General features: G+C 52.9%; 99 protein-coding genes, 2 riboswitches and 1 other annotated feature (1 of these 102 running past the window's edge). Of the genes, 73 read left to right on the forward strand and 26 right to left on the reverse strand.

Features of this window, described 5'->3' with window-relative positions; translation table 11 throughout:
• The first annotated feature begins 42 nt into the window (after window positions 1–42).
• Entirely contained in the window at window positions 43–360 is a 318-nt protein-coding gene (locus AAIG26_RS09090; RefSeq protein ID WP_097407476.1) for a glucose PTS transporter subunit EIIB, read from the forward strand.
• Between the two features lie 223 nt (window positions 361–583).
• Here the strand turns inward: AAIG26_RS09090 and AAIG26_RS09095 are convergent, their stop codons facing one another.
• Window positions 584–1,849 carry a maltoporin gene (locus tag AAIG26_RS09095; protein WP_343180530.1) on the reverse strand — a complete coding sequence of 422 codons (1,266 nt, stop codon included), beginning with the start codon at window positions 1,847–1,849 and terminating at the stop codon, window positions 584–586.
• A gap of 268 nt (window positions 1,850–2,117) precedes the next feature.
• Here AAIG26_RS09095 and AAIG26_RS09100 point away from each other — a divergent pair, with 268 nt between their 5' ends.
• From AAIG26_RS09100 to AAIG26_RS09125, 6 genes are all read left to right on the forward strand, one after another.
• On the forward strand, window positions 2,118–3,191 hold the full coding sequence (locus AAIG26_RS09100) for a LacI family DNA-binding transcriptional regulator (protein ID WP_020454343.1): 1,074 nt from the start codon (window positions 2,118–2,120) through the stop codon (window positions 3,189–3,191).
• Window positions 3,192–3,951: 760 nt separating this feature from the next.
• A complete protein-coding gene (locus AAIG26_RS09105) occupies window positions 3,952–8,604 on the forward strand; it encodes an autotransporter outer membrane beta-barrel domain-containing protein (protein ID WP_343180532.1) in 4,653 nt (1,550 codons plus the stop codon).
• Between the two features lie 131 nt (window positions 8,605–8,735).
• Window positions 8,736–8,832, forward strand: a riboswitch (TPP riboswitch).
• A gap of 34 nt (window positions 8,833–8,866) precedes the next feature.
• Window positions 8,867–9,649, forward strand: coding sequence for a hydroxyethylthiazole kinase (thiM, locus tag AAIG26_RS09110; RefSeq protein ID WP_343180533.1), 783 nt, complete (start codon window positions 8,867–8,869; stop codon window positions 9,647–9,649).
• Window positions 9,646–10,446, forward strand: coding sequence for a bifunctional hydroxymethylpyrimidine kinase/phosphomethylpyrimidine kinase (gene thiD, locus AAIG26_RS09115; protein ID WP_343180535.1), 801 nt, complete (start codon window positions 9,646–9,648; stop codon window positions 10,444–10,446). The genes thiM and thiD overlap by 4 nt, the downstream gene beginning before the upstream one ends.
• 150 nt (window positions 10,447–10,596) lie before the next feature.
• Window positions 10,597–11,649 (forward strand): class I fructose-bisphosphate aldolase, encoded by a 1,053-nt coding sequence (gene fbaB, locus AAIG26_RS09120; RefSeq protein WP_343180537.1) that lies wholly within the window; start codon window positions 10,597–10,599, stop codon window positions 11,647–11,649.
• A gap of 237 nt (window positions 11,650–11,886) precedes the next feature.
• Window positions 11,887–13,041 (forward strand): mandelate racemase family protein, encoded by a 1,155-nt coding sequence (locus tag AAIG26_RS09125; RefSeq protein WP_343180539.1) that lies wholly within the window; start codon window positions 11,887–11,889, stop codon window positions 13,039–13,041.
• A 208-nt stretch (window positions 13,042–13,249) separates the two neighbouring features.
• On the opposite strand, the gene yegS is transcribed toward AAIG26_RS09125, so the two are convergent.
• The 3 genes from yegS to AAIG26_RS09140 all read right to left on the reverse strand — a co-directional run bounded on the left by yegS (window position 13,250) and on the right by AAIG26_RS09140 (window position 16,610).
• The gene (yegS, locus tag AAIG26_RS09130; protein ID WP_313626316.1) at window positions 13,250–14,149 is read right to left on the reverse strand and encodes a lipid kinase YegS; all 900 of its coding nucleotides are present in this window, start codon (window positions 14,147–14,149) and stop codon (window positions 13,250–13,252) included.
• 250 nt (window positions 14,150–14,399) lie between these two features.
• Window positions 14,400–15,761 carry a tRNA 5-hydroxyuridine modification protein YegQ gene (gene yegQ, locus AAIG26_RS09135; protein WP_020454331.1) on the reverse strand — a complete coding sequence of 454 codons (1,362 nt, stop codon included), beginning with the start codon at window positions 15,759–15,761 and terminating at the stop codon, window positions 14,400–14,402.
• 117 nt (window positions 15,762–15,878) lie between these two features.
• Window positions 15,879–16,610 carry a tetratricopeptide repeat protein gene (locus tag AAIG26_RS09140; RefSeq protein WP_343180540.1) on the reverse strand — a complete coding sequence of 244 codons (732 nt, stop codon included), beginning with the start codon at window positions 16,608–16,610 and terminating at the stop codon, window positions 15,879–15,881.
• Between the two features lie 233 nt (window positions 16,611–16,843).
• On the opposite strand from AAIG26_RS09140, the gene AAIG26_RS09145 reads away from it, so the two are divergent.
• Entirely contained in the window at window positions 16,844–17,308 is a 465-nt protein-coding gene (locus AAIG26_RS09145; protein ID WP_343180542.1) for a helix-turn-helix domain-containing protein, read from the forward strand.
• Between the two features lie 41 nt (window positions 17,309–17,349).
• Here AAIG26_RS09145 and baeR read toward each other — a convergent pair whose 3' ends face one another.
• The 7 genes from baeR to yegD all read right to left on the reverse strand — a co-directional run bounded on the left by baeR (window position 17,350) and on the right by yegD (window position 29,969).
• Entirely contained in the window at window positions 17,350–18,072 is a 723-nt protein-coding gene (gene baeR, locus AAIG26_RS09150) for a two-component system response regulator BaeR (protein ID WP_017458511.1), read from the reverse strand.
• Window positions 18,069–19,592, reverse strand: coding sequence for a two-component system sensor histidine kinase BaeS (gene baeS, locus AAIG26_RS09155; protein ID WP_313626314.1), 1,524 nt, complete (start codon window positions 19,590–19,592; stop codon window positions 18,069–18,071). Before baeS ends, baeR begins: the two co-directional genes overlap by 4 nt.
• On the reverse strand, window positions 19,589–21,004 hold the full coding sequence (locus tag AAIG26_RS09160) for an MFS transporter (protein WP_020454327.1): 1,416 nt from the start codon (window positions 21,002–21,004) through the stop codon (window positions 19,589–19,591). The genes baeS and AAIG26_RS09160 overlap by 4 nt, the downstream gene beginning before the upstream one ends.
• A complete protein-coding gene (gene mdtC / locus AAIG26_RS09165; protein ID WP_343180543.1) occupies window positions 21,001–24,078 on the reverse strand; it encodes a multidrug efflux RND transporter permease subunit MdtC in 3,078 nt (1,025 codons plus the stop codon). The genes AAIG26_RS09160 and mdtC overlap by 4 nt, the downstream gene beginning before the upstream one ends.
• Entirely contained in the window at window positions 24,079–27,201 is a 3,123-nt protein-coding gene (locus AAIG26_RS09170) for an MdtB/MuxB family multidrug efflux RND transporter permease subunit (protein ID WP_343180544.1), read from the reverse strand.
• Window positions 27,201–28,436, reverse strand: a complete 1,236-nt coding sequence (locus tag AAIG26_RS09175; RefSeq protein ID WP_160269521.1) for an MdtA/MuxA family multidrug efflux RND transporter periplasmic adaptor subunit — start codon at window positions 28,434–28,436, stop codon at window positions 27,201–27,203. The genes AAIG26_RS09170 and AAIG26_RS09175 overlap by 1 nt, the downstream gene beginning before the upstream one ends.
• Window positions 28,437–28,616: 180 nt before the next feature.
• The gene (yegD, locus tag AAIG26_RS09180; RefSeq protein ID WP_343180545.1) at window positions 28,617–29,969 is read right to left on the reverse strand and encodes a molecular chaperone; all 1,353 of its coding nucleotides are present in this window, start codon (window positions 29,967–29,969) and stop codon (window positions 28,617–28,619) included.
• A 133-nt stretch (window positions 29,970–30,102) separates the two neighbouring features.
• On the opposite strand from yegD, the gene alkA reads away from it, so the two are divergent.
• Window positions 30,103–30,951, forward strand: a complete 849-nt coding sequence (alkA, locus tag AAIG26_RS09185) for a DNA-3-methyladenine glycosylase 2 (protein ID WP_343180546.1) — start codon at window positions 30,103–30,105, stop codon at window positions 30,949–30,951.
• A gap of 157 nt (window positions 30,952–31,108) precedes the next feature.
• Here alkA and AAIG26_RS09190 read toward each other — a convergent pair whose 3' ends face one another.
• Window positions 31,109–34,438, reverse strand: coding sequence for a diguanylate cyclase (locus AAIG26_RS09190; RefSeq protein WP_343180547.1), 3,330 nt, complete (start codon window positions 34,436–34,438; stop codon window positions 31,109–31,111).
• 353 nt (window positions 34,439–34,791) lie between these two features.
• Here AAIG26_RS09190 and udk point away from each other — a divergent pair, with 353 nt between their 5' ends.
• The 3 genes from udk (at window position 34,792) to asmA (ending at window position 37,977) form a co-directional block, all read left to right on the forward strand.
• Window positions 34,792–35,433, forward strand: a complete 642-nt coding sequence (gene udk / locus AAIG26_RS09195; RefSeq protein ID WP_017458502.1) for a uridine kinase — start codon at window positions 34,792–34,794, stop codon at window positions 35,431–35,433.
• An 86-nt stretch (window positions 35,434–35,519) separates the two neighbouring features.
• A complete protein-coding gene (gene dcd / locus AAIG26_RS09200) occupies window positions 35,520–36,101 on the forward strand; it encodes a dCTP deaminase (protein ID WP_017458501.1) in 582 nt (193 codons plus the stop codon).
• Window positions 36,102–36,126: 25 nt separating this feature from the next.
• Complete coding sequence (gene asmA, locus AAIG26_RS09205) at window positions 36,127–37,977, forward strand: outer membrane assembly protein AsmA (RefSeq protein WP_343180548.1); 1,851 nt, start codon at window positions 36,127–36,129, stop codon at window positions 37,975–37,977.
• Window positions 37,978–38,023: 46 nt separating this feature from the next.
• Here the strand turns inward: asmA and AAIG26_RS09210 are convergent, their stop codons facing one another.
• Window positions 38,024–38,608 (reverse strand): GDP-mannose pyrophosphatase, encoded by a 585-nt coding sequence (locus AAIG26_RS09210; RefSeq protein WP_343180549.1) that lies wholly within the window; start codon window positions 38,606–38,608, stop codon window positions 38,024–38,026.
• Window positions 38,609–38,691: 83 nt separating this feature from the next.
• On the opposite strand from AAIG26_RS09210, the gene AAIG26_RS09215 reads away from it, so the two are divergent.
• Window positions 38,692–39,447 (forward strand): DeoR/GlpR family DNA-binding transcription regulator, encoded by a 756-nt coding sequence (locus AAIG26_RS09215; protein ID WP_313626306.1) that lies wholly within the window; start codon window positions 38,692–38,694, stop codon window positions 39,445–39,447.
• A gap of 40 nt (window positions 39,448–39,487) precedes the next feature.
• On the opposite strand, the gene AAIG26_RS09220 is transcribed toward AAIG26_RS09215, so the two are convergent.
• Entirely contained in the window at window positions 39,488–41,071 is a 1,584-nt protein-coding gene (locus tag AAIG26_RS09220) for a TerC family protein (protein ID WP_343180550.1), read from the reverse strand.
• A 693-nt stretch (window positions 41,072–41,764) separates the two neighbouring features.
• Here AAIG26_RS09220 and AAIG26_RS09225 point away from each other — a divergent pair.
• The 37 genes from AAIG26_RS09225 (at window position 41,765) to ugd (ending at window position 83,684) form a co-directional block, all read left to right on the forward strand.
• Window positions 41,765–42,910 carry a polysaccharide export protein gene (locus AAIG26_RS09225; protein ID WP_044489412.1) on the forward strand — a complete coding sequence of 382 codons (1,146 nt, stop codon included), beginning with the start codon at window positions 41,765–41,767 and terminating at the stop codon, window positions 42,908–42,910.
• Between the two features lie 2 nt (window positions 42,911–42,912).
• The gene (gene wzb / locus AAIG26_RS09230; RefSeq protein ID WP_020454314.1) at window positions 42,913–43,356 is read left to right on the forward strand and encodes a low molecular weight protein-tyrosine-phosphatase Wzb; all 444 of its coding nucleotides are present in this window, start codon (window positions 42,913–42,915) and stop codon (window positions 43,354–43,356) included.
• Between the two features lie 2 nt (window positions 43,357–43,358).
• Window positions 43,359–45,527: a tyrosine-protein kinase Wzc gene (gene wzc, locus AAIG26_RS09235; protein WP_045510702.1), complete on the forward strand. Its 2,169-nt coding sequence runs from the start codon at window positions 43,359–43,361 to the stop codon at window positions 45,525–45,527.
• A 103-nt stretch (window positions 45,528–45,630) separates the two neighbouring features.
• Window positions 45,631–46,476 carry a colanic acid biosynthesis glycosyltransferase WcaA gene (gene wcaA / locus AAIG26_RS09240; RefSeq protein WP_044489411.1) on the forward strand — a complete coding sequence of 282 codons (846 nt, stop codon included), beginning with the start codon at window positions 45,631–45,633 and terminating at the stop codon, window positions 46,474–46,476.
• Window positions 46,476–46,967 carry a colanic acid biosynthesis acetyltransferase WcaB gene (wcaB, locus tag AAIG26_RS09245; RefSeq protein WP_249881353.1) on the forward strand — a complete coding sequence of 164 codons (492 nt, stop codon included), beginning with the start codon at window positions 46,476–46,478 and terminating at the stop codon, window positions 46,965–46,967. The genes wcaA and wcaB overlap by 1 nt, the downstream gene beginning before the upstream one ends.
• Window positions 46,964–48,181, forward strand: coding sequence for a colanic acid biosynthesis glycosyltransferase WcaC (gene wcaC, locus AAIG26_RS09250; RefSeq protein WP_020454310.1), 1,218 nt, complete (start codon window positions 46,964–46,966; stop codon window positions 48,179–48,181). Before wcaB ends, wcaC begins: the two co-directional genes overlap by 4 nt.
• Entirely contained in the window at window positions 48,156–49,376 is a 1,221-nt protein-coding gene (wcaD, locus tag AAIG26_RS09255; RefSeq protein WP_020454309.1) for a colanic acid polymerase WcaD, read from the forward strand. Before wcaC ends, wcaD begins: the two co-directional genes overlap by 26 nt.
• 13 nt (window positions 49,377–49,389) lie before the next feature.
• The gene (gene wcaE, locus AAIG26_RS09260) at window positions 49,390–50,136 is read left to right on the forward strand and encodes a colanic acid biosynthesis glycosyltransferase WcaE (RefSeq protein WP_020454308.1); all 747 of its coding nucleotides are present in this window, start codon (window positions 49,390–49,392) and stop codon (window positions 50,134–50,136) included.
• A gap of 22 nt (window positions 50,137–50,158) precedes the next feature.
• On the forward strand, window positions 50,159–50,719 hold the full coding sequence (gene wcaF / locus AAIG26_RS09265; protein WP_343180643.1) for a colanic acid biosynthesis acetyltransferase WcaF: 561 nt from the start codon (window positions 50,159–50,161) through the stop codon (window positions 50,717–50,719).
• A gap of 26 nt (window positions 50,720–50,745) precedes the next feature.
• Window positions 50,746–51,867, forward strand: a complete 1,122-nt coding sequence (gene gmd / locus AAIG26_RS09270; RefSeq protein WP_017458486.1) for a GDP-mannose 4,6-dehydratase — start codon at window positions 50,746–50,748, stop codon at window positions 51,865–51,867.
• A 2-nt stretch (window positions 51,868–51,869) separates the two neighbouring features.
• Window positions 51,870–52,835, forward strand: a complete 966-nt coding sequence (locus AAIG26_RS09275) for a GDP-L-fucose synthase (protein ID WP_045510692.1) — start codon at window positions 51,870–51,872, stop codon at window positions 52,833–52,835.
• Between the two features lie 2 nt (window positions 52,836–52,837).
• Window positions 52,838–53,311, forward strand: coding sequence for a GDP-mannose mannosyl hydrolase (locus AAIG26_RS09280; protein ID WP_020454306.1), 474 nt, complete (start codon window positions 52,838–52,840; stop codon window positions 53,309–53,311).
• The gene (gene wcaI, locus AAIG26_RS09285) at window positions 53,308–54,612 is read left to right on the forward strand and encodes a colanic acid biosynthesis fucosyltransferase WcaI (protein WP_343180551.1); all 1,305 of its coding nucleotides are present in this window, start codon (window positions 53,308–53,310) and stop codon (window positions 54,610–54,612) included. Before AAIG26_RS09280 ends, wcaI begins: the two co-directional genes overlap by 4 nt.
• Window positions 54,609–56,045, forward strand: a complete 1,437-nt coding sequence (gene cpsB / locus AAIG26_RS09290) for a mannose-1-phosphate guanyltransferase (RefSeq protein ID WP_020454304.1) — start codon at window positions 54,609–54,611, stop codon at window positions 56,043–56,045. The genes wcaI and cpsB overlap by 4 nt, the downstream gene beginning before the upstream one ends.
• Window positions 56,046–56,154: 109 nt before the next feature.
• Complete coding sequence (cpsG, locus tag AAIG26_RS09295) at window positions 56,155–57,525, forward strand: colanic acid biosynthesis phosphomannomutase CpsG (protein WP_044489686.1); 1,371 nt, start codon at window positions 56,155–56,157, stop codon at window positions 57,523–57,525.
• A gap of 59 nt (window positions 57,526–57,584) precedes the next feature.
• Complete coding sequence (wcaJ, locus tag AAIG26_RS09300; RefSeq protein ID WP_020454302.1) at window positions 57,585–58,979, forward strand: undecaprenyl-phosphate glucose phosphotransferase; 1,395 nt, start codon at window positions 57,585–57,587, stop codon at window positions 58,977–58,979.
• Window positions 58,980–58,988: 9 nt separating this feature from the next.
• Entirely contained in the window at window positions 58,989–60,467 is a 1,479-nt protein-coding gene (gene wzxC / locus AAIG26_RS09305) for a colanic acid undecaprenyl disphosphate flippase WzxC (RefSeq protein WP_343180552.1), read from the forward strand.
• Between the two features lie 32 nt (window positions 60,468–60,499).
• The gene (gene wcaK / locus AAIG26_RS09310; protein WP_020454300.1) at window positions 60,500–61,780 is read left to right on the forward strand and encodes a colanic acid biosynthesis pyruvyl transferase WcaK; all 1,281 of its coding nucleotides are present in this window, start codon (window positions 60,500–60,502) and stop codon (window positions 61,778–61,780) included.
• On the forward strand, window positions 61,777–62,997 hold the full coding sequence (gene wcaL, locus AAIG26_RS09315; RefSeq protein WP_020454299.1) for a colanic acid biosynthesis glycosyltransferase WcaL: 1,221 nt from the start codon (window positions 61,777–61,779) through the stop codon (window positions 62,995–62,997). Before wcaK ends, wcaL begins: the two co-directional genes overlap by 4 nt.
• A gap of 10 nt (window positions 62,998–63,007) precedes the next feature.
• Window positions 63,008–64,423: a colanic acid biosynthesis protein WcaM gene (gene wcaM / locus AAIG26_RS09320; protein ID WP_045510684.1), complete on the forward strand. Its 1,416-nt coding sequence runs from the start codon at window positions 63,008–63,010 to the stop codon at window positions 64,421–64,423.
• A gap of 177 nt (window positions 64,424–64,600) precedes the next feature.
• Entirely contained in the window at window positions 64,601–65,494 is an 894-nt protein-coding gene (gene galF, locus AAIG26_RS09325) for a GalU regulator GalF (protein ID WP_020454297.1), read from the forward strand.
• Window positions 65,495–65,900: 406 nt separating this feature from the next.
• A complete protein-coding gene (gene rfbB / locus AAIG26_RS09330; protein WP_343180553.1) occupies window positions 65,901–66,989 on the forward strand; it encodes a dTDP-glucose 4,6-dehydratase in 1,089 nt (362 codons plus the stop codon).
• A gap of 14 nt (window positions 66,990–67,003) precedes the next feature.
• On the forward strand, window positions 67,004–67,873 hold the full coding sequence (gene rfbA / locus AAIG26_RS09335; RefSeq protein ID WP_343180554.1) for a glucose-1-phosphate thymidylyltransferase RfbA: 870 nt from the start codon (window positions 67,004–67,006) through the stop codon (window positions 67,871–67,873).
• Window positions 67,873–68,829, forward strand: a complete 957-nt coding sequence (locus tag AAIG26_RS09340) for an NAD-dependent epimerase/dehydratase family protein (RefSeq protein WP_343180555.1) — start codon at window positions 67,873–67,875, stop codon at window positions 68,827–68,829. The genes rfbA and AAIG26_RS09340 overlap by 1 nt, the downstream gene beginning before the upstream one ends.
• Complete coding sequence (glf, locus tag AAIG26_RS09345; protein ID WP_343180556.1) at window positions 68,826–69,953, forward strand: UDP-galactopyranose mutase; 1,128 nt, start codon at window positions 68,826–68,828, stop codon at window positions 69,951–69,953. The genes AAIG26_RS09340 and glf overlap by 4 nt, the downstream gene beginning before the upstream one ends.
• A complete protein-coding gene (locus AAIG26_RS09350; RefSeq protein WP_343180557.1) occupies window positions 69,953–70,807 on the forward strand; it encodes a glycosyltransferase in 855 nt (284 codons plus the stop codon). Before glf ends, AAIG26_RS09350 begins: the two co-directional genes overlap by 1 nt.
• Window position 70,808: 1 nt before the next feature.
• A complete protein-coding gene (locus tag AAIG26_RS09355) occupies window positions 70,809–71,582 on the forward strand; it encodes an ABC transporter permease (protein ID WP_343180559.1) in 774 nt (257 codons plus the stop codon).
• Entirely contained in the window at window positions 71,579–72,562 is a 984-nt protein-coding gene (locus tag AAIG26_RS09360) for an ABC transporter ATP-binding protein (RefSeq protein ID WP_343180560.1), read from the forward strand. Before AAIG26_RS09355 ends, AAIG26_RS09360 begins: the two co-directional genes overlap by 4 nt.
• Window positions 72,563–73,090: 528 nt before the next feature.
• Window positions 73,091–74,119 (forward strand): dehydrogenase, encoded by a 1,029-nt coding sequence (locus tag AAIG26_RS09365; RefSeq protein WP_343180562.1) that lies wholly within the window; start codon window positions 73,091–73,093, stop codon window positions 74,117–74,119.
• Complete coding sequence (locus AAIG26_RS09370; RefSeq protein WP_343180563.1) at window positions 74,107–74,697, forward strand: D-sedoheptulose 7-phosphate isomerase; 591 nt, start codon at window positions 74,107–74,109, stop codon at window positions 74,695–74,697. The genes AAIG26_RS09365 and AAIG26_RS09370 overlap by 13 nt, the downstream gene beginning before the upstream one ends.
• Before the next feature lie 2 nt (window positions 74,698–74,699).
• Complete coding sequence (locus AAIG26_RS09375; RefSeq protein ID WP_343180564.1) at window positions 74,700–75,377, forward strand: nucleotidyltransferase family protein; 678 nt, start codon at window positions 74,700–74,702, stop codon at window positions 75,375–75,377.
• Entirely contained in the window at window positions 75,374–75,904 is a 531-nt protein-coding gene (locus tag AAIG26_RS09380; RefSeq protein ID WP_343180565.1) for an HAD family hydrolase, read from the forward strand. The genes AAIG26_RS09375 and AAIG26_RS09380 overlap by 4 nt, the downstream gene beginning before the upstream one ends.
• On the forward strand, window positions 75,901–77,232 hold the full coding sequence (locus AAIG26_RS09385; protein WP_343180567.1) for a glycosyltransferase: 1,332 nt from the start codon (window positions 75,901–75,903) through the stop codon (window positions 77,230–77,232). Before AAIG26_RS09380 ends, AAIG26_RS09385 begins: the two co-directional genes overlap by 4 nt.
• The gene (locus tag AAIG26_RS09390; RefSeq protein WP_343180569.1) at window positions 77,222–79,408 is read left to right on the forward strand and encodes an FkbM family methyltransferase; all 2,187 of its coding nucleotides are present in this window, start codon (window positions 77,222–77,224) and stop codon (window positions 79,406–79,408) included. Before AAIG26_RS09385 ends, AAIG26_RS09390 begins: the two co-directional genes overlap by 11 nt.
• 142 nt (window positions 79,409–79,550) lie before the next feature.
• The gene (locus tag AAIG26_RS09395; protein WP_343180571.1) at window positions 79,551–80,675 is read left to right on the forward strand and encodes a glycosyltransferase family 4 protein; all 1,125 of its coding nucleotides are present in this window, start codon (window positions 79,551–79,553) and stop codon (window positions 80,673–80,675) included.
• 168 nt (window positions 80,676–80,843) lie between these two features.
• Window positions 80,844–82,250, forward strand: coding sequence for an NADP-dependent phosphogluconate dehydrogenase (gene gndA, locus AAIG26_RS09400; RefSeq protein WP_343180572.1), 1,407 nt, complete (start codon window positions 80,844–80,846; stop codon window positions 82,248–82,250).
• Between the two features lie 267 nt (window positions 82,251–82,517).
• Window positions 82,518–83,684, forward strand: a complete 1,167-nt coding sequence (ugd, locus tag AAIG26_RS09405) for a UDP-glucose 6-dehydrogenase (RefSeq protein WP_045510666.1) — start codon at window positions 82,518–82,520, stop codon at window positions 83,682–83,684.
• A 42-nt stretch (window positions 83,685–83,726) separates the two neighbouring features.
• Here the strand turns inward: ugd and AAIG26_RS09410 are convergent, their stop codons facing one another.
• From AAIG26_RS09410 to hisL, 10 genes are all read right to left on the reverse strand, one after another.
• The gene (locus AAIG26_RS09410; protein WP_343180574.1) at window positions 83,727–84,731 is read right to left on the reverse strand and encodes an NAD-dependent epimerase; all 1,005 of its coding nucleotides are present in this window, start codon (window positions 84,729–84,731) and stop codon (window positions 83,727–83,729) included.
• 135 nt (window positions 84,732–84,866) lie between these two features.
• Window positions 84,867–85,478: a bifunctional phosphoribosyl-AMP cyclohydrolase/phosphoribosyl-ATP diphosphatase HisIE gene (gene hisIE / locus AAIG26_RS09415; protein ID WP_343180576.1), complete on the reverse strand. Its 612-nt coding sequence runs from the start codon at window positions 85,476–85,478 to the stop codon at window positions 84,867–84,869.
• Complete coding sequence (hisF, locus tag AAIG26_RS09420; RefSeq protein ID WP_343180577.1) at window positions 85,472–86,248, reverse strand: imidazole glycerol phosphate synthase subunit HisF; 777 nt, start codon at window positions 86,246–86,248, stop codon at window positions 85,472–85,474. The genes hisIE and hisF overlap by 7 nt, the downstream gene beginning before the upstream one ends.
• The gene (hisA, locus tag AAIG26_RS09425) at window positions 86,230–86,967 is read right to left on the reverse strand and encodes a 1-(5-phosphoribosyl)-5-[(5-phosphoribosylamino)methylideneamino]imidazole-4-carboxamide isomerase (RefSeq protein WP_343180579.1); all 738 of its coding nucleotides are present in this window, start codon (window positions 86,965–86,967) and stop codon (window positions 86,230–86,232) included. The genes hisF and hisA overlap by 19 nt, the downstream gene beginning before the upstream one ends.
• Entirely contained in the window at window positions 86,967–87,557 is a 591-nt protein-coding gene (gene hisH / locus AAIG26_RS09430; protein WP_343180580.1) for an imidazole glycerol phosphate synthase subunit HisH, read from the reverse strand. Before hisH ends, hisA begins: the two co-directional genes overlap by 1 nt.
• Window positions 87,557–88,624 (reverse strand): bifunctional histidinol-phosphatase/imidazoleglycerol-phosphate dehydratase HisB, encoded by a 1,068-nt coding sequence (gene hisB, locus AAIG26_RS09435; protein ID WP_343180582.1) that lies wholly within the window; start codon window positions 88,622–88,624, stop codon window positions 87,557–87,559. Before hisB ends, hisH begins: the two co-directional genes overlap by 1 nt.
• Window positions 88,621–89,682, reverse strand: a complete 1,062-nt coding sequence (hisC, locus tag AAIG26_RS09440) for a histidinol-phosphate transaminase (protein WP_343180584.1) — start codon at window positions 89,680–89,682, stop codon at window positions 88,621–88,623. The genes hisB and hisC overlap by 4 nt, the downstream gene beginning before the upstream one ends.
• On the reverse strand, window positions 89,679–90,983 hold the full coding sequence (gene hisD / locus AAIG26_RS09445; protein ID WP_045510638.1) for a histidinol dehydrogenase: 1,305 nt from the start codon (window positions 90,981–90,983) through the stop codon (window positions 89,679–89,681). Before hisD ends, hisC begins: the two co-directional genes overlap by 4 nt.
• A 4-nt stretch (window positions 90,984–90,987) precedes the next feature.
• Window positions 90,988–91,887, reverse strand: a complete 900-nt coding sequence (gene hisG / locus AAIG26_RS09450) for an ATP phosphoribosyltransferase (RefSeq protein ID WP_020454271.1) — start codon at window positions 91,885–91,887, stop codon at window positions 90,988–90,990.
• Window positions 91,888–91,922: 35 nt separating this feature from the next.
• Window positions 91,923–92,045: a sequence feature (His leader region), on the reverse strand.
• Window positions 92,021–92,071: a his operon leader peptide gene (gene hisL, locus AAIG26_RS09455; RefSeq protein ID WP_001364200.1), complete on the reverse strand. Its 51-nt coding sequence runs from the start codon at window positions 92,069–92,071 to the stop codon at window positions 92,021–92,023. It overlaps the preceding feature by 25 nt.
• A gap of 175 nt (window positions 92,072–92,246) precedes the next feature.
• Here hisL and AAIG26_RS09460 point away from each other — a divergent pair, with 175 nt between their 5' ends.
• The 4 genes from AAIG26_RS09460 (at window position 92,247) to tsuB (ending at window position 96,241) form a co-directional block, all read left to right on the forward strand.
• Complete coding sequence (locus AAIG26_RS09460; RefSeq protein ID WP_045510635.1) at window positions 92,247–93,074, forward strand: SDR family oxidoreductase; 828 nt, start codon at window positions 92,247–92,249, stop codon at window positions 93,072–93,074.
• A gap of 339 nt (window positions 93,075–93,413) precedes the next feature.
• On the forward strand, window positions 93,414–94,775 hold the full coding sequence (locus AAIG26_RS09465) for an APC family permease (RefSeq protein WP_045510632.1): 1,362 nt from the start codon (window positions 93,414–93,416) through the stop codon (window positions 94,773–94,775).
• A gap of 167 nt (window positions 94,776–94,942) precedes the next feature.
• A complete protein-coding gene (gene tsuA / locus AAIG26_RS09470) occupies window positions 94,943–95,998 on the forward strand; it encodes a thiosulfate utilization transporter TsuA/YeeE (protein WP_045510820.1) in 1,056 nt (351 codons plus the stop codon).
• A gap of 15 nt (window positions 95,999–96,013) precedes the next feature.
• Window positions 96,014–96,241: a thiosulfate utilization sulfurtransferase TsuB/YeeD gene (gene tsuB / locus AAIG26_RS09475; RefSeq protein WP_020454267.1), complete on the forward strand. Its 228-nt coding sequence runs from the start codon at window positions 96,014–96,016 to the stop codon at window positions 96,239–96,241.
• 32 nt (window positions 96,242–96,273) lie between these two features.
• Here tsuB and sbcB read toward each other — a convergent pair whose 3' ends face one another.
• On the reverse strand, window positions 96,274–97,698 hold the full coding sequence (gene sbcB / locus AAIG26_RS09480; protein WP_097405691.1) for an exodeoxyribonuclease I: 1,425 nt from the start codon (window positions 97,696–97,698) through the stop codon (window positions 96,274–96,276).
• A 210-nt stretch (window positions 97,699–97,908) separates the two neighbouring features.
• Here sbcB and dacD point away from each other — a divergent pair, with 210 nt between their 5' ends.
• From dacD to AAIG26_RS09500, 4 genes are all read left to right on the forward strand, one after another.
• Window positions 97,909–99,069, forward strand: coding sequence for a serine-type D-Ala-D-Ala carboxypeptidase DacD (gene dacD, locus AAIG26_RS09485; protein ID WP_343180586.1), 1,161 nt, complete (start codon window positions 97,909–97,911; stop codon window positions 99,067–99,069).
• Between the two features lie 121 nt (window positions 99,070–99,190).
• On the forward strand, window positions 99,191–99,664 hold the full coding sequence (gene sbmC, locus AAIG26_RS09490; protein ID WP_020454264.1) for a DNA gyrase inhibitor SbmC: 474 nt from the start codon (window positions 99,191–99,193) through the stop codon (window positions 99,662–99,664).
• 126 nt (window positions 99,665–99,790) lie between these two features.
• Window positions 99,791–100,849: an FUSC family protein gene (locus tag AAIG26_RS09495; RefSeq protein WP_045510623.1), complete on the forward strand. Its 1,059-nt coding sequence runs from the start codon at window positions 99,791–99,793 to the stop codon at window positions 100,847–100,849.
• Between the two features lie 166 nt (window positions 100,850–101,015).
• A complete protein-coding gene (locus AAIG26_RS09500) occupies window positions 101,016–101,351 on the forward strand; it encodes a DUF496 family protein (RefSeq protein WP_020454262.1) in 336 nt (111 codons plus the stop codon).
• Between the two features lie 25 nt (window positions 101,352–101,376).
• Here the strand turns inward: AAIG26_RS09500 and AAIG26_RS09505 are convergent, their stop codons facing one another.
• Window positions 101,377–102,243 (reverse strand): L-threonine kinase, encoded by an 867-nt coding sequence (locus AAIG26_RS09505; protein WP_343180588.1) that lies wholly within the window; start codon window positions 102,241–102,243, stop codon window positions 101,377–101,379.
• A 440-nt stretch (window positions 102,244–102,683) separates the two neighbouring features.
• Window positions 102,684–102,866, forward strand: a riboswitch (cobalamin riboswitch).
• Between the two features lie 98 nt (window positions 102,867–102,964).
• On the opposite strand from AAIG26_RS09505, the gene AAIG26_RS09510 reads away from it, so the two are divergent.
• The 15 genes from AAIG26_RS09510 to cobS form a co-directional block, all read left to right on the forward strand.
• On the forward strand, window positions 102,965–104,338 hold the full coding sequence (locus AAIG26_RS09510) for a cobyrinate a,c-diamide synthase (RefSeq protein ID WP_343180590.1): 1,374 nt from the start codon (window positions 102,965–102,967) through the stop codon (window positions 104,336–104,338).
• Window positions 104,335–105,291: an adenosylcobinamide-phosphate synthase CbiB gene (cbiB, locus tag AAIG26_RS09515; protein WP_343180592.1), complete on the forward strand. Its 957-nt coding sequence runs from the start codon at window positions 104,335–104,337 to the stop codon at window positions 105,289–105,291. Before AAIG26_RS09510 ends, cbiB begins: the two co-directional genes overlap by 4 nt.
• 11 nt (window positions 105,292–105,302) lie before the next feature.
• The gene (locus AAIG26_RS09520; RefSeq protein WP_269231646.1) at window positions 105,303–105,935 is read left to right on the forward strand and encodes a cobalt-precorrin-8 methylmutase; all 633 of its coding nucleotides are present in this window, start codon (window positions 105,303–105,305) and stop codon (window positions 105,933–105,935) included.
• Window positions 105,932–107,071, forward strand: a complete 1,140-nt coding sequence (gene cbiD / locus AAIG26_RS09525) for a cobalt-precorrin-5B (C(1))-methyltransferase CbiD (protein WP_343180593.1) — start codon at window positions 105,932–105,934, stop codon at window positions 107,069–107,071. The genes AAIG26_RS09520 and cbiD overlap by 4 nt, the downstream gene beginning before the upstream one ends.
• Window positions 107,065–107,670: a cobalt-precorrin-7 (C(5))-methyltransferase gene (locus AAIG26_RS09530; protein WP_313626277.1), complete on the forward strand. Its 606-nt coding sequence runs from the start codon at window positions 107,065–107,067 to the stop codon at window positions 107,668–107,670. The genes cbiD and AAIG26_RS09530 overlap by 7 nt, the downstream gene beginning before the upstream one ends.
• Window positions 107,660–108,229 carry a decarboxylating cobalt-precorrin-6B (C(15))-methyltransferase gene (locus AAIG26_RS09535; protein ID WP_020454255.1) on the forward strand — a complete coding sequence of 190 codons (570 nt, stop codon included), beginning with the start codon at window positions 107,660–107,662 and terminating at the stop codon, window positions 108,227–108,229. Before AAIG26_RS09530 ends, AAIG26_RS09535 begins: the two co-directional genes overlap by 11 nt.
• Window positions 108,222–108,995, forward strand: a complete 774-nt coding sequence (locus tag AAIG26_RS09540) for a cobalt-precorrin-4 methyltransferase (RefSeq protein WP_160269573.1) — start codon at window positions 108,222–108,224, stop codon at window positions 108,993–108,995. The genes AAIG26_RS09535 and AAIG26_RS09540 overlap by 8 nt, the downstream gene beginning before the upstream one ends.
• Entirely contained in the window at window positions 108,976–110,031 is a 1,056-nt protein-coding gene (gene cbiG, locus AAIG26_RS09545; protein ID WP_343180594.1) for a cobalt-precorrin 5A hydrolase, read from the forward strand. The genes AAIG26_RS09540 and cbiG overlap by 20 nt, the downstream gene beginning before the upstream one ends.
• The gene (locus AAIG26_RS09550; RefSeq protein WP_020454252.1) at window positions 110,031–110,756 is read left to right on the forward strand and encodes a precorrin-3B C(17)-methyltransferase; all 726 of its coding nucleotides are present in this window, start codon (window positions 110,031–110,033) and stop codon (window positions 110,754–110,756) included. The genes cbiG and AAIG26_RS09550 overlap by 1 nt, the downstream gene beginning before the upstream one ends.
• Entirely contained in the window at window positions 110,753–111,538 is a 786-nt protein-coding gene (locus tag AAIG26_RS09555; RefSeq protein WP_343180595.1) for a cobalt-precorrin-6A reductase, read from the forward strand. Before AAIG26_RS09550 ends, AAIG26_RS09555 begins: the two co-directional genes overlap by 4 nt.
• 10 nt (window positions 111,539–111,548) lie before the next feature.
• Window positions 111,549–112,343, forward strand: a complete 795-nt coding sequence (locus tag AAIG26_RS09560; RefSeq protein WP_020454250.1) for a sirohydrochlorin cobaltochelatase — start codon at window positions 111,549–111,551, stop codon at window positions 112,341–112,343.
• Window positions 112,340–113,050, forward strand: coding sequence for a cobalt-factor II C(20)-methyltransferase (locus AAIG26_RS09565; protein WP_343180597.1), 711 nt, complete (start codon window positions 112,340–112,342; stop codon window positions 113,048–113,050). The genes AAIG26_RS09560 and AAIG26_RS09565 overlap by 4 nt, the downstream gene beginning before the upstream one ends.
• A 202-nt stretch (window positions 113,051–113,252) precedes the next feature.
• Window positions 113,253–114,776, forward strand: a complete 1,524-nt coding sequence (locus tag AAIG26_RS09570; RefSeq protein ID WP_343180598.1) for a cobyric acid synthase — start codon at window positions 113,253–113,255, stop codon at window positions 114,774–114,776.
• On the forward strand, window positions 114,770–115,315 hold the full coding sequence (gene cobU, locus AAIG26_RS09575) for a bifunctional adenosylcobinamide kinase/adenosylcobinamide-phosphate guanylyltransferase (RefSeq protein ID WP_343180599.1): 546 nt from the start codon (window positions 114,770–114,772) through the stop codon (window positions 115,313–115,315). The genes AAIG26_RS09570 and cobU overlap by 7 nt, the downstream gene beginning before the upstream one ends.
• Window positions 115,312–115,343 carry the 5' end (the start) of an adenosylcobinamide-GDP ribazoletransferase gene (gene cobS / locus AAIG26_RS09580; RefSeq protein WP_343180600.1) on the forward strand. It continues 709 nt past the right edge of the window, so 32 of the gene's 741 nt are visible here — the first part of the coding sequence; it begins with the start codon at window positions 115,312–115,314; its stop codon lies off the right edge, out of view. The genes cobU and cobS overlap by 4 nt, the downstream gene beginning before the upstream one ends.

Raw genomic sequence — 115,343 nt, forward strand, 5'->3', positions numbered from 1 at the left:
CGGGCAGGCGTTTTTTTATCTGCTGATTATCAGGAGACTATTATGGTGAGCCTTAAATCCTTCCTGCACTACTTCTCTGAAGCGAAAAATGCGGCAACAACGCCGATTAGTGAGGGCGAATTGCAGAAAATCCAGCGACTGGCGCAAGCCTTTGGTGGCGCGCCAAATATTGCGCATGTGGATGCCTGCTTAACCCGTTTGCGCGTCACGGTAAACGATCTGGCTATTGTCGATTCTCAGGCGCTACAAAATGAAGGGGCGCTGGGGGTGATTATTCTTGGGCAAGAAGTTCATGCTATTTTTGGCAAACAGTCTGACGCGCTACGTAAATTGCTTGATGAACATTTCTCCTCTCGCTAATAGATAAAAAAAGGGATACCTGCATGGGTATCCCAAAATAAAACAGTGGCAACTTTGCTCAGTTTGCGGAGATAAAATAAATAATGATGTTACTCGTTAATACAGACAACATAGTGCGTTATCCTATTGCGGCGTAATAGTTTCCCGGTGTTGGCTTATTAAAATAAATCGCCAGAGCAAACAAATTTAACCAACAAAGCGATAACGTGCAGGATGAAGCGTATTACCACCAGGCCTCAACCTGAACACCGAAGTTCCAGGTATTATTTTTCGTTCCATCTTCAAATGATTTCCCGTCTTCCGAATCATTTAAATAGGAGGCGAAAAGGCGTAATTCAGGACGAGACATAAATTCTGGGCCATCCGCCAGACCGACAGCAAAAGTATATTTTTCGCCGCTCTGTTTGTAGTGAGTACCGTTTTTATAATCATCTTTCTGGTAGAAGCCGCCGACTTCACCAATCAGGCGTACATAATTGGTGAGCTGATACTGGGCGCGGCCAACCAGCGAAACCAGACGTGTTTTGTCGGTGTATTCGGTGATGTCATTGGCCGAGCCGTATGTCAGCACGTGGTTCAGCGAGAACTTATCGGTAATCGGAATCAGGCCGGTGTTAATCACGCGATAGCCGCTGGCGTCATTAACGTAATGCCACATGTCGTACCAGCCGCCGCCCTGCGACACCATGTTCTGCGCCAGCCCTTTGTTAGCGTATTGCAGCACCAGCTTGTTGTAACCGCCAAACATATCCTGGCTGATTTCACCGGTTACCATCACGCCATCATCGGCTTCATACAGGCCGCCATATTGTTTCTGTTTTTTGGTCGGGTTTGGCATGGCGTAATCAACGCCGAACTCGGTCCACGCGCCTGACCACGGTTTCCAGCCCGCGTAACGCAGGTCGATGTAGTTGATGTTGACATCGTTATCGTTATCCACGCGGTAATCGACATCGTTGGCGTCGCCACGGATCCACGCCACGGATACTGCGCCCGGGCCTAAGGTGTAGTTTTCAACGCCTGCGCCGGAACCGGAAATGTTCCAGTATTTGGTATCGATAATGTGCAGATCGTGGCGCTGGTAGTAACGTTTACCGCCCCAGATCACCGCGTTGGGATCGTTAGGGATAAGTCCTTTGATTTGCAGATTTAACTGGCGCAAACCGAATTGGGCATTATCGCCAATGGTGGTTTCGTTATCGTTGGAGCCGTCGGAAACCATGCTCACCATGGTATCGAGGTAAAAGCTCACTTCGTCTTTCTTATACACTTCCGAGCCCAGTTCCACTTCCCCGTAGGTGTCGGATTCGTTACCGAGGCGGCCGAGTTTGTTTTTCTGCCACTCCACCTGTCCGCCATCGCCCGACACGCCTACGCCGCCGCGCAGGTAACCGTGAAAGTCGATAGGCACCGATGAGGCGGCCAGGATAGATGGTGAAGTCAGCGCAGCGGCTAACGCAAGTGTGAGAGTGCGTAGCGTAGTGTTCATATCATTCCTCTTATTGTTTTGTATTACGTTCACATAAACGCTGTCATAAAATGCCTAAATGTAAAAACAGGCAAACTAACGATTGCGAATGTGTGATTAAGTGCAAATAAATCAGCGTTTTTTGTTACAGGTAGCGAATTCCTTCACAATGTTCGCTATTGTGAGCGTGATACTTATTTGGCAAAAAAGAGACGAGGGAAAGTGTGGTGAGCGTTTTTTTAGATGGCCCCTGTTACAATCGGCGCATAACAACATAAGGAACCGGACCATGAAGTCTAAAAGTGCGACGTTAGAAGACGTTGCCCGCCATGCGGGTGTCTCCTATCAGACCGTGTCCAGGGTACTCAACAAATCTGCCAATGTATCCGAAGCCACGCGTCTCAAGGTTGAGAAATCCATAGAGTTATTGCGCTACGTCCCCAACAGGCTGGCTCAACAGTTGGTCGGCAAGCAGAGCCAGACCATTGGGCTGGTGACCACTTCGCTGGCGCTGCACGCGCCATCGCAGGTGGCCGCGGCGGTAAAACGCTACGCCAACCTCGATGGTTACCAGGTGCTGATCTCGATGATTGATGAGAACGTCAATCATGATATCCAGTCTGCTATCAACGAACTGAAATCACAGCTTGTCGATAAAGTGATCATCAACGTGCCGCTGGAGACCGAACAGGCGCAGCGCATCGCGTCTGACAACGATGATATCGTCTGTCTGTTTCTCGATGTTGATCCTTACAGTTCGGTGTTTAACGTTTCGTTTAACCCGGCAGACGGAACCCGTGCCAGCGTCAAACACCTGTACGATTTGGGGCACCGGGAGATTGCCTTACTGGCCGGACCGGAGAGTTCCGTCTCTGCGAAGCTGCGCCTGAAAAGCTGGATCGAAACCCTTAACGGCTATGGACTGAAACCGGTGATGGTTTTCCACGGTAACTGGGACGCGCAGAGTGGTTACGCCGGTGCGCTACAGATGCTGCGTGAAACGCCAAACTTTACCGCCGTGTTGGTAGGTAACGACCAGATGGCGCTGGGCGTATTAAGCGCGTTTCATCAGCACCAGGTGGCGATCCCCGGTGAGAAATCGGTCATCGGTTACGACGACACCTACGAAAGCTCGTTCTTTTATCCGGCGCTGACCACCGTCTCGCTGGATCTTGATTTACAGGGTAAGGAAGCGGTTCGGCGGCTACTCGACAGCGGTCACGGCGATGCCACTCGCAGCTCTTCGGTACTGCCGGCGCGGCTCATTGTGCGCCATTCCACCGGGGCACTGCAGGCGCAGGGCACCAACCTGCAAGAGATTGCCCAGCAACTGCAAGCCATTGCGCACAAGTTATGGAAATGATCGCGCTTTAATGTCGCCTGTCACCCGGCATGTGTGCCGGGTGATATCACCGCACCGGTTCACTTTACAATCCCTTATTCCGTCTTTCCGCCATGTCTATATTTTCGGGCTTGCGCTGAGGCTGCATTTATTTTCGGATTTTTAATTTTATTAATTAACAGAAAAATAACAGGCAACTTGTTAATATTTCTCAATTCATTGAATGCAATAAACGGCAAGTAAAAAATGCTCTTGCCTGGTAGCGGTTCATCAATTTGCTGTTAAGATAACACTTGCGTGAGGATTAATGTCGACGTTTTAGTGGAAGTGTTATTAAGCGTTTACTTAACTGATAAATGCATCGTGGTTTTAGCGGTAACAGTAAATTGGATATATTTAATATTTTAACTTTCGGGCGTTATTTTTCGATGTAATAGCGTTTTATTTTATCTGTTCCATTAATTTATCTTCCACGACTGTCACGAATTATGCAGTTGGTGTCGTGGTGCGTTCGCATTAGCTGTAGGGCATTCTGCCCGTATTTGACCGGAATAGATTACAGGAACGCTTATTTTTAAATATAAGGAAGTTCTATATGGAAAGGATGGGGAAACCTAATTCAGATAAGTTAGTACCGCAATTCTCTGTAACCTCGCAACCCGGCATGGCGCACTACCCACTCAATAGCGTGCCGAATATGAAAACCCCGCTTACGCGCCTTTCCTGCGCAGTGAGACTTACCTTTCCAATACTCCTGTTTTTTACGGGCATTCCTTATGCAATGGCCGTAAATATTACGCAAAACACCCTCTACGATAAGCCGGTTAACGATATTAATGATGGCCTTAACTTCACTTCGAATAGCGGTCTGGAAATTACCGCCGGGGCTGGCACCGTGAATGTCACAAACGGCGCAGGTCCGTATGCAGTAGAGATGGACAACGCTTATTTATGGTTACATGGCGGTTCGCTTAATGGCGCAGGCGATCTGCTTGTGAAGGGGCAGTCGCAGATTCAGTTCGGCGGAGCACAGATCGGTGGTGTCCCCGCCTTGACAAACGGATACGGCGGCACATTTACATTCGGAAATCTTGTGACAGGCGCCGGTGCTGGCACGTCAACGGCTATCAATATTTATGATGCGCAGTCGGTAATCGTGGCCAGCAGCATCAACCTGCAGTCTGAAACAAGCCAGTATGTCCAGACTGGCGGCACGACCACGGTGGCGCATGATATGTCAATTTCACCCAGTGGCGGCGCGGCGAGTGGTGGGTTATCGGTTAGCGGTTCCGCGATCCTGAATGTGGGCGATAATCTCACCGCCGATCTCGCTGGCGGTGGCATAGGGTTACATATTGCCGATGGCGCAACCGTCAACGTTGGCGGCGATTTAACGCTTTCTAATAATCAAATACTCAATGATATCAATGCGGTTGCGGAAAACGCATTAATTCGCAATGCGGACGTGCATGTTAACGGTGATATGAACCTTAACGGTACGCATGCCGGCGACACGGCGTGGCAAATACATGGCGGTTCTTCCGGGCAACACGTGGTAATCGACGAAAATATGAATCTCAATGCCTCGGCCACCGGTAATAACATGAAAACGGTACTCGGTAATAATGCCTGGGTGGAAGTGGGAGAAAATATTAACCTTAGCAGCGTATCTGGAGCAAATAACACCCTTTATATTGGCGATGCATTAACGGATGAGCAAAATCATATTCGGGCGAGTCGCATCATTATGAGTGGGGCTGGTGATAATAAAGTCATTTTTAATAATGATTTCTCAACGCAATCGAATGATGACGGCTATATTTTTAATATGCAAATATTGGGTGAGGGTGGTGTTGAATATCAGTCGGGACATACCACGCTCGGTTTAGAGTCAGATTATAGTGGTGATACAGTAATTAGCGGCGGTTTAGTCACCATTAAACATACGAAAGCACTGGGATCAAATACTATAACAATTAATACCGACGCCAACGACCGGTCGCAAGGTCTGGAAATTGCCGGGATGGAACACTACGCCTTCACCAATAGAATGATCGGCACGGGTATGACTACCGTATCAGGGGATGTCATCATTTTTATTAATAAAAACACCTATGCCGGAATGTGGAATATCACCGGGAAAGCAGCAGCCAGTAAGGATTTATTATTCAGTAATAACGCCTTTGGCACGGGTACTATGAATGTCGATGCAAGTGGGGAATTCACTGCGCAAACAGACGCTGCTTTCGAATTTAATAATCACCTGACCGGTACGGGCGACTTTATCGCCGATAATAACCATAATTCATTTAATTTTACCGCTAATGTCGGGCGTGATTTTTCCGGCGATGTCTATCTCAGGAATAATGATTTTCTGCTGGGTGGGGTCAATACCGCCGCGCTCACCCAGGCCACACTGCATGTTGAAAACGGCAACACCACCACCGTTGGCGCAGGCACCCAGTCGATTGGCGGTCTGGCTTTCAACGGCGGCACAATGGTGTTTGGTGATATCGACTCCCTGCCTTTGGTGGAGGCGGCCGGAAATGTGGATTTGTCCGGGCGGGGCACAATTCAGATCAGCAACAGCAGCAGCTTGCAAAATACGTCACAGACGCCGGATACCAGCAAACCGCTCCTGCAACAGGATGAGTCCGGTGTTGCGCTCAGGCTAGTAGAAAGCCAGCAAGCCGTGACCGGCGCCGGCGGAAATTTGCTGCTCGTCGATGAACATGGTCAGGCTGTTTTCGCGGAAACGGAGCACGATGTTATGCAAAATGGCCAGACAGTGGCGAAAGGGCACTATGACTATCGTCTTACCAGCGGTAGTGGCGCGGATGGTATGTATATCAATTACGGGCTGACTAAGCTTGAACTACTGGCGCAGGGCAATGACGCCCTGACCTTGAATGCCGACGGCAACAGCGGTAACGCCGCCGATCTGAGCGCGAAAGTCAGCGGAAGCGGTGATTTACAAATTAATACCGACACTGCGGTTTCATTATCCAATCGGGATAACGACTACACCGGCGTGACGCGGATGGTGGCAGGTGAGTTGCGCTTAGCAAACGATCAGACTCTGGGCAACACTTCATTGGTCGACATGGCCTCCGCAACGGTGCTGGACATTCATGGCTACCAGCAAACTCTGGGCGCGGTGGAGAGCCAGCAGGGATCGCGGATTGATCTGGCGGGCGGCAACCTGACAGTGACCAAAGGCGGCGATATCGCTGGTGCGCTTACCGGCAGCGGCGCGTTGAATTTCACGGGTGGGCAGATGGCTATCCACGGTGACAATACCGCGCTCAGCGCCGACATCACCATAAAATCGGGGGCGTCAGTCACCCTTGATACTCCCCGGGGGCTGGGGACCGCGGGCATCGACAACCTCGGTTTTCTCAAATTTAACAGCGCCTCCGGTCTGTTTGAAAATCAGCTCACCAATAACGGCATCGTTGTGCTGAACGGCAGCGACATTCAATTTTCCGCGGACAACACCCATTTCGGCGGGACGGTTGAGATTCGCGACGGCAGCCAGCTTACGGTGAATACAGGAAATCAGCTGAGCTCCGCTTCGATAATCAATGACGGAACGCTTCGGCTGGTGACTAACGATGATTGGACAGTGCAAAACAGCGTGACCGGTTCCGGCGGGCTGGAAAAAAGTGGCCTCGGTGTCATTACGCTTTCGCAGGCTGCCGCACTCTACAGAGGCGAGACGAATATCCGGACTGGCGGTGTGAAGTTTGGCTCCCCCGAGGAGCCATTTACGCTTGAATCATCGCACGTCAATATCTATCAGGGCGCGGAGCTTATCGGCAACGGCGCGGTCGCGGGCGATGTCACGAATGCCGGCACGTTGTCGATTGGAGCCGGGAAGCAGTCTGCACGCGCGGCCGGTGCTGCCGCAGTGAGCGATGTTTTAACCATTAACGGCAACCTGAGTAACAGCGGCACGGTTCAGATAGGTGCGGCCAACAGTGGCAAAGCGCCGGGTAACCAGCTGGTAGTGAAAGGAGATTACCAGGGCAGAATCGGTTTGATTAATTTCAATACCGTTCTGGCGGATGACAGCGCCGCAACGGAAACGCTGCGCGTGGAAGGGGGTACCAGCGGTACGACTATGGTCAGCGTTAACAATGTTGGCGGCACGGGCAGGCAAACGCTGAACGGGATCCGGCTCATCCAGGTTAAGGGTCGCTCCGCCGGGCGATTTACCCAGCTGGGGCGAATTGTCGCAGGCGCGTATGAATACAGGCTGGTACGCGGCAATGGACAGGATCGTGCGCACTGGTATTTAAGCAACCAGATGCAAGAAATCATACCGCCTGATCCGGAGGACCCGCCGGTCGACCCCGAAGATCCACCGTCTGAACCCGAAGTTCCACCGAACGAGCCGGAGCAGCCGCCGTCTGAGTTACCCGCACCTGACCCGACGCCACCGCAATCCACTAAGCCGGTAAATCGCCCGGAAGGGGGAAGCTACACAGAAAATCTGGCGGCAACCAACCGCATGTTTGCCTTCCGTTTGCAGGATAGCGAGACCGATAACGCGCAGCAGGGCGGTACAGCAGAGAGCAGCATGTGGATGCATCAGGCGGGAACACGTAACCGCTCGCGCGACGACAGCGGGCAATTGAAAACCGCGTCGACTCAGTACGTAATGATGCTCGGCGGCGACCTGGTACAGTGGCGCGACGGTCGCCAGGGGCGCGGGCGTGTGGGCGTCATGGCCGGGTACGGAAACAACCACAGCCACACGCACTCGACCATCAGCGGTTACGACGCTGACGGTCGGGTAAATGGCTACACGGCAGGCGCATACGGCGCATGGTATGCCGACGATCTGAATAAAACCGGTCTGTATGTGGGAAGTTGGGCGCAGTATAGCTGGTTCAGCAATTCCGTCAGCGGTGAGGAACTCGCTACCGAGGCGTATCACGCCAAAGGCGTCAGTGCGTCCGTTGAAACCGCCTGGAACTGGAAAGCCGCTGAGTTTTCCGGCAGCAATGGTTCGCGGACAAACTGGCACATCCAGCCGCAGGCGCAGGCTATCTGGATGGGAGTAAAAGCTGAAGATCACCGCGAAGCAAACGGCACGCGCGTCAGTGGCGAAGGGAGTAACGCGCTACAAACGCGGCTCGGGATCCGCAGTTGGTTGAACAGCTATGACGGGCGTGATAATGGCAACGGGCGCACGTTACAGCCGTTTATCGAAGCCAACTGGATCCACAATACCCGACAGTTCGCCACACGTATGGATGGTGAAAGAATCAGCCTGGCGGGCGTGGAGAATGTCGGCGAAGTGAAAATCGGTATTACCGGCAGGTTGAACCCGCAGCTGAGTCTGTGGGGCAATGTCGGCCATCAACTCGGCAGCAAAAGCTATAGCAGTACGCAAGCGACGTTGGGTGTTCGTTATGAATTCAAATAGTTGCCTGTACACTTCTCTTTGTAAGGTTTGCCCGCATGTGGTTCTTGTACAGGAAGGCCGGTTTACAACACCGGGCGGGCGCATTATCCTGAGTGGCGGTTACTAAACGGTTAACCACAACATATTGATTTTTAAATGACTCGGGGTGCCCTTCTTTGTAAAGGCTGAGAAATACCCGTACCACCTGATCTGGATAATGCCAGCGTAGGGAAGTCAGATGCCTGCCCGGCATCCCTTCTTCACGCCGGGCAGGAGCGAAACCATGCAACCTGACCTGCTTGATCGTGTGCAACTCGCACATGCGTTACAGCAATTCCGCCGCCGTTCTCCCCTTGTGCACTGTATGACCAATGACGTCGTACAAACCTTTACCGCTAACGTGCTACTGGCGCTTGGCGCATCACCCGCGATGGTGATTGATAGCGAAGAAGCGCCGCAGTTCAGCGCCATTGCCGATGCCCTGTTAATCAACGTGGGTACCTTAACGCGCGAACGCGCCGCAGCGATGCGCGCGGCGGTCGAGAGCGCGAAAGCCGCGCATAAACCCTGGACACTCGATCCCGTTGCCGTTGGCGCGCTCACGCTACGCACACAATTCTGCCAGCAACTGCTGGCGTTGCGCCCGGCGGCGATCCGGGGGAATGCTTCGGAAATCCTCGCGCTTGCCGGTATGAGCGCAGGCGGGCGTGGGGTGGATACCACCGACACCGCCAGCGCGGCACTGCCTGCGGCGCAGGCGCTGGCGCGACAAAGCGGGGCGATTGTCGCGGTAAGCGGCGAAGTGGATTACATCACCGATGGCCCGCGTGTGTTGATGGTGACCGGCGGTGATGTGCTGATGACGCGCGTGGTGGGTACTGGCTGCGCACTCTCTGCGGTGGTGGCCGCCTGCTGCGCACTGCCGGGCGATAAGCTGGAAAATGTCGCTGCGGCCTGCGCGTTTATGGCGCAAGCCGGTAGCCTGGCCTGTGCGAAGAGCGCAGGACCGGGCAGTTTTGTTCCCGCCTTTCTGGACGCGCTGTACACGCTGGGAGGCAATGCATGAAACGCATCAACGCATTAACCATTGCCGGCACCGATCCCAGCGGTGGGGCTGGCATTCAGGCGGATCTGAAAACTTTTTCCGCGCTGGGCGCATACGGCTGTTCGGTGATCACCGCACTGGTGGCGCAAAACACCCGTGGCGTGCAGTCGGTGTACCGCATTGAACCCGACTTTGTCGCCGCACAGCTTGATTCCGTGCTCAGCGACGTGCGTATTGACACCACCAAAATCGGCATGCTGGCGGAAACGGACATTGTTGAAGCGGTCGCGGAACGGCTGCGTCGCTATCAGGTACGCAATGTGGTGCTGGATACGGTGATGCTCGCCAAAAGTGGTGACCCGCTGTTATCGCCCTCAGCGGTCACTGCGCTGCGTCAGCATTTACTGCCACAGGTTTCACTTATTACGCCTAATTTGCCGGAAGCCGCCGCGCTGCTTGATGCGCCACATGCCCGCAGCGAACAGGAGATGCATGCGCAGGGCGAAGCGCTACTGGCGCTCGGCTGTGAAGCGGTGCTGATGAAAGGCGGTCATCTGGATGACGCCGAAAGCCCTGACTGGCTGTTCACGCGCGACGGGGCGCTGCGCTTTAGCGCCCCGCGTGTGAAAACGAAAAACACCCACGGTACGGGCTGTACGCTCTCCGCCGCGCTGGCGGCGCTGCGCCCGTGCCATGACGGCTGGGCATCCACCGTGGTGGAAGCAAAACAGTGGTTAACGGCGGCGCTCGCGCAGGCAGATACGCTGGAAGTGGGGCACGGCATTGGGCCGGTGCATCACTTTCACCAGTGGTGGTAAACCGCTATATGAAACGTGCCAGCAGATAATGCTGAAAAAAAGGCCAGCGGTGGAAAATCTGACAAGAGGGAACCAGGCTTATCTCTGCCTGCCGTCAGGCAGGTAAGGATAATCCAATTCGCTTTGCGCGAAGCTTACGGGAGCATAGCTATGACTGATATTGTGCAGTTACTAGGCAAAGACGCCGACAGCCTTCTGCAACACCGTTGTATGACCATCCCCGCTGACCAGCTCTATCTGCCAGGACACGATTATGTTGATCGCGTAATGGTCGATAACAACCGCCCGCCGGCGGTGCTGCGAAATATGCAGACGCTGTATAACCACGGGCGGCTGGCGGGCACGGGCTATCTGTCTATTTTGCCGGTCGACCAGGGCATTGAGCACTCGGCGGGCGCGTCGTTTGCCGCCAACCCGCTCTACTTCGATCCGAAGAACATTGTCGAGCTGGCGATTGAAGCCGGTTGTAACTGCGTGGCATCCACTTACGGCGTGCTGGCGTCGGTTTCGCGCCGTTATGCGCACCGCATTCCTTTCCTGGTAAAACTGAACCACAACGAAACGCTCAGCTACCCTACCGAATATGACCAGACGTTGTACGCCAGCGTCGAGCAGGCGTTCAATATGGGCGCGGTCGCCGTCGGGGCGACGATCTATTTCGGTTCAGCGGAATCACGCCGCCAGATTGAAGAAATTTCCGCCGCCTTTGAACGTGCGCATGAGCTCGGTATGGTCACCGTATTGTGGGCGTACCTGCGTAACTCATCGTTCAAGAAAGATGGCGTTGATTACCACGTTTCCGCCGATTTAACCGGCCAGGCGAACCACATTGCCGCCACCATTGGCGCCGACATTGTGAAGCAGAAAATGGCGGAAAATAATGGCGGCTACAAAGCGGTGAATTTTGGCTATACCGACGAGCGCGTCTACAGCAAGCTGACCAGCGACAACCCGATTGACCTGGTGCGTTACCAGCTGGCGAACTGCTATATGGGCCGGTCCGGGCTGATTAACTCCGGCGGCGCGGCGGGCGGCGATACCGATCTCGGCGACGCGGTTCGTACGGCGGTTATCAATAAACGCGCGGGCGGCATGGGGCTGATCCTTGGCCGTAAAGCGTTCAAGAAAACCATGGCCGAGGGCGTGAAGCTGATTAACGCTGTGCAGGATGTCTATCTTGACGAGAAAGTGACCATCGCCTGATTACCTTTTACCCTCTCCCTGGCGGGGGAGGGTAAATAATCCATCGCCTTTATTTCATCTTACCTGCGTCTCAATCCCCTGATTGCATTCCGTCTTTTTGTGAAAAACGTCACGCCGCGTCGTGCATATGTCTAAAAAATGCCCCTCGTTTAGCGAAACTTGCCCGAAGTTACGCGCTATTTTTGTGCATAATATTTATTTATAAAACAGCTTTTCAAAAAATATCAGGGAACCAGAATGAAAATTGAATCAGTAAACGTCACCGTGTTTCAGCATCCCACGCGCCGCGTTTCCGACAGCGCCGGGCACTCGCATCCAGGGCCGGAAAAACAGGCCAGCATGGCGATGCTGACGATCGCCGCAGACGATGGCAGCAAAGGCTATTCCTTTGCGCCGCCGGAAGTGGTGCGCCCGTTTGTGCTCAACGCTTTTTTTCGCAAAGTGATGCTCGGGCAGGATCCGTTTAACCGCGAGCGCATCTGGCAGGATCTGGTGCACTGGCAACGCGGCAGTGCGCATCAGTTAACCGAGCGCGCACTGTCATTTGTTGAACAAGCGCTGTGGGATTTGATTGGCCGCAAATTAAACATGCCGGTGTACAAGCTGCTGGGCGGTTATCGCGACAAAGTCCCGGCGTATGGCAGCACCATGTGCGGCGATGAGTTGGAAGGCGGCCTTTCGACGCCGGACGAGTACGCCGCCTTCGCCGAAAAACTGGTGGCGCGCGGCTACAAGGCCATCAAATTACACACCTGGATGCCACCGGTGAAATTCGCGCCGAACCCGAAAATGGACGTCAAAGCCTGCGCCGCGGTGCGTGAAGCGGTCGGCCCGGATATTGAACTGATGCTTGATGGCTACCACTGGTACAGCCGCACCGACGCGCTCTATATCGGCAAGGAGCTGGAAAAACTCAACTTCGCCTGGTTTGAAGAACCGATGGACGAAGCGAGCATGTCCTCTTACGCGTGGCTTGCGGAAAATCTGTCGATTCCGGTTATCGGGCCGGAAAGCCTGGGCGGGAAACACCATAGCCGCGCCGACTGGGTAAACGCGGGCGCCTGTGACATTCTGCGCGCCGGAGCCAACGGCGTGGGCGGCATTTCGCCAGCGCTGAAAGTGGCGAACCTGGCGGAATCATTCGGCATGGATTGTGAAGTGCACGGCAACGGCGCGGCGAGCCTGGCGGTGATTGGCGCCATCCGCAACTGCCGCTGGTACGAGCGCGGTTTGCTGCACCCGTTCCTCGATTATGATCAACCGGCGGCGTACTTAAACAGCCTGATTGATCCGATGGATGAAGAGGGCTTTGTTCATCTGCCGCAGCGACCGGGGCTCGGCGAGGACATCAATTTCGCCTATATCGAAGCCAATACCGTCAGCCACGACTGACAGATAATAAATACCCTTGTCATTCACCCTCCGGTTCGCTGATTTCAGCGGGGGGGGGTTAAGCCCTCGCTGCGAGATGTTCTCAAATTAATAAACTATGGGTTGCTGAGATAACCGTCAGTCGCAATGCAGCAAAAAAGGCCTGGCGGCGCTTGCGCTCACCGGGTCTGTCAATTTGCTTGCAACACGCTCGTAAGGCTGCGGCGCGTTAACGCAATAACGGGCAATCCGGTGGCAACCGGCATTGCAGCGCATTCGGCACCACTTCAATACGAAACTGCTCGCCACGCAGCGGTTCGCCGTCGAGATTAAACGTCATTTCATGCGGGGCATTAATTTCAAACCACGCCGATTTCCCGTCGACAATATGCGGGTTATCTTCCGGCTGTGTCAGGGTGGTAAACAGCGCGGGAAGCAGTTCATCACCGGTGAAAATCCGTAGCTGTAATAAGCCGTCATTGATCAGCGCCTGCGGGCAGAGCTGCTGTCCGCCGCCCGCCTGGCGGCCATTGCCGATGCCGATCACCAGTGCATCGCCCTGCCAGTGAAAATCCTCACCACTTATTTCGCAGCGATCCGCTTTCAGCATATCCATGCGCATCAGGCCGTGGATCAGATAGGAGACGCCGCCGAGCGCGGCTTTAAGTTTTTCCGGCGTTTCGCTGGTAATGCGGGTGCCAAAACCGCCGGTCGCCATATTGATAAAGCAGGTTTTATCGTTCACGCGGGCGATATCAATTGGCACCGCTTTGCCGACAATTGCCAGCTGTAAGGCCTTATCCAGGCCTTCCGGGATGCCGGCGCTGGTAGCGAAATCATTGGCGGTGCCGAGCGGCAAAATGCCCAGCGCCGGGATTGTCTCGCTTTTGCAGTTCACCAGCGCGGTCGCCACTTCGTTAATGGTGCCATCGCCGCCACCGGCAATCACCGTGGCAACGCCAAGCTGCTGCGCCTCTTCGACATAGCGCACCGCGTCGCCTTTTTCCCATGTGACGCGCACCTGAATATCCATGCCTTCGTCGCGCAATAGCGTTACCGCTTCGCGCAGGGCTTCGTCCCCGGCGCTTTTACCGTTGAGGATTAACAAACTTGTGGGAAATGCGCTCATTCTTTTCATCCTGATTGAATTCGATGAGAAAAGTGTATCTCAGGAGAGAAAAGTGGGGAGAAAAAGCAGAGAAAGGATTAAAAAAAATCAGCCTGCGTAAGGGAGATTACGCAGGCTAAGGAGGTGGTTCCTGGTACAGCTAGCATTTATGGGTTATGTTTTTCAGCGAGAAGGATAATACCCGTATTAAACGGGGCGGTATGTGATCCGATTCTAAGATTTTTCGCGCCGAAAAAATAACCCTGTTCAATCACTTCGCGTGAGGATTGCGGGTTGACTGCCCGGTGAAATTGCGCATTAACAGCGCATATTCCAGCGCCATATCCTGCGGAACCGGCAGCCAGACCGTATAACCGTCTCCCGGCGCGACCGGCATGGCTTCGCCTTTGGCGTTTTCCATGTGCTCCAGCGTAAAATTGACGTTGCCCTGCGGCGTCATCAACTCCAGGCTGTCGCCAACGGAAAACTTATTTTTCACCGCTACAGCCGCAAGGTCGCCTTTGCGCTCACCAGTGAATTCACCGACAAACTGCTGGCGTTCGGACACGGAATAACCGTATTCATAGTTCTGGTAGTCGTCATGGGTGTGACGGCGCAGGAAACCTTCGGTGTAACCCCGGTGCGCCAGGCCTTCCAGCGTCTCCAGCAGCGAAGTGTCGAACGGCTTGCCCGCTGCGGCGTCGTCAATCGCTTTACGATAAACCTGCGCGGTACGCGCGCAGTAGTAGAAGGATTTAGTGCGGCCTTCAATCTTCAGAGAGTGCACCCCCATCTGCGTTAACCGCTCAACATGCGCAATCGCCCGCAGATCTTTCGAGTTCATGATGTAAGTGCCGTGCTCGTCTTCAAAGGCGGTCATGTACTCGCCCGGACGCTGGGCTTCTTCAATCATGAACACTTTATCGGTCGGCGCGCCGACGCCGAGTGTCGGTTCAATGTTCTGTACCGGGATCGGTTCATGCACGTGTACGATATTGCCGATGGCATCTTCTTTGCCTTCCTGCACCTTGTATTCCCAGCGACAGGCATTGGTACAGGTGCCCTGGTTCGGATCGCGTTTATTGATATAACCCGAGAGCAGGCAGCGGCCGGAATAAGCCATGCACAGCGCGCCGTGCACGAAGATTTCGATCTCCATCTCCGGCACTTGGGCGCGGATTTCGGCAATCTCTTCCAGCGACAGTTCGCGGGAGAGGATCACGCGGCTCAGCCCCATTTGCTGCCAGAACTTCACGGTCGCCCAGTTAACGGCGTTGGCCTGTACCGACAGATGAATCGGCATCTGCGGGAAGTTTTCCCGCACCAGCATGATTAAACCGGGATCGGACATAATCAGCGCGTCCGGCCCCATATCCACCACCGGTTTCAGATCGCGAATAAACGTTTTCAGCTTGGCGTTGTGCGGGGCAATATTCACCACCACGTAAAACTGCTTACCCAGCGCGTGGGCTTCGTTAATGCCGATTTGCAGGTTTTCGTGGTTGAATTCGTTATTGCGCACGCGCAGCGAGTAACGCGGTTGGCCCGCGTAAACCGCGTCTGCGCCGTAGGCGAAAGCGTAACGCATATTTTTCAGCGTTCCCGCCGGGGAGAGGAGTTCCGGTTTAAACATGATGTTCTCGTTCTGATGACAGGTCAGATAGCCTCACCGAAGTGAGGCCGCAGGGGAGTTCCCCTAAATTTAGGGCGGGAATTGTAGCGCCGCGGGGCAGGGGAGTAAACCCGCGCGTTAGTTCACGCGCAGGTAGGTGCCATCGGCTCTGACGTTATGGCCGAAACCGCAATTCGTCGCATCATCCGTTTTCATCTCCAGCGTGTTGAGATCCGCCGCCAGACTCAGCGAAATGGTGCATTGGGAAATGCCTTCATCACGCAAAATGATGTCGCCTTTGCCGTTTTTCAGCGTCACTTTTTCGCTGAAATCACCCATATTCGGCCCGGAGTACAGCCCCATGATGCCGAAATAAAGACCGGACCAGTCTGCCTGCCAGCTCTCTTTACCCTTAGGTTTAAGCGTGATGACTTCCCACTCGCTGCGCCCGGCGTACTGCCAGTATTCACCCGCGGCGGAAGCCGGTTTTGGCAGCGCCTGCAGCTTGTCCTGAATACGCGCGAGGTTATATTTCGACTTTTCGTCGTCCGGCATAATGGACAGCCACGCCTGCGCTTTACGGTACTCGCCCTGGCGGATCCAGGTAAGCGCGACGTTGTTGTAGGCGGTGGCTATCAACACATCATTCGGTTTATCTTTGCCTGATTCGCACTGCTCCAGCCATGCCACCTGTTCTTCGAAAGCCTCGCGCGCTTTGGGGTAATCTTTCGCTTTGTAATATTGATCGCCTTTTTTGGCGTAATCGGCGATTTTCGCGCAGTCTGCATCCATCTGTGCTTCGGTTAGCTCTGCCTGGCAGTTGAATGCAGCAAATAAGAGTGTCAGCGCACCGTAGTAGTATTTCCTCACTATCCCTTTCCTTTTATTGTTGTTAGGCCTGGCGGCTGACGAAACGATACTATGCCCCAGGCGGCAGCCATCATACAGAGGATTGCGCTGTTGTTCACTGAAGACATATTCGCCGGAGTTATACTTGACGACAGGCCGTGTCAGGCTGCTGTCGGGTCGCTGTCAGGTGCGGATCGTGTTGCTGTCTGCGGGGTTGGGTGACACTACAGGCCGGATTCATCAGGAGAAAGAGTATGAGCGATAACAAAGTAAAAGCATTACGTCTGGCTCGGGCCTGGTCACAGGAACAACTGGCAGAGATGGCGGCGCTGAGCGTCAGAACCGTGCAGAGAATTGAAAATGGCGATCAGCCTTCGCTGGAAACACTCAGCGCACTGGCGGCGGTGTTTGGCGTCAGCGTCACCGAGATTTCCGCGCAGAGCGAGGCCGGCGAAGAGGCGCTGGATAAACGCATCACCGCCGCGCGGGAACAGCTCGACGCCGAAAGCAGTTTCTGGCGCATGTTGATCACCGCCGTTATCGTCTGCGTGCTGCTGTTTTTCCTCAACCGCAGCACCTCGCCGGAGAGCCATTGGTCATTGTGGGTGGCGGCGATTTGGGGCGGGCTGGTGGCGGTGAAAGGGTTGCGGATTTTTGTCTTCGCGAATCTGATTAGCCAGTGGCATAAGCAGCGTTTGCAGCGGTTGCTGCGTAAATAACTCGACCGGAGCGTGTCGGGCGCATGCGCCCGACATCCGGCTTACGCCAGTTTACAGGCGTCGGCTTCCCAGCGGTAACCGACACCGTAAACGGCGCGGATAAAGGATTGTTCTTCATCCAGCGCTTCGAGTTTGCGACGCAGGTTTTTGATATGGCTGTCGATGGTACGGTCAGTTACTACGCGGTAGTCGTCATACAGATGGTTAAGCAACTGCTCGCGGGAGAACACTTTGCCCGGCTCGCTGGAGAGGGTTTTCAGCAGGCGAAACTCAGCGGGCGTGAGATCCAGCAGCTTGTTGTGCCAGCTCGCCTGAAAACGCCCTTCATCGACAATCAGCGGGCTTTCAGCATCCAGCCGCTCCAGCTCGCGCTGCGGTTTGCAACGGCGCAGGATGGTTTTCACGCGCGCCACCACTTCACGCGGGCTGTAAGGTTTGCAGATGTAATCATCCGCGCCAATCTCCAGCCCCAGCAGGCGGTCGATCTCTTCGATTTTCGCCGTCACCATAATAATGGGCACGTTAGAAAAACGACGGATTTCCCGACATAACGTTAACCCGTCGGTACCGGGCAGCATCAAATCCAGCAGGATCAGATCCGGCGGCGTCTGGCGCACGTAAGAGAGCACCTGATCGCCGTGGTTAATCAGCGTTGGCGCGTAGCTTGCCGCGCGCAGATAGTCGAGCAGCAACTGCCCAAGCTTAGGCTCATCTTCAACAACCAGGATGCGTGGCGTGTTTTCATCGATCGGTAACTCAGTCATACATCTCTCGTTTTTTCGCGTTCAAGCGGTAGTTCAACTGTAATGCTAACCCCGCCGAATGGCGAGTGCGCCGCGTGGATAGCGCCACCGTGCGCTTCCACAATATTCAAACAAATAGCCAGCCCCAGGCCGGAGCCGCCGCTGGCACGGTTACGCGAGCCTTCCGTGCGATAAAAACGCTCGAACAGCCGTTTGAGTTGCTCATCGCTGACGCCCGGTGCGCTGTCGGCAAAACGCATCACCAGCGTATTGTCGCGGGTCATGACCTGGATAAGCATTTGCCCGCCCGCATCGGTGTAGCGCAGGCTGTTTTCCAGCAGGTTGTTAAATAACTGCATCAGGCGATCGGGATCGCCAAACACCGTGGCGCTGGCGGGCACTTCAAGAGAAAGGGTCAGATTGCGGCTGGCGTAACGCTCGCGGAAAGCGCCTGCGGCGACTTCGACCAGCGACACCACATCCACCGGCGCTTTCTGGTAGGCCAGCGCCCCTTCATCAGACATTGATAACTGGTGCAGGTCATTGACCAGCTTGGTGAGCGTGGCGACTTCTGCCTGCAGCGAGGCTACCGATTCCGGCGTGAACTGCCGCACACCATCCTGGATCGCCTCCAGTTCGCCGCGCAGCACCGCCAGCGGCGTGCGCAGTTCGTGCGAAATATCCGCCATAAAATCGCGGCGCATTTGCTGATTGCGCTCCAGCGTGCTGGCGAGCTGGTTAAAGTCGCGCGCCAGCCAGCCAAGCTCATCCTGGCTACCGGGATTGACCCGGGTGGAGAAATCGCCCGAGGCGAGCCGGTGGGTGCCATCGACCAGCCGTTTTACCGGCGCCAGTAAACCGCGCGCCAGCGGGAAAGTCGCCAGCGCGGCGAGCAATGTGGCAAGGCCGACAATCAGCCAACTGGTGCGTCGCTGCTGGCGTTCAAAGTTGATATCGGTGTTGCGCGTCAGGCGCTCAATCGGCGAAGCGATAACCCAGCCGACGGTCGCGTTATTCACGACAATTGCCCGGCGTGTGCCATCCTTTGGCACCGGTGAGCGCGGACCGACCAGCACATTATTATCCTGATCGGCGACCCAGAATTTGGTGCGCCAGCCGTGCGGCGGCATATCCGGCGGCGGCGGGCCAGGGGAGCGCTCCATTTCGTCATTCGGGCCGGAACGCATGTCACGCTCCCCGCCGGGTTCCATGCCTGGCGGTGCATTGCTGTCCATCTCGCGCGGCGGTTCACCAGGCCGGTCTTCTTCACGGTCGTTATCGCGTTCGAATGAACGCAAGAGCTGGAAAATCACCCGGTCATTGTTGCGCAGAAACTGCCAGCTACCGTTTTGCGCATACTGCTCAGCCAGCGAGTCGCTCAGCATTTGCAGGCGCTGTTCGTTGCCGCGCTTAATGTAGTCAATAAAACCGTGCTCAAAGCTGAGACGTACCGCCCAGTGCATGGTGATCAGCAGAACAATACAGGTGGCTAAAATCGCCAGAAACAGTTTGGCCGTAATACCCGGCCGCCAGAACTTCATGACGCTCTCCTGTTGCGACGGGCAATCACGACGTTCTGGCTGGCGTCATTCGGGACGCGGGCAAAGAGCAACGCCGGAAGTGAAATAATCACCGCCATGCTGAGATAGGTGTAAAGGAAAACATGGTGCGCCACGCCGCTGTCTGCGGACAGATGCTGCTGACCAAACAGGCCGAGCAGCAGCCCGGCGACAGTCACCCCGATACTCATCGATAACTGCATGATCATCGACAGCAGGCTGTTGCCGCCGCTGGCCAGCTCATCGGGCAGATCTTTGAGCGTTAAGGTGTTCATGGAGGAGAAGCGCATCGAGTTGATCATCCCCTGGCAGAACAGCACCACCGGCAGCAGGTAATACCAGCCGAGCAGCGCTGTTGCCATAAACAGCAGGCTGATGGCGGCCAGACCAAGCGTGGAGCAGACCAGTGCGCGGCGGTAGCCAAAGCGGTTCACCACCTGCACCACGATGCGTTTCATTCCCATGCTGCCCAGCACCATCGGGATCATCATCAGCCCGGCGTGAAAGGGCGAAAACCCCAGGCCAATCTGCAAAAACACCGGCGTCATAAACGGCAACATACCGCTGCCGATGCGCCCGGCGAAACTCCCGGCCAGACCCAGCGAAAAAGAGGGCGTGCGGAACAACCGCAGATTAAATAATGCACCGTCGTTGCCTCTGGCATGCAGCAGATAAAAGAGCATCGCCGCCGCGCCCACCGCCACCAGCGCGCCGAGTTGCCACGACGTTAGCCCCAGCCCGCGATTGCCATCGAGCGCCAGCGTCAGCGTTGCCATGCCGCCCGCGAGCAGCACAAAACCCGCCATATCAAAGCGGCGGGTTTGCAGGGTGTAGTTGGGCATCAGGCTGAGGGTGGCGATCGCACCGAGAATGCCCACCGGCAGATTAATCAGGAAAATCCAGTGCCAGGAGGCATATTCCACCAGGATACCACCAAGCGCCGGGCCGAGCAGCGGGCCTACCTGCCCCGGCAGGGTGACAAAAGTCATCGCCGCCATGTACTGATCGCGTGGGACAATTTTCATCACCGTTAGCCTGCCGACCGGCACCATCATCGCGCCGCCGACACCTTGCAGCACGCGCGCCATGACTAACTGATCGAGTGTCGACGCCTGCGCGCAAAACAGTGAGCCGGTGGTAAACAGCACAATGGCGGCAAAAAAGATGTTCCGCACGCCAACCCGGTCTGCCAGCCAGCCGCTGGCGGGCAGCATCACCGCTACCGTCAGCACATAGGCGACCACCACCATATGCATGTGCAGCGGGCTCTCCCCGAGGCTTTTCGCCATCGAGGGGAGCGCCGTGTTAACAATGGTGGTATCCAGCGACTGCATAAAAAAGCCAAAGGCGACGATCCATAGCTGCCAGCGGATATTTTTCGGTAGCTCATTCATTCACTAACTGGCTCTCTTTCGTGTCGGCTAAAGCGCATACGCAGGCGGTCGAAGAAGAGATAGACCACCGGCGTGGTGTACAGGGTGAGTAACTGGCTCATTACCAGCCCGCCCACAATCGTAATACCGAGCGGCTGGCGTAGCTCTGAGCCGTCGCCACCGGAGATCACTAATGGCAGCGCGCCAAACAGCGCCGCCAGCGTGGTCATCATGATCGGGCGAAAACGCAGCAGGCAGGCCTGGAAAATCGCCTCTTCAGCCGTGAGATTACCCTGGCGCTGCGCTTCGAGCGCGAAGTCAACCATCATAATCGCGTTTTTCTTTACAATCCCAATCAACAGCATAATGCCAATTAGCGCGATCAAACTGAATGGCGCGCCGAAAAGCTCAAGCGCCAGCAGCGCGCCCACGCCCGCCGAGGTCAGGGTAGAGAGAATGGTCAGCGGGTGAACATAGCTTTCGTACAAAATCCCCAGCACGATATAGACCGTCGCAATTGCCGCCAGGATCAGGATGACCTGCGAGTTCATTGTTTCCTGGAACACCTGCGCGGTGCCGGCAAAACTGCCGCGCACGCTGGAAGGCACGCCAAGCTGCGTCATCGCGCGGTTAATGGCGTCGCTGGCTTGCGATAACGAGGTTCCCGTTGGCAGGTTAAAGGCAATGGTCGAGGCCGCCGACAACCCCTGATGATTCACCGACAGCGGCGCGTTTGCGGGCTGCCAGTGCGCGAAGTAGGAGAGCGGGATCGTTTTGCCGTCACTGTTGATGACGTACATCTTATCCAGCGCGCTGACATCCTGGGTGTAGCGCGGGTCGACTTCCATCACCACTTTGTACTGGTTTAGCGGTTGGTAAATGGTGGAAATCTGCCGTTGACCGAAGGCATTATTCAGCAGGCTGTTGGCCGCCTGGACGCTGATACCGAGCCGCGACATGGTTTCACGGTCGTACACCAGATTCATCTCCGCGCCGTTATCCTGCTGATCCGAGTTAACGTCGGCAAGCTCCGGCAGTGCGGCAAGGGCTTTGCGAATTTTGGGCTCCCATTCGCGCAGGGCGCTGAGCGAGTCCGACAGCAAAGCGAACTGGTAGCTGGCATTGGCCTGGCGACCGCCGACGCGAATATCCTGCACGGCCATCAAAAACAGGCTCGCGCCCGGCTCTTTGGCCAGCTTGCCGCGCAGACGATCAATCACCTGTTGCGCAGTTTCGTGGCGCACACCGCGGGGTTTCAGGGTGATAAACATCATGCCGCTGTTAACACGTGAACCGCCGGTAAAACCGGTGACATTATCTACCGCCGGATCGTCACGGATTATCTTCATAAAGTCCTGTAACTTACCGCGCATCGCCTGGAATGAAATACTCTGATCGGCCTGAATACCGCCCATCAACACGCCGGTATCCTGCTCCGGGAAGAAGGTTTTCGGAATCGAAATATAGAGCCAGATATTGAGCGCGATGGTGCCAATCAACACCAACCCGACTAACCGCGCATGGTTGAGCACCCATTTCAACGATCGTGCGTATTGCTGTTGTAGCGCCACCAGCAGGCGGCCGAAGCCTTTTTCCCGGCTGCGCTCGCGCGGTTTATGCGCTTTTAACAACCAGCCGCACATCATCGGCGTTAGCGTCAGGGAAATGGCCAGCGAAATACCAATCGCCACCGACAGTGTGACGGCGAATTCGCGCAGCAAACGTCCCGGAAGCCCCGCCATCAGCAGCAGCGGCAGGAATACGGCCACCAGCGAAATACTCATCGACAGCACGGTAAAGCCGACTTCTCGCGTGCCTTGCAGCGCTGCCTGCAACGGTTTCATCCCCGCTTCCAGATGGCGTGAGATATTTTCCAGCACCACAATCGCATCATCGACCACAAAACCGGTGGCAATGGTCAGCGCCATGAGCGACAGGTTATTCAGGCTAAAGCCGCATAAATACATGGCGGCAAACGTGCCGATAAGCGACACGGGGACGGCAACCGCCGGGATCAGCGTTGCGCGGCCTGAACGTAAAAACAGGAACACCACCAGAATCACCAGTGCCACCGAGATAACCAGCGTCTGTTCGACCTCGGCCAGCGAAGCGCGAATGGTCGGCGAGCGATCCTGGGCGATTTGCAAATCAATCGCCGCAGGAATGGTTTGCTGCAGGCCGGGCAGACGGGCGCGAATACTGTCCACTGTCTGAATAATATTGGCTTCCGGCAGTTTGCGGATCATCAGCAAAATAGCGGGCTTCGCATTGGTCATCCCGGCGTTGCGCACATCCTGCACCGAGTCAGTGACTTTAGCGACATCGCTTAAGCGCACGGCGGAGCCGTTTTTGTAGTGAATGATTAACGGTTGGTATTCGGCGGCGGTTTTCAGCTCGTCGTTGGTTTGCACCTGCCAGCGCCGCGTGCCGTCTTCCACTGCGCCCTGCGGTTTGCGCACGTTGGCATTGCTGATTGCCGTACGCACTGAATCCAGCGATACGCCCTGGTTAAACAGCGCCTGCGGGTTTAAATCCACACGCACGGCGGGCAGGGAACTGCCGCCAACGTCAACGTCGCCCACGCCATCAATCTGCGAGATGGTTTGCGCCAGTTGCGTCGAGGCGAAGTCATACAACTGCTCCTGCGAATAGGTGTCTGACGTAAGCGTCAAAATCATGATCGGCGCAGCCGACGGATTCGCTTTGCGATAGGTCGGGTGCGATGGCATGCCGCTTGGTAACAGGTTTTGCGCCGCGTTAATCGCCGCCTGCACATCGCGCGCCGCGCCGTTGATATCGCGGTCGAAATTAAACTCAAGAATAATGCGCGTGCTGCCCAGCGAACTGGATGAGGTCATTTCACTGACCCCGGCAATGCGCCCGAGCGAGCGCTCAAGCGGGGTGGCAACAGAGGAGGCCATGGTTTCCGGTGACGCGCCCGGCAGTGAGGCGCTAACCATAATCACCGGAAAATCGACCTGCGGCAGCGGGGCGACCGGCAGCAGCCGGAAGCCGAGAATGCCGCACAGCGTAATGGCGAGCGAAATCAAAATCGTCGCCACCGGGCGGTAAATGAAGAGGGCGAAAAACTTCACTTACGCCTCCTCTTCACGGCGCGGGAAACGCTTTTTCACCGCCAGCGACAGGCGATCGAATAACAGGTAAATCACCGGCGTCGTAAAGAGCGTCAGCACCTGGCTCACCAGCAAACCACCGACCATACCAATGCCCAGCGGACGGCGTAACTCTGCGCCGACGCCGGTGCTCAGCATTAACGGTAGCGCACCAAGCAGTGCCGCCAGGGTGGTCATTAATATCGGGCGAAAACGCAGTAAACAGGCCTGGAAAATCGCATCGCGCGGCGACATGCCCTCTTCGCGTTCGGCGGCGAGGGCGAAGTCGATCATCATGATGGCGTTTTTCTTGACGATACCAATAAGCAAAATAATGCCGATGATAGCAATCACATCCAGTTCACTGCCGGACACCATCAGCGCCAGCAGCGCGCCAACGCCAGCCGTTGGTAAAGTCGACAGGATAGTGATGGGGTGAATAAAGCTCTCGTACAGCACGCCGAGCACGATATACATCGCCGCGACAGCCGCGACAATCAGCCAGATGGTGCTGCCAAGCGCCGCCTGGAACGCCAGTGTGCTGCCCTGGAATTGCGTGGTGATATCCGTCGGGAAGTTGAGCGTTTTCTCGCTATCCAGCACGGCCTGCACCGCATCGCCGAGCGAATACCCCTCCGCCACGTTGAAGGAGATCGTCGTCGACGGGAATTGATCCAGATGGTTGATGCTCAGCGGTGCGTAGCGTTGCTCCACTTTCGCAATCGACGAGAGCGGCACGATGCCGCCATCGGTACTGGTCAGGCGAATATTGTCGAGCGCGGAAAGCCCCGGCGTTTGCGCCGTGTCGTGTTCCAGCACCACGCGATACTGGTTTGCCTGGGTGTAAATGGTGGAGATCAACCGCTGACCAAACGCGTTATAAAGGGCGTTATCCACGTCCGCCATGTTGATGCCAAGGCGGCTGGCACTGTCGCGATCGACATTCACGTAGGCCACCAGGCCTTTGTCTTGCCAGTCGCTGCTGACATCTGCCAGTTGTGGCAGCGCCTGCAGTTTACTCACCAGTTGCGGCACCCAGGTACTGAGCGCATCCAGCGAGTTGGCCTGCAAGGTGAACTGATATTGCGTGCGGCTGACGGTGGTATCGATGGTTAAATCCTGCGTCGGTTGCAGGTAGAGTGCCACGCCGGGCACTTTCGCCGCCGCCTGTTGCAGGCGCTCAATCACTGGCTGGACGCGATCGTCGCGCTTATCCAGCGGTTTCAGGTTGATTTGCAATCGGGCGCTGTTAAGCGACGGGTTGGTGCCATCCACGCCGACAAATGACGTCAGGCTTTCTACCGCCGGATCGCGCAGGACAATATCGGCCACCTGGCGCTGGCGCTCTGCCATGCTGACAAAGGACGCGGATTGCGGCGCTTGCAGGGTTCCCTGGATAATGCCGTTGTCCTGCACCGGGAAGAAACCTTTCGGAATGAACACCCACAGCATGATCGACAAAAACAGGGTTCCGACCGCCACGCTCAACGTCAGCCACGGGTGATTGAGCACTTTGCTCAGTAGCCTGCCGTAGGCCGCGATGACGCGTTCGAAAAAACGCTCCGACGCGCGGGAAAAACGGTTCTGTTTGCGCAGGGATTCGGCGCTTAGCATGCGTGCGCACATCATCGGCGTCAGCGTCAGCGACACAATCGCGGAAATCAGGATCGCTATCGCCAGCGTGACGGCAAATTCGCGGAACAGGCGGCCGACGATATCCCCCATAAACAGCAGCGGGATCAGGACCGCAATCAACGAGAACGTCAGCGAGATAATGGTAAAGCCGATCTCACCAGCCCCTTTCAGGGCGGCGGCCAGCGGTTTTTCGCCTTTTTCGATATAGCGCGAGATATTTTCGATAACCACAATCGCGTCGTCGACCACAAAGCCGGTGGCGATGGTCAACGCCATTAGCGTCAGGTTGTTGATGGAGAAACCGAGAAATACCATCGCCGCGAATGTCCCGACCAGCGACAGCGGCACCGCCACGCCCGGAATAATGGTCGCCGGAATATTGCGCAAGAAGACGTAGATAATCATCACCACCAGCGCGATCGCCAGCATCAGCTCGAACTGGGTGTCGTCGACCGACGCGCGAATGTTGTTGGTTCTGTCTGACAGCACTTTCACCGTCACCGATTTTGGCAGGCTTTCGGTTAACTGCGGCAGCAGCGTACGGATGCTGTCGGCGGTGTCGATAATGTTCGCCCCCGGCTGGCGCTGGACGTTCATGACAATCGCTTGTTGCTTATTAGCCCATGCGCCAAGCCAGCTATTTTCTGCGCCTTGTTCAACGGTCGCGATATCGCCAAGCCGGATCGGCGCGCCATTCTGATATGCGACAATCAACTGGCGATACTCTTCGGCAGACTGCATCTGATCGTTGGCGGAGAGCGTGACGGCGCGGGTTGGGCCGTCGAGGCTGCCTTTCGCCGAATTGACGTTGGCATTACTGATGGCGGTGCGAATGGTTTCGCTGGTCAGCCCGAGAGCCGCAATCGCCTGGGCATTGAGTTTTACACGCACCGCCGGGCGCTGGCCGCCAGAGAGCGTCACCAGACCGACGCCGGAAACCTGCGAGATTTTCTGCGCGACGCGCGTTTCCACCATATCTTCGACCTGGGTCATGGGCATGGCGGAAGAGGTGACGGCGAGCGTCATAATCGGTGGGTCTGCCGGGTTAACTTTACTGTAGACCGGCGGGTTGGGCAGATCGGAGGGGAGCAGGCTGTTAGCGGCATTCATCGCCGCCTGCACTTCCTGCTCGGCGACATCCAGCGGCAAACTGAGCTGGAACTGCAAGGTCACCACCGACGCGCCGCCGGAACTTTGCGACGACATCTGTTTTAAGCCGGACATCTGACCAAACTGGCGCTCCAGCGGCGCGGTGATCGCCGAAGTGACCACATCGGGGCTGGCACCGGGGTAGAGGGTCACCACCTGAATGGTCGGGTAATCAACTTCAGGCAGCGCGGAAACGGGCAGAAAACGGTAGCCGATAATACCGGCCAGCAGGATCGCCACCATCAACAGCGTGGTGGCGACCGGACGCAAAATAAACAGACGGGAAGGGCCGCCCGTCCGGCCCGGCGGTAGCAACTGCATCAGGACTGCGCTCCTTTGGCCGGATGTTCACGCTTTGCCGGTACGGCGTCGGCGTTTTTCGCATCCACGACTTCCACTTTCGCCCCTTCGGTCAGGCGGTCAATGCCGTCCGTCACCACGCGATCGCCCGCCGACAGACCGGCGGCAATCACCACTTTCTGGCTGTCCTGAATACCTGGCGTGACGGTGTGTTTGCTGACCTGGTTCTTGTCGTTCAGAACCCAGACGAAGTTGCCTTCGTTGCCCATTTGCAGGGCGGCTGCCGGGATCACTACCGCGTCCTGCTGCGTGGCAACCAGCATGCGCGCGTTGACGAACTGGTTGGGGAACAGGGCATCGTCCTGGTTATCAAAGCGGGCTTTCAGTTTGATGGTGCCGGTGGTGGCGTCAATCTGGTTATCGAGGCTTAACAATGTGCCGCTGCTCAGCTTCTGTTTATTGGTGCGATCCCAGGCTTCCACCACCAGTTGCTGGCCTGCTTTTTGCGCCTGCACCACGGTGGCGATTTCGCTTTCCGGCAGGGTAAACACCAGATCGATGGGGTGGGTTTGCGTCAACACCACGATGCCGGTGGTGTCGCTGCTGCTGATTTGGTTACCGATATCCACCTGTTTTAAACCCACTCGCCCGGAAATGGGGGCGGTGATGCGGCTCCAGTCCAGCTCTAACTGCGCGCTGGCTACAGCGGCTTCATCCGCTTTCACGGTGCCTTCCGATTCGGTCACCAGCGCCTGCTGGCTATCGAGATCCTGGCGTGAAACCAGGCTGGTTTTCGCCAGTTGCTGGTAGCGCGAAAGATCGCGGCGGGCGTTGGCGAGTGTGGCTTTATCTTTCGCCAACTGGCCCTGCGCTTGCGCCAGCGCCACTTTGAACTGGCTTGGGTCGATTTCCGCCAGCAGATCGCCGGCTTTTACTTGCTGGCCTTCCTGGAAATGGATCGCCATAAGCTGGCCCGAAACGCGGCTGCGCACGGTAACGGTATTAGCGGCGGTAATGGTGCCGAGCCCGGAGAGATAACGCGGTACGGCTTCGCGGGTTGCCGTTGCGGCCTGCACCGGCGGCAGCGCGCCGCCGCGCATACCGTGGCGACCTCCGCCAGGCGCGCCCTGGCGCTGAGTCTGCCCGGTGGCGGTAGAAGAAGTCTCTTTATGTGCGAACTGGTACCAGGCTACGCCCGCTACCGCCATGACCACGGCCGCGACAAGCGTGCGGCGAAACGTAACACTGCCTTTCATCGTTATAGGTATCTCATCGGAAAACTAATGGCGAAATAATACTAGTTTAGTAACGGCATGCCCCGGAAAAATGGAGGAAAAATGAAACACTGTCTGGAAACGTATGGCAGGCAGGGTAATTTGCGTTAGGGGGATTTTAAAGAAGAAAATAATGCCGGGAGGGATCCTCCCGGCAAGATATTAACGGAACAGTGTCTGCGCCCAGCGCGCAAGACCGGCGGTGACGGAGCCGAAGTCATCGCCGCCCGCAATCGGGATCCCCGGCAGGGTTTGCGCCAGCGCTTTTTTAATCAGCGGTGAACGCGCGCTACCGCCAGTGAGATAAATCACTTCCGGCGTTTCCGCACTGTTTTCCAGCGCCAGTTGCACCTGTTCAAGGATGCGCTGCAGCGGCTGATTTAGCGCGCTTTCCAGACCATCCTGGTCAATCGCCGCCGCGAGGTCATCGCTAATAAATGGCAAGGGAGCGGTAACCTGGGTGCCGTCGGAAAGGGCGATTTTGCTCTCTTCGGCGCTGCGCACCAACCGGTAGCTCAGACGCTGCCGCCATACTTTTACCAGCAGCGCCACTTTCTCCGCGTCGCGCGCGTCGCGCAGGAGATCGTTAAGCAAGCGGCCATTGGCGGCGCTGTAAAACTCGGTCTGCGCGGGAACATCGTTAATCGCTACCGCATTCCACCAGGGCAGTATCGGCAGCGCGATGCCTTTTTCTGTCTGACCGCCCATGCCGAGCAGCGGCATCAGGCTTTTGAACGCCAGCGCAATGTCTAAATCGTTACCGCCAACGCGGCAGCCGCTATGCCCTAACAGGCTGGCGGCGCGCTCTTGCTTATCGCGCCACTGCGGCCCCATCAGCAATAATGAGCAGTCTGTCGTACCGCCGCCGATATCCACCACCAGCACGCGTTTTTCGGCGCTTAACGTTGCTTCAAAATCGAGCCCGGCGGCGACCGGTTCGAACTGGAACACCACATCACGGAATCCGGCGCGTTTTGCGGCACGTTCCAGGATGCCTTGCGCCTGCGCGTTCGCCTCATCGCCGCCCAGCCCCTGGAAGTTGATCGGGCGACCAATCACGGCCTGATCAATGCTTTCCGGCAGTTGCGTTTCTGCCTGCTGGCGGATATGCAGCATCATGGCGCACACCAGGTCTTCGAACAGGGCGATTTGCTGCGGTTTCAGGCCGCTGGCACCCAGGAAGGATTTTGGTGATTTAACAAAGTACACCTCTTCCGGGTCGCTGACGTATTGACGCAATGAAGCCAGCCCGAACTGCACGCTGGAGGCGCTAACCTCAATATCTTCCTCGCGGTTAAAGCTCATCGCCCGGCGCAGCAGCGCCTGGGTTTCGCCGTCTGTCGCCGGAACCTGATGGTGGCGATAGAGCCACTCGCTGACCGCTTCACGCGTCGGTGCGCAAAGCATCGACGGGAGTAAAGTACTGTTATTTTCCATTTTCAGCAGTTGCGCTGCGCCGTCGCGCATCACCGCGACCGAGCAGTTTGCCGTACCGTAGTCAAAACCAACAAACACGTGTTTATCCCCATGCCAGTGAAGAAGGGGGGCGACTTTAGCCGAATGCGTGGCGGGCGACAACCGGAATATGAAAGCAAGGCGGAAAATCCCCGGTTTGTTATGCTGTTAGCGTCACTATTCAGGAGTTGCTATGTACACACTGCACTGGCGCAAGCCGTATGACTGGGCGTGGATGTTCGATTTTTTACGCGCGCGCGCCGTGGCGGGCGTTGAGGAGATTAGCGCAACGCGTTATGTGCGCACGTTCCATTATCACGGGCATCGCGGGTTAATCACCGCCGAGCCTGACGAAGCCACCGCGACGCTGAAGGTCACACTCAGCGATGGGCTTGTGCCAGTGGCTGAATACTGCCTGGCGCGCCTGCGTGGCTTGTTTGATCTGGATTGTGATGCAGAAATCGTCAACACCGCGCTGGGCTCACTGGGTGCGGCGCGTCCCGGTTTACGTTTGCCGGGCAGCGTGGATCCGTTTGAACAGGCGGTGCGGGCGATTCTGGGGCAACTGGTGAGCGTGGCGATGGCGGCGAAGCTGACCGCAAAAGTGGCTCAGCGCTTTGGTGAACCGCTGGCAGAAGCGCCGGGAATGATCTGCTTTCCCGCGCCGCAGCAACTGGCACAAGCGCAACCGGAAGAACTCAAAGCGCTGGGCATGCCGTTAAAACGCGCGGAGTCGCTCATTTTTCTTGCGCAGACGGTCTGCGACGGTACATTCCCGCTCACTCCACCCGCGGATGTGGAACAAGGGGTGAAAGCGCTGCAAACCTGGCCGGGTATCGGTCGCTGGACTGCGAACTACTTCGCGCTGCGTGGCTGGCAGGCGAAAGATGTGTTCCTGCCGGATGATTACCTGATTAAGCAGCGTTTTGCCGGGATGACACCCGCGCAAATCCGCCGCTACGCGGCGCGCTGGCAGCCGTGGCGCTCATATGCGTTGTTGCACATCTGGTATACCGATGGCTGGCAGCCGGAAGGGGAATAAGGCTGTGAATTGCGCACAAGAGGGAAATAAGGCGTTATTGTCGCAGCAAGTTTGGAACCGGCCAGCGCGGAAAAACCGGAGCGTACACGTAGTACGTGAGGATTTTGAGCACTGCCCGGTTTCAAAATGGCAAGTAAAATAGCCTTATTACCTCTTGTCAGTTAATGGCGAAATAACTGGTATTCAGCATCAAATCCAGCGGCTGCGCCTGTGAAATAATATCCCCGTAGATCAAATCAATACCGATCCCCGACAGGGTATCCATCATCAGCGGCTGATGAGTCGGCCCGGCGATACTCTTCACGCCCAGTCGCTGCGCGTGACCCTGAATAATGGTCACCATCATCTCGTCCATCAGGTTGCCGTGGACGTTGGTGACTAACTCAGGCTCCAGCAACAGGTAGTCGGCCATATGCGGTGTGAGGTGGTTAAACACTTCCAGATCGTGACCGATATGGCTGAAAATAATGCGGCAACCCGCATGGCGCAGGCGTTTGAGATTCTCATTAATGGTGTTGCCTTCACGCATCAGCGCATCAGCATGAATAATCAAATGCAGCAAACGCCCCGGCAGTGGCCCGCTTTCCAGCATTTGCAGTAGTTCCGTCACCAGAGACTGACTTGCCAGCCCAACGACGGACAGGGGCAGGGCGACACCAAGGCCTTTACCCGCGACGGCTGTCGCATGGTTGCGGAAAAATTCATGAAACACCCGTCTGTCGAGTGCGCGGATAAGTTCCGGTTCCGACAACCCTGAGCGGAACGCGTGCTCCTCCATCACTTCCCCTTCGCTGGTCCACAGGCGCAGCGACAGCAGCCAGAAATTGCAGGCCTCCGGCACACGCGGAGAGGCCACGCCGCGTGCAATCATCAGCAAATGGTTGTCTTTGATCATATGCCACTGCTCATCCAGCGACATCAAGCTGCGCTCATGCTGCATCAGCCCTTGCTGCGCTTCGTAGATAGTAACGATGCCGCGGCCATTGTTTTTGGAGGCGTAACAGGCGATATCCGCCTGCGACATAACGTCTGAGGCCTGGTAATTGGTCTCATCAATAATCGTAATCCCGGCGCTGGCACCGATGCGATGCAAACGGCCTTCCCACATAAACTGGTAATCATTGATGGCTTCAATCATCCGCCCGGAGATATAGCGCGCGCTCTCGACATTACAGTCCGGCAGCAGCAGGCCAAACTCATCACCGCCCAGGCGGGCGAGAATATCGGTTGAGCGCAGCATGCTGAGCATCAGCGAAGAAATTTCACGCAACAAGGCATCACCGGCGGCATGCCCGGCGGTGTCATTCACGGCCTTAAAGCGGTCGAGATCGATAAACACCAGCGCGTGTCGCTGGTGGAACTCCTGCACCGTCACCAGCAGACGTTTGAGATGATTTTCAAAACTGACGCGGTTCGCCAGATGGGTGAGAGCATCGTGAGAGGCGCTGTAACTGAGCTGGCGCAGCATTTTGCGCGACTCGGTGACATCCTGAATAACCAGCACCGAGCCGATATTTTGCCCGTCCAGCGTGCTTAACGGAGTGACGCTGTAGTGGATATCAAAGCTGCCGCCGGTGCGACAGTGCAGCACCACATCCTGCTCAATCGCGGTACGCGACATATCGCCGCTATGAATGTTTTCCATCACCGGACCGTTATCGCCGAAGGTGATGCGCAGCACCGTCAATAAGGGCTGACCAATGGCGTGTTCCTGTGGCCAGCCACTCATTTTTTCCGCCACCGGATTCATAAAGGTGACTTTCATATCAACATCGGTACACAGCACCGCTTCGCCGATGGAATCCAGCGTAATGTGCAGCCGCTCTTTTTCCTGGAACAGCGCATCGTTCAGCTGTTTTACCTCGGTCATGTCCATATTGACGCCGAGCAGCCGCTCAACTTCGCCGTTTTTATTGAGCACGCGGTTGGCAAGGGTGCGGATATGGCGAATTCCCTCTTTTACCGGCACTCTGAATTCCAGTTTGAAGGCGACGCGGGCGGCCAGCGCATCGCGGATAACGCGCTCGGTTTCCGGGCGATCTTCCGGCAAAATGCGTTCGTACCACAGATGCCAGGTCGGTTTCATATGCGCGGGGACTTCGTACATCTCAAACATCCGTTTATCCCAGCTAATGATGTCGGGCTCCAGTTCCCACTCCCAGATACCGATACCACCTGCTTCATTTGCAAGGGTAATGCGCTCCATCAGGCGCTTGTTCACCCACTCGGTCTGCTTCAGATCGTTAATATCTTCTATCTGAGCAATGAAATAGAGCGGGGTGCCGTCGGCATGGCGCACGACGGAAACGGCCAGCAGCCCCCAGACCAGATCGCCATTACGCGTGTAATAGCGCTTTTCCAGCGAGTAGGTGGGAATGTCGCCGCGCACCAGTTGGTCAAGTAGCTCGAGGTCTTTGTGTAAATCTTCCGGCCAGGTGAGCTGCTGAAAGTTCATTAAACGCAGTTCATCCTGGCTGTAACCCAGAAACTGGCACAGCGCTTTGTTGGCCTGCAGCCACTGCCCATCGGTGCCGACTAACGCCATACCAATGGCGGAATATTCCATGGCGTTACGAAAACGCTCTTCGCTTTCGGTAATGTGCTTACGCTCGGCGCGAAAGGCGTACATCACCATGGTCATCACGTTAACCGGCAGCAGGATCATCAAAAACGGTAGCCAGGGCGCGTTGGTCATCACGCTGCTTTTCGGCGCGATAATCAGGTTCGGCTCCCGCGCGATGATCAACGACACCATCATGACGGTGATCAAAAAGACCAGAAACGCTTCCATGCGCGGCAGACGAACCGCGCTCCACATCAACAGCACAATGACGGCGGTGAAAGGCCACGGTAAATAGTGCAGCGCCAGCCAGCTGAGCGTCAGCGTAACGGCAAGCGTCGCCAGCGTTTCCAGCAGCAATTGTGGTTTACGATGGCGCAGCAAATAATGCGGTTTGAATAACAGCCCAAGCGGCACCAGCGCCAGCGCGCCGATGGATTCTGACAACACCCAGACAATAAAGGTCCGCAAAACGTTTTCTGGCGGTACCAGCAAACAGATCAGCGCCCCGCCAACCAGCGGCGGAACCACCGCGCTGCCGATAGCAAGGCGGATCCAGTCGCCCAGATTTTGCAGCGGGTTATACCAGGGCAGCAATTTACGCAGCATTACCGCGCCGATGGCCGCTTCGACAACATTCACGGCGGTATAGCGCAGGTCGACAAAAGAGGCGGAAAAAAGCAGCACGGTGGCGGCAACATTCCCCAGCGCGCAGGCGAACGCGATGCCGGGCCACATCTTCCCCGCGTGGCGGTAAAACGCCACAGTCATGATCGCGGTGGGAAACCAGAGTGGGGCAATGATGGTACCAAAGCGGATCAGTTCCAGCGAGAACAGGGTAAAAATAAAAGAGAGTAACCCTAAACTGAGGAGCCGCAGTCCAGGATAGGGTGTGGTAACCAAAACGCGCTGGTGTTGTTTCTTCATTACCGCTTAATCCGCAAGCCCTGTGCCGTCCGGAACAGAGTCCGACGAATGAAATTTGAAATTTGGATTATGCTAGTACAAACAATTTACAATTCCTATGGCGGGCGCTCATAATTTGACATCATAGTGTTATTAATTACTTAGTGGATGAATAAAACGCGTATCGCGCTCCATTTTTGAGCAGTTTGCTTTGCGAATAATGCGTTTCGCGGGTAAAAATTGGCGACTTTTTATCACACCTGAATCCCGTGTCTATTCGACTGGTATCGTGACGGTGAAATCCCTATAATTGCGGCGTTTGACGCTCTGGCGTCGCCCTTCCTTTACATCCAGGTTATCAGGTCGCTAAATTTATGACTGATCAGTCTCATCAGTGCGTCATTATCGGTATCGCCGGCGCATCCGCTTCAGGTAAAAGCCTTATTGCCAGCACACTTTACCGCGAACTGCGCGAACAGGTAGGTGATGAACATATTGGCGTTATCCCGGAAGACAGTTACTACAAAGATCAAAGCCATCTGTCGATGGAAGAACGTGTAAAAACCAACTATGACCATCCGAGCGCGATGGATCACAGCCTGTTATTCCAGCATTTAGAATCGCTTAAACGCGGCGAAGCCATTGAATTACCGGTTTATAGCTACGTTGAACATACCCGTACGCAAGAAACCATTCGCATTGAAGCCAAAAAAGTCATCATCCTGGAAGGGATCCTGCTGCTGACCGATTCACGCCTGCGCGATGCGATGAACTTCTCGATTTTCGTCGATACGCCGCTGGATATCTGCCTGATGCGCCGTATCAAACGTGACGTTAACGAGCGTGGTCGTTCAATGGATTCGGTAATGGCGCAATACCAGAAAACCGTGCGTCCAATGTTCCTGCAGTTTATTGAACCCTCCAAACAGTACGCCGATATTATCGTGCCGCGCGGCGGTAAAAACCGCATCGCCATTGATATTCTGAAAGCCAAAATCAGCCAATTCTTTGAGTAATAATGTTAGGCTGTCACCGTTCGTATTAATTTGCCCGGCCCCTGAGGCGCGCTCAGGGGTATGTCGCATCAAAAGGAGAATGTGCCATGCGTCTTTGTGACCGAGATATTGAAGCCTGGTTGAACGACGGTCGGCTCGCGATTAATCCGCGCCCGCCGGTTGAGCGTATTAACGGTGCGACGGTTGATGTCCGCCTGGGCAACAAATTCCGCACATTCAGTGGGCACACGGCGGCGTTTATCGATCTCAGTGGCCCGAAACACGAAGTCAGCGCGGCGCTTGATCGGGTGATGAGCGATGAAATTGTGCTGGCAGAAGGCGACGCTTTTTACCTGCACCCTGGAGAACTGGCGCTGGCGGTGACGTATGAATCCGTCACGCTGCCCGCGGATTTGGTCGGCTGGCTGGACGGCCGCTCTTCGCTGGCGCGTCTGGGTTTGATGGTGCATGTTACCGCGCACCGTATCGATCCCGGCTGGTCAGGCTGTATCGTGCTGGAGTTCTATAATTCAGGCAAACTGCCGCTGGCGCTGCGCCCGGGTATGCTGATTGGTGCGTTGAGTTTCGAGCCGCTCTCCGGCCCGGCAGAACGCCCTTATAACCGCCGTGAAGATGCGAAATATCGCGATCAGCAAGGCGCGGTCGCCAGCCGTATTGATAAAGACTGAGTGAAGCAGACCTACTGAGGAAGCCATGAGAAGAGTGTTAACCACGCTGATGATCCTGTTGGTCGTGCTGGTAGCCGGCCTTTCGGCGCTGGTGCTACTGGTCAATCCCAACGATTTTCGCGCTTATATGGTGCGTCAGGTTGAAGCCCGTAGCGGTTACCAATTGCAGCTTGATGGCCCGTTGCGCTGGCATGTCTGGCCGCAGCTTAGCATTCTCTCAGGGCGGATGACCTTAACCGCTCCCGGTGCGCAGACGCCGGTGGTCGCCGCCGACAATATGCGCCTTGACGTTAACCTGTGGCCGTTGCTGTCGCACCAGCTGCATGTCAAACGGGTGATGCTGAAAGGCGCGGTTATCCAGTTAACGCCGCAAAGCGCCGCTGCGCCGCAACAAGGCGCCCCCGTGGCACCACGTGAAAACAATCTGCCGCAGGTGGAAGAGGATCGCGGCTGGTCATGGGACATCGCCAGTCTGCAAGTGGCTGATAGCGTGCTGGTGTTCCAGCACGATGATGATGAACAACTGACGGTGCGCGATATTCGCCTGCAAATGGAGCAGGATTCGTTGCACCAGGCAAAGCTTGATTTCGCCGGGCGGATTAACCGCAATCAACGTGATTTAACCCTCTCTTTCAGCGCGCAAGTGGATGCCCGCGACTATCCGCATAACCTCACCGCAGCCATCGATAACGTGAAATGGCAATTGCAGGGCGGCGATGTCCCGACGCAGGGCATCGAAGGGGAAGGACGCTTACAGGCGCAGTGGCAACGTGCGCAGCAGCGCCTGACGCTCAACGATCTGAGCCTGCGCGCGAACGACACCTCGCTCACCGGTAACGGCAGCGTGACGTTTGGCAACCTGCCTGTATGGGCGCTCGATTTGCAGTTTGACTCCCTCAATCTTGATAATTTGTTACCGCCGGAGCAGACCGCCGATAACAGCGGCTCGCCGCAGCAGCAAGGGCAGGCGCAAAACCGCCTGCCGCGCCCGGTTATCTCCACCAGCCTGGATATACCGCAGTACGAAGGGTTACGCAGTTTTACCGCACAGATTGGCATTAGCGCGAAAAGCGTGCGCTGGCGCGGTATGCAGTTTGCGGATGTGGTCGGACAATTCAACAATAATGCCGGTTTGCTGTCGATTCCTACCCTGCAAGGCAAAATGGGCAACGGGCAGATCTCGTTACCTGGCGAGCTGGATGTGCGCGGTGAGGGATCGCTTGCGACCTTCCAGCCAAAACTGGATAACGTGGAAATCGGCACCATCCTGAAAGCCTTTAATTACCCGATTGCCCTGACCGGCAGCCTGAGCATGGCGGGCGATTTTTCCGGGCCGCGTATCGACGCCGAGGATTTCCGCCGCCACTGGCAGGGCGAGGCGCATATCGATTTGAAAAACAGCCGTATGGAAGGGCTCAACTTCCAGCAACTGGTGCAACAGGCCGTGGCGCGCAGCAGCGATGTGCAGTCGCAGGAAAACTACGATAACGCCACGCGCCTTGATAGCTTCACCAGCGATGTGTCGCTGGATAAAGGTCAGATGAAATTCAGTGACATGCAGGGTAGTTCAGCGCTGCTTTCTTTGACCGGCGAAGGCGAGATGGATCTGGTGAAAGAGCAGGCGGATACGCGCTTTGAAGTGCGCGTGATGGAAGGCTGGAAAGGGGAGAGCGAGCTTATCGATTTCCTGAAAAATACCCCAGTTCCACTGCGCGTATACGGTAAATGGCAGACGCTCAACTACAGCCTGCAAGTGGATCAACTGCTGCGTAAACATCTGCAGGATGAAGCGAAACGCCGGTTAAATGACTGGGCGGATCGCAATAAAGAGCGCCAGAGCGGCAAAGATGTGAAAAAACTGCTCGAGAAGATGTAAGCGAGCCAGCGTGCCGGGTGGACACTGCGCCACCCGGCAAAGCAATTTACAAAATGCCTTCCAGCGCCAGGTGCTGTAACAACATAATGGTTTTGCCGTCGGCAATCTCTCCGCTGCGGATAGCCGCCAGCGCGGTGGCGAAATCCATCTCCACCACTTCGATATCCTCGCCTTCATCTGCTAAACCGCCGCCATTGCTGATGCGCCGGCTGTCATCATATTCGGCGATAAAAAAGTGCAATTTTTCGCTGACTGAACCGGGGCTCATCCACGCTTCAAACACCTTTTGCACCTGCTCAAGGCGGTAACCGGTCTCCTCTTCTGCTTCCTGTTTTATGCGCTCTTCTGCGGCAAGCTCATCCAGTAAGCCGGCTGCCGCTTCCAGTAAAAAGCCGCTGTGCTGGTTAACGAATAACGGCAAGCGAAACTGCCGGGTGAGGATCACGCTGCGTTTGCTCAGGTTATACAGCAGGATCACCGCGCCATTGCCGCGATCGTAAACTTCGCGGCTCTGGCGTTGCCATTCGCCGTCTCTGCGACGAAAGTCAAAGGTGTACTTCGTCAGTTTGCCCCAGTCTTCGGATAAGGGTTTGGTCGCAATAATGCGTACTTGTGCATTTTCAGATGGCATATTCGCTCCTCAGGACGTAAGATCGCATCATAACGTGCACTTTCGTGCATTAACAAGATATTTCGTGCAATCAGGAGCACCTCATGCTGACCTCACAACGCAAACAACTGATCCTTGCCCGCCTCGCTGAAGAGGGACAGGTGCTGTCAAAAAATCTCAGTGAGCAGTTCGGCATATCAGAAGATACGGTGCGCCGCGATTTACGCGAACTGGCGGCGGAAGGGCGCTTGCAGCGGGTGCACGGCGGAGCGTTACCGGCATCGGCGGCGGTGGTCACCTTTTCCGAGCGACAAACATTGCAATCGGATGCCAAGCGGCGGATCGCGCAGAAAGGGGCAGAGCTGGTATCCCCCGGGCAGGTGGTGATGATCGATGGCGGCACCACTACCAGTGAGTTAATCCGTTTTTTCCCGGAAGATTTGCGCATTACGGTTGTCACCCACAGCCCGAGTATCGCTGTCGGGCTGGCACAACATCCGTTGATTAACGTGGTGATGATTGGCGGCCAGCTTTATAAACACTCTATCGTTAATGTCGGCGCGGCGGCGCTGGAGGGGATTGCTCGCGTGCGCGCCGATCTCTTTTTTATGGGGGTGACCGGCGTGCATGTTGAAGCGGGTTTAAGCACCGGTGATTTCGAAGAGTCGCGTATCAAGCATGCCATGGCGCAAAGGGCGGCGGAGACGGTGGTGCTGGCCTCGCCGGAAAAATTAAACACCGCTTCACCGTGGGTGATCGGCGATATCGGACTTATCAATACGCTGGTGGTCGATGCGCAAACCGATAGGCGCACGCTGGAGCCGTTTGCCCGGCGTGGTATTGCGATTGTCAAAGCGTAGGAAAGCAGGCGGGAATGGCCGGGGCGAACCCCGGCATGTTTTACACTTCGTAATCGAGATTATTGTCGCTGCCAAGCGGAATAAGCTGCACTTTTTGCACCCGGTGGCTTTCGACATCCAGCGTTTTTAGCAGGTAATCACCCACCTGAACCTCTTCTCCTGGCTGCGGAATGCGTTGCAGATACTCCATCAGCAGCCCGGCAATGGTGTGATACTCGCGTTTATCGTCGAGCGGCAGCGGTACATACTGCACCAGATCTTCCAGCGGCATATGGCCGTTCGCCGTCCAGCTACCGTCACTGTTTTTCTGAATATCGTGGCGCGCGTCAATCTCTTCGACTTCGTTGGGCAAATTGCCGGCGATGGTTTCCATCACATCGCTTAGAGTCACCACCCCTTCAACGGAGCCAAACTCATCCACCACAAACGCAAAGTGGGTACGGGCATTACGGAACTGTTCCAGCGCCTGCAACAACGGCAATCCTTCCGGGAACACCAGCGGTTGTCGCACCAGCACACGCAGATCGAGCGGTTCGCCGTGTAACGATTGCTGGAGCAGATCGAGGATATGCACCACGCCCAGCAGGGTATCATCCTCTTCGCCACCGGTAACCACCACGCGCGTATGCTGGTTTTTATCCAGCAGGGCACGGACTTCAGCTTCCGGCGCGCTCAGATCGATATGTTCAATATCGTGACGCGACGTCATGATGCTGCTCACCGTGCGCTGATTAAGATTCAGCACGCGTTCAATCATCCGCCGCTCCTGCGGGTTGAAAATCTGGTCATCGTCGCCGTCGCGCAACATCGAGGCGGCATCGGCATCCAGCTCTGCATCTTCTTTACGCCCGCTCAGCAAGCGCATGACCGTTTCGGTGGTGCGCTGGCGCAGCGTTCGGTTGGCGAACAGAAAACGGCGGCGGTTGAAGATTGCCAACTGGTTCAGCGCTTCAATCATGACCGAGAAGCCAATGGCGGCGTACAGGTAACCTTTTGGAATATGGAAACCAAAGCCGTCGGCCACCAGGCTGAAACCAATCATCAGCAGGAAGCTGAGACACAGAATAACAATCGTAGGATGGTTATTGACGAAGCGGGTGAGGGTTTTACTCGCCAGCAGCATCAGCGAAATGGCGATAACCACCGCCGCCATCATCACGGCCAGGTGATCAACCATCCCCACGGCGGTGATCACGGAATCCAGTGAAAAAACCGCGTCCAGCACAACAATCTGCGTCACCACGGCCCAGAATTTCGCGCCGCGCCGCTGCGTGGGGTTGTCGCTGTCTTTCCCTTCGAGGCGCTCGTTGAGTTCAACCGTTGCTTTAAACAACAGGAATAGCCCGCCCACTAACATGATTAAATCGCGGGCGCTGAAACTGAGGCCGCGTACGGTAAATAAAGGTTGGGTCAGCGTGACCAGCCAGGAAATTGAGGCCAGCAGCAGCAGACGCATCAGCATGGCGAGTATCAGACCGGTGACGCGCGCGCGGTCACGCTGTGCTGGCGGCAATTTCTCGGCGAGAATTGCAATAAAAACCAGGTTATCAATACCGAGAACCAGTTCAATCACTACCAATGTGACCAGACCAGCCCAGATTGACGGATCGGCAATCCATTCCATCGTTAACGTAACACCTTATGTGATATGACAATTGTCACAATGCGATCATGTATAAAGCTGAGATAAATTGCAATGTCAGCCTGCGATTTATCTTATTTTAGGTGGTTATTTAAAACGCTTTAAATGTTATTTCCTTATTGTTTCTGGGATTAACTATCACTATTTAAATATGGAAAATAAGAAAAGTCGCATGGGTAATACCATGTCAGTTTTTTGTCAATATGCGGTAAATCCTAAAAAGCTAAAAATTTGGTCTTAATATTATTCTTAAAAAGATGTTTATCTCTGAATGTCGCCTTGCCTGCTATTCGCTTAGCTGCAACAATTCCTCCAGTATCGTTCAAATATACCAGCGTCTTTATTTTCAGCATTGTTAATCAGTGCGAAAGCCGGTACCTGCCGTATTTTATCTGGTTGGCAAATAGCGCCACCAGAAAGAGGATGTAATGGATGACTATCAATGACTTAGCGTCAATCAGTGAATTGGTAACTGAAAGCCAGGGGCGGTAGCGTGCCTGCGGGTATGTCAATCAGCCTGGATTATTCTGTAATCGCATGTGGTTGAATAAACGCTTTTTAGGACTGATGCCAGTTATATTTCTCAAGAATTAACTGCATTCTGAATCTGTGTACAGCTTGAGCGCTTATTTAAATCGCACAGGATAATTACTCTGCCAAAGTGATAATTAATCAATGATGAAATCTAAAACGAAATTGATGCCATTATTGGTGTCCATTAGCTTGATGAGTGGCTGCACCGTCTTCCCCGGGAGCAATATGTCTACGATGGGAAAGGATGTGATTAAACAGCAGGATGCTGATTTTGATATAGACCGTATGGTGAATGTCTATCCATTAACCCCACGTCTGATTGAACAATTGCGCCCGCGCAACAATGTTGCTCAACCGAATATGTCACTGGATCAGGAGATTTCCGCCTACCAGTACCGCGTTGGCCCAGGGGATGTGCTGAACGTAACCGTGTGGGATCACCCTGAACTCACCACGCCAGCCGGTCAGTATCGTAGTTCGAGCGATGCCGGTAACTGGGTACAACCCGATGGCACCATGTTCTATCCGTATGTCGGCAAGATCCACGTTGCCGGTAAGACGCTGAATGAGATCCGTAGTGATATTACCAGCCGTTTAGCGACCTATATTGCTGACCCGCAGGTGGACGTTAATATCGCCGCGTTCCGCTCGCAAAAAGCCTATATCTCGGGCCAGGTGGCAAAATCTGGTCAGCAGGCGATCACCAACGTACCGCTTACCGTTCTTGACGCGATCAATGCCGCAGGTGGTCTGACCGACAGCGCAGACTGGCGCAATGTCGTGCTGACACACCAGGGCCAGGAGCAGCGCATTTCACTGCAGGCGCTGATGCAAAACGGCGATCTCAGCCAGAACCGTTTGCTCTACCCCGGCGACATTCTGTTTGTTCCGCGTAATGACGATCTGAAAGTGTTCGTGATGGGCGAAGTGAAAAAACAGAGCACGCTCAAAATGGACTTCAGCGGCATGACGCTGACCGAAGCGCTCGGCCAGGCCGAAGGTATCGATCTGACCACCTCCAACGCCAGCGGCATTTTTGTTATTCGTCCGCTCAAAGGCAACGAAAGTGGCCGTGGCAACAAGATCGCCAACATCTACCAGCTCGATATGTCGGATGCCACATCGCTGGTTATGGCAACGAACTTCCGTCTCCAGCCGTATGACGTGGTGTATGTCACGACCGCACCGGTTGCGCGTTGGAACCGTCTTATCAACCAGTTGCTGCCGACAATCAGTGGCGTTCGCTACATGACCAACACGGCCAACGACATCCAAAATCTGCAATGACTATGTTCAACAAAATTCTGGTGGTATGCGTGGGGAACATTTGCCGTTCCCCGACGGCAGAACGGCTGCTGAAAAAATACCAGCCCGCTTTAACGGTGGCGTCAGCCGGGCTGGGCGCGCTGGTTGGACGTAGCGCGGACGCCAACGCCGTGAGTGTGGCGGCGGATCATCAACTCTCTCTGGAAGGGCATTGCGCGCGACAAATTACCGGGAAAATGTGCCGCGAATACGACCTGATTCTGGTGATGGAAAAACGTCATATTGCCCGCCTGTGCGAGATTGCCCCGGAAATGCGTGGAAAGGTCATGTTATTTGGCCACTGGGATAACGAGCGGGAGATCCCCGACCCGTATCGCAAAAGTCGTGAAGCTTTTGAAGCTATTTACACCTTACTTGACCAGTCTGCCCGCCATTGGGCGCAGGCATTGCAAGCTCAGCAGGGATAATAATGACAGAGAAAACACACCATTCGCATTCTGCTGCCCCGGCGGTGGGCAACGACGAAATCGATATTGGCCGTTTGCTCGGCACAATCATTGAAGCTCGCTGGTGGGTGCTGGGCATCACCTCGGTCTTCGCACTGATTGCTGTTGTCTACTGCCTGTTCGCCACCCCCATTTACAGCGCTGACGCGCTGGTGCAAATCGAACAGAACACCGGAAGTTCGCTGGTACAGGATCTGAACAGTGCGCTGTCGAATAAGCCACCGGCGTCGGACGCGGAAATCCAGCTTATCCAGTCACGCCTGGTACTGGGTAAAACCGTTGACGATCTCGATCTGGATATCTCCGTGGTCAAAAACACCTTCCCGCTGTTTGGCGCAGGGTGGGATCGCCTGATGGGACGGCAGAACGAGACGGTGAAAGTCACCACGTTCACGCTGCCAAAAGGCATGAACGATCAGACTTTCACATTAAAAGTACTCAGCCCGAAACAGTATCTGCTAAGCAGCGACGGTGGTTTTGAAGCGCGCGGCGAAGTGGGGCAGCAACTCAGCAAGCAAGGCGTCACCATGATGGTGAGCGCCATTCAGGCCTCGAATGACAGCGAGTTCACCGTGACCAAGTTTTCTACGCTTGGCATGATTAACAACCTGCAAAACAACCTGACGGTAACCGAAAACGGCAAAGACACCGGCGTGCTGAGCCTCACTTATACCGGTGAAGACCGTGATCAGATCCGCGCTATTCTGGACAGCATCACGCGCAACTACCTTGAGCAAAACATTGAGCGTAAATCCGAAGAAGCGGCCAAAAGTCTGGTCTTCCTCGATAAGCAACTGCCGGAAGTGCGCAAAAACCTCGATGAGGCCGAGGAAAAACTGAACACCTACCGTCAGCGCAAAGACTCCGTCGACTTGCCGCTGGAAGCGAAATCGGTGCTCGATTCGATGGTCAACATCGACGCGCAGTTGAACGAACTGACTTTCCGCGAAGCCGAAATCTCCAAGCTCTATACCAAAGCGCACCCGGCGTACCGCACCCTGCTGGAAAAACGTAAAGCGCTGGAAGATGAGAAAGCGAAGCTGAACGATCGCATCACCGCGATGCCGGAAACGCAGCAGGAGATTGTGCGGCTGACGCGCGATGTCGAATCAGGCCAGCAGGTTTATATGCAGTTGCTGAACAAACAGCAGGAGCTGCGTATCACCCAGGCGAGCACCGTTGGCGATGTGCGTATCGTCGACCCGGCCATTGCACAACCGGGCGTACTGAAGCCGAAGAAAGCGCTGATCATTCTTGGCAGCATTATCCTGGGCCTGATTGTTTCGGTGGTCGGTGTGCTGCTGCGCTCGCTGTTTAACCGCGGCATCGAAAGCCCGCAAGTGCTCGAAGAACAGGGCATCAGCGTTTACGCCAGCATTCCGCTGTCGGAATGGCAAAAAGCGCGCGATAGCGTCAAAACCATCAAAGGGGTTAAACGCTATAAGCAGAGCCAACTGCTGGCGGTGGGGAATCCGACGGATCTGGCCATCGAAGCGGTGCGCAGCCTGCGTACCAGCCTGCACTTCGCCATGATGCAGGCTAATAACAACGTGTTGATGATGACCGGGGTCAGCCCGTCAATCGGTAAAACCTTTGTCTGCGCCAACCTAGCCGCGGTGATTAGCCAGACCAATAAACGCGTGCTGCTGATCGACTGTGACATGCGTAAAGGCTACACCCACGAACTGCTGGGCACTGACAATGTGAATGGCCTGTCCGAAGTGCTGGCCGGGAAGGGCGCTATCGAAAATTGCGCGAAGCCGACCTCTATCAGCAACTTCGACCTTGTTCCGCGCGGTCAGGTGCCGCCAAACCCATCTGAACTGCTGATGAGCGAACGCTTCAGTCAGCTGGTGAAATGGGCCAGCAGCCACTATGACCTGGTGCTGATCGATACCCCGCCGATCCTGGCGGTAACGGATGCGGCAGTCGTGGGTCGCCATGCAGGAACCACGCTGATGGTGGCGCGCTACGCGGTGAATACGCTCAAAGAGATCCAGACCAGCCTGAGCCGCTTCGAGCAAAACGGTATTCAGGTGAAAGGGGTGATCCTGAACTCGATTTTCCGCCGCGCGACCGGCTACCAGGATTACGGCTACTACGAGTACGAATACAAGTCCGATTCAAAATAACCAGACCTTACCTCTATCCCTCAACGCGCTGCGCCTTTTCCCTGACGGGAAAAGGCGGCAGTAAGGGCGAAAGCGGCATGTTGAACGCATTAGGGAACGCATCATGAGTACAACAGCAAACCCATTAATTTCAATTTATATGCCAACCTGGAACCGGCAACAGCTGGCGATCCGCGCGATTAAATCGGTGCTGCGCCAGGATTACCCGCACTGGGAAATGATCATTGTTGATGACTGCTCAGCAAGCTTCGAGCAGTTGCAACAGTTTGTTGATGAGCTGGGCGACCCGCGTGTCAGTTACACGCGCAACGCCTTTAACTCCGGAGCCTGCGCGGTGCGCAACCAGGCGATTTTGCAGGCGAAAGGCCAGTACATTACCGGTATTGACGATGACGATGAATGGACGCCAAACCGCCTGTCCGTTTTTCTGGCGCACAAACATCTGCTTAATACCCGCGCCTTTTTGTACGCCAACGATTATGTCTGTCAGGGCGAAGTCTATTCGCAACCGGCGAGCTTGCCGCTGTACCCGAAATCGCCGTTCTCGCGCAAGCTGTTCTACAAGCGCAACATCGTTGGCAATCAGGTTTTCACCTGGGGCTGGCGTTTTAAAGAGAGCTTGTTTGATACCCAACTGAAGGCGGCCCAGGATTACGACATTTTCCTGCGAATGGTCGAGGAGTACGGCGAGCCGTGGAAAATCGAAGAAGCCACGCAGATCCTGCACATTAACCACGGTGAAATGCAGATCACTTCTTCACCGAAGAAGTTTTCCGGCTACTTCCACTTTTATCGTAAGCACAAAGACAAATTCGATCGCGCCAGCAAGAAATATCAGCTGTTTACCCTCTACCAAATTCGCAATAAGCGGATGAACTGGCGCACCTTGTTGACGCTATTTTCTCTGCGTAACGGTAAGCGTCTGGCTGATGGGCTGCGGGGGAAATAATGCGTCTGGAAGATTTTCGCGCTAATCACTGGAATTTGCGCCCGTGCTGCATGGTTGCGGCGTACCGCATTGCCCATTTTTGCTCCGTGTGGCGCAAAAAGCATGTCATCAACAATCTCTGGGCCGCGCCCGTCATTTTGTTGTACCGCTTTGTCACGGAATGCCTGTTTGGCTATGAAATTCAGGCCGCCGCGACGATTGGTCGCCGCTTTACCATCCATCATGGCTATGCGGTGGTGATCAATAAAAATACCGTCGCCGGGGATGATTTCACCATTCGTCATGGTGTCACTATCGGCAACCGCGGGACCGATAGCATGGCCTGCCCGGTGATTGGCAACAATGTTGAACTGGGTGCCAACGTGGTGATGATTGGCGATATCACCATTGGTAACAACGTCACCATTGGCGCGGGAAGCGTGGTGCTCGACAGCGTGCCGGACAACGCGCTGGTGGTCGGCGAGAAAGCGCGCGTGAAGGTGATTAAATGAATATTTTGCAATTTAACGTGCGCCTTGCAGAAGGCGGTGCCGCAGGGGTTGCGCTCGATTTACATCAGCGCGCGCTGCAACAGGGCATTTCATCACGTTTTATTTACGGCTATGGCAAAGGCGGCAAAAAAAGCGTCAGCCACGACAACTATCCGCAGGTCTATAAACAGACGCCACGTCTGACTTCCATCGCTAATCTGGCGCTGTTTCGCCTGTTTAACCGCGATGTTTTCGGCAACCTGAATAATCTCTATCGCACCGTGACCCGCACGGATGGCCCGGTGGTATTGCATTTCCATGTGATGCACAGCTACTGGCTGAACTTGCATGAACTGGTGACGTTTTGCCAGAAGGTGAAAGCGCACAAACCGGATGTCACTTTTGTCTGGACGCTGCATGACCACTGGAGCGTGACCGGGCGCTGTGCCTTTACCGATGGCTGTGAAGGCTGGAAAGAGAATTGCCGCAAATGCCCGACGCTGTCGAACTACCCGCCGGTGAAGGTTGACCGCGCGCATAAGCTGGTCGACAGCAAGCGTCAGTTATTTAACGACATGCTGGCGCTCGGTTGTCAGTTTATCTCTCCCAGCCAGCACGTGGCGGACGCCTTTAATAGCCTGTATGGCGCCGGGCGCTGCAGCATTATCAATAACGGCATTGATGTGGCGACAGAAGCGATTCTGGCCGAGCTGGCTCCGGTGAAAGTGACGCAAGGTAAACCGAAGATTGCGGTGGTGGCGCACGATCTACGCTATGACGGGAAAACCAACCAACAACTGGTACGCGACATCATGGCGATGGATGACCGTGTGGAGCTGCATACCTTCGGTAAGTTTTCCCCGTTTGAGGGCAGCAATGTCATCAACCACGGTTTTCTGACCGATAAGCGCAAATTGATGAGTGAACTCAACGAGATGGATGCGCTGGTTTTTAGCTCTCGCGTGGATAACTATCCGCTGATTCTGTGCGAAGCGTTATCTATCGGTGTGCCGGTGATTGCCACCCACAGCGATGCGGCACGCGAAGTGTTGCAGAAGTCGGGCGGGAAAACGTTCAGCGAGCAGGAGGTGTTGCCGCTGGTGCAGTGCCATAAAGCCGACATTGCCCAGGCGGTATTTGGCGAAAGCCTCGACGCGTTCCGCGCGCGCAGCCGCCAGGCGTACAGTGGCCAACAGATGCTGGAGGAGTATGTCTCATTCTATCAAGGTCTGTAGCTACCTCCTGCTGCCGCTCATTTACCTGCTGGTTAACGTCAAACTCCTCCAGTTAGGAGAGAGTTTTCCGATCACTATCGTGACGTTTTTGCCAGTGCTGCTGTTGCTCTATGTTGAGCGCATCAGTGTAAAAAAACTGATGATAGCGCTGGGGGCCGGGGCAGGGCTGACGCTGTTTAACTTCATTTTTGGTAAGTCGCTGGACGCCAGTAAATATGTCACCTCGACGATGCTGTTCGTTTATATCGTGATCATCATCGGCATGGTGTGGAGCATCCGCTTCAAAACCATTTCACCGCATAATTACCGTAAGATCTTGAGATTTTTCTATGCGGTAGTGGCATTCGTGGTGCTGCTGGCGGCGATGGAAATGGCGCAGATTATCCTCACTGGCGGCAGCAGTTTAATGGAGACGATTTCGAAATATCTCATCTATAGCAACAGTTACGTGCTGAATTTTATCAAGTTCGGCGGTAAACGTACTACGGCGTTATATTTCGAACCGGCATTCTTCGCTCTGGCGTTAATCTCAATTTGGCTCAGCATCAAACAGTTTGGTATCAAAACGCCGAAGACCGATGCTATGATTTTGGCAGGGATAGTTCTTTCGGGATCGTTCTCAGGGGTAATGACATTTATCCTGTTTTATCTGCTGGAATGGGCTTTCCAGTATCTGAACAAAGAGGCGATCCGTAAAAAGTTACCATTGGCAATTATTTCACTGGCAGTCTTTATTGTTGGCGTTGTATTTGCTTTTCCATATATCGCAGAACGAATCGGCGATTTAGGTACGGAAGGCTCTTCCTCGTATTATCGTATTATCGGTCCGCTGGTGATGGTGGGATATTCACTGACCAATATTGATGGTGTAGTAAGATTTGGCTCACTTTACGAATATGTCGCATCATTCGGAATCTTTAACGGTGCGGACGTCGGGAAAACAATAGACAATGGGTTGTATCTGCTGATCATTTATTTTTCATGGTTTGCGGTATTACTGACCGGATGGTATCTGTTTAAAGTTGGGAAAATGACGATAAATGCCTTTGGCAACAATCAGAATTTTCGCGTTCAACTTTATCTGTTCACTCCGATATCGTTGTTTTTTACGGGGTCTATCTTTAGCCCGGAATATGCGTTTTTAATTGTTTGTCCGTTTATTCTGCGCAAAGCGTTGAATATCGCGGCTACATAAAGAGGTGGGTCAAATGCTGCTAAGTGTTATTACTGTCGCGTTTCGTAATTATGAAGGTGTGATGAAAACCTGGCAGTCGCTGGCTCACCTGGCGAAAGCGCAAAATATTGAATTCGAATGGATTGTGGTTGACGGCGGTTCTCAGGATGGTACTGAGGAATTTCTGAAAAACCTCAACGGTCAGTACAATTTACGCTATATCAGCGAACGCGATAAAGGCATCTATGATGCTATGAATAAAGGGATCGATATGGCCGCAGGACGCTTTGCGCTGTTTCTTAATTCCGGCGATATTTTCCATGAAGAAATTGTGGATGTTGTTCGTCAGCTGAATGATGAGCAAGAAAACGCAATGTATATTGGCGATGCGCTGCTGGATTTCGGTGATGGCACAAAAATACGTCGTGGCGCAAAACATGGCTGGTATATTTACCACAGCTTACCGGCCAGCCATCAGGCTATATTTTTCCCGGTAAATGGTCTGAAAACTTACCCCTACGATCTGCAATATAAAGTCTCTTCCGATTACGCATTAGCCGCCAGAATGTTTAAAGCGGGTTTCCCGTTTAAGCGTTTGAAAGGCCTTGTGTCTGAATTTTCGATGGGCGGCGTATCAACGTCTAATAACCTTGAATTATGTCAGGATGCTCGCAATGTGCAGCGTAAAATATTACGCATGCCGGGCTTCTGGGCACAGTTGTCTTATATGTTGCGTTTACGGACGACCGGCAAAACGAAAGCCTTATATAACAAAGCATAACGCTCAGATATAAGGAAAAATGATGCAGGATTTAAAAGGATTCTCCGTGCCGAAAGGTTTTCGGGGCGGCAACGCTATTAAGGTTCAACTGTGGTGGGCGGTTCAGGCGACATTATTTGCCTGGTCCCCGCAGGTGCTGTATCGCTGGCGCGCATTCCTGTTGCGCTTATTTGGCGCAAAGGTTGGAAAAGGCGTGGTTATTCGTCCATCGGTAAAAATTACTTATCCGTGGAAATTAACATTAGGCGATTACAGCTGGGTAGGAGATGACGCAGTGTTATACACGCTGGGTGATATTTCTATCGGTGCGAATTCAGTGGTTTCTCAGAAATGTTATTTGTGCACCGGCAGTCACGATTATATGAGCGCGCATTTTGATATTAACGCGACGCCAATCGTGATTGGTGAGAAGTGCTGGCTGGCGACAGATGTGTTTGTCGCGCCGGGCGTCTCCATCGGCGACGGGACGGTAGTCGGTGCGCGCAGCAGTGTTTTTAAATCGCTTCCGGCAAATGTGATTTGCCGTGGCAATCCCGCAGTGGTGACGCGCGAACGCGTTGAAGTTGAAAAGGTAACTCCCTGAACTGGGACTATTGAGGAAAATAAATTATGTCTAAAGTCGCTCTCATCACCGGCGTAACCGGGCAAGATGGCTCTTATCTGGCTGAACTGCTTCTGGAGAAGGGTTACGAAGTTCACGGCATTAAACGCCGCGCTTCCTCATTCAATACCGAGCGTGTGGATCACATCTATCAGGATCCGCACACCAGCAACCCGAAATTCCATCTGCACTACGGTGACCTGACCGATACCTCCAACCTGACGCGTATCCTGCAGGAAGTGCAGCCGGATGAAGTCTACAACCTGGGTGCGATGAGCCACGTGGCTGTGTCGTTCGAATCCCCGGAATATACCGCCGACGTTGATGCCATGGGTACGCTGCGTCTGCTGGAAGCCATTCGCTTCCTGGGTCTGGAGAAGAAAACCCGTTTCTACCAGGCGTCCACTTCTGAGCTGTACGGCCTGGTGCAGGAAATCCCGCAGAAAGAGACCACGCCGTTCTATCCGCGCTCTCCATACGCGGTTGCCAAACTGTACGCGTACTGGATCACCGTGAACTACCGTGAATCCTACGGTATGTACGCCTGCAACGGCATTCTGTTCAACCACGAGTCTCCGCGCCGCGGCGAAACCTTCGTGACCCGCAAAATTACCCGCGCTATCGCCAACATCGCTCAGGGTCTGGAATCCTGCCTGTACCTCGGCAACATGGACTCCCTGCGTGACTGGGGCCATGCCAAAGATTACGTGAAAATGCAGTGGATGATGCTGCAACAGGAAAAACCGGAAGACTTCGTTATCGCTACCGGCGTGCAGTACTCCGTGCGTCAGTTCGTCGAAATGGCGGCGGCACAGCTGGGTATCAAACTGCGCTTTGAAGGCACCGGCGTGGAAGAGAAAGGCATTGTTGTTTCCGTGACCGGCCATGACGCACCGGGCGTGAAACCGGGCGATGTGATTGTCGCCGTTGACCCGCGTTACTTCCGTCCTGCTGAAGTGGAAACCCTGCTGGGCGACCCGAGCAAAGCGCACGAAAAACTGGGCTGGAAACCGGAAATCACCCTGCAGGAGATGGTCTCTGAAATGGTGGCAAAAGATCTGGAAGCAGCGAAAAAACACTCACTGCTTAAGGCCCACGGTTACGAGGTTGCCATCGCGCTGGAGTCCTGAGCATGACCAAACAACGTGTTTTTGTGGCTGGCCATCGCGGGATGGTGGGGTCAGCCATCGTACGGCAGCTCGAACAGCGGGCGGATATCGAACTGGTGCTGCGTTCCCGCGAGGAGCTGAACCTGTTAGATAGCGCGGCTGTGAATGCGTTTTTCGCCAGTGAGCGTATCGACCAGGTTTACCTGGCGGCCGCGAAAGTGGGCGGTATTGTGGCGAACAATACCTACCCGGCGGACTTCATCTACGAAAATATGATGATTGAGAGCAACATCATTCACGCCGCGCACCAGAACGACGTGAACAAACTGTTGTTCCTCGGTTCGTCCTGCATCTACCCGAAACTGGCTCACCAGCCGATTGCGGAAAGTGAGCTGTTGCAGGGGACGCTGGAGCCGACCAACGAGCCGTACGCGATTGCCAAAATCGCCGGTATTAAGTTGTGCGAATCCTACAACCGTCAGTATGACCGTGATTACCGCTCGGTGATGCCGACCAACCTGTACGGGCCGCACGACAACTTCCACCCGAGCAACTCGCACGTTATTCCTGCGCTGCTGCGCCGTTTCCACGAAGCGACGCAGGAAAATGCGCCGGATGTGGTGGTGTGGGGCAGCGGCACGCCGATGCGTGAATTCCTGCATGTGGATGATATGGCCGCGGCCAGCATTCATGTTCAGGAGCTGGCGCGTGAAGTGTGGCAGGAGAATACCGAACCGATGCTGTCGCATATCAACGTCGGCACCGGCGTGGACTGCACCATTCGTGAACTGGCGCAAACCGTGGCAAGCGTGGTCGGTTACAAAGGTCGCGTGGTGTTTGACGCCACCAAACCGGACGGCACGCCGCGCAAACTGCTGGATGTTACCCGCCTGCATCAGCTTGGCTGGTATCACGAGATCTCACTGGAAGCGGGGCTTGCCAGCACCTACCAGTGGTTCCTTGAAAACCAGCACCGGTTCCGGGGGTAAGTATGTTTTTGAGTCAGGAAGATTTTGCCACGGTGGTGCGTTCAACCCCGCTGATTTCCATCGATTTGATCGTGGAGAACTCACGCGGCGAGTTTTTACTCGGCAAGCGCACTAACCGTCCGGCCCAGGGATACTGGTTTGTGCCGGGCGGACGCGTGCAAAAGGACGAGCCGCTGGCGGCCGCTTTCGAGCGACTGACTCAGGCGGAACTGGGACTGCGCCTGCCGATGTCGGCAGGCGAGTTTTACGGCGTCTGGCAGCACTTCTATGACGACAACTTTTCCGGCCCGGATTTCACCACGCATTACATTGTGCTGGGCTTCCGCCTGCGTGTGGATGAGGACACCCTCGCGCTGCCGACGGAGCAGCACAATGATTACCGCTGGGGAACGCCGGAGTCGCTGATTGCCGACCCGCTGGTGCATGACAACAGCCGCGCCTATTTCCTCGACGCGCAGGGAGTACCGGGCTTATGAAAATCCTGGTCTATGGCATCAACTATTCGCCGGAGCTGACCGGGATCGGTAAATACACCGGCGAAATGGTGGAATGGATGGCCCGTCAGGGCCATGACGTGCGCGTCATTACCGCACCGCCGTACTACCCGGAGTGGAAAGTGGGCGCGCATTACAGCGCCTGGCGCTGGCGCAAAGAGCAGGGCATTGCCACCGTGTGGCGCTGCCCGCTGTATGTGCCCGCGCAGCCATCGACCTTAAAACGGCTGCTGCATCTGGGCAGCTTTGCCCTGAGCAGCTTCTTCCCGTTGATGGCGCAGCGTCGCTGGAAGCCGGATCGCATTATCGGCATCGTGCCGACCCTGTTTTGTACGCCGGGCATGCGCCTGCTGGCAAAACTGAGCGGTGCGAAAACCGTGCTGCACATTCAGGATTATGAAGTCGATGCCATGCTGGGTTTAGGCATGGCGGGCAAAGGTAAAAACGGTCGCGTGGCGAAGCTGGCGACCGCCTTTGAGCGTAGCAACCTGCATAACGTTGACAACGTGTCGACTATCTCCCGTTCGATGATGAACAAAGCGCGGGAAAAAGGTGTGGCTGCGGACAACATTATTTTCTTCCCGAACTGGTCCGAAGTGGCGCGTTTTCGCGATATCGACGACGGAGCCGTCGCGCAACTGCGCCGCACACTCGGCCTGCCGGATGACAAAAAAATCATTCTTTACTCCGGCAATATCGGTGAGAAGCAGGGGCTGGAAAACGTCATTGAAGCGGCGGCCAAACTGCACCATCAGCCGTGGCTGTTTGTGATTGTCGGCCAGGGCGGTGGCAAGGCGAGGCTGGAAAAAATGGTCAGCGAGCGCGGGCTTCACAACGTGAAATTCTTCCCGTTGCAGCCGTACGACACGTTGCCTGCCTTATTAAAAATGGGTGATTGCCATCTGGTGATCCAAAAACGCGGCGCGGCTGACGCGGTGCTGCCGTCCAAATTGACCAACATTCTGGCGGTCGGCGGCAATGCCGTCATTACCGCCGAAGAGAGTACCGAACTTGGCCAGCTGTGCCTGACCCAGCCTGGCATTGCGGTCTGCGTTGAACCGGAATCGGTGGACGCGCTGACCTGGGGCATTGAACGCGCACTGGCGATGCCCAAAAACAACACGGTGGCACGTGAATATGCCGAACGCACGCTCGAAAAAGAGAACGTGTTAAGCCAGTTTATTGCAGATATCAGCCCGGAGAATTCCACTCAGCCCGCACCAGCCCGCGAAAGCGTGCATGACGGCGAACTGAACTTCGATGGCAATGGGGATAAATCATGAGTCAAACACAACTCTATCCGGTCGTGATGGCCGGCGGCTCTGGCAGTCGTTTGTGGCCGCTGTCCCGTGTGCTTTACCCTAAACAGTTTCTCTGCCTGAAAGGCGAACTCACCATGTTGCAAACCACCATCTGCCGCCTGAACGGCGTGGAGTGCGAAAGCCCGGTGGTGATTTGTAACGAACAGCACCGCTTTATCGTCGCGGAGCAACTGCGTCAGCTGCACAAGTTGACCGAAAACATCATCCTCGAACCGGCAGGTCGCAACACGGCTCCGGCTATCGCGCTGGCAGCGCTGGCGGTAAAACGCCACAACCCGGATAGCGATCCGCTGATGCTGGTGCTGGCCGCTGACCATGTGATCCAGGATGAAGAGGCGTTTCGCACATCGGTACGCAATGCGATCCCTTACGCCGAAGCGGGCAAACTGGTGACCTTTGGTATCGTGCCGGATCTGCCGGAAACCGGGTATGGCTACATCCGTCGTGGCGCGGTTTCTGCCGGTGAAGTCGATGCGGTGGCGTTTGAAGTGGCGCAGTTTGTTGAAAAACCCAACCTCGAAACGGCGCAGGGTTATGTGGCAAGCGGCGAGTATTACTGGAACAGCGGCATGTTCCTGTTCCGTGCCGGTCGCTACCTCGAAGAGCTGAAAAAATACCGCCCGGATATTCTCGAAGCCTGCGAAAAAGCGATGGACGCCACAGACCCGGATATGGACTTTATCCGCGTCGATGAGGCGTCTTTCCTCGCCTGCCCGGAAGAGTCGATTGACTACGCGGTTATGGAACGCACCGCCGATGCGGTTGTGGTGCCAATGGATGCGGGCTGGAGCGATGTTGGTTCCTGGTCGTCGCTGTGGGAAATCAGCCAGCACACGCCGGAGGGAAACGTCCATCACGGCGACGTCATCACCCATAAAACCGAAAACAGCTACGTTTACGCCGAATCGGGGCTGGTGACGACCGTCGGAGTGAAAGATCTGGTGGTGGTGCAGACCAAAGATGCGGTGCTGATTGCCGACCGTAACGCCGTGCAGGATGTGAAAAAAGTGGTCGAGAAAATCAAAGCCGACGGGCGCCACGAACACCATATCCACCGCGAAGTCTACCGTCCGTGGGGTAAATATGACTCCATCGATTCCGGCGATCGCTACCAGGTAAAACGCATTACCGTGAAGCCGGGCGAAGGACTTTCCGTACAGATGCATCACCACCGCGCTGAACACTGGGTGGTGGTTGCCGGTACGGCAAAAGTGACGATTGACGGTGAGGTGAAACTGCTGGGCGAAAACGAATCTATCTATATTCCGCTCGGCGCGCGCCACTGTCTGGAAAACCCCGGGAAAATTCCGCTCGATCTGATCGAGGTGCGCTCCGGTTCGTACCTTGAAGAGGATGACATTGTGCGGTTTGCCGATCGTTACGGCCGTATTTAATTCCCGTGCCGGATAACGCGAACGTTATCCGGTTTATAAATTTAAATTAATCAACAAGATATGGCCATTTTACGGTCACGGCTGACTGTTGCCTGAAGAAGAGGTAATGATGGAAAAATTAACCTGTTTTAAAGCTTACGATATTCGCGGCAAGCTGGGCGAAGAACTGAATGAAGATATTGCATGGCGTATTGGCCGCGCCTATGGGGAATACCTGAAGCCGCAGACCATCGTGCTGGGCGGCGATGTGCGCCAGACCAGCGAAGCGCTGAAACTGGCGCTGGCGAAAGGGTTGCAGGACGCCGGTGTGAATGTGCTGGATATTGGTCTTTCCGGCACCGAAGAGATCTATTTTGCCACTTTCCATCTGGGCGTTGACGGCGGTATCGAAGTGACCGCCAGCCACAACCCGATGGATTATAACGGCATGAAACTGGTGCGTAAGGGCGCGCGTCCGATCAGCGGCGATACCGGCCTGCGCGATGTCCAGCGCCTGGCGGAAGCCAATGACTTCCCGCCGGTGAACCCGGCAAAACGCGGCAGCTACGAGCAAATTAATCTGCGCGACGCCTATATCGATCACCTGATGGGCTATATCGACACCAACAATCTCAAGCCGCTGAAACTGGTGATTAACTCCGGTAACGGCGCGGCAGGTCCGGTGGTGGACGCCATTGAAGCCCGCTTTAAGGCACTGAATGTGCCGGTGACTTTCGTCAAAGTGCATAACGAACCGGACGGCACCTTCCCGCACGGTATTCCTAACCCGCTGCTGCCGGAGTGCCGCGACGATACCCGCAATGCGGTGATTGAGCATAACGCCGATATGGGCATTGCTTTCGATGGCGATTTTGACCGTTGCTTCCTGTTCGACGGGGAAGGGCAGTTTATCGAGGGCTACTACATTGTTGGCCTGCTGGCCGAAGCGTTCCTCGAAAAACATCCTGGCGCGAAAATTATTCATGACCCGCGCTTGTCGTGGAACACGGTCGATGTGGTTGGCCGCGCGGGCGGTACGCCGGTGATGTCGAAGACCGGCCATGCCTTTATCAAAGAGCGGATGCGCGAAGAAGACGCCATTTACGGTGGCGAAATGAGCGCGCACCACTACTTCCGTGACTTTGCCTACTGCGACAGCGGCATGATCCCGTGGCTGCTGGTCACCGAGCTGCTGTGCCTGAAAGGCAAGACGCTGGCGCAACTGGTGCGCGACCGCATGGTGGCGTTCCCGGCGAGCGGCGAGATCAACAGCAAGCTGGCGGACCCGGTGACGGCGATCAACCGCGTTGAACAACACTTCACGCCGGGTGCGCTGGAGATCGACCGTACGGACGGCATCAGCATCGCATTTGCCGACTGGCGCTTTAACTTGCGCTCTTCCAACACAGAACCCGTTGTACGTCTGAACGTTGAATCGCGGCACGACGAGGAACTGATGAAAGCGCGAACGCAGGAAATTCTGGCACTGTTAAATCAATAACGATAAGGCGTTCCTCTCCCCGATGCCGGGGAGGGTGAACATTACAGGCAGGTACAACAATGACTCATCTCAAAAAACGCGACCGGGCCAAAACGAATGCATCGTTAATCTCTATCGTGCAGCGCTTCTCCGACATCACCATTATGTTCGGTGGCCTGTGGTTGGTGTGTAAGGTCAATGCGCTGCCGTTCTTCTACATGCATCTGCTGATGGCTCTGATTACGCTGGTTGTTTTCCAGATGATCGGCGGAATGACCGATTTTTACCGCTCCTGGCGGGGCGTAAAAATCATGACTGAACTGACGCTGCTGTTGCAGAACTGGACGCTGAGCCTGATTTTCAGCGCCGGTTTGCTGGCGTTCAACAATGATTTTGACAATACCTTCAACATTTATCTCGCCTGGTATTTGTTGACCTCAATGGGGCTGATGATGAGCCGGGCGGTGATCCGCTTTGGCGCAGGCTGGTTGCGTAACCTTGGCTACAACACGCGCCGCGTGGCGGTGGCCGGTGATATGCCGATGGGCCAGGAACTGCTGGAAGGTTTTCGCAATGAGCCCTGGCTCGGGTTTGATGTGGTCGGGGTTTACCACGATCCACAACCGGGCGGCATTACAACCGGCTGGGCGGGAAATCTCGACCAACTGGTGGAAGATGCGAAAAGCGGAAAAATTCACAACGTCTACATCGCCATGTCGATGAACGATGCGGCCTGCATTAAAAAGCTGGTGCGCCAGCTCGCCGATACCACCTGTTCGGTGATCCTTATCCCTGACGTTTTCACCTTTAATATCCTGCACTCGCGTGTGGAAGAGGTGAACGGCGTGCCGGTGGTGCCGCTGTACGACACGCCGCTTTCTGGTGTTAACCGCATCCTGAAACGTCTGGAAGATATTGTCCTCTCCTCGCTGATTTTGCTGCTCATCTCCCCGGTGCTGCTGGCGATTTCCGTGGCGGTGAAACTCAGCTCGCCGGGGCCGGTTATCTTCCGCCAGACGCGCTATGGCATGGACGGTAAGCCAATCAAGGTGTGGAAATTCCGCTCCATGAAGGTGATGGAAAACGACAAAGTGGTGACCCAGGCAACGCAGAACGATCCGCGCGTGACGAAAGTCGGCAGCTTCCTGCGCCGCACGTCGCTTGATGAACTGCCGCAGTTTATCAATGTGCTGACCGGCGGGATGTCGATTGTTGGCCCGCGCCCGCACGCGGTGGCGCATAACGAGCAGTACCGCTCACTGATTGAGGGCTACATGCTGCGCCATAAAGTGAAACCCGGTATTACCGGTTGGGCGCAAATCAACGGCTGGCGCGGTGAAACCGACACGCTGGAGAAAATGGAAAAACGTATTGAGTTCGATCTCGAGTACATCCGTGAATGGAGCCTGTGGTTCGATATCAAAATCGTTTTTCTGACCATCTTTAAAGGCTTTGTTAACAAAGCGGCGTATTAAGGAAAGGTCATGAGCCTGAGAGAAAAAACCATCAGCGGCGCGAAGTGGTCCGCCATGGCGACCCTGACCATTATTGGTCTGGGGCTGGTGCAGATGACCGTGCTGGCGCGCATTATCGATAACCACCAGTTCGGTCTGCTGACCGTCTCGCTGGTGATTATCGCGCTGGCGGATACGCTGTCGGATTTCGGCATCGCAAACTCGATTATTCAGCGTAAAGAGATAAGCCATCTCGAACTGACCACGTTGTACTGGCTCAATGTTGGGCTGGGCATCGTGGTCTGCATCGCCGTTTTCTCGCTGAGCGGGGTGATCGCCGATGTGCTGAATAACCCGGATCTGGCACCGCTGATTAAAACGCTGTCACTGGCCTTCGTGGTGATCCCACACGGCCAGCAATTTCGCGCCTTGATGCAAAAAGAGCTGGAGTTCAACAAGATAGGCGCCATTGAAACGCTGTCGGTGCTGGCGGGCTTCAGCTTTACGGTTATCAGCGCGTTCTTCTGGCCGCTGGCGATGACCGCGATCCTCGGTTATCTGGTCAACAGCGCCGTGCGCACGCTGCTGTTTGGCTATTTCGGGCGCAAAATTTACAGCCCCGGGCTGCATTTCTCGCTGGCGTCGGTCAGCTCCAACCTGCGTTTTGGCGCCTGGCTGACGGCAGACAGCATCATCAACTATGTGAACACCAACCTCTCCACGCTGGTGCTGGCGCGTATTCTCGGTGCCAGTGTCGCCGGGGGCTACAACCTGGCGTACAACGTGGCGGTAGTGCCGCCGATGAAGCTCAACCCTATCATCACCCGCGTGCTGTTCCCGGCGTTTGCCAAAATTCAGGACGACACCGAGAAGTTGCGCGTGAACTTCTACAAACTGCTGTCGGTGGTCGGGATCATTAACTTCCCGATCCTGCTGGGGCTGATGGTGGTGTCGAACAACTTTGTGCCGCTGGTGTTTGGCGACAAATGGAACAGCATCATTCCCATCCTGCAATTGCTCTGTATCGTCGGGCTGTTGCGCGCGGTGGGTAACCCGATCGGCTCGCTGCTGATGGCGAAAGCGCGGGTGGATATCAGCTTTAAATTCAACGTCTTTAAAACGTTTCTCTTTATCCCCGCCATTATTGTCGGTGGACACCTGGCGGGGGCGCTCGGCGTGACGCTCGGCTTCCTGCTGGTGCAAATCATCAACACCGTTCTGAGCTACTTCGTGATGATCAAACCGGTGCTCGGTTCCAGCTACCGTCAGTACATCCTGAGCCTGTGGCTGCCCTTTTACCTGTCGCTGCCGACGCTGGTGGTGAGCTATGGCCTGGGTCTGGCGCTGAGCGGACATCTGCCGCTGGCGGCGATGCTGGCGATTCAGGTCGCGGCGGGCGTGGTGGCATTCGCCGGGATGCTGATTGTGTCGCGTAATGCGCTGGTAGTAGAGATGAAACGCCAGTTTTGCCGCAACGAGAAACTTAAAACGCTGCTTCGCGCAGGATAAGAAACCTGATTGAACCCCTTTATGAGGTCGTTATGAAATTATTGATCCTTGGCAATCACACATGCGGCAACCGTGGTGACAGCGCTATTTTACGTGGATTGCTGGATGCGATTGCCCTGATTGAGCCGGATGCAGAGGTGGATGTGATGAGCCGCTATCCGGTGAGCTCATCCTGGTTACTCAACCGCCCGGTGATGGGCGACCCGCTCTATAGCCAGATGAAAGAGCAGAACAACGCCGCCGGATTGATGGGGCGCGTGAAGAAGGTGCTGCGCCGCCGTTACCAGCACCAGGTGCTGCTCTCCAGGGTGACGGATACCGGGAAGTTGCGCAATATCGCCATTGCGCAAGGGTTTACCGATTTTGTCCGCCGTCTGGCGGACTATGACGCGATTATTCAGGTCGGCGGCTCTTTCTTTGTCGATCTGTATGGTGTGCCGCAGTTTGAACACGCGCTGTGTACGTTTATGGCGAAAAAACCGATCTACATGATTGGTCACAGCGTGGGGCCGTTCCAGAACGAGGCGTTTAACCAGCTGGCGAATTATGTTTTTGGCCATTGCGATGCGCTGATCCTGCGTGAAACAGTCAGCCTGAACCTGATGAAGCAGAGCAATATCACCACGGATAAAGTCGAGCAGGGCGTCGATACCGCCTGGCTGGTGGATCACCATCAGCATGATTTTGTGGCCAGCTATGCGGTGCAGCACTGGCTGGATCTGGCGGCGAAAGAGAAAACCGTGGCGATTACGCTGCGTGAACTGGCGCCGTTTGATAAACGACTCAACACTACCCAGCAGGCCTATGAACAGGCTTTTGCCGAGGTGGTAAACCGGATCATTGATGCGGGTTATCAGGTTATTGCGCTCTCCACCTGCACCGGTATCGACAGCTACAACAAAGATGACCGCATGGTGGCGCTCAATCTGCGCCAGTATGTCAGCGACCCGTCGCGCTACCACGTGGTGATGGATGAGCTGAACGATCTGGAGATGGGCAAGATCCTTGGCGCGTGTGATTTAACGGTGGGTACACGCCTGCACTCCGCGATTATCTCGATGAACTTTGGAACACCGGCGATTGCTATCAACTATGAACACAAGTCGGCAGGCATCATGCAGCAACTCGGGATGCCGGAAATGGCGGTCGACATTCGCCACCTGCTGGATGGTTCGCTGGCGGCGATGGCGGCCGACACGCTGGGGCAACTGCCTGCGATTAACCAGCGTCTGGCAACGGCGGTGGCGGCTGAGCGCGAGCATGGCATGAAAATGGTCAAATCGGTGCTCGATCGCGTACAGGGGGTGAAATGAAAGTCAGCTTCTTTTTGCTGAAGTTCCCCTTATCTTCCGAAACTTTTGTGCTCAACCAGATCGTTGCCTTTATCAATATGGGTTTTGAGGTTGAGATTGTCGCCCTGCATAAGGGCGATATGAACAATACACACGCGGCGTATACCGAGTACCGGCTGGCGGAAAAAACGCACTGGCTGCTGGCCGAGCCGGAAGGGAAGATGGCAAAATTGAGCTATCGCGGGCAGGCGATAGCGCGGGGTATCTGGAAATCCTCCACCTGGAAAGCGTTGAATATGTCGCGCTATGGTGACGAAGCCCGCAACCTGATCCTGCCAGCCATTTGCGGCCTCGCGCCGCGCACATTCAGCGCCGATGTCTTTATCGCCCACTTTGGCCCGGCAGGCGTTACCGCCGCCAAACTGCGGGAACTTGGCGTTCTTAAAGGCAAAATCGCCACCGTATTCCACGGCATCGATATCTCGCATCGCGACGTGCTGAACCACTATACGCCGGAGTATCAGCAGCTTTTCCAGCGCGGCGATCTGATGTTGCCGATCAGTGAGTTATGGGCCGGCAGACTGAAAAATATGGGCTGCCCGGAGACCAAAATTGCTGTGTCGCGCATGGGGGTTGATATGGCCCGCTTTAGCCTGCGCTCAGTGAAAAACCCCGGTAGTCCATTGCACATTATCTCTGTGGCGCGCCTGACCGAGAAAAAAGGGCTGCATGTCGCTATTGAAGCGTGCCGTCTGTTGAAAGAACGCGGCGTGGATTTCAAATATCGCATCCTCGGTATTGGCCCATGGGAACGCCGCTTACGCACACTTATCGAACAATTCCAGCTGGAAGATGTGATTGAAATGCCGGGCTTTAAACCCAGCCATGAAGTGAAAGCGCTGCTTGATGAAGCCGACGTCTTTTTGCTGCCGTCAGTTACCGGCGCGGACGGGGATATGGAAGGGATCCCGGTTGCGCTGATGGAGGCGATGGCGGTGGGGATCCCGGTGGTTTCAACCGTTCATAGCGGCATTCCGGAGTTGATCGAGGCCGGACAGTCCGGCTGGCTGGTACCGGAAAATGATGCCGAGGCGCTGGCGCAGCGTCTGGCTGCTTTCCGTGATATGGAGAGCCGGGATTTAACACCGGTGGTGACGCGGGCGCGTGAAAAAGTCGAGAACGACTTCAACCAGAAAATCATCAACCAGCAACTTGCCAGTCTGTTGCAGACGCTTTAACAGAGGTTTTATGACCGTGAAGAAAACAGCAACTGCGCTATCGCGACGCACTTTCCTGGCCGCCGGTTCCGCGCTGGCGGCACTTCCTTTGCTTCACATTCCCGCTGCCCGCGCGTTGGGACGTAACGACACGGTTAGCATCAGTGATTACAACCGCAATGACTGGCCCGCGGCGTTTAAACAAGCTTTTGCTGACGGGCAAACGGTGGAAGTTCCCGCAGGTGTGGTCTGCGACAATATCAACACCGGTATTTTCATTCCTGCCGGTAAAACGCTGCTGGTGCGCGGCGCACTGAAAGGTAACGGGCGCGGACGCTTTGTGTTACAGGACGGTAGCCGGGTGGTGGGGGAGAAGGGCGGTAATTTCTATAACATCACGCTGGATGTGCGCGGTTCAGACTGCGTGATCAAGGGCGTGAACATGAGTGGCTTTGGCCCGGTGATGCAGATTTACATTGGCGGGAAAGAGGCGCGCACGATGCGCAATTTGGTCATCGATAACATCACGGTGAGCAAAGCGAACTATGGCATTTTACGCCAGGGTTTCCACAATCAACTGGACGGTGTGCGGATAACCAATGGTCATTTCAGCGACTTACAAGGTGATGCTATCGAATGGAATGTGGCCATCAATGACCGCAACATTCTGATCTCCGACCATGTGATTGATAATATTAACTGCACCAACGGCAAGATTAACTGGGGCATTGGTATTGGCCTGGCGGGCAGCACCTATGACAATAACTACCCCGAGGATCAAGCGGTTAAAAACTTTGTCGTGGCGAATATTACCGGTAGCAACTGCCGTCAGTTAGTGCATGTGGAAAACGGTAAACATTTTATTATTCGCAACGTGAAAGCGAAAAACATCACCCCGGATTTCAGTAAGAAAGCCGGGATTGATAATGCGACAGTGGCGATTTACGGCTGTGATAATTTCGTCATTGATAATGTTTCAATGGTCAATAGCGCCGGTATGTTGATTGGCTATGGTGTTATCAAAGGCGATTATTTGTCGATCCCGCAGAATTTCAAACTCAACGATATCCAGCAGGACAACAGCAGCAGCAAATATAAGCTGCGCGGTATCCAGATCTCGTCCGGTAATGCCACGTCGTTTGTGGCGATCACTAACGTGAAAATGCAGAGCGCGACGCTGGAGTTGCACAATAAACCGCAACATCTTTTCCTGCGTAATATCAACGTGACGCAACAGGCGGCCAACGGCCCGGCACTGAAGCTGAACTTCGATTTACGCAAAGATGTGCGCGGGCGTTTTATGGCGAAACAGGACACCTTGCTGTCATTGGCGAATATTCACGCAGTCAATGAAAACGGGCAAAGTTCAGTCGATATCGACAGAGTCGATCAGCATGTGGTGAATGTCGATAATTTGAACTTCCGTTTGCCAGCGAAGCGGCTCTAAGCGCGGGAAATGGCCTTTTACGATAAATCCTGGTGCTTTAACACCGGGGTTAGGATTACATCTACTGCCTTGCAGGGACATTAGGCGTAACATCTTTCACTTTCCTCGCTGCAAACGCACTGGCGAAAACAGGTTAAAGGTTTATAATTCATCCAATTATTATAGGTGGAAGAAATAATGGTTAATTTGAAAGCAGTTATTCCGGTAGCCGGTCTGGGGATGCATATGCTCCCGGCCACGAAAGCGATTCCAAAAGAGATGCTACCGATCGTCGACAAGCCGATGATTCAGTACATCGTCGACGAAGTTGTTGCTGCAGGGATCAAAGAAATCGTTCTGGTGACTCACTCGTCAAAAAACGCGGTGGAAAACCACTTCGACACCTCCTACGAACTTGAAGCGCTGCTTGAACAGCGAGTTAAACGTCAGCTGCTGGCGGAAGTGCAGTCTATTTGTCCGCCAGGCGTGACAATTATGAACGTGCGTCAGGCGCAGCCGCTGGGGTTAGGCCACTCTATCCTCTGTGCGCGCCCGATCGTTGGCGACAACCCGTTTGTCGTGGTGCTGCCGGATATCGTGCTGGATACGGCGACTGCCGATCCGCTGCGTTACAACCTCGCGGCGATGGTGGCACGCTTTGCTGAGACTGGTCGTAGCCAGGTGCTGGCAAAACGTATGAAAGGCGATCTCTCTGAATACTCCGTGATCCAGACTAAAGAGCCGCTTGATACAGAAGGCAAAGTCAGCCGCATTGTGCAGTTTATTGAAAAACCGGATCAGCCGCAGACACTGGATTCCGACCTGATGGCAGTGGGGCGCTATGTCCTTTCTGCTGATATCTGGCCAGAACTCGAAAAAACCGAGCCAGGCGCATGGGGGCGTATCCAACTGACCGATGCGATTGCTCAGCTTGCGGAAAAACAGTCTGTTGATGCGATGTTGATGACCGGCGACAGCTATGACTGCGGTAAGAAAATGGGGTACATGCAGGCCTTTGTGAACTACGGTCTGCGTAACCTGAAAGAAGGTCAGAAATTCCGCGAAAGTATTAAGAAATTGCTTGCACAATAACCAGACGTAAAACTGATATATAGATTCGCTAATTTAGGGGCAGTGAAGAGTGGCGGTAAGATGGTTACGTCTTTCGCATATTCTCACTGCTCTTTTACTTTATTAATAAAAATCAATAGTTAAAAGGGCTACAAGCTAGCTTAAACACGTTGATGTTACTGTGATTTTTCCTTGTTTCCGGCGCTGTTTAAGCGGAGAATATGCGTTTAGCATTTTGTGCCGGGCGGTGCTTTAAATTAAGTCGCCGATGGGCGTTGATGCAACATTAGATTGTCGGAATGCACCCACAGTACACTGGTAGCTGTAGAGCCTGGGGCGGTAGCGTATCCGAAATTTGGTTGCGAGCTCAGGCCTGGCTTCCAGGTTTTTAAGTTAAAACATTGAAAAGCAAGAGCGGATAATTCTCGTGAAAATACTGGTCACTGGCGGTGCAGGTTTTATTGGTTCAGCGGTTGTTCGGCATATCATTAAAAACACGCAAGACTCTGTGGTTAATGTTGATAAATTAACCTACGCAGGTAATCTCGAATCACTGGCAGAAATTGAAAATGATGCCCGTTACTCATTTGAGCGTGCGGATATTTGTGATAGCGAAGCGATGACGCGCATTTTTGCTGAGCATCAGCCGGATGCTGTCATGCATTTGGCTGCTGAGAGTCATGTTGACCGCTCCATCACAGGCCCAGCTGCATTTATCGAAACAAATATCATTGGAACCTATGTACTTCTGGAAACTGCGCGGAAATATTGGGCGCAGTTGGAAGAGGCTCGAAAATCTGAATTTCGTTTTCATCATATTTCTACTGATGAAGTGTATGGCGATTTGCCGCATCCTGAGGACGTTCCTGCAGGTTCTGTATTACCGATGTTCACGGAAAAAACGCCCTATTCGCCAAGTAGCCCGTACTCTTCATCAAAAGCATCAAGTGATCATTTAGTTCGCGCATGGCGTCGGACTTATGGATTGCCGACCTTGGTCACCAACTGTTCAAACAACTATGGTCCATACCATTTTCCTGAAAAATTGGTCCCGCTGATTATTCTTAGTGCCCTCGCAGGTAAACCGCTACCTGTATACGGCAATGGCGAACAAATCCGCGACTGGTTATACGTTGAAGACCATGCCCGCGCGTTGTACAAAGTTGTGACAGAAGGTGCTGTCGGCGAGACGTACAATATTGGGGGCCACAACGAACGCAAAAACATTGAAGTAGTGAAAACCATTTGCACTATTCTTGATGAGGTCCTTTCCGAGAAACCGGCAGGCATTCAGCATTTCTCTGATCTTATCACCTATGTTCCAGATCGTCCGGGGCATGACCTGCGCTATGCTATTGACGCCAGCAAAATCAAAGCCGAATTGGGTTGGGTTCCCCTTGAGACTTTCGAATCCGGCATCCGCAAAACCGTTCACTGGTATTTGAATAACCAACAATGGTGGCAGCGCGTTATGGATGGCTCCTACGCGTGTGAGCGCCTGGGACTGGCGGATTAATTAAGGAATAAGTTATGAAAGGTATTGTGCTGGCTGGCGGTTCCGGAACCCGCCTTTATCCGATTACTCGCGGTGTATCGAAACAATTATTGCCGATTTATGACAAGCCTATGATCTATTATCCATTATCAGCTCTTATGCTTGCAGGTATACGTGATATTTTAATTATTACAACGCCTGAAGATCATGATAGTTTTCAACGGCTGTTAGGCGATGGGAGAGATTATGGAATCAATCTAAAATATGCTGTACAACCAAGCCCAGACGGATTAGCTCAAGCGTTTATTATCGGTGAACAGTTTATAGCAGGTGATAGAGTTTGCTTAGTTTTAGGAGATAATATTTTTTATGGACAATCATTCATAAAAATACTTCAGAGTGCTGTGGCGAGAGAAGAAGGAGCAACAATATTCGGATATCAAGTTAAAGATCCTGAACGCTTTGGTGTTGTAGAGTTTGATAAGCAAATGCGTGCAATATCAATTGTAGAGAAGCCAACTGATCCTAAATCTAATTATGCAGTGACAGGGCTTTATTTTTATGACAATAGAGTTGTCGAGTTTGCCAAAAAAGTTAAACCCTCGAAACGAGGGGAGCTCGAAATCACTGACTTAAATGAAATGTATTTACGAGAAGGTACTTTGCATGTTGAGTTGTTGGGCCGAGGCTTTGCATGGTTAGATACTGGAACACATGAAAGTTTGCATGAGGCATCATCTTTTGTTCAGACGATACAACATGTTCAAGGGTTGAAAGTAGCATGCCTTGAAGAAATCGCGTTAAGGAACGGTTGGCTGACCAAAGAGCAAGTTTTGAAAAATGCCCTACCTATGGAAAAGAATGACTATGGACGCTACATAATCGCGTTTGCTAAAGGTGAATAATGGGTTCTAAACAGAGCGGGGTTTTGATCACTGGCGGTGCGGGTTTTATTGGCAAAGCCCTTATAGCAGCACTGCTAGAAAAAAAAATTCCTGTCATTTCATTTGATATCTCAGAAAAACCAAGTTCTCTTCCAGACCTTAATGAAAATTTTAACTGGTATAAATTCAGTTATTTAGACTCATCAACCAAGAGAGAAGAACTGCAAGATATTATCCTGGCTCATAGGATAAAGACAGTTATTCACTTGGCAACAACAATGTTTCCCATGGAATCGAAGAAACATATTGAAAAGGATTGTTTCGAAAACGTTTATTCAAATGTAGTTTTTTTTAAAAGTTTATATGAGAATGGTTGTGAGCAAATAATATTTTCTTCATCTGGTGGTACGGTCTATGGGAAAGCGGATCATCCCTTCTCAGAGGATAATGCATTTTCACCAGATATTAGCTATGGTTTAAGTAAGTCTGTAACAGAAACATATTTGAGATTTCTGGCGAAAGAATATGGGCGTAAATCTATATCATTGCGAATTTCAAATCCTTATGGAGAAGGGCAGCGTTTAGAAGGCAAACAAGGTGTAATTCCTATTTTTATAAATAAAATATCAAAAGGAATACCTATTGATATTATCGGGTCATTAGAAAGCAAAAGGGACTATATATATATAAGTGATCTTGTAAGTGCTTTTGAGCGAGCTTTAGAATATAAAGGCATGGAGAATGTATTTAATATTGGCTCTGGAGTTTCAACAACCTTGAATGAGCTTCTGCATACGATTCAGGAAAAATTGAACAAGAAAGCTATAATTGGAATAAATGAGTCTGTAAAAGTTGATTCAAAAGGAATAACTTTAAATATTGAACGAGCTAAAAGAGAGCTTAAATGGTGTCCTAAAGTAACTTTAAACGATGGTCTTGAAAGGTTAATAGAGTTGTCGGGGTGCAAAAAATTATGAAAAAAATACTTATTGTAGGTAGTGGTTTTACAGGTGCAACGATAGCTAGATTATTAGCTGAAAGTGATATGCATGTAAAAGTAATAGATGAACGAGACCATATTGGTGGGAACAGTTATGATGCACGAGACTCTAAAACCGGCATAAATGTTCATGTTTACGGGCCGCATATATTCCATACGGATAATGAAGAAGTCTGGAACTTTGTAAATAAGTATGGTCGGTTTGAACCTTACATTACAAGGTTAAAGGCGAATGCTAAGGGGTGTATTTATTCCTTGCCAGTAAACTTGCATACCATTAATCAATACTATAATACTGCGTTATCTCCTTCTGAAGCAAAAAAACTCATAGCTAGCAAAGGGGATCAAAGTATTATTGAACCTAAGTCATTTGAAGAACAGGCTATAAAGTTCGTTGGAGAAGACTTATATAAAACTTTTTTTTACGGTTATCCTAAAAAACAGTGGGGACTCGATCCTAAAAAAATCCCTGCCTCAGTACTGAAACGATTACCTGTAAGATTCAATTACGATGATAATTATTTCTTTCATAAATACCAAGGAATACCTCGAGATGGTTACACTCATCTTTTTGAAAATCTATTAAATCATCAGAATATCGAGTATGAATTGGGTATTAAAGTAGATAGGCATGATGTGGGGACATTAATTGATAAAGAGCAGTATGATCATATTTTCTTTTCTGGTGCTATAGATAATTTTTATAATTATGAGTATGGAATGCTTGAGTACCGTACATTAAAATTTGAGAAATTTTATAGCCCTGAAGATTATCAAGGTTGTGTGGTGATGTCATATTGTGATGAGGAGATTCCTTATACAAGAATCACAGAGCATAAATATTTTACCCCTTGGGAAGAACATACTGAGAGCGTTTTGTATAAAGAATTTAGTAGTAAATGCACCAAAGATGATATTCCTTATTATCCAGTCAGACATGTTGATGGAGATAAAATGTGGAATAAATACGAAGCTAAAGCAAGGCAAGAAAAAAACATCACTTTTATCGGAAGGCTAGCAACTTACCGGTATTTGGATATGGATGTTTGCATTAAGGAAGCTATTGACTGTGCTCAACAATATATTAAGAATAACACCTGATGATTTATACAGTTGTAATGGTTTCGTATAATAGAGACATTAAACTAAGGGAGTCAGTCAGACAGCTTTTAGCTACTTCACTAGATTTTTTGGTCATCGTTGATAACAATTCAAAACAGCAGACCCGCGACGTACTCTTTGAGGTGAGTCAGAATGACAAAAGAGTGAAATTAATTCAGCTGGAAGAAAATAGAGGTGCGTCATTTGGTTTCTTTACCGGGCTTAATTATATTGAAAATAAGCATCCGAATTCAGTGACAATATTTCTGGATGATGATGCATATTTTACACAGAATTTTCTGGATGTGTTGAAGAAAAATATTGGGCTAAATGGCGGTTTTTTTTCTTTTATTACACCAAAAGTAGTTAATAAAAATGGCATGAGGTTGAATATGAATCGACCGATGACCATCATTCCTAACGGAATAAGAAAAATGTTCAGTTACCTAAGGAAAAGAAGAACCTTTGGCGACAATAATGAATCAGTAGAAGCTGCAAGTTTTATTGGATTAACTATTGTTAATAACAATGATTTCAAAAAGTCAGCTTTAATTCCAGTCGATTATTTTATCTATTATGATGATTTAACCTATACTTATCGACTTTCCAAGCATTCAGGTATGCCCGGTATTTATATAAGTGATTTGTTAGTTATACATGATATGGCTAATGGCACTAGGGAATATGATTCTTTTAGATTGTCTTATCTGCTCACTAATAGCAGAAAATTTAGCAAAGAGGTGGGTGATAGATTATTTATTTATTCATTTTTAATCCACAGCTATCATTTTTTAAATTGCTTTAGAAAGTTAACTTTTATGGTTTTCATTAAGGCGTTGATGAGAAAGAAATAGAATGAGTATCCTTTCCCTTAGAACACTCGAATTGGTATGGGTTAAGGCAAGACTTAACCTGCGGTCAGAAGCATCAATAAACTACTTAAGCTATGCCTGGTGGATAATTGAGCCTGTGCTTCAAATGGCTATTTATTATTTAGTGTTTGCCTACCTTTTGAAGCAAGGTGGGCATGATTATGTACCTTTCCTTCTGACAGGTTTGATACCTTGGATTTGGTTTGGACGTAGTGTTAGTCATGCTCAAGGGAGTATTATCCAGGGCAAGTATTTAATGAATCAGGTTCATATTCCTAAAATTTTTTTTCCTTTAACTTTTATATTGCAAGATGCTATCAAGCAGATAATTGTATTCATTCTTTTACTTATATTTTTAGTCCTGTACGGATACGAGTTTAGTTTTGGCTTGCTTTGGGTTATCCCTGTTATTCTGGTGCAGTTTTTATTGATTTTAGCATTTGCACTAACTGTATCAGTTATTGTACCTTTTGTACGAGATTTTTCATTTGTAATAGAAACGGGATTACAGATAATGATGTTTTGTTCAGGGATATTCTTTAATTATAAGAGCATTCCTGCGATGGAAACTAAAATATTTTTTATAAACCCAATGGCTATTATCCTCAGTTCATATCGTGAAATCTTAATGTACAATAATGTACCTAATATAAAATTATTAAGTTGTGTTGTCGTTCTTTCCTTGATGATGATTTCTGTTGCATTATATGCGTTTAAAAAATTAGAATTCATATTTCCAAGAGTTGTTCAGAAATGAAGAATGAAAAAGTAATTGAGTTAAAAAATGTCGAAGTTACTTACCGAGAGAAGAAAACATTTTTTGAATATGATGAATATACTGCTTTAAAAGATATTACATTCGATGTTTATCGTGGTGAGACGCTTGGTATTATCGGGCGTAATGGGGCTGGAAAATCTACGCTCTTACGTGTATTGGCTGGAATTATCAAACCCGATTCTGGTACCGTAACCATCCGTTCTAAAAGTATTTCCCTAATGGCTCTTCAGGCAGGTTTTGACCCTAACCTATCTGGCAGGCAGAATACAATATTTAGTGGAATGGTTCTTGGTCATCGATTATCGTATATTAAAAAAATAATTGAAGAGATAAAAGATTATTCAGAGTTAAACGATTTTTTTGAAAAACCAATTAAAAATTACTCATCAGGAATGATGGCGCGCTTGGGCTTTTCTATTGCAATGTATACAACTCCAGAGGTTCTACTAATCGATGAAGTGCTGGGTGTAGGGGATGTAACTTTTGCTGAAAAGGCCCAAAAAAGCATAAAAGAGAAAATTAAATCAGATGCCACTGTCGTTATAGTGTCGCATGATGAAAGTCAATTAAAAATGCTTTCTGATAGACTCGTCTGTATTGAAAATGGTATTGTATTAGACGAAGGCCCAAGTGATAGTGTTTATATAAAATATAATTTAATCATGAAGTTGACAAGTTACAGGTTGCGATTGTTAGATTATAAAAACAGCGATGCTGTATTCTTTAAAGTTGGAGATATAAACCCGGATGCAAAATATTCCGATGTGAATTTTAATATACAAGATGAAAACATCATAGGAGTAGAGTTTAGAATTAAGTCATGCGCAAATCAATACGAAATTGTATCCATTAATAATGATGCGTTTTGGCTTCGTCTTCACCATCATGAAGATTATGAAATTATATTTAAAATGCTGAATGGTTCGAAAAGCTTTGTAAGTTTAAATATTGGTTTTTGAAATTTACTTTTTTAATATGCCCCTTTTACTATGATACATTTTCTGCTCTATAGTTAGAACTAATTATTTATTGAAGCGAAACATAATTCTCTCCTGAAATAATCATATAATGTGAATTTATGTAGAGTATTAATGGGAGGTGACACTAATGCACAAACTATTATCAGGTATGAAAAGTTCAGCATAAAATGGGGATTTTATACAGCATCCTATTTTAGTGGGCAGGTAGATGTCAAATAAATAATAAATTATGGCATTTACACTTAATACGTTAAAAGTATATATGTGTTTCCTATATGGGAAGACTCGGATTACATAATGCATATCCAAAATTCACTTTGTATTTATCGTTAGATGAACATAAAAATCAGCCTGAAATGTAAATAGATAATCTATTTGGTACTTGATGATTAAGTAATTAACTTACTGCGTAACATATTGAAGTTTTTATATTTTGTGAGATGCAAAAGTGTTGGTATGATATTTCTAAGTACATCCCCCATAAATCGCTAATAGGATTTTGAAATTATGAAAATTAGAAGTAAGGCACCACTTCGATTAGGAATCGCTGGCGGTGGAACTGATGTTTCACCGTATAGTGATACTTTTGGCGGATGTGTGCTTAATGCAACTATAAATATGTATGCGTATGCCTATATAGATGATGAGTTTGATGGTGACAAAGTAATCTTTGAGGCAACGGATCTTGGCATCAAAGAAGAAGTTAATATACAGAAAGGAGTCACGGTTGAAGGGAAACTCAAGCTTCATCGTGCAGTTTATCTTCGTGTTATGCAAGATTTTTTTAATGGAGAATTGAAACCAGTCAGAATTATTACGCATTCTGATGCACCCGCTGGTAGCGGTCTCGGCTCATCATCAACCGTGGTTGTTTCGATGCTTGAGGGGCTGCGTCAGATGTATTCTCTACCGTTAGGAGAGTATGATTTAGCACAGTTATCATATAAAATTGAACGTGTTGATTGTGGTTTATCAGGTGGCAAGCAGGATCAGTATGCAGCGACATTCGGTGGTTTTAACTTTATGGAGTTTTATGAAGGTAATCGGGTAGTAGTTAACCCACTTCGAATTCGTCAGTATATTATCAATGAACTCGAAGCGTCTATTATTTTGTATTTTACCGGTGCTTCTCGTGATTCTGCAAAAATTATAGATGATCAAATCAAATCGCTTGAAAGTGATAAAAAATCTGAACTCGCGGCAATGCATAAAGTTAAAGAGTCGGCATTTAGAATCAAGGAGCATCTGCTAAAATCTGATATTGATGCTATGGCTTTAACTTTTAAAGATGCTTGGGAAAGTAAGAAAAAAACTTCTATTTCAATTACTAATCCAATGATTGAAAGAATTGAAAACGAAGTTTTCAAGATAGGTGTCAAATCAGTAAAGGTTTCTGGTGCTGGCGGTGGCGGTTTTATGATGCTTTTTGTTGAGCCAGAAAAAAAACATATTATCGAGAACAGGCTTAAAGAGCTTGGCGGTGAAGTTTATAAATTCCAATTTGTTGAAGATGGTGCATATTCATGGACAATGTGAAGTATATTAAAGATTATTTAGATGAAAGTATATCTGTTAAAAAACTGCTCAAAGAGTCTGATGCTATTTTAAATCAAATTGCTGTTGTGGCTGATTTGATTACTAAAGCCTATAGAAATGGTAATAAAGTCATTCTTGCTGGAAATGGCGGTAGTGCAGCGGATTCTCAACATATCGCAGCGGAATTTGTTAGCCGTTTTTTCTTTGACCGACCAGGCTTACCAGCTATAGCTTTGACAACGGATACATCTATGCTGACGGCTATTGGAAATGACTATGGTTTCGATAAGCTTTTTGCAAGACAACTCCAAGCACAGAGTAAGGCTGGTGACATCTTTATAGGTATCAGCACTTCTGGAAACTCGACTAATATTATCAAAGCAATGGAAATTTCCAAGGGTTTAGGTGTGGTTAGCGTTGCACTTTGCGGTGCGTCTGGCGCATTAAAGGACATAGTTGATTATTCAATTAATGTGCCTTCAAAAATTACACCATATATTCAAGAATGTCATATTTGCATCGGGCACATGATCTGTGCCATTGTTGAAAAAGTCATATTCGGAGCAGAAGATAATTAATTATGTATGATGTGGTTATTTTGGCAGGAGGGTTAGGAACTCGGTTGAAAAGTGTCAGTGGCGAGATTCCAAAACCGATGGTAGATGTATCTGGTAAGCCTTTTTTATATCGCTTAATGGAGTATCTTGAAACTCAAGATGTAAAAAGAATTATTCTATCTTTATCCTACAAAGCAGACTATATCATCGAAAGGGTTGTCAAGGACAACCCTGTAAGCTGTGTTGTCGACTTTGTTGTTGAAAGCGAACCTCTAGGGACTGGCGGGGCCATAAAATACGCATGCCAAAAAGTTAATACTGAGAAGTTCATCGTTTTAAATGGTGATACTTATTGTGAGCTTGATTATAAAGAATTTGTCAAGGCTTCTTTAAAAACTGATTTACTCATATCGGGGGTCGAAGTAAATGATGTCTCAAGATATGGCTGTTTAGATATAGATGAAAACTCTAATGTTTATGCTATAGCTGAAAAAGGGCGAACTGGCGTTGGCATCATCAATAGCGGAATATATGTAATTTCCAGGCAATCAATAAATAACTATCCGAGTGCTAAATTTTCATTTGAGTCTGATTTTTTAACGAACTTTAACGGCACCTTTAGCGCATTTGTTAGTTCTGCATATTTTATTGATATCGGAATACCCCAAGATTACTATAAAGCATGCGAGAAATTTAAATGAAGGTGGCATTTCTGGATAGAGACGGTGTAATCAACGAAGAAGTAAACTATCTACATAAAAAAGATAATTTTAAATTTACACCTAACGCTATTTCCGGACTCAGACGAATAATAAGCCATGGATATAAAATTATTATTGTAACGAATCAAGCTGGGATTGCGAAAGGTTTCTTCTCCATTGAGGATTATTATGAACTAACGAATTGGTATATGGGAAAACTTTCATCTTTAGGAATCGATATATTGGATATTCATTTTTGTCCTCATCATCCCGAGGGGGTTATTCCTGAATTCAGCGTTGATTGTGACTGTAGAAAACCAAAGCCAGGTATGTTAGAACAAGCGGGTAGAAAGTATCAAATAGATTTAGATCTTTCTTTTATCGTTGGGGATAAAAGTAGCGATGTAGAAGCAGGCTTAAATTTCGGGTTGTCGCGAGCTTATTTGGTTGAGACAGGACATAAGCTTTCAACAACAGACTATAGAAATTATAGAGTATATCCGGATCTATTATCGATACCATTATGAAAAATAAAGTTAAGAATTCAATTAAGAAATATATAATAAAGTTTAGGTATACGAAGATTGCTCAAGTACTTTGGCGACTATTTTCTCAAGTTGTTAATGCCTATTATCCAAGGAGGCTTTTAATTAAAGCGCTTCATGTTGATACTCAACCAGTCTCTACCAACACAACCGTATTTCCTAAAATAAAAAAATCTACTAAAGAAAAAAATGTTTTAATAATAATGCCTTTTTATGGGAATGATGCTACGGGTAAAAACATTGATACTAAAATTTCTACTTTAAAGGCGCTGGGTTTTGCCGTGCATGTTGTTGTTTATAATAATTCCCCATGGGATTCTTATAACCCTAAGTGGGATTATGTCTATAATATCAAAAATACGAACGGATGTTTTGGTAAGTTGCGTTATGATGTCAATAATCAAGTAATTTTTGATGGCAATAAAATAGATGATTGGATCGATGATGAAATTTGCCAATTCATTGCCGCTCTTTCAGCAATGAATAACTTCCAAATAGCTATTGTTAACTATGTTTTTCTATCAAAGTTGTGTCTGTATCTTGGCAGTAACACTGTTACTGTAATCGATACTCATGACGTTTTTGCTAAACGTAATACCAGAATGTCCAGGGTTGGAATTAATCCTGATAAGTTTTATTTTTCCACCACGAAAGAAGAAGAAATAAAGGGGCTCTCACGCGCTGATTATATATTTGCTATTCAGGAATCAGAGGGGAGATATTTTGTGGAGCAGGTGCCTTCAAAAGTTATTGTGCAGCCACCTATCTTCGATTCATGCTTTATAGATTATATGCCTAAGCCTGATAAAAGATTGATTGTTGGATTTATGGCATCCGGGCATTATCCGAACGTTATCGCTATTAATAATTTTATTGAAAATCTTAACAGGTTCAAAAATCATATACGCCTTGATATAACTGGAACTATTTGTGGTTCACTTATGAATAACAATTTTCCGAGATTTGTTAATATATTAGGCTATTGTGACAGTCTTGAGGATTTTTATACCTCTTGTGATGTGATTGTTAATCCCGATGAATTATTATCTGGTATCAAAGTCAAGTGCCTTGAAGCACTTTCATATGGTGTTCCTTTGGTATCGACTAAAGCAGCGATGGAGGGTATTGAATCGGATGCGGAATATCATCTGCTAGATTCTGCCGAGCAGTGTGCTGAATTCATTGCAAGTCTGAAAAAGGATAGACTTCCTGAGATGGCGCTTAAAAGTAGAAGCATTTTTGTTGCTTTTAATCAGCGCTATAATTTTAAATCAACAATGAAACAGGTTCTGCATTTAAATGAAAAATGAACAATTTAAAATCTCAGTAATATTGCCTGTTTATGGTGGTGAACAATACCTTGAACAATGCTTGGATAGTGTAATTTGTCAGACATATAAAAATCTTGAAATTATCGTTATTAACGACGGTAGTCCTGATTCCTGCCCCTCTATTATTGACCGCTATGCTTCTATGGATAAAAGAATTATTCCTATCCATAAAAAAAACGCAGGTTATGGTGCTGCGATAAATTCGGGTCTTGATGTTGCGACTGGTGATTTTGTTGCTATAGTTGAAACTGATGATTGGGTTCAACCCGATATGTTTGAATGTTTAGTAAATGCTTACCATAAAAAACCCAATCCGGTTGTAAAAGCTAGTTTTAACCGTCTCGGCAACGAAGTAATACTAAATACACAATCTTTAAAACATCTTTGTCCTTTTGATTCCGATAATCTTGCAGAAATAACTCCTGAGTCATCAATTGAATTGTTCCTGTTAGAGTCATCAATATGGACTGCATTATATAAGCGAGATTTTCTTGAAGTAAATGCTATTAGATTTTATGAAAGCCCTGGTGCCGCTTATCAGGATATGCCTTTTAAATTTATTACTTATGCAGCATCTGAAGCGATTACTCTTGTCAATACTCCTGTTTATAATTATAGGGTCATGAATGCTGGATCTTCCAGCGCAAGCTCAGATAATGCGCTGATTTCATTCAAAAATTATGAAATCATTAAAACTTATTTGCAAAAGCAAGGATTATTTAATACTTATCTTTACCATTTCTACTTCCACTTAATGTTTGATTTGGTATTCCATTCTTCCAGATTAACTGGTGAAGGTCTAGAAGCTTACCAGAATGCTGCAATTGTTGCTTTTGAACAAGGTAGATATGAAGGGTTTGATCCTGATAAAAGAGATATTTATTTTTCTGCAGATACTAATGACTATTATCATAAGCACGTATTACCTATTTATAATGAATTAATGAATAAGGAAGTTATTAAAACTTTGCATACAAAAAATAAAATTAGAAAAGCTATTGTTACGAAGTTGCGTTACCTTATGGGTAAATTAATTGTAGAGCCAATTATCAATACAATCTCTGCGAAAATTGATTCGCAAGCGTCTCTACAATCATCCATGTTAGATAAAAAGCTTTCTGACAATTTAGATTCTATCTCCTTAAAATTTGAATCTGATTATGCTTCTTTTGTCAAAGATACTTCAGGGAAAATCGATTCTTTACTTTTAAGTCCAGGCTGTGTAAAGGTAAAGGTTGCGCCAAGCAATCAGTTCTATTATTACATGCGCGCTAATGAAGATCGTATTTGTAAATTGCGTCGAGATTTCAAAATTGGGCTGGATGATTTTAGTCTATTGAACGAAAGGAAACTTTTCGGCTTCTATGAGTGTTTGCCTTTCTTTGAACATAAAGGGATGGAGTTGCATATTCCATTATCACTAAGTCTTTTCACGGATGAAGATAGAGTTATTTTAACTAATATTGAAACTATTGTTCAGAAAGAGAATGAAAGTTATCACCACCTTGATACCACTGAGCTACCAATTACTCTTGCTACCAATTATTTCAAAGCGGGGTTAAAATATTTACCCGATAGATTAACGGAGCATTTTAAAGGTACTATTGCTATTGACTGTGGCGCGTGGGTTGGCGATACAGCAATCATGTTTGCAAGCTATGGTTTTAAGCGTGTTTTAGCATTAGAACCTATATCAGATAACTATAATTGCATGCTCCGTAATATTGAACGTAATAAACAATATCTTGGCGATGTAATTGAACCCATGAAGGTTGCCGCTGGTAATACGACTGGGAATCTTTCTATGATAAAGATAGGAGAAGATGGCGTTGGCTCCTGTGTAGTTGAAGGTGATTTAACTGACATCAAAGTTAATTCAGTTACCCTTGATAGTCTACATATAGATGGGCGTGTTGGTTTAATAAAATTAGACATCGAAGGGTATGAATTAATGGCCCTTAAAGGGGCTGAATCGTTAATAAGAAAAGATAAGCCTGTTCTTCTGATTTCGGTATATCATCTTTGGCTTCAACCTGAACAAATATTTGAGTGCAAGAAATTTGTAGAAGACTTAGAAATGGGATACAAATTTAAATTTGTGCATCTGCAACCGGAACGTGATTTGATTTATGAATATGTCTTAGTCTGTTGGTGAACTTGACATGTATTTGTGGTCAGGGATGACCTTTGTCGTGATACTCTGTAATTTAACGAATATTTCGATGCATTACATGTGTTTACTAATCCTTTTCATTAAAGCTATTATTGATAGGTACGTCATATATTAAAGTATGAAGATGAAAATCTGTTATTTTGTTAACTCTGCATGGTATTTTGAACTACATTGGCAAGAACGTGCTCTTGCTGTAATTGAGGCAGGTTATGACGTCTATATTTTAGCAAGGTTTGAAGATGACAACATATTTGAGCGCTTAACCAAAAAAGGCTTCAAATGTGTTAATAACTTCACTAATGAATATAGTCTTAACCCTCTTTCTTTTTTGTCGAGCATGTTTTATTGCTTTAAACTATTAGATGAAATTGAACCCGATATTGTCCACAGCATAACAATAAAACCGGGTGTAATGAGTTGTATTTGGGCAAGTATAAAAAAGAAGAGACTTGTTTATAGTTTTGTTGGGCTCGGTCGTGTTTTTGAAGGGAAGTCAATTGTTTACCGTATCCTGGGTTTTTTTGTAACGAGACTGTATCGACATTTGTTTTCGAGAATTAAATGTAAGGTGCTTTTTGAACATAAAAAAGATCAGGACAAAATTATTAGTCTTCTGCAAATCCCTGACGCAATCACTGAGGTTATTGATGGCGCTGGGGTTGATATAAATTTCTTCTCTTATAAGCATGAGCTAAATAATAAAAAAACTAAAGTGCTTTTTGCCAGTCGCATGTTATGGAGTAAGGGATTGGATACTTTAATTAAAGTAAAAAAAATACTCCAGCATATGGATGTTGATTTTGATTTGTTAGTTGCTGGTATTCTTGTTGAGAATGATCGTGATGCAATCAGTTTCTCACAAATTAAAACATGGCACGATTCAGGGGACATTCAGTGGTTAGGAAAACGAGCGGATATTAATGATGTCATTGCATCTGTTAATATTGTTGCCTTGCCATCTGTTTATTCGGAAGGCATACCTCGCATTTTGCTTGAATCAGGCGCAATAGGGCGTCCAGTGATTAGTTTTGATGCTGGTGGGTGTGGAAGTTTGGTAATAGATGGTTATAACGGTTATTTAGTTCAGAAAGATAATATTGAACAATTTGCTGAAAAATTATCTTTGCTAATTAAAAATCCTAACTTACGCGAAACCATGGGACGGAATGCAAGGAATAGAATTGAAAATGGATATTCTTCTGAGCTCGTGATTCAAAAGACCGTAAAAATATACGAGAGTTTAATATAAACAATCTCAACTATAAACGGCTCTCCTTAAAATTCAATTACTAATTTTTATAGAACAGCTTTTTTGGTGTGCTTCTGATTCGACATACCATTTAATGTTTCTTTAAGATATAATTCCATAAATTATAGCTGTCCTTGTGGCAGTATCTACACCTGACAGGAGTATGTAATGTCCAAGCAACAAATCGGCGTTGTTGGTATGGCGGTAATGGGGCGCAACCTGGCGCTCAACATTGAGAGCCGTGGCTACACCGTTTCAGTTTTCAACCGTTCGCGCGAAAAAACCGAAGAAGTCATTGCCGAAAACCCGGGCAAAAAGCTGGTTCCTTACTACACCGTACAAGAATTTGTCGAATCACTGGAAACTCCGCGCCGCATCCTGCTGATGGTGAAAGCTGGTGCAGGCACTGATGCCGCTATTGACTCCCTCAAGCCATATCTCGATAAAGGCGACATCATTATTGATGGCGGCAACACATTCTTCCAGGACACCATTCGTCGTAATCGCGAACTTTCGGAAGAAGGTTTCAACTTTATCGGCACTGGCGTTTCCGGTGGCGAAGAAGGCGCGCTGAAAGGTCCATCAATCATGCCTGGTGGTCAGAAAGAAGCCTACGATCTGGTTGCTCCAATCCTGACCAAAATTGCTGCAGTGGCGGAAGATGGCGAACCTTGCGTGACGTATATTGGTCCGGACGGTGCGGGTCACTACGTTAAAATGGTGCATAACGGTATCGAATATGGCGATATGCAGCTGATTGCCGAAGCTTACGCGTTGTTAAAAGGCGGCCTGAATCTCTCTAACGAAGAGCTGGCGAAAACCTTCAGCGAGTGGAACGCAGGTGAGCTGAGCAGCTATCTTATCGACATCACCAAAGATATCTTCACCAAGAAAGATGAAGAGGGTAAATATCTCGTAGATGTGATCCTCGACGAAGCGGCGAATAAAGGCACCGGCAAATGGACCAGCCAGAGCTCTCTGGACCTTGGCGAGCCGCTGTCGCTGATTACCGAATCCGTGTTTGCGCGCTATATCTCTTCTCTGAAAGAGCAGCGTGTTGCCGCGTCTAAAGTACTTTCCGGCCCGCAGGCGAAACCGGCGGGTGATAAAGCTGAATTTATCGAGAAAGTACGCCGTGCGCTGTACCTCGGTAAAATTGTTTCCTATGCACAGGGCTTCTCTCAGCTGCGTGCTGCTTCTGACGAGCACAACTGGAACCTGAATTACGGCGAAATAGCGAAGATCTTCCGCGCAGGCTGTATCATCCGTGCGCAGTTCCTGCAGAAAATCACCGATGCTTATGCCGAGACCCCGGCTATCGCAAACCTGCTGCTGGCACCGTACTTTAAGAAAATTGCCGACGGTTACCAACAGGCGCTGCGTGATGTAGTGGCCTATGCCGTGCAGAATGGTATTCCGGTACCGACCTTCTCTGCGGCGGTGGCATACTACGACAGTTATCGTTCTGCGGTACTGCCGGCGAACCTGATCCAGGCTCAGCGTGATTATTTCGGTGCGCACACATACAAGCGCACAGATAAAGATGGCGTGTTCCATACCGAATGGCTGGATTAATCTGATAATCACCCATCTGGTTTACCCAGGCCCGGTTGTTAAAACCGGGCCTTTTTTTCGTCTCAACCGCCGTTTTTTCGGGCAGTCATATACATTTTGTCGATTATTTTCCGCTAAACCATACATAAACGCTGCTGTTGACGGCCGATTGTCGCCTTGACAGTCCCTCAACGGAAGAGGTAAAAACCCCAACAGTTATTGATATTAAGCGGGTGGCGACGGGATCGTCATCTCCGGTTTCATACACTCACAAAAGTTGCTTATCGAATGAAAATAACAATCTCCGGAACAGGTTACGTTGGGCTATCGAACGGGATTCTGATTGCGCAGAACCATGAAGTGGTGGCGCTGGATATCGTTCAGTCCAAAGTAGATATGCTTAATCAGAAGATCTCTCCCATCGTGGATAAGGAGATCCAGGAGTATTTGCAGAATAAGCCGCTGAACTTCCGTGCGACGACGGACAAACTCGACGCCTATCGCGGCGCGGATTTCGTCATCATTGCCACGCCGACGGATTACGATCCGAAAACGAACTACTTCAACACCAGCAGCGTGGAGTCTGTGATTCGTGACGTTCATGAGATCAACCCGCAAGCGGTGATGATCATTAAATCCACTATTCCCGTTGGCTTCACCCAGTCCATCCGTGAAAAATATGGCATTGATAACGTTATCTTTTCACCGGAATTCTTGCGTGAAGGTAAGGCGCTGTACGATAACCTGCACCCATCGCGTATCGTTATCGGCGAACGCTCCGAACGTGCCGAGCGTTTTGCTGCGTTGCTACAGGAAGGCGCTATCAAAAAAGATATTCGCGTGCTGTTTACAGACTCAACTGAAGCCGAAGCGATTAAACTCTTCGCCAACACCTATCTGGCGATGCGCGTGGCGTACTTCAACGAACTGGATAGCTATGCAGAAAGCCTGGGGCTGAACAGCCGCCAGATTATCGAAGGCGTATGTCTGGATCCGCGTATCGGCAATCACTACAACAACCCGTCGTTTGGCTACGGCGGTTACTGCCTGCCGAAAGACACCAAACAGCTGCTGGCGAACTACCAGTCAGTACCGAATAATATTATTTCGGCTATCGTTGATGCTAACCGTACACGTAAAGACTTTATTGCGGATTCCATCCTGGCGCGTAAACCGAAGGTGGTGGGCGTTTATCGTCTGATCATGAAGAGCGGTTCCGATAACTTCCGCGCCTCTTCAATTCAGGGCATCATGAAGCGTATTAAAGCGAAGGGCGTGCAGGTCATCATTTATGAACCAGTAATGCAGGAAGATGAATTCTTCCACTCCCGCGTGGTACGCGATCTGGACGCGTTCAAACAGGAAGCGGATGTCATTATCTCCAACCGTATGGCGCAAGAACTGGCCGATGTACAAGACAAAGTCTATACCCGCGATTTATTCGGTAACGACTAATTGTTATTGCTTAAAGTAAAACGGCCCGTCAGGGCCGTTTTTTTACACGTTATAAAACGCTCTATACCAGTCAACAAAGCGCTTCACACCGTCTTTGACTGAAGTCTGGGGCTTAAAGCCTGTCACCTCATACAGCGGCTGGGTGTCTGCGCTCGTTTCCAGTACATCCCCTGGCTGAATCGGCATCATGTTTTTCTGCGCTTCAATACCCAATGCTTCTTCCAGTGCCGTGATGTAATCCATCAGCTCGACCGGAGAGCTGTTGCCAATGTTATAAACATGGTAAGGCGCAGAGCTGGTTGCCGGTGACCCGCTTTCAACTGTCCAGGTTGCATCCGGCTGCGGGATCACATCCTGCATACGGATAATCGCTTCCACAATATCGTCAATGTAGGTGAAGTCGCGCTTCATCTTGCCATAGTTGTAAACGTCAATGCTCTTGCCTTCCAGCATCGCTTTCGTGAACTTAAAGAGCGCCATGTCCGGGCGTCCCCAGGGGCCATAAACCGTAAAGAAACGCAGGCCGGTCGTTGGCAGACCATACAGATGCGAATAGGTGTGCGACATCAGTTCATTGGCTTTTTTCGTTGCCGCGTAGAGTGATACCGGGTGGTCAACTGAATCATCAGTGGAGAAGGGCATCTTACGGTTTAACCCGTAAACGGAGCTGGAGGACGCATACAGCAGATGCTGCACTTTATGATGACGGCAGCCTTCAAGTACGTTCAGATGTCCAATCAGATTAGATTCTGCGTAAACGTGCGGGTTTTCCAGCGAGTAACGGACACCTGCTTGTGCAGCGAGATGAATAACGCGGTCGAATTTCTCACGCGCAAACAGCTGCGCCATCGCTTCGCGGTCAGCGAGATCGATTTTATGAAAGTGGAAATCGGGAGAGGCCAGTAAGTCCAGGCGCGCTTGCTTCAGACTGACATCGTAATAATCATTCAGGTTATCATTACCCACAACCTGGTGGCCCGCTTTCAGCAAACGTTCACTGACGTGATAGCCGATAAACCCGGCAGCGCCGGTGACCAGAAATTTCATCTTCAACCTCAATGTTTGATATGCACAACTTGTGATGCGAAAAACTGTGGTGGGATGATACCTGCTGTGGGAAATAATGGTAACTGCTTTATCAGCGATAAATAAGAGGGAGCGTGATAGCTCCCCATGTATAGCTTATTTATGCCGCTTGCGTAAATTCTCAATCACGGTCGTTAAATCAAGCTGCTGATCCTGTAACAGTACCAGCAGGTGATACATCAGGTCAGAGGCTTCGTTAGTCAGCTCTTCGCGGTCGTTCACGGTTGCCGCCAGTGCCGTTTCTACTCCTTCTTCGCCCACTTTCTGCGCGATACGTTTAGTACCGCTGGCGTAGAGTTTGGCAGTATAAGAACTTGCCGGGTCGGCCGTCTTACGCGCGGCGAGCAACTCTTCTAACTGGTAGAGGAACAACCACTGGTGGCTGGTATCGCCAAAGCAGCTGGATGTTCCCGTGTGGCAGGTTGGGCCGATTGGGTTAACAAGGACCAGCAATGTGTCGTTGTCGCAATCAGGCGCTATCTTCACTACGTTAAGGAAATGGCCCGAGGTTTCACCTTTGGTCCATAAACGCCCTTTAGTGCGGGAGAAAAAAGTCACTTTGCCGCTTTCCTGCGTTTTAGTCAGCGCCGCTTTGTTCATGTAACCCAGCATCAGCACTTCGCCGGAAACCGCATGTTGCACCACGGCGGGCAGCAGTCCGTCGGTTTTTTCCCAGTCCAGTTGGGCCAGTTGTAGCTCTGTTAACATACCCTGATCTCCACGCCCTGGTCTGCCAGGTACGTTTTTAATTCACCAATATTAATAATCTGCTTGTGAAACACGGAAGCTGCCAGCGCGCCGTCAACGTTCGCATCGCGGAAGGCTTCCAGAAAATGTTCCATGGTGCCCGCGCCACCAGAAGCAATCAGCGGTACGTGGCACACCGCGCGCACTTTCTTCAGTTGTTCAAGGTCATAGCCATTGCGCACGCCATCCTGGTTCATCATGTTCAGCACGATCTCCCCGGCGCCGCGCTTTTGCACTTCCTGCACCCAGTCCAGCGTTTCCCATTGCGTGACCCGGGTCCGCCTCTCATCACCGGTGTACTGATTAACGTGATATTTGCCCGTTTCGGCGTCAAACCAGGTGTCGATACCGACCACAATGCACTGTACGCCAAAGCGATCGGCCAGCCGTGTGATTAATTCCGGATCGGCCAGTGCAGGGGAGTTAATCGAAATTTTATCTGCGCCGAACGAGAGAATTTTCGCCGCATCGTCAGCAGACTTAATCCCACCTGCCACACAGAAAGGAATATCAATCACTTCCGCCACGCGTGATACCCAGCTCTTATCCACTACGCGACCATCGCTTGAGGCGGTGATATCGTAGAACACCAGCTCGTCCGCGCCTTCTTCGGCGTAGCGTTTTGCCAGCGGCACAATGTCGCCAATAATTTCGTGATTACGAAACTGTACGCCTTTCACCACCTGGCCATCACGCACGTCAAGACAAGGGATTATCCGTTTTGCCAGCATTGAATGGCCTCCTTCACCGTGAATTTACCTTCCAGCAGCGCCCGTCCGACAATCACGCCGCGCACGCCAGTACCGCACAGGGCGGCAATATCATTTAAACCGCCGATGCCGCCGGAAGACTGAAACGCTACCTGCGGCCAGCGAGCGCAAATCTCTTCATATAACGCAACGTTCGAGCCCGCGAGCGTGCCGTCTCGCGAGATGTCGGTGCACAATACATGCTTCAGGCCAACAGCAAGATAGGTTTCCACCAGCGCTTCCAGCGTCACACCGGAGTTCTCCTGCCAGCCGCTCACCGCGACCTGCTTAGTGCCCTGTTCATCGATGCGCACATCCAGCGCCAGCACCAGCTTGTCTGCGCCAAAACGTGCAAACCAGCCTTTCACTACCTCAGGCGATTTTACCGCCGTCGAGCCGATGACCACGCGGGCAACACCGGCCGAGAGCAGGGCGGCGACGTCCTCTTCCGTGCGTACACCGCCGCCCACCTGTACCGGAACGTTCACCCCGGCAACCAGCGTTTTCAGCAACGGGATCTGGCGTTTCGCCGGATCTTTCGCACCGGTTAAATCGACGAGGTGCAGCACCTGCGCGCCCTGAGCGGCGTAATCCTGCAAGCGTGGCAGCGGGTCGTTGCCATAATCGCGCTGCTGCGCGTAGTCGCCCTGATGAAGACGTACGACGGTGCCGTCAATTAAATCTAAAGCCGGAATAATCATCACATCTCCAGGAAGTTTTTCAGCAGTTGCGCACCTGCGCGGCCGGAACGTTCCGGGTGAAACTGCACACCGTAAAAATTGTCTTTCTGCACGGCAGCGGTAAACGGCTCGCCGTAATCGCAGCGGGCAATGGTGTACGCATTCACCGGCATGGCGTAGCTGTGCACAAAGTAGAAATAAGCGCCATCCTCGATGCCCTGGAACAGACGGTTGCCGGCTTTTGCGTAAACCTGGTTCCAGCCCATATGCGGCAGCGGCAGACCAGCGTCTTTCATCTTCGGCACATCCTGTTCAATGATGCCCAACAAATTGACGCCGTGGGTCTCTTCGCTAAAACGCCCAAGCAGTTGCATTCCCAGGCAGATGCCGAGCACCGGCTGCGTACAGGCTTTCACCAGTTCGATCAGGTCTCGCTCCCGCAGCTGATCCATCGCCGCCTGCGCGGTTCCGACACCGGGTAAAAACAGTTTGTCTGCGCGCAGCACCACATCCGGGTCGCGGCTGACTTGCGGCTCGTAACCGTGGCGTGAGACGGCGGATTTCACCGAGTTCAGATTGGCGCAGCCGGTATCGAGGATCACCACATTCATCACAGCACTCCTTTTGATGAGGGGAGCGTATCGCCTTCCACGCGGATCGCCTGGCGCAGCGTGCGGCCAAATGCTTTAAATAAACTTTCCACGCGGTGATGGTCGTTTTTGCCTTTGGTTTTGAGATGCAGCGTCACCGCCATGGTGTAAGAGAGCGAGCGGAAGAAGTGCTCGACCATTTCGGTGCTCAAATCGCCCACGCGCTGGTAGGCAAATTCAGCTTTATATTCGAGGTGCGGACGGCCGGAGATGTCCAGCGCACAGCGAGCCAGACATTCGTCCATCGGCAACACAAAGCCAAAACGGTTAATACCACGTTTGTCGCCGAGCGCCAGTTTTAGCGCTTCACCCAGCGCCAGCCCGGTATCTTCGACCGTGTGGTGATCGTCAATATAGAGATCGCCTTTCACCACAATTTCCATCCGAAAACCGCCATGCGTCGCAATCTGATCAAGCATATGGTCGAAGAAACCGACGCCGGTGTGGATCTTGCTACCGCCTTCGCGATCCAGCCACACTTTGACATCAATCTGTGTCTCACGGGTGTTGCGTTCAACGTGCGCATAACGGTCGCGGCGCGTCAGTTGCTCACCAATCATCGCCCAGTTCAGCGTTTCAGGGTTGTATCGCAAACCGCCAATCGACATGTTGTTCGCCAGCTCAATATCAGTAGCGCGATCGCCAATCACATAGCTGTTGATGCGATCGAGCGCGTCCTCCGCCAGCCAGCGTTCCACCAGTTTCACTTTCGGCTTACGGCAGTCGCACTCATCATCTGCAAAATGCGGGCAAATCAGCACCTCTTCAAACGCAATACCCTGCGAAGTAAAGATCTGCATCATCAGGTTGTGCGGGCCATCAAAATCCGCCTGCGGGAAACTGTTGGTGCCCAGACCGTCCTGGTTGGTGATCATCACCAGTTTGTAGCCCGCTTTTTGCAGTTTCAGCAGTACCGGGATCACATTTGGCTCAAAGGCCAGCTTGTCGAATTTATCCACCTGATAATCGGTAGGCGGCTCGGTAATCAGGGTTCCGTCACGGTCAATAAACAGGTACTTCTGGCTCATACTGGCTCCGCACGTAAGGCGTCAATGACGCGCTGATTCTCTGCACGGGTGCCAATGGTGATACGCAGGCAGCCGCTTAAAGAAGGTTGTTTGTTCTGGTCTCTCAGGATAATGCCTTGATCCCACAAAGATTTAAACACTGCGCTGGAAGCGGTCAGGCGCACAAGAATATAGTTGGTCTCTGAGTCAAACACCTGTTCCACACAGGGAATATCCTGTAGCGCGGTAACCAGATACTGGCGTTCAACCAGAATCTGCGCCACCCGCTCGCGCATCGCGACAATCCCCTGCGGGCTGAGCGCTTGCGCGGCAATATCCGCCACCGGCGTGGAGAGCGGGTAGGGGGCAATCACTTTTAACAGCAGCGCGATAACGTCTTCATTAGCAAGGGTAAAACCGCAACGCAGGCCAGCCAGCGCAAACGCTTTAGAAAGCGTACGCAGTACCACCAGATTCGGGTATTCACTGAGCCAGCCCGCCAGCGTGGCCTGCGGGCAAAACTCAATATACGCTTCATCCGCCACAACAATGGCTTTGCCGCGCGTCATTTCGAGCAAGACGCGGAAATCTTGCGGATTGATAATCTGCCCGGTGGGGTTATTCGGGCTGCAAACATAAATAATTTTGACGCCATCCAGTTTGTCGGCGATGCCTTGCAGATCCAGTTGCCAGTCGGCAAGAGCCGGAACGGTACGGTATTCCACGCCCAGCGTTTCGGCGCTGACGCTGTACATGCCGTAGGTCGGCGGGCAGAACAGTACCGCGTCTTTACCCGGTTCACAAAACGCGCGGATTAGCAGTTCAATCCCTTCATCTGCGCCACGGCTGACCAGCACTTGCTCCGGTTTTACGCCCGCATATTGCGCATAACTTTCGATAACCGCTTTCGGCTGGCACTCCGGGTAACGATTTAATGTTTGCTGTGTCAGTTCAAAAGGAACCGCCGTCGGGAACTCATTGGCATTCAGCCAGACGTCACCTTTACCGCCAAGACGGCGAGCCGACTGATAGGGCGTCAGTTCGCGCACGTTTTTACGCGCCAGTTCTTCAATGCTCATGCTTGCTCCTTTAGTGCGTTAACGCGCAACGTGACGGCGTTTTTGTGAGCGGTCAGGCGTTCTGCCGCCGCCAGCGTTTCAATGGTGCTGGCAAGCTGCGCAAAACCTTCCCGGGAGAGTTCCTGCACCGTCATACGTTTCTGGAAATCGGCCAGACCCAGGCTGGAACAGGTGGCGGTATACCCGTAAGTTGGCAGCACGTGGTTGGTGCCGGAGGCGTAATCGCCTGCGGATTCCGGCGACCAGTCACCGAGAAACACCGAGCCCGCGCTGGTGATGCTCTCCACCAGCGAACGGGCGTCGCGAGTCTGGATGATCAGGTGCTCCGGCCCGTATTGGTTTGAAATCGCCACGCACTGCGCTAAGTCGCGCGCCACAATCAGGCGGCTGGCAGAGAGTGCCTGGCGAGCGGTTTCGGCGCGAGGCAGCTCCGCAAGCTGGCGTTCAACCGCCTCGGCTACACGGGTGGCCATTTCGCTGTCCGGCGTCAGCAGGATCACCTGCGAGTCCGGGCCGTGTTCCGCCTGCGAAAGCAGATCGGAGGCGACAAAATCTGGCGTTGCGCCGCTGTCGGCAATCACCAGCACTTCAGAAGGACCGGCGGGCATGTCAATTGCCGCACCGTCCAGACGCTGGCTGACCTGGCGTTTGGCTTCGGTCACAAAGGCATTTCCTGGGCCAAAAATTTTATCGACCTTCGCGATCGATTCGGTGCCAAAGGCCAGCGCGGCAATCGCCTGCGCGCCACCCACTTTAAAGATCGCCTGCACGCCGCACAGCTTAGCGGCATAGAGAATTTCATCGGCAATCGGCGGCGGTGAGCAGAGCACCACTTTCTGGCAACCGGCAATACGCGCCGGTGTGGCCAGCATTAATACGGTTGAAAATAGCGGCGCAGAGCCACCGGGAATATACAGGCCAACCGAGGCGATAGGGCGGGTAACCTGCTGGCAGCGCACGCCTGGCAGGGTTTCAACATCCACCGTTTGCAACTTCTGCGCGGTGTGGAAGGTATCGATATTTTTCACCGCCACGGCCATCGCTTGCTTGATATCGTCACCCAGGCGCGCGCTGGCATCAGCGATTTCCTGTTCGGTGACTTTCAGCGCGTCGACCTGAGTCTTGTCGAACCTGGCGCTGTATTCACGCAGGGCGTCATCCCCGCGCGCTTTCACGTTATCCAGAATCTCAACCACGGTACGCGTGATGCTATCAGAAGCAGAGATCGCCGGGCGCATCAGCAAGTCGCGTTGCTGCGCTTCACTACAGCTATTCCAGTCGATTACGGTATTGAAGCTCATGGCATTACTCCATCATCTTCTCAATCGGCAGCACCAGAATGGAACTTGCTCCCAGCGCCTTCAGTTTTTCCATGGTTTCCCAGAACAGGGTTTCGCTGCTGACCATGTGCATTGCCACACGCTGTTGATCGCCCGCCAGCGGCAGAATGGTGGGGCGTTCAGCGCCAGGCAGCAGGGCAACGACCTCTTCCAGACGCTCGCTTGGCGCGTGCATCATGATGTATTTCGATTCGCGCGCCTGGATAACACCCTGAATACGGGTCAGCAGTTTGTCGATAAGTTGCTGTTTTGCATCGGTCATTTCACCGTCGCGCTGGATCAGGCAGGCTTTGGAGCGGTAAATCACTTCCACTTCGCGCAGGCCATTAGCTTCGAGTGTCGCGCCGGTCGAAACCAGATCGCAAATCGCATCCGCCAGACCTGCACGCGGGGCGACTTCAACAGAACCATTTAACAGACAAGATTTAAAAGAGACGCCTTTCTGATCGAGATAGCGTTTTAACAGGTGCGGATAAGAGGTGGCGATACGTTTACCATCCAGCGCTTGCGGCCCGCTCCAGCTTTCATCCACCGGCGTTGCCAGCGACAGGCGGCAGCCGCCGAAATCGAGGCGACGCAGGGTGAAATAGCGCGGGTCTTCACCCTGCGCGCGGCGGGTCAGCAGCTCTTCTTCCAGCACGTTTTCGCCGATGATGCCCAAATCAACGACACCGTCCATCACAAGGCCCGGAATGTCATCATCGCGTACGCGCAGAATATCAATCGGCATATTTTCCGCCAGGGCGATCAGGCGCTGGGTGTGCAGGTTAATTTTAATCCCGCAGCGGGCCAGTAGTTCGCGTGAATCATCGCTCAGGCGGCCGGATTTCTGAATAGCTATGCGTAAACGCGAATTGTCTAACATTCTGTTGTCCTCTTTTATCCTGCTGAATTTGGTTCAAAAAAAAGCCCCCGGAAGAAGATCTTCCGGGGGCTTTCTCTGCGTTCATGCACCACTGGAAGATCCAAACGTCTTCCAGCACACATCGCCTGAAAGACTAGTCAGGATGATGGTGATGATGGTGGTGTTTAAATTGAACGCGGGTCATAAAATTCTCGATGAATGTTTATTCATAAGTTGTCAGTTAACGTAAACCACTTTGGTCGCCGAAGGCAAGGGCTTTTTTTTATCATTAAATCATTTCATATTCGTTGTATGAATTGTCAGTTATCACTGGCTGGCGTAGCCTTAAACAGGTGGAAGCGAGAGTGCAGGGGAGAGGCATGAAAAAGGTCGCGATTATCGGATTAGGATGGCTGGGAATGCCGCTGGCACTGTCATTAACAGCGCGAGGCTGGCAAGTTACCGGCAGTAAAACCAGCCAGGATGGCGTCGAGGCGGCGCGTATGTGCGGCATCGAAAGTTATGTGCTCAACCTTGAACCAGAATTAGTCTGCGAATCGGCGGATCTGGATGCGCTGATGCAGGTCGATGCGTTAGTTATCACCCTCCCGGCGCGCCGCAGCGGCCCCGGCGAAGAGTTCTATCTGCAAGCGATGCAGGAGATTGTCGACAGCGCGCTGGCTTATCGTATACCGCGTATTATTTTTACCAGTTCCACCTCTGTTTATGGCGATGCGCCCGGTGTCATCAAAGAAACCACGCCGCGCCAGCCTGTCACCGCAAGCGGACGGGTGCTGAAAGAGCTGGAAGACTGGCTGCATAATTTGCCTGGCACATCGGTGGATATTTTACGCCTGGCAGGGCTGGTGGGACCTGCGCGCCATCCGGGGCGCTTTCTGGCCGGAAAAACCGCGCCTAACGGCCAGCACGGCGTTAATCTGGTGCATCTCGAAGATGTTATCGCTGCAATTACTTTGTTGCTGCAGGCACCGAAAGGCGGACACATCTATAATCTTTGCGCACCGGGACATCCGTCGCGCGAAAGTTTCTACACGGCAATGGCGCGACAGCTTGGCCTTACGCCGCCCACCTTCACCGCGTCGCGCAGCGATGATGAGAAGGGAAAAATCATAGACGGTAGCCGTATTTGCAATGAACTGGGCTTTGACTATCTTTATCCGGATCCGGCTCAGATGCCGCTGGCGTAATTTTTTTAGCAATTAGTGCTATTAAAATGTTTAATAATTCAGCGATAGCCTAAAATTCAAGCATTTAGTTGCATAAACAGTGCAGGGTAGACCTTACCGTATTGTCATCCTGCTTCAGGATGGTGCAAAATACGCCGCTGCAAAAAAATGAAGAGACTAGCCGACGTTAATCCGTCGGTTATTTTTTTTGCAGGCACAAACGTCATTCAATAAAAGAGGCCGGGCTTCGTACCGGATAGATACACATTTAAAAACCGACAGTCGTTGTCGCTGAGGAAATAACACAAATGGGGCAATTTTTTGCTTTTGCGCCGGCACTCGCCGTAGAGGAGAATCGCCATGACGCATAACGTTACTCCAAAAACCTCTCGCGTGGAATTACGTAAGACGCTTACGTTGATTCCGGTTGTAATGATGGGCCTGGCCTATATGCAGCCAATGACGCTGTTCGATACGTTTGGTATCGTCTCTGGCCTGACCGATGGCCATGTGGCAACCGCGTATGCCTTTGCGTTGGTCGCTATCCTCTTTACTGCGCTGAGCTACGGTAAGCTGGTACGCCGCTTCCCGTCTGCTGGCTCTGCGTATACCTACGCTCAGAAATCCATCTCCCCGGCCGTCGGCTTTATGGTGGGCTGGTCATCGCTGCTGGACTATCTGTTCATGCCGATGATCAACATTCTGCTGGCGAAAATTTACTTTGAAGCGCTGGTGCCTTCGGTGCCGTCGTGGATTTTCGTGGTGGCGCTGGTGGCCTTTATGACGGTCTCCAACCTGCGCAGCATCAAAACCGTGGCGAACTTCAACACTCTGATCGTTATCCTGCAAATGGGGATTGTCGCCGTTATCGTTGGTTTGATCATCTACGGTGTTTCCCACGGCGAAGGTGCTGGCACGCTGGTAAGTTCCCGCCCGTTCTGGTCTGAAGGTGCCCATGTCGTGCCGATGATCACTGGCGCAACTATCCTGTGCTTCTCGTTCCTCGGCTTTGACGGTATCTCTTCTCTTTCCGAAGAGACCAAAGATGCTGAGCGTGTGATCCCGCGCGCCATCTTCCTGACTGCGCTGATCGGCGGCATGGTATTTATCGGGGCCTCTTACTTCCTGCAACTTTACTTCCCGGACATTTCCCGCTTTAAAGAGCCGGATGCTTCTCAGCCGGAAATCATGCTGTACGTTGCGGGTAAAACATTCCAGTGGGGCGTGCTGATTTTCTCCAGCGTGACCGTGCTGGCGTCCGGTATGGCCGCGCATGCGGGCGTTTCCCGTCTGATGTACGTGATGGGACGCGATGGCGTATTCCCGACCCGTTTCTTCGGTTATATCCATCCGAAATGGCGCACTCCGGCGTGGAACGTGCTGCTGGTTGGCGCAATTGCGCTGCTGGCGATCCGTTTTGACTTGGTAACAGCTACGGCGCTGATTAACTTTGGTGCGCTGGTGGCGTTCACCTTCGTTAACTTGTCGGTGATCTCCCAGTTCTGGATCCGCGAAAAACGCAACAAGACGCTGAAAGACCATTTCAACTATCTGCTGCTGCCAGTGTGCGGTGCGCTGACGGTTGGCGCTCTGTGGATCAACCTTGAGCAAAGCTCGATGATCCTGGGGCTTATCTGGGGCGGTATCGGCCTGGTTTACCTGGCATGTGTGACGCGCAGCTTCCGCAATCCAGTCCCGCAGTACGAAGATATCGCGCAGTAAATTTTCTTCTGCATATCTACTCAGCCGGAGCCTTGTCTCCGGCTTTTTTATATCTGTTACCTCCCTATTAATAACCCGGCGAACTAAGTTAGATAATTTCGTTATTGGTTTCGTCCATACTGCGCGTGGAAAATTCACGATCTGGTTTTTCTGACGTAGCTACCGTTATGTTTTCAATGATATTGAGTGGATTGATTTGCGGCGCACTGCTGGGGTTTGTGATGCAGCGCGGGCGCTTCTGCCTGACCGGCGGATTTCGCGATATGTATATCGCCAAAAATAACCGGATGTTTTATGCCCTGTTGATTGCTATCGCCATTCAAAGCGTGGGTGTCTTTGCCTTAATCCAGAGCGGAGTGCTGCAATACAATGCCGGGACGTTCCCGTGGCTTGGCACTGTTGTTGGCGGGTACATTTTCGGACTGGGGATTGTCTATGCTGGCGGTTGCGCGACAGGCACCTGGTACCGTGCAGGGGAAGGGCTGATCGGGAGCTGGATTGCGCTGTTTACCTATATGGTGATGAGCGCGGTTATGCGATCCCCACATGCTGACGGCATCAATGGGTTGCTGAAAACCTACAGCACCGAACATAACTCGATTGCCGAAACTTTCGGTGTCTCTGTCTGGCCCTTTATCGCCCTGCTGCTTGCCGTCACGCTGTGGGCGGTCGCCAGAGAGCTGCGTAAGCCGAAGCTGAAGATTGCGTCATTACCGCCACGTCGCACCGGGCTTGCGCACCTGCTGTTTGAAAAGCGCTGGCATCCTTTTGTCACTGCGGTACTTATCGGTCTAATCGCACTGCTGGCCTGGCCGCTCAGTGAAGCGACTGGTCGCATGTTTGGCCTCGGCATTACCTCACCCACCGCCAACATTTTGCAGTTCCTGGTGGCGGGGCAGAGTAAGTTCCTCAACTGGGGCGTCTTCCTGGTGCTGGGGATTTTCCTGGGGTCGTTTATTGCCGCGAAAGCCAGCCGCGAGTTTCGCGTACGGGCGGCGGATGCGCAAACCACGCTGCGCAGCGGGTTTGGTGGCCTGCTGATGGGCGTGGGAGCCAGTATGGCTGGCGGTTGTTCGATTGGTAATGGTCTGGTAATGACCGCGATGATGACCTGGCAGGGCTGGGTCGGGCTGGTATTTATGATCCTTGGCGTATGGACGGCGTCATGGTTTTTATATGTCCGTCCGCAGCGCAAAGCGAAACTGGCGGCGGCTGCGGCTTAACTTACAGGAGCTGTTATGGCTGTAAAAAAACTGGACGTGGTAACGCAGGTTTGCCCGTTTCCTCTGATAGAAGCAAAAGCGGCGCTGGCGGAGATGGCCCGCGGCGATGAATTGATTATTGAGTTCGACTGCACCCAGGCGACGGAAGCTATCCCACAATGGGCGGCGGAAGAGGGCCACACCATTACGGATTACCAACAGGTTGGCGACGCCGCCTGGAGTATTACCGTGCAGAAGGCGTAAGCCGATGCCCTCCCGTTAGCGGGAGGGCACTCTCAGACAATCTCTTCGGCGTACTGCCACAGCGCTTTCAACAGCGCCTGCTTTTCACTATCGCCTTCATATTGCTGGAACAGCGCCTGCAGCGTTTCGGCGTATTGCTGCAAAAACTCGGGAGTGAAGACATTGCGGCGATGTGTAAGCCAGCGCTGCTGTTCGTGCTCATCCAGCGTGCCAGGGAAGTTACGCGCCCGGTAGTTAAACAGCAGTTTTTCAATGCGCGCATCGGCAAAGGTGATGTCCAGCGCGGGCAGGTTACGCGGCTCGGTTTCCAGCAAAATTTTCATCGCGGCGCGGTCGGCATCGCTGAAAAAGCCGTTGTAGATTTGTGCGTCCACGTTCTCAGAAGGGACAAACGGTTCCGCCTCGGCGAAAATCGCCAGCACTTTCTCGCGCACCTGCGGGTTATCGCGCAGAATTTGCAGATTATCCAGGCACTGCTGGCGGTTAATGCCCAGCCGCCCGGCGTCCTGCGGGCGCAGCGTATTGGCCTGCGCCAGGATCGGGCACTTATTCAGATGCACCAGTTTCACGGGCACCGCCGCGCTATCGCCGAGTTCCGCTTTCGGTGTATACAGCCTTTCGCGCAGCGCATCGGTATCCAGTTCCAGCAGCGGCGACATGTCTCCCGCCAGATCCACCATAATCACCGCGTTGCGGTTTTCCGGGTGCCAGGCCAGAGGCGCCACCCAACTGGTGTTACCGCGCCAGGCACCAAACATCCCGGAGACATGCACCAGCGGTTTCATTTGCGGCACATCGATCAGCGTCGCCAGCTTCTGCTTATGGCGATGGCTGAACAGGTAGTCGAACAGCTTCGGCTGCTTCGCTTTCACCAGTTGCGCCATGGCGATAGTGGCGTAAACATCCGCCATTGCATCGTGGGCGTTGGCGTGTTCAATGCCGTTGGCTTTTGTCAGGTGCTCAAGGCGGAAACTGGGCAGACCGTCTTCATTTTCCGGCCAGTTAATCCCGTCCGGGCGCAGGGCGTAGCAGGCGCGCATAACGTCCAGCAAATCCCAGCGTGAATTATGGTTTTGCCAGCTCCAGGCGTAAGGATCGTAGAAGTTGCGGTAGAAAATATTGCGCGTCACTTCGTCGTCAAAACGCACATTGTTGTAACCGAGCACACAAGTGTTCGGCACGGTGAACAGATCGTGAATACGTTTGGCGAAAGCCGCTTCGTTCTCGCCTTTAGCGCGGGCAATTTGCGGGGTGATACCGGTTATCAGTACCGCTTCCGGCTGCGGCAGATAGTCGTCCGCCGGTTTGCAATAGAAGACTTCCGGCTCGCCAATAATGTTGAAATCCGCGTCGGTGCGAATCGCGGCGAACTGCGCCGGGCGATCCAGCGCCGGGCTGGTACCGAAAGTTTCGTAATCGTGAAAGAGAAAAGTGGGCGTTGCGGCGGAATCAGACACCAGATGCTCATCCTGTCAGTAAATATGCCCTCTATGGTAAACCATCCCGGCGCGTGTGCCGAAGGAAAACCGGTCATTCTTCCGCAGACCTTCGCAAAAACAGACGTTTAAAATCGATCCATGTCACACTTTTTTGCAATTTAACCAGGTAACGACACACGAAGTTCCGTACAAAGAACGACGATTTTAGATGCCATTGAGGATATTTCATTGAAACGCCGTTTGTTTGTTGCTTCTTTGCTGGCGGTTTGCGTTAACCACGCTTACGCCGACGACTTACCTTTTGCCCCTCAGCCCCCGGCAATTCAGGCGGGCTCCTGGGTATTGATGGACTACACCACCGGGCAAATCTTAACGGCGGGCAATGAACATCAGCAACGTAACCCGGCGAGCCTGACCAAACTGATGACCGGCTATGTGGTTGACCGCGCCATCGATAGCCACCGCATCAGCGCTGATGATGTCGTCACCGTTGGAAAAGACGCCTGGGCAAAAGGAAACCCGGTGTTCGATGGTTCTTCACTGATGTTCCTCAAACCGGGCGATCGCCTGACGGTGCGTGATTTGAGCCGCGGTTTGATTGTTGATTCCGGTAACGATGCCTGCGTGGCGCTGGCGGATCACGTGGCGGGCGGGCAGCCGCAGTTTGTCGCCATGATGAATGATTACGTCCAGAAGCTGAATCTGCGCGATACCCATTTTGAAACCGTACACGGGCTGGATGCGCCGGGTCAGCACAGCTCGGCGTATGACCTGGCGGTGCTCTCGCGCGCCATCATTCATGGCGAGCCGGATTTCTACCATATGTACAGTGAAAAAAGCCTGACGTGGAACGGCATTACCCAGCAAAACCGCAACGGTTTACTCTGGGATAAGACGCTGAATGTTGACGGGCTGAAAACCGGCCATACGTCTGGCGCAGGTTTTAACCTGATTGCCTCAAGCGTGGACGGAGAACGTCGCCTGATTGCGGTGGTAATGGGCGCCGACAGCCCGAAAGGGCGTGAAGAGCAGGCTCGTAAGCTGCTGCACTGGGGCCAGCAGAACTTTAATACCGTGGAAATTTTGCGTAACGGTAAAAAAGTCGGAAGTGAGCGCGTGTGGTACGGCGATAAAGAGCAGGTTGATGTTGGCACCGATCGGGATTACTGGCTGGTGCTGCCGAAAGCGGAACTGCAAAACGTAAAAGCCAAATATGTACTGGACAGCAAGGAGCTGGATGCGCCGCTGGCAGCACATCAGCGCGTGGGGGAAATCCAGCTTTATGACCGCGATAAAGTGATAGCGCACTGGCCGCTGGTCACGCTGGATAGCGTCGGCAAAGGCGGCTTGTTCTCGCGTCTTAGTGATTACCTCCACCACAAAGGCTGACACCGTCAGGCGTTGGCTGGAAGGCATGCGAAGTCGCTCGCATAATTGAGCGGTTGCAGATGGCAGGCGCAGGCCTGCCCGTTATACTGTATGTTCGAACAGTAACGCTAAGGGAGTTAGTATGAGCTACACAGTCAAGCAGTGTGAAAAACGCCGTATCGCCGGGTTTCATCTGGTCGGGCCGTGGGACGAGAAAGTTAAACAGGGATTTGCACAGCTGTCGATGTGGGTTGATAACAAGCAGATCCAGCCGCTGGAGTGGATTTGCGTTTATTACGACAACCCGGATGAAGTACCTGCAGAAAAATTGCGGGCGGATGTGGCAATCACCGTTGACGCTGCGTTTCAAGTGCCAGCCAACAGCGAAGGGGTGATGACCACTGAGGTTCCGGGCGGCCAGTACGCGGTGGCGCAGGCGCGGGTTTACAACGAAGAGTTTGCAGCAAGCTGGGATCTCTTTTTCGATGAGTTGCTCGCCGATCAGGCGTTACAAATTTCGGCCGGACCCTGTTTCGAAATCTATCGCAACGACGGGCAGCGCGACGGTTACTGGGAGATTGAGATGTATATTCCGGTGGAATCGAAAGCGCTGTAAGCTGTAAACGCACGCAAAGGGACGTCAGGATCAAACTGGCGTCTCTTTTTTGTTTTAAAAGGTGATCTCTGCCACTGAAAAATCCTACAATTGCGCCTCTTTTTACTTCTAGCCCGGAGAACGGCCGTGCGCCGCGACAAATCACTCAGCCCTTTTGAAATTCGTCTTTACCGCCATTATCGCGTCGTTCACGGCGTGCGCATTGCTCTGGCCTTTGTGCTGACTTTCCTGCTGATCCGCCTGCTGGATGTGCCGGAAGGCACCTGGCCATTAATAACGCTGGTGGTGCTGATGGGGCCAATTTCCTTTTGGGGGAATGTGGTACCGCGCGCTTTCGAACGTATCGGCGGCACTATCTTCGGGGCCGCACTGGGGCTGGTAGCGTTAAGGCTGGAGCTGATTTCTTTGTCGCTGATGCTGGTGTGGTGTGCCGTTGCGATGTTTATATGCGGCTGGCTGGCACTCGGTAAAAAACCTTATCAGGCGCTGATTATCGGCGTGACGCTCTCGGTGGTAGTTGGCGCGCCGACCGGGGATATGCATACGGCGCTGTGGCGCAGTGGCGATGTGATCATTGGCTCGCTGCTGGCCATGTTGTTCACCGGCATCTGGCCGCAGCGGGCGTTTTTGCACTGGCGCATTCAGATGGCGAATTACGTCACGGCGTTTAACCGGGTCTATCAGGCAGGTTTGTCCCGCAACCTGGTGGAGCGGCCGCGTCTGGAAAAGCACCTGCAAAAAATTCTCAATGACGTGGTAAAAATGCGCGGCTTAATCACGCCAGCCAGTAAAGAAACCCATATCCAGAAAGCGATTTTTGAAGCTATCCAGACCGTCAGCCGTAATTTGGTGTGCATGCTGGAGTTGCAGATCAACGCCCACTGGAGCTCGCGCGCCAGCCATTTTGTCATGATCAATGCGAATACTTTGCGTGAAACGCAGCAGATGACGCAGCAGACGTTGCTGACCATTGCCCACGCGTTGTATGAAGGCAACCCGCAGCCGATTCTGGCAAACACGGAAAAGCTCAATGAGATTGTCACCGAGTTACGCCAGTTAAGCCGTGCGCATCAGGGGGATGCACTTGCCGAAACCTCGATTCATGGTTATGTCTGGTTAAGCCTGGAGCTGGCGCGCCAGCTGGAATTGTTATCGCATTTGATCTGCCGGGCATTGCGCAAATAAGCGGCAGATAGCCGCTGTACACAGTCTGGTTGTTTCGATTCAGCTGGATTTGTGGTTATGATAGGGAAAAGGAAAAATTATTGTCATATGCAACCGCTTTGGGTAGGTTTGCCTCTAAGCTTGTTGCGTTAACGAATCCGAATCTCACATTATCAGGGGTGTAAAAATGGAAACAACCAAGCCTTCGTTCCAGGACGTTCTGGAGTTTGTGCGTCTGTTCCGCCGCAAAAACAAGTTGCAGCGTGAAATTCAGGACGTTGAGAAGAAGATCCGTGATAACCAGAAGCGCGTACTGCTGCTGGATAACCTCAGCGATTACATCAAACCGGGCATGAGCGTTGAAGCCATTCAGGGCATTATCGCCAGCATGAAAACCGACTACGAAGATCGCGTAGATGATTACATCATCAAAAACGCCGAGCTGTCGAAAGAGCGTCGCGACATCTCCAAAAAGCTGAAAACCATGGGCGAACTGAAGCCGGCTGAAACGAAAACCGAATAATGCCTCGCGGTGAGGGGTTCGCCTCTCACCCTTCTTTCACGCCGCCCGCCACCATCTTCAATAAATAATTTTTCGGCCAGTGCGCCGCCAGTTCTCTCTTCGCTAAAAACCGGCAAACCGCCCCCACATCGTGACGTGCCGAATCCAGAAACAACCCCACCACGCTCCCGCTGTGCGCCACGTTCAGACCGTATAAACCGAACTGCTCCACCAGGTTGAGCAGGGTAGTGAACGCAGGTTTCGGCAATAGCGCCTGGCTGGCTATCGCGCTGAGCGTTGCGGCTTCGCCGAGCAGTGCGGCATCTTTTTGCGCGCACGCGCGCTGTAGCATTTGCCACGCGCTGTCCAGTATTTCCGCATTGTCCAGCAGCGCCTGCTGGCGCGCCATCCGGTGATAATCTGCGGTCGTTAGCGTCAGCGGGCTTTCCAGTAGCAGGATCTCGGTGGGCGGCAGCGCGCCACAGGGAATGCGCGTTGCCGCCGTGTTGTGGTCAAACAGCGTCAGGCCTGAAAACAGGGTGCTGTCGGTCGGCTCCAGCACCACGCAAAGTTGCGCCAGCGTCTCTTCATCCAATGATTGATTGAGGTGCCGGGCCGCCGCCACGGCTGTCGCCGCAATATCGGCGGTGCTGCTGGCCATGCCTTTCGCCACCGGAATTGTCGAGTGGCAGTCGATACGCAGGGTCGATGAGAGGGATGCGGGGAGTTGCCAGTGCGCCAGCAGTTGCCTGAGCATCGCGCGGGTGAGCGGGCGTTCATTGGCAAGCGGCGTACCGGTGGTGACTTCGACGTGGCTGTACCACGCCACCGGGCAGGAGACCAGCTTTTCGCCGCCGAGGATCCAGCCCTGGATAATTTCGCCGCAGGATGCGGGACATGCTGCCTGCGCCACGGTGCTCCCCCTTAAAAATAAAACCGGATAGTGTCACTTCATCCGCGCGAATGCCAGCGTTAACCACTGCCGGTATATGTCCATCAGGGCACGAAGCATACCCTGTTATTGCACTCGCAGATGGCTTTTACCTTCGGCAGGTAAGGATTTTCGCAGGATCGATAGTGCACAGCCTTTTCCGTCAGCGCTATCACCTGACTGCGCCGGTATTTTTTACCGTCTGAGACGGTGTTGAATTACGCATGAACTTTTCAGCGCTAAAGATCGGTTGGCGAAAGCTGAATAAATCAGGTGTTGATAAAAACGGGCACGCAATACATTGTCATAGCGCAACAAACTCGCGTTTACGCGACGATAAACTGCTTCAGTTTTGTTTCCCTGCGGCAATCCAGTGCGCTTTGGGGAAATGTCATGAGAACGCGAACTCTGTTTTCGCGCCGTGACGCAATAAGCCAACAGGTTTTGCCGCCGCTTTTTGCGCGGCTGGGAAGGGGGTGAAAATCCCCCGCAGCCCCCGCTGCTGTGATGCTGACAACCCCGAAAACACCACTGATCGCCAGATCGGGAAGGACGGGTGAGGATGACGCTAAGCCAGAAGACCGACCTGACGGGCCATTATCAACAACTTCGGTGGGAAGTGGGTTGCTCAGAAGCGAACGGTCGCAAGACCGGGCAAACGCGCGCCTGACTTCAGCTTTCCGCCCGTAATGGGGTGTCAGGAATGTCAAACCGGCGCAGCGCTTTTCTCCTTGCCGGAACCAGCAGCGGCTGTGGAAAAACCACCGTCACGCTGGGGCTGCTCACTGTTTTTAAGCGCCGTGGCTTACGTGTTCAGCCGTTCAAAGTTGGTCCGGATTATCTCGATACCGCCTGGCACAGCGCCGTTTCTGGCGTTGCCTCCCACAATCTCGACAGCTTTATGCTGCCGGAACCCACGCTAAACGCGCTCTTTAGCGATCATGCTGCCGCATGCGATGTCGCGGTTATTGAAGGGGTGATGGGATTGTACGACGGCTACGGCACCGACCCGGATTATTGCAGCAGCGCCGCGCTGGCAAAACAGCTCGGTGTTGCGGTGATTTTACTCGTTGATGGCAAAGCGGTGTCGACCTCCATTGCCGCCACGGTGATGGGGTTTCAGCACTTTGATCCGCAACTGCCGATTGCCGGCGTTATCGTGAACCGGGTCAACAGCGACAGCCATTTTCAGCTACTGAAACACGCCATTGAACGCTATTGCGCGCTCCCGGTGCTGGGCTATGTCCCGACCACGCCCGGCGTTGCGCTGCCGGAGCGCCATCTCGGGCTGGTGACCGCCCGTGAATCAGTGGTGGAAGCACGGGTGTGGCACGATTTTGCCGGGCGTCTGGAGCAAGCCCTTGATATCGACCAACTGCTGACGCTCAGCCAGGTCACGACCCTTCCCGCAGGGCAAATGCCGCCGTTGCCGGATGTCGTTGCAGGGCTGACGCTGGCATTAGCCTTTGATGAAGCCTTCAATTTTTACTACCCCGATAACCTCGATTTACTGGAGCGTGCAGGTGTGCGCATTGTGCGCTTTAGCCCGCTACGGGATCGCCAGTTGCCGGAATGCCAGATGCTGTGGCTGGGCGGGGGTTACCCGGAGCTGCATGCGCGGGCGTTATCAGAAAATACCCCGATGCTGGAGGCTATCCGCGCGGCGCATCGGCGTGGTGTGGCGATCTACGCCGAGTGCGGCGGGCTGATGTATCTCGGCACCGCGCTGCGTGACGCGGACGGCGAAGAATGGCCGATGGCGAATGTGATCCCCGGTCTTAGCGTGATGGGCAGCAAACTGACCCGCTTTGGCTACTGCGAAGCCCGCGCCACGCAGCAGACCTTACTGGCGGCGGCGGGTGAAACCCTGCGCGGTCATGAATTTCATTACTCGGATTTCACCGCGCAAACGCCGTCGGTGCTTGACTGCCATAAAACCCGCGACGGCGAAGTACTCAAACGCTGGCAGGGCGGCTGGCAGGTTGGCAACACGTTCGCCAGCTACCTGCATCTGCACTTCGCCCAACGCCCGCAAATGCTCAACCACTGGTTTGCCGCCGCAAGGAGCGCGCAATGACGCTGCTTGCCTGGGCTGTGGCCTTTTTACTCGATCGGTTGCTGGGCGACCCGCCCCACTGGCCGCATCCGGTACGCTGGATTGGCGCGCTGATCAACCTGCTGCAAAGCATCGTGCGGCGCTGCTGCCATAGCGATAACGCGCTGCGCGTGGGCGGCGGTGTGATGTGGCTGGTGGTGGTCGGCGTGAGCTGGAGTCTGGCCTGGGGCGTGCTGGCGCTGGCGAACGCCATTCACCCGTGGTTCGGCTGGTGCATTGAGGTGTGGATGATTTACACCACGCTCGCCACCCGCTGTCTGGCAGACATGGCGCGGGAAGTGGAAAAACCGCTGCGCGAAGGGCTTCTGGCGCAAAGCCGCGAAAAACTCTCATGGATCGTCGGGCGGGATACCCGCCAGTTGCAGCCGCCGCAAATCACCCGCGCGGTGGTGGAAACGGTCGCCGAGAACACCGTCGATGGAGTGATTGCCCCGCTGTTCTTTTTACTGCTCGGCGGCGCGCCGCTGGCGATAGCCTATAAAGCGGTCAATACGCTGGATTCGATGGTCGGCTACAAACATGAAAAGTACCGCGCCATCGGCATGGTCAGCGCCCGGCTGGATGATGTCGCCAATTTTATCCCGGCACGCCTGAGCTGGCTGCTGCTGAGCGTCGCCGCCTGCTGCTGCCGCCAGAATGCCCGCGCCGCGTTGCGTATTGGTTTTCGTGATCGGAACAATCACAGCAGCCCGAACTGCGCCTGGCCAGAAGGCACCGTGGCGGGGGCGCTCGGCGTGCGCCTTGGCGGGCCAAATGACTACTTCGGCCAACGTGTCGACAAACCCTGGATTGGCGATGACACCCGCGCCATCGACGTGGATGACATCGGGCGAGCCATCCGGATGATGTGGCTGGCCTCGACGCTGGCGCTGGTGCTGTTTGCACTGGTGCGTTTTGTGTGGATGGGAGCCTGAGGATGGAAAAGATGGATTATTTGCAGCAACCGCAGGCTATTGAAGCCAAAAGTTTTGTCATTATCGACGACATCATCAACGAGACGCGTCCCGATTACCGCTTTGCCAGCCCGCTGCATGAAGCGGTGATCAAACGGGTCATTCACACCACAGCAGATTTCGACTGGCTCGATATCTTATGGTTCTCCTCTGACGCGCTGGAAAGCCTGTGTTCCGCGATTAGACAGGGTTGCACGCTCTACACCGATACCACCATGGCGCTTTCCGGTATTAACAAAACGCTGCTGGCGCAATTCGGCGGCGAAGTGCGGTGCTATATCTCCGATCCGCGCGTGGTGCGCCGCGCCAAAGCCGACGGTATCACCCGTTCGATGGCGGCGGTTGATCTGGCGCTGGGCGAAGAGGGCGGCAAAGTGTTTGTCTTCGGTAATGCGCCCACTGCGCTGTTTCGCCTGCTGGAACATAACGCGCCGGTAAGCGGCGTGGTCGGCGTGCCGGTCGGGTTTGTCGGCGCGGCAGAATCGAAAGAGGCGCTGGTGGCGAGCGGTTTACCGGGCATTGCCGCTCGCGGGCGCAAAGGCGGTAGCAACGTGGCGGCGGCGATCGTTAACGCATTGCTTTACAGCCTGCGGGAGGCGCAATGAGCGAACAGGCGTTCGACGATCCGGTGTGGCACAACGGAAAAGCGCTGCGCAAAGGCTATACCACCGGCTCCTGCGCGACGGCGGCGGCGAAAGTGGCAGCGCTGATGGTGCTGCGCCAGCACCTTATTCACCAGGTGTCGATTGTCACGCCATCGGGTGTCACGCTGCGCCTGAACGTCGAATGCCCGCATGTGGAGGGGCTTCAGGCTGTCGCCGCGATTCGCAAAGACGGCGGCGATGACGTCGATGCCACGCACGGCATGCTGATTTTTGCCCGCGTCACGCTCAATGATGAGGGGGAGATCATCCTGCGCGGCGGCGAAGGCATCGGCACGGTGACCCGCAAAGGCATTGGCCTGGCGGTCGGAGAGGCGGCCATCAACCGCACGCCACGCCAGACTATCGAAGCCGCCGTACGCGAAGTGATTGGTCCGACGCGCGGCGCCGAGGTGGAAATTTTTGCCCCGGAAGGGGAAGCGCGGGCGAAGAAAACCTACAACGGCAGGCTCGGTATTCTTGGCGGCATTTCAATTATTGGCACCACCGGCATTGTCACGCCGATGTCAGAAGAGAGCTGGAAACGCGCGCTGGCGCTGGAGCTGGAGTTAAAACGCGCCGCCGGGATGGATCGGGTGATCCTGGTGCCCGGCAACCACGGCGAGCGTTTTGTGCGCGAACATCTGGGCGTATCGGGCGAACTTGTGGTCACCATGAGTAACTTTGTCGGCTACATGCTGGAAGAGGCGGTGCGCCTCGGTTTCCGGCATATCGTGCTGGTCGGTCACCCTGGCAAGCTGGTGAAAATCGCCGCCGGGATCTTTCACACCCACAGCCATATCGCGGATGCGCGCATGGAAACGCTGGTCGCACATCTGGCGCTGCTCGGTGCGCCGCACGCGCTGCTGCTGGCGGTGAGCGAGTGCGATACCACCGAAGCGGCAATGGAACACATCGACGCCGCCGGGTTCAGCCACCTTTACGATCACCTGGCAACCCGAATCTGTCAGCGTATCGACCAGATGCTGCGCTTTACGAACAATCCGCCGCAGTGCGATGCCGTGATGTTCTCCTTTGATAACAACGTGCTGGGCGCGAACCGTCCGGTTGAAGAAATTGCGAGGGATCTCAGATGTTGACCGTTGCCGGAATGGGGCCGGGCAATCTGGCGCTGATGACGCCGCAGGCGCAGGAGGCGGTGGCGCAGGCTGAAGTGCTGGTTGGCGGTAACCGCCACCTGGCGCAGTTCCCCGATTTTGCCGGGCAACGGCGGGCGCTGGATGCCGATATCCCGGCTTTGCTGGCGTGGCTGGAAAAACACGCCGCGCGCAATGTCGTGGTTCTGGCCTCCGGCGACCCGTTGTTTTACGGCATCGGCACGCGGCTGGTGGCGCATTTTGGTATCGAACAGTTGCGCATTATTCCCGGCATCAGCGCCGCGCAGTACCTCTGCTCGCGCACCGGTATTGATATGAACGATATCTGGCTGACCAGCAGCCACGGGCGCGATGTCGATTTCGATGCCCTGGCGCGTGCCAGCAAGGTCGCGATGGTGACCGATGCCCGCTGCGGGCCAAAAGCCATTGCCGATGCGCTGATTTCGCGCGGGGCAGAAAAGCGCTGGCTGGTGATTGGCGAAAACCTCGGTATGGACAATGAACGTATCCACAGGCTGCGCCCTGCGGATGTGCAGGCGCATTACGAAATGAATGTGGTGGTGATCCTCGATGAAAGATGAGCGGTTTATTCGCGGTGAAAAGGTGCCGATGACCAAAGAGGCCGTGCGCGCAGTAGCGCTGTCAAAGCTGGCGCTGCACGATGCCCGCCACCTGATCGATATCGGCGCGGGCACCGGCAGTGTGAGCATCGAAGCGGCGCTGGCGCACCCGCAGTTGCAGGTCACGGCGATTGAACGCAACCCGGCAGCGCTCGGGCTGCTGGAGGAGAATTGTCAGCGCTTTGCTTGTCGCAACATCACCCTGATCCCCGGCGTTGCACCGCTATTCATTGAGCAGCCCGCGGACGCGGTGTTTATGGGCGGCAGTGGCGGCAATCTGACGCAACTTATCGACTGGTCGCTGGCGCAGCTTAGGCCCGGCGGGCGGCTGGTGATGACTTTTATTCTGCAGGAAAACCTCAGTACCGCCCTGGCGCACCTGGCCGATTGCCCCGTCACTGCGCTGGATTGCCAGCAACTTCAGGTTTCCCAACTGACCTCGCTTGGCAGCGGCCACTATTTCAAAGCGCATAATCCCGTTTTTTTAATTTCCTGTGAAAAGGAGCAACACCATGGCTGAGCACGCGGATGCACAAACTGTCTGGTTTGTGGGCGCAGGACCAGGCGATAAGGAGCTCATCACGCTGAAAGGGTATCGCCTGTTGCAGCAGGCGCAGGTGGTGATTTACGCCGGTTCGCTGATTAATACCGAACTGCTGGAATACTGCCCGCCAGACGCAGAGTGCCACGACAGCGCAGAACTGCACCTTGAGCAAATCATTGACCTGATGGAAGCCGGGGTGAAGGCCGGGAAAGTGGTGGTACGCCTGCAAACCGGCGATGTTTCTCTGTATGGCTCGGTGCGTGAACAGGGAGAAGTGTTAACCCGCCGTGGTATTCGCTGGCAGGTTGTACCCGGCGTCAGCGCGTTTCTCGGCGCGGCGGCGGAGCTGGGCGTGGAGTACACCGTGCCGGAGGTGTCGCAAAGCCTGATCATCACCCGCCTCGAAGGACGCACGCCGGTGCCGGAGCGCGAACAACTGGAGGCATTTGCCAGTCATCAGACCTCGATGGCGATCTACCTCTCGGTACAACGCATACACCGCGTGGCGGAACGTTTAATCGAAGGTGGTTACCCGCAGGCCACGCCAGTGGCGGTTATTTATAAAGCGACCTGGCCGGAAAGCCAGACGGTGCGCGGCACGCTGGCGGATATTGCTGACAAAGTACGCGATGCTGGGATCCGCAAAACCGCGCTGATCCTCGTGGGGGCATTCCTGGGCGAAGAGTTCCACTACTCGCGGCTTTACGCGGCGGATTTTAGCCATGAATACCGCAAAGCCTGAATCGATAGCGCTGTTTTGCCTGACGCCGGGCGGTGTGGCGCTGGCGGCACGTCTGCAATCTGCGCTGCCGATGACCTGTTTTACCAGTGAGAAACTTCTCGCGGCGGGGTTTCAGCCTTTTGACGGCAGTTTTGCGCAGGCGTTGCGCGAGGCGTTTTGCCACTTTTCAGCGGTGATTTTTATCGGTGCAACCGGCATTGCCGTGCGCGTTATCGCCCCGCTGGTGAATGACAAGTTTAACGATCCGGCGGTGATCGTCATTGATGAACGCGGACAGCATGTTATCAGCCTGCTCTCCGGGCATTGCGGCGGTGCGAATGCGCTGGCGCGTTACCTCGCGGCTGTGCTGGACGCCGATCCGGTGATCACCACCGCGACAGACGTGAACGATGTGGCGGCGCTCGACACGCTGGCCATCCAGCTTGATGCGCGAATGCAGGATTTTCGCGCAGCGGTAAAGACCATCAATCAGATGCTGGTCAGCGGTAAACGCGTTGGCCTGTGGTGTGACGCGGCGATGCGTGAGGACGTGGCGCGCTGCGATACGCGTGGTTTTATCGCAGTGGATCGCCTCGATGCGTTACCGCAACTGGATGGCCTCGTGTGCGTGACCACACAAGCGGCGCTGCCGGTTCTCCCTGTGCCTGTTTTCAAACTGGTGCCGAAACGCATTGTGGCGGGGATGGGCTGTCGGCGCGATACGCCGTTTACGCTGCTTTCGGCGCTGTTGCAACGCCAGTTGCAGACGAACGCCATTGACCCGCTGGCGCTGCGTGCGATTGGCAGCATCACCTTAAAGCAGAATGAAAAAGGGCTGATCCAACTGGCGAAAAGCCTGGGCGTGCCGTTTGACGTTTTCACGGCTGAGGCATTGCGGCAGCACGAACACCATTTTCCCGCTTCGGAATTTGTCCGTCACACCGCCGGAGTCGGAAGCGTCTCCGGCCCGGTGGCATGGCTGATGAGCAACGGGCAACTGACTGGCGAAACCCTGCGCGAGCAGGGTGTGACTATTACTTTGGGAGTTTCACACTGATGTTAACGGTAATCGGGATTGGCCCCGGCTCACAGGCAATGATGACCATGGAAGCCGTTGAAGCGCTACAGGCGGCAGAAATTGTGGTCGGTTACAAAACCTATACCCATCTGGTGAAAGCCTTTACCGGCGATAAACAGGTGATCAAAACCGGCATGTGCAAAGAGATTGAGCGCTGCCAGGCGGCGATTGAGCTGGCGCAGGCAGGACATAACGTGGCGCTGATCAGCAGCGGTGACGCCGGGATCTACGGCATGGCCGGGCTGGTACTTGAGCTGGTGAACAAGCAGCAACTCGATGTGGAAGTCCGTCTGGTGCCGGGCATGACCGCCAGCATTGCCGCCGCCGCGCTGCTCGGTGCGCCACTGATGCATGACTTTTGCCATATCAGCTTAAGCGATCTGATGACGCCGTGGCCGGTGATTGAAAAACGCATTGTCGCGGCGGGTGAAGCGGATTTCGTTATTTGCTTCTACAACCCACGCAGTCGGGGCCGCGAAGGCCACCTGGCGCGCGCGTTTGAACTGCTTACGGGCAGCAAAAGCGCCGACACGCCGGTGGGCGTGGTGAAATCTGCCGGGCGCAAAAAAGAAGAGAAATGGCTGACCACGCTTGGCGAGATGGATTTTGAACCCGTCGATATGACCAGCCTGGTGATCGTCGGCAACCGCGCCACTTATGTGCAAAACGGCCTGATGATCACGCCCCGGGGCTACACCCTGTGACCGCCGGGGAGGTGTTGGTTATCGGCGGCACCAGCGATGCACGGCAAATTTGCCAGCAACTGGACGCAGCCAATGTGTGCTACACGCTGTCGGTGGCGACACCGACCGGGCAGCAGCTGGCGGGGAATATTCGCGGCCAGGTGCGCTGCGGGCGGCTGGAGATGTGCGATATGGTCGCATGGCTGCAACACCACGGTACGCGCTGGGTCATTGATGCTTCGCACCCGTATGCCGATGCGGTGAGCCGCAATATTGCCGCGGCCTGCGAGCAGGCACAGGTGCTGCTCAGCCGTTATCAGCGCCCGGAGCAGTTAGCGGATTTAACCCATCCATTGCTGTTTTATGTCGCCACGCTGGAAGAGGCCTGCGCCAAAGCCCGCGAACTGGGCGAGCGTATTTTGCTGACCACCGGCAGTAAAGATCTGGCGCGCTGGCGCGAAGGCTTGCCGGATAAAACCTTACTGGCACGGGTACTTCCCGTGCCGGAAGTGGTGGCGCAGTGCGCGGAGCTGGGTTTTGGCGTTGGTGATATTTTCGCCCTCTGTGGCCCGTTCAGCGCCGGATTTAACGCCGCGTTTTATCGCCAGTATCGTGTGGAAGTGCTGATCACCAAAGCCTCCGGGGCGGAAGGCGGTTATCTGGAAAAAGTACAGCCCGCGCTGGATGCCAGCATCCCGTGCATCGTCATTGCCCGCCCGCAACCTGCGGTGAGCGGGGAAGAGTTACTCAACAGTCAGGATGCCTTCGCCGGGCGGTTGCGGCGCTGGCTGGCGGCACAGTGAGGAGAACAGCATGAAAAAAGCCCTTCTGGTGGTGAGCTTCGGCACCAGCTATCACGACACCTGTGAGAAAAACATTGTTGCCTGCGAGCGCGAGCTGGCGGCCAGTTGCCCGGATCGCACCCTGTTTCGCGCGTTCACCTCCGGCATGATCATTCGCAAGCTCAGACAGCGCGACAACCTGCACATTGATACCCCGCTCGAAGCGCTGCAAAAACTGGCGGAACAGGGTTATCAGGATGTGGCAATCCAGTCTTTGCACATTATCAACGGCGATGAATACGAAAAAATTGCCCGTGAAGTGCAAACGATGCGCCCGCTGTTTAAACGGCTGGTGATTGGTGCGCCGCTGCTCAGCAGCCATGAAGATTACCTGCATCTGATGCAGGCGCTCTCGCGTCAAATGCCGATGGTCGCCGCGGACGAACGCGTGGTGTTTATGGGCCACGGAGCCAGCCACCATGCTTTTGCCGCGTATGCCTGCCTTGACCATATGATGGCGGCGCATCGCTTCCCGGCGCGTGTCGGCGCGGTGGAAAGCTACCCGGAAATCGATGTCATCATCGACAGCCTGCGCCGGGAAGATGTCAAAGCCGTTCATCTGATGCCGCTGATGTTGGTGGCAGGCGATCATGCGATTAATGATATGGCTTCCGATGATGACGATTCGTGGAAAACGCAGTTCGAACGCGTCGGTATCGCTGCCACGCCGTGGCTGCAAGGGTTGGGCGAAAACGCCGATATCCGCGCCATGTTTGTTCAGCATTTACATCAGGCACTCGAACACGCACTGGAGGTGGCGGCATGAGCGGAAAACTCTACGCCCTCAGCACCGGTCCGGGCGCGGCGGATCTTATCACTGTGCGCGGTGCGCGCATTCTCGGAAAGCTGGATGTGCTGTATGCGCCGGCCGGGCGCAAAGGCGGCGACAGCCTGGCATTGTCGATTGTATGCGAGTATCTCGGTGAGCAGACCGACGTGCGCTGTTGTCACTTCCCGATGAGCGCCGACAGCGCGGAAAAAGAGGCGGTGTGGGATGAGGTTGCCGCTGCGCTGGAGGCTGAAGTGCAGGCCGGAAAGCAGGTCGGTTTTATTACGCTTGGCGACGCCATGCTGTTCAGTACCTGGGTGTTTTTGCTGCAGCGCCTGCAACACCCGCAAAATCTGGAGATTGTTCCCGGCGTCACCTCGTTTGCCGCCATTGCCGCGCGGGCGCAAACACCGCTGGCGATGGAACAACAGTCGCTGGCGGTGGTCTCCTGCACCGCGCCGGAAGGCGACATCCGCCAGGCACTGGCGCAGCACGACAGCCTGGTGTTGATGAAAGTCTATGGCCGTTTCGCGCGGATCAAAGCGCTGCTTGCGCAAGCGGGGCTGCTCGACCATGCGCTGATGATGGCAGAAGCCACGCTGCCGGGAGAACAATGCTGGCAGCGGCTGGGCGAGGTGAGCGACGATCAGCCGCTGCCCTATTTTTCGACCATTCTGGTGAATAAACAGTGGGAGAAGGCATAACAGCGCCCTGATGTGCGAGGGCTACCGGTGTTCATCCGCGAGGTTAAGCGGAGCATGCCGATAATGGAGTAACCATCATATTATCGTCAGCCATGACATTGCTTTATTCTACATGGCTTGTGAGAAGTAAAACGGCACGGCGGGCAGCAGTGCCGCTGTGCAAACATGCCCGCATGCGGGCGACGCAGGTTAAGGAGGCGTCATGACGCAGGCCATTATGCTGCAGGGCACCGCATCGGACGTGGGCAAAAGCGTGCTGGTGGCGGGGCTGTGCCGTATTTTTCATCAGGACGGGTTAAAAACCGCGCCGTTTAAATCGCAGAATATGGCGCTCAACTCGGGTATCACTGCGAACGGCCAGGAGATGGGGCGCGCGCAGATATTTCAGGCCGAAGCGGCGGGTATCCAGCCGGATGTGCGCATGAACCCGGTGCTGCTCAAACCGACCAGCGATCGCAAAGCGCAAGTGGTGCTGATGGGCAAAGTCGCCACTGATATGGACGCCGTGAGTTATCACGACTATAAACCGCGGCTGCGCGAGCAGATTATCCAGGTTTACCAGAGCCTGGCGCAGGAGTATGACGCGCTGGTGCTGGAGGGCGCGGGCAGCCCGGCGGAGATCAACCTGCGCGACCGGGATATCGTCAATATGGGCATGGCAGAGATGGCCGCTTGCCCGGTCATTCTGGTGGCGGATATCGACAGAGGCGGCGTTTTTGCCGCGATTTACGGCACGCTGGCGCTATTACAGGAGCATGAACGCTGGCGGGTGAAAGGGGTGATCATCAATAAATTTCGCGGCGATGTCGCGCTGCTTACCCCGGGAATTAAGCAGATTGAAGAGTTGACCGGCGTACCGGTGATTGGCGTAATGCCGTGGCTGGAGGTCGACCTTGAAGATGAAGACGGCGTGGCGTTACAGCGCGGGAAATACTTGCGCACCGGCGAGCGGGCGCTGGATATCGCCGTGGTGCAACTCCCGCATATCTCTAATTTCACCGATTTCAATGCGCTCGCTGCTCAGCCCGACGTACGCGTTCACTACGTGCGCACGCCGGAGGAGCTGCATAGCGCCGATCTGCTAATCCTCCCTGGTAGTAAAAACACCCTTGGCGATCTCAACTGGCTGCGCGAAAGCGGGCTGGCGAAAGCAGTGCTGGAACGTCATCGTGCAGGTGTGCCGATTATTGGCGTCTGTGGCGGGTATCAAATGCTTGGCGAAACCATTATTGATGAGGTGGAGTCCGGGCTGGGGCAACAGCCAGGGCTGGGGCTGCTGGAGACGGTGACGCGGTTTGCCCGCGACAAAACCACCACCCGAGTGGAAGCGAGTTTGCAGGAGACGCTCCCCGGCTGGCTGGCGCCGTGCGCCGGGCTAACGCTGCACGGATATGAAATTCATCTGGGTGAAACCACGCGCAGCAATGGTTGCCAGCCGGCGTTGTGGCTACAAAAAGCGGGGCAGCGCGTGGCAGATGGCGCGGTCAGCCGGGACGGTCTGGTGTTTGGCACTTATCTGCATGGCTTGTTCGATAGCGACACGTTCACCCGCACACTGCTTAACGGGCTGCGTCAGCGCAAAGGGCTGCCGCCGCTGGATGCGCGCGTTGATTACGCGCAGTACAAAGCGCAGCAGTTTGATATCCTCGCCGACGCCATGCGTCAGCATGTGGACATTGATCGTATTTATCAAATTATGCAGCAACATCAGGAGCAAGCATGTTAACCCTTGTTACCGGCGGCGCGCGCAGCGGCAAAAGCCGTCATGCTGAATCGCTGGTCGCGGATGCAAAAACGGTGCTCTATATCGCCACTTCGCAAATCGTTGATGACGAAATGGCGACGCGGATTGAGCACCACCGGCAGGAACGCCCCCGACACTGGCGCACCGAAGAGCGCTGGCAACAGTTGTCAGCCGTCATTACCCCGCATAACGATCCTGACGAAGCGGTATTGCTGGAATGCATTACGACGCTTGTCACCAATCTGCTGTTTGCTTCTGGCGCGGGCGACGACCCGGATAACTGGGATTACGCCGCGCTGGAAGCGCAGGTTCAGCACGAGATTGAACACCTGATTACCGCCTGTGCGGCGTGCCCGTCGCCGGTGGTGCTGGTGACCAATGAAGTGGGCATGGGCATTGTGCCGGAAAACCGGCTGGCGCGGCATTTTCGCGATATCGCCGGGCGCGTCAACCAGCGACTGGCGCAGGCGGCAGATCACGTCTGGCTGGTGGTGTCAGGGATTGGAGTCAAAATCAAATGATCAAATTGTTTTTCGCCACGCTCTCTTT

This window comes from Kosakonia sp. PSU_27, from assembly GCF_039409795.1.
Classification (GTDB): Bacteria; Pseudomonadota; Gammaproteobacteria; order Enterobacterales; family Enterobacteriaceae; genus Kosakonia.

Coding starts and splice junctions, on each gene's coding strand:
- AAIG26_RS09090 (WP_097407476.1), top strand. CDS start 43: ATGGTGAGCCTTAAATCCTTCCTGCACTACTTCTCTGAAGCGAAAAAT.
- AAIG26_RS09095 (WP_343180530.1), bottom strand. CDS start 1,849: ATGAACACTACGCTACGCACTCTCACACTTGCGTTAGCCGCTGCGCTG.
- AAIG26_RS09100 (WP_020454343.1), top strand. CDS start 2,118: ATGAAGTCTAAAAGTGCGACGTTAGAAGACGTTGCCCGCCATGCGGGT.
- AAIG26_RS09105 (WP_343180532.1), top strand. CDS start 3,952: ATGGCCGTAAATATTACGCAAAACACCCTCTACGATAAGCCGGTTAAC.
- thiM (WP_343180533.1), top strand. CDS start 8,867: ATGCAACCTGACCTGCTTGATCGTGTGCAACTCGCACATGCGTTACAG.
- thiD (WP_343180535.1), top strand. CDS start 9,646: ATGAAACGCATCAACGCATTAACCATTGCCGGCACCGATCCCAGCGGT.
- fbaB (WP_343180537.1), top strand. CDS start 10,597: ATGACTGATATTGTGCAGTTACTAGGCAAAGACGCCGACAGCCTTCTG.
- AAIG26_RS09125 (WP_343180539.1), top strand. CDS start 11,887: ATGAAAATTGAATCAGTAAACGTCACCGTGTTTCAGCATCCCACGCGC.
- yegS (WP_313626316.1), bottom strand. CDS start 14,149: ATGAGCGCATTTCCCACAAGTTTGTTAATCCTCAACGGTAAAAGCGCC.
- yegQ (WP_020454331.1), bottom strand. CDS start 15,761: ATGTTTAAACCGGAACTCCTCTCCCCGGCGGGAACGCTGAAAAATATG.
- AAIG26_RS09145 (WP_343180542.1), top strand. CDS start 16,844: ATGAGCGATAACAAAGTAAAAGCATTACGTCTGGCTCGGGCCTGGTCA.
- baeR (WP_017458511.1), bottom strand. CDS start 18,072: ATGACTGAGTTACCGATCGATGAAAACACGCCACGCATCCTGGTTGTT.
- baeS (WP_313626314.1), bottom strand. CDS start 19,592: ATGAAGTTCTGGCGGCCGGGTATTACGGCCAAACTGTTTCTGGCGATT.
- AAIG26_RS09160 (WP_020454327.1), bottom strand. CDS start 21,004: ATGAATGAGCTACCGAAAAATATCCGCTGGCAGCTATGGATCGTCGCC.
- AAIG26_RS09170 (WP_343180544.1), bottom strand. CDS start 27,201: ATGCAGTTGCTACCGCCGGGCCGGACGGGCGGCCCTTCCCGTCTGTTT.
- AAIG26_RS09175 (WP_160269521.1), bottom strand. CDS start 28,436: ATGAAAGGCAGTGTTACGTTTCGCCGCACGCTTGTCGCGGCCGTGGTC.
- alkA (WP_343180546.1), top strand. CDS start 30,103: ATGTACACACTGCACTGGCGCAAGCCGTATGACTGGGCGTGGATGTTC.
- AAIG26_RS09190 (WP_343180547.1), bottom strand. CDS start 34,438: ATGAAGAAACAACACCAGCGCGTTTTGGTTACCACACCCTATCCTGGA.
- udk (WP_017458502.1), top strand. CDS start 34,792: ATGACTGATCAGTCTCATCAGTGCGTCATTATCGGTATCGCCGGCGCA.
- dcd (WP_017458501.1), top strand. CDS start 35,520: ATGCGTCTTTGTGACCGAGATATTGAAGCCTGGTTGAACGACGGTCGG.
- asmA (WP_343180548.1), top strand. CDS start 36,127: ATGAGAAGAGTGTTAACCACGCTGATGATCCTGTTGGTCGTGCTGGTA.
- AAIG26_RS09210 (WP_343180549.1), bottom strand. CDS start 38,608: ATGCCATCTGAAAATGCACAAGTACGCATTATTGCGACCAAACCCTTA.
- AAIG26_RS09215 (WP_313626306.1), top strand. CDS start 38,692: ATGCTGACCTCACAACGCAAACAACTGATCCTTGCCCGCCTCGCTGAA.
- AAIG26_RS09220 (WP_343180550.1), bottom strand. CDS start 41,071: ATGGAATGGATTGCCGATCCGTCAATCTGGGCTGGTCTGGTCACATTG.
- AAIG26_RS09225 (WP_044489412.1), top strand. CDS start 41,765: ATGATGAAATCTAAAACGAAATTGATGCCATTATTGGTGTCCATTAGC.
- wzb (WP_020454314.1), top strand. CDS start 42,913: ATGTTCAACAAAATTCTGGTGGTATGCGTGGGGAACATTTGCCGTTCC.
- wzc (WP_045510702.1), top strand. CDS start 43,359: ATGACAGAGAAAACACACCATTCGCATTCTGCTGCCCCGGCGGTGGGC.
- wcaA (WP_044489411.1), top strand. CDS start 45,631: ATGAGTACAACAGCAAACCCATTAATTTCAATTTATATGCCAACCTGG.
- wcaB (WP_249881353.1), top strand. CDS start 46,476: ATGCGTCTGGAAGATTTTCGCGCTAATCACTGGAATTTGCGCCCGTGC.
- wcaC (WP_020454310.1), top strand. CDS start 46,964: ATGAATATTTTGCAATTTAACGTGCGCCTTGCAGAAGGCGGTGCCGCA.
- wcaD (WP_020454309.1), top strand. CDS start 48,156: ATGTCTCATTCTATCAAGGTCTGTAGCTACCTCCTGCTGCCGCTCATT.
- wcaE (WP_020454308.1), top strand. CDS start 49,390: ATGCTGCTAAGTGTTATTACTGTCGCGTTTCGTAATTATGAAGGTGTG.
- wcaF (WP_343180643.1), top strand. CDS start 50,159: ATGCAGGATTTAAAAGGATTCTCCGTGCCGAAAGGTTTTCGGGGCGGC.
- gmd (WP_017458486.1), top strand. CDS start 50,746: ATGTCTAAAGTCGCTCTCATCACCGGCGTAACCGGGCAAGATGGCTCT.
- AAIG26_RS09275 (WP_045510692.1), top strand. CDS start 51,870: ATGACCAAACAACGTGTTTTTGTGGCTGGCCATCGCGGGATGGTGGGG.
- AAIG26_RS09280 (WP_020454306.1), top strand. CDS start 52,838: ATGTTTTTGAGTCAGGAAGATTTTGCCACGGTGGTGCGTTCAACCCCG.
- wcaI (WP_343180551.1), top strand. CDS start 53,308: ATGAAAATCCTGGTCTATGGCATCAACTATTCGCCGGAGCTGACCGGG.
- cpsB (WP_020454304.1), top strand. CDS start 54,609: ATGAGTCAAACACAACTCTATCCGGTCGTGATGGCCGGCGGCTCTGGC.
- cpsG (WP_044489686.1), top strand. CDS start 56,155: ATGGAAAAATTAACCTGTTTTAAAGCTTACGATATTCGCGGCAAGCTG.
- wcaJ (WP_020454302.1), top strand. CDS start 57,585: ATGACTCATCTCAAAAAACGCGACCGGGCCAAAACGAATGCATCGTTA.
- wzxC (WP_343180552.1), top strand. CDS start 58,989: ATGAGCCTGAGAGAAAAAACCATCAGCGGCGCGAAGTGGTCCGCCATG.
- wcaK (WP_020454300.1), top strand. CDS start 60,500: ATGAAATTATTGATCCTTGGCAATCACACATGCGGCAACCGTGGTGAC.
- wcaL (WP_020454299.1), top strand. CDS start 61,777: ATGAAAGTCAGCTTCTTTTTGCTGAAGTTCCCCTTATCTTCCGAAACT.
- wcaM (WP_045510684.1), top strand. CDS start 63,008: ATGACCGTGAAGAAAACAGCAACTGCGCTATCGCGACGCACTTTCCTG.
- galF (WP_020454297.1), top strand. CDS start 64,601: ATGGTTAATTTGAAAGCAGTTATTCCGGTAGCCGGTCTGGGGATGCAT.
- rfbA (WP_343180554.1), top strand. CDS start 67,004: ATGAAAGGTATTGTGCTGGCTGGCGGTTCCGGAACCCGCCTTTATCCG.
- AAIG26_RS09340 (WP_343180555.1), top strand. CDS start 67,873: ATGGGTTCTAAACAGAGCGGGGTTTTGATCACTGGCGGTGCGGGTTTT.
- glf (WP_343180556.1), top strand. CDS start 68,826: ATGAAAAAAATACTTATTGTAGGTAGTGGTTTTACAGGTGCAACGATA.
- AAIG26_RS09350 (WP_343180557.1), top strand. CDS start 69,953: ATGATTTATACAGTTGTAATGGTTTCGTATAATAGAGACATTAAACTA.
- AAIG26_RS09355 (WP_343180559.1), top strand. CDS start 70,809: ATGAGTATCCTTTCCCTTAGAACACTCGAATTGGTATGGGTTAAGGCA.
- AAIG26_RS09360 (WP_343180560.1), top strand. CDS start 71,579: ATGAAGAATGAAAAAGTAATTGAGTTAAAAAATGTCGAAGTTACTTAC.
- AAIG26_RS09365 (WP_343180562.1), top strand. CDS start 73,091: ATGAAAATTAGAAGTAAGGCACCACTTCGATTAGGAATCGCTGGCGGT.
- AAIG26_RS09370 (WP_343180563.1), top strand. CDS start 74,107: ATGGACAATGTGAAGTATATTAAAGATTATTTAGATGAAAGTATATCT.
- AAIG26_RS09375 (WP_343180564.1), top strand. CDS start 74,700: ATGTATGATGTGGTTATTTTGGCAGGAGGGTTAGGAACTCGGTTGAAA.
- AAIG26_RS09380 (WP_343180565.1), top strand. CDS start 75,374: ATGAAGGTGGCATTTCTGGATAGAGACGGTGTAATCAACGAAGAAGTA.
- AAIG26_RS09385 (WP_343180567.1), top strand. CDS start 75,901: ATGAAAAATAAAGTTAAGAATTCAATTAAGAAATATATAATAAAGTTT.
- AAIG26_RS09390 (WP_343180569.1), top strand. CDS start 77,222: ATGAAAAATGAACAATTTAAAATCTCAGTAATATTGCCTGTTTATGGT.
- AAIG26_RS09395 (WP_343180571.1), top strand. CDS start 79,551: ATGAAAATCTGTTATTTTGTTAACTCTGCATGGTATTTTGAACTACAT.
- gndA (WP_343180572.1), top strand. CDS start 80,844: ATGTCCAAGCAACAAATCGGCGTTGTTGGTATGGCGGTAATGGGGCGC.
- ugd (WP_045510666.1), top strand. CDS start 82,518: ATGAAAATAACAATCTCCGGAACAGGTTACGTTGGGCTATCGAACGGG.
- AAIG26_RS09410 (WP_343180574.1), bottom strand. CDS start 84,731: ATGAAATTTCTGGTCACCGGCGCTGCCGGGTTTATCGGCTATCACGTC.
- hisIE (WP_343180576.1), bottom strand. CDS start 85,478: ATGTTAACAGAGCTACAACTGGCCCAACTGGACTGGGAAAAAACCGAC.
- hisF (WP_343180577.1), bottom strand. CDS start 86,248: ATGCTGGCAAAACGGATAATCCCTTGTCTTGACGTGCGTGATGGCCAG.
- hisA (WP_343180579.1), bottom strand. CDS start 86,967: ATGATTATTCCGGCTTTAGATTTAATTGACGGCACCGTCGTACGTCTT.
- hisH (WP_343180580.1), bottom strand. CDS start 87,557: ATGAATGTGGTGATCCTCGATACCGGCTGCGCCAATCTGAACTCGGTG.
- hisB (WP_343180582.1), bottom strand. CDS start 88,624: ATGAGCCAGAAGTACCTGTTTATTGACCGTGACGGAACCCTGATTACC.
- hisC (WP_343180584.1), bottom strand. CDS start 89,682: ATGAGCATTGAAGAACTGGCGCGTAAAAACGTGCGCGAACTGACGCCC.
- hisD (WP_045510638.1), bottom strand. CDS start 90,983: ATGAGCTTCAATACCGTAATCGACTGGAATAGCTGTAGTGAAGCGCAG.
- hisG (WP_020454271.1), bottom strand. CDS start 91,887: ATGTTAGACAATTCGCGTTTACGCATAGCTATTCAGAAATCCGGCCGC.
- AAIG26_RS09460 (WP_045510635.1), top strand. CDS start 92,247: ATGAAAAAGGTCGCGATTATCGGATTAGGATGGCTGGGAATGCCGCTG.
- AAIG26_RS09465 (WP_045510632.1), top strand. CDS start 93,414: ATGACGCATAACGTTACTCCAAAAACCTCTCGCGTGGAATTACGTAAG.
- tsuA (WP_045510820.1), top strand. CDS start 94,943: ATGTTTTCAATGATATTGAGTGGATTGATTTGCGGCGCACTGCTGGGG.
- tsuB (WP_020454267.1), top strand. CDS start 96,014: ATGGCTGTAAAAAAACTGGACGTGGTAACGCAGGTTTGCCCGTTTCCT.
- sbmC (WP_020454264.1), top strand. CDS start 99,191: ATGAGCTACACAGTCAAGCAGTGTGAAAAACGCCGTATCGCCGGGTTT.
- AAIG26_RS09500 (WP_020454262.1), top strand. CDS start 101,016: ATGGAAACAACCAAGCCTTCGTTCCAGGACGTTCTGGAGTTTGTGCGT.
- AAIG26_RS09510 (WP_343180590.1), top strand. CDS start 102,965: ATGTCAAACCGGCGCAGCGCTTTTCTCCTTGCCGGAACCAGCAGCGGC.
- cbiB (WP_343180592.1), top strand. CDS start 104,335: ATGACGCTGCTTGCCTGGGCTGTGGCCTTTTTACTCGATCGGTTGCTG.
- AAIG26_RS09520 (WP_269231646.1), top strand. CDS start 105,303: ATGGATTATTTGCAGCAACCGCAGGCTATTGAAGCCAAAAGTTTTGTC.
- cbiD (WP_343180593.1), top strand. CDS start 105,932: ATGAGCGAACAGGCGTTCGACGATCCGGTGTGGCACAACGGAAAAGCG.
- AAIG26_RS09530 (WP_313626277.1), top strand. CDS start 107,065: ATGTTGACCGTTGCCGGAATGGGGCCGGGCAATCTGGCGCTGATGACG.
- AAIG26_RS09535 (WP_020454255.1), top strand. CDS start 107,660: ATGAAAGATGAGCGGTTTATTCGCGGTGAAAAGGTGCCGATGACCAAA.
- AAIG26_RS09540 (WP_160269573.1), top strand. CDS start 108,222: ATGGCTGAGCACGCGGATGCACAAACTGTCTGGTTTGTGGGCGCAGGA.
- cbiG (WP_343180594.1), top strand. CDS start 108,976: ATGAATACCGCAAAGCCTGAATCGATAGCGCTGTTTTGCCTGACGCCG.
- AAIG26_RS09550 (WP_020454252.1), top strand. CDS start 110,031: ATGTTAACGGTAATCGGGATTGGCCCCGGCTCACAGGCAATGATGACC.
- AAIG26_RS09560 (WP_020454250.1), top strand. CDS start 111,549: ATGAAAAAAGCCCTTCTGGTGGTGAGCTTCGGCACCAGCTATCACGAC.
- AAIG26_RS09565 (WP_343180597.1), top strand. CDS start 112,340: ATGAGCGGAAAACTCTACGCCCTCAGCACCGGTCCGGGCGCGGCGGAT.
- AAIG26_RS09570 (WP_343180598.1), top strand. CDS start 113,253: ATGACGCAGGCCATTATGCTGCAGGGCACCGCATCGGACGTGGGCAAA.
- cobU (WP_343180599.1), top strand. CDS start 114,770: ATGTTAACCCTTGTTACCGGCGGCGCGCGCAGCGGCAAAAGCCGTCAT.